This is a genomic window from Peribacillus sp. B2I2 (assembly GCF_041261685.1).
Lineage (GTDB): Bacteria > Bacillota > Bacilli > Bacillales > DSM-1321 > Peribacillus.
Window position 1 is genome coordinate 5,190,364 of sequence record NZ_JBGCCB010000001.1, and the last position, 115,343, is coordinate 5,305,706.

The following is a 115,343-nucleotide window of genomic DNA, read 5'->3' on the forward strand; positions in this document are numbered from 1 at the left end:
TGGGATGAAGGAACGGAAATCAATAACTCATCTTGTGTAGGCTGCGGACAGTGTGTAACCATTTGTCCTTGTAATGCTTTAATGGAAAAATCGATGCTTGGTGAGGCTGGTTTCATGTCAGGTTTGAAAAACGATATGCTTGAACCAATGATTGACCTTGTTAAAGAAGTGGAACCTGGATACAGCGGGATTTTTGCCATTTCGGAAATTGAAGCGGCTATGCGTGAAACACGGACGAAGAAGACAAAAACGGTCTGTACGTTCTGTGGGGTAGGATGTACATTCGAAGTCTGGACCAAAGGCCGTAAAATCCTTAAAGTCGAACCTACTCATGAAGGCCCCGTTAATGCGATTTCCACTTGTGTTAAAGGGAAATTCGGTTGGGACTTCGTAAACTCGGAAAAACGTTTGACCAAGCCCCTGATTCGTAAAAATGGAAGATTCGTTGAATCAAGCTGGGATGAAGCACTTGATTTGGTTGCTTCCAGACTCGGTTCGATCAAACAGCAATACGGCGGAAATTCAGTAGGCTTCATTTCCTCATCCAAGATCACGAATGAAGAAAACTATGTAATTCAAAAACTCGCACGGCAAATGTTCGAAACGAATAACGTCGACAATTGCTCTCGTTATTGCCAATCCCCGGCAACAGACGGATTATTCCGTACAGTCGGCATGGGTGGAGATGCTGGTACGATTAAAGATATCGCCGCTGCAGGTCTCGTCATCATCGTTGGGGCTAACCCGGCAGAAGGACATCCGGTTCTGGCGACTCGCGTTAAACGGGCCCAAAAGCTTCACGGACAGAAACTGATCGTTGCGGACATTCGTAAAAATGAAATGGCCGAGCGTTCTGACATCCATATCAGTCCAAAACAAGGAACAGACCAAGTTTGGCTGATGGCCGTTACAAAATATATGATCGATCAAGGCTGGCATGATCAAGAATTCATCAATGAAAATGTTAACTTCTTCGAGGATTATAAAGAAGTACTTGAGAAATATACCCTGGAATATGCAGAACTGAACACAGGTATTTCAAAAAAAACATTGACCCAAATTGCTGAAAGCATTCGCGATGCAGATGGTACATGCATTCTCTGGGGAATGGGCGTAACACAAAACACTGGTGCTTCCGATACGTCGGCTGCAATTTCCAACCTGCTTTTAGCTACAGGTAACTACCGTCGCCTAGGAGCGGGAGCTTATCCGCTTCGCGGCCACAACAATGTACAGGGCGCTTGCGATATGGGCACCCTTCCAACATGGCTTCCAGGATATCAGCATGTTACCGATGATGCGGCACGCGCTAAATTCGAAAAAGCTTATGGGGTGAAAATCGACAGCAAACCAGGCATGAACAATATCGAAATGCTCGAAGCGATTGATAAAGGCGACATGAAAGCCATGTATCTTGTAGGCGAAGATATGGCACTCGTTGATGCGGATGCAAACCATGTCGATAAAGTGTTATCCGGATTGGACTTCTTTGTTGTCCAGGATATTTTCCTTTCAAGGACAGCCCAATATGCTGACGTGGTATTACCCGGAGCTCCATCTCTTGAAAAAGACGGAACGTTCACCAATACGGAGCGCCGTGTACAGCGTTTATATAAAGCCCTTCCAACTTTGGGAGATTCTAAAGCGGACTGGGAGATCACTCAAGAGATCGCCAACCGCTTAGGTGCGAATTGGGACTACACCCATCCCAGTGAAATCTATGATGAAATGGCAAGCCTGTCACCAATATTCAGCCAAGCTAATTACGAGGTGCTGGAAGGATGGAACAGCTTCCTATGGGGAAGCCATGATGGATCAAACACGCCGCTTCTTTATGTGGATGGCTTCAATTTCCCTGATAAGAAAGCACGCTTTGCACTGGCTGACTGGGTGGAACCGCATAAATTTCCAGAAGAATATGACCTTCATATCAATAATGGACGCATGCTCGAGCATTTCCATGAAGGAAATATGACGAACAAATCCAATGGCATCCAATCGAAAGTACCTGATATTTTCGTTGAGGTTTCACCAGAACTTGCTAAAGAACGTAAAGTCAGTGATGGCGGACTCGTTCGCTTAGTGTCGCCATTCGGGGCCGTTAAATTAAAAGTCCTGATCACAGACCGTGTAAAAAATAATGAGCTATTTTTACCGATGAACTCAGTTGATAAAGACTCAGCCATTAACTTCCTGACTGGTCCCATCTATGATCAACGCACAAGCACGCCCGCTTACAAACAGACGATGGTCCGCATGGAAGTATTAAGTGCAAGCGGAGATATCCCATTACCGGGTACCAACCCACGGAATAAAAAGCGTCATCCTCAAAACGGTGTCGAGGTTGAACGTAAGTGGGCTCGTCCAGGGTATGTTCACTTAACGGATAAATAAACGAGGAGGGTGAAGATCATGGCAGCTCCCATTACGGAAATCCATAATCCCATTACTGAGGAAGAAATAAAACTTCAAAAACTTGAAGAACTGAAAACGCTGATCACCAACAATGAAGATGCATTAAACAATATGTTTAAAATTGTCAATGAACTGAATGACTCCGGAGTATTCGAAGCTGCGACCTCCATGCTTCAAGGAAAAGAACAAATTGCCAAAATCGCACTTCAACAAGTCACTAGACAACCTGTAACAAACCTGATCAATACCCTTATGGGGGCAACAGGAGCCTTGATGAATGCCGATGCCGCACAATCCACGAAACTGCTTAACAGTGCACTGGCAGGAATCGATGAAGGAAACAAATTCCTTCAGGCCGATAAAAAGATCGGCGTTTTGGATTTAATGAAAACGTTAAATGATCCAGACATAAACCGGGCAATCGGCTTTGGCGTCCACTTCCTAAAGGGAATGGGCAAGGAATTAAAAGAATAGAATCAGAAAAAAGACTTAAGAGAAGTTCATGCTTCTTTTGAGTCTTTTTTCTATCATGTAGGACGATATTGTCTAAAACAAAAGGATGGACTCTGGCAGCAATTAAGATCGATGGAATAATGTCCATGGATCTATTACTCCTATTAAATCCAACCAGCACATAGGTAGTAAAAGAAGCTCTTAATAATAGTTAATACTGCCAGAGTATGGAATGGTAATGATGCTGGTATTCAAATTGATGAAGCTACATCAATGCTAAATAATGTTAAAATATGAAGCATTAGCTTGTTGCGTAATGGCTTAGTTGCTGCAGAAGTAAAGCGAACGATTGCTGAAAGTGTAGCGTATTGGATAAGATTAGCATTGGAGTGGATGATTTAATGAATCAAGAAGAAAAAATTAAGGAATTAGAACACTAATTGTTTTTATTGAAGCATGCATTTTTAAAATTACATGATAGTATGGCCCCGAATTTAAAATCTAGGTATTAAGAGTTATTATCACATGGCTTTACAGAGCAAGAGGTTAATGAGTTAGATAGATTTTCCATGTGGGTTTACGTCACAAAAAATTACCCCACAAAGGAAGAAATGAGAAAAAAAATGGCAGATATAAAATATATGGAGATTGAGAATTACATCTTGCCTCAGTAAAAAAAATTATTAGCTTATCAAGCTGATGGGGTTTTTCCAGTAATAGATATTATTTTGGGGGATTTCCAAAATGTTGATGTGAATATAGAGAAATGATTTTTACTATTAAGGAATGGTATAAAAACTATTCCTTTTTTAATAATTAAGGCAAGATCACTCAGAAATCACTCATCAAAATTCAGGCTGTACACCCTCCCTTTATTCGCACCTTTGCTTGTCAATTTCAATGATTGCAAGATTCTCATTGTACTGGATGCAGAGGAAATGTTTAAAAAATCCCTCAACTGCCGATTCGTTATAGTCGATCCTAATAGATGAAAATAATCTCGAAAAGCCTGAATATGTGCATCCTTATTGGATAGCTGGCATTGATTGCAAAACCAGGTGCCATGCCTTCTAATTAACGGAAACCCCTTACAATTTTCACATATCACTCCTTTTATTAGGTCCTCTTCTGTAAGATTGTATCGTTCCGGAATGGAAGAGGCCGCTTCGATACGATACTTATTTAAAATACGAACTACTTTCTTCAAATCCTTTTCACCTAAAATGGAATCTGTGATGGAATGCTCCATCAGATTGATTCTTGAGGGAAGCACATCGGGATGGATGACTTTGTAGTGGAGCTTACGGTTTTCAGGAGACGTACGGATGATTGTTTGGGGATTACTGATGACAATCAATGAAAGGATGGGAAGTGAGGGAAAGCCATTTTTCAAGAACCAATTCTTCAACTGTGATTCCTGGCGGTTGACTTGAACGATGGGATCTGGAAATGCCGTCTCTTTTCCATCTTTCGTTCGAATGAGCTGATTGAAATGCGGATCAAAATAGATCGAACCAGCTATATTCTTCACTTCAATGATAAGGGCGAATTTCTTCGACACTAATAAGGTATCCATTTGAAAAAAACGGGACTGATCCTGCAACCTTAAATCGTGGAAGATGAAATAGCTTTTCGATTGAAGAAAGCTTAATGGAAAATCAATGGAACATTCCCCTTTATAGCCCGCTTCCCTTTTTTTGAGATCGTTGATGATTAAGGGGATTTTAGGATGATTCGGAGAAAGCCTGCGCGTTAAAGCACGTAATTTACGTATAGTAAGAGGAACTTTTCGCCTTTTTACAATCAATTTAATCGCTCCAATCTTGGTTTCTCCCAAAGGATTCTACAGCAGTAGGAAATATTCCTTTAAATGATAGCGATTATACAATTTATCAGCGAAATCGGGAATATATCTCCGAAAATGGAGATATATCAGCGAAAACTCATGATATATCTACGAATTATACGATTTATCGATTTTTCGACAAATCGATAAAAAAAACGCAAATAAAAAACCACCAATATATGTATTGGTGGAGACGGTGGGAGTCGAACCCACGTCCAGACATAACGGCACTTAAGCTTCTACGAGTGTAGTCGATATATTCGCATTTCGCGAACTCATTAGCCTATCGACAGGCGGCAGAGCAGCTAGTCTGATTGGTCTCTTCCTTCATCCTCAGACGGTGGATTCCGGCGTATCCCACTTAGAGTGAGTCCCTTACCCTACCACGTGGGCCATGGAGGGAGGAACAGCTAACGACTGTTGTTACGCAGCGAAAGCTAGGTTGTTGTTTTGTTTGCCAGTTATAGGCGTTGACGTTTTAACGAGGCCGATCCCCTCGACTCGCAACTTAAGCTCGAACTATCCCTGTCGAATCCGTAACGTCCCCATGATTGAAATGGAGCGTACGAGAGAAGAATAGTCAGCAAGTTGGCTGATATTCAATTGTCATCGGTACAGGTTTAATTATAACAGATTGGTTCAAAAAATCAATTGTAAGGTCTTGGCAGTTCTACATCTTTTGACGATCACGGAAAGCACGTTCAATATCACGCTTCGCTTCCTTCTTCTTCAGGTCATCACGCTTGTCATATTGTTTCTTCCCTTTTCCAAGTCCGATTAAAACTTTGGCAAAGCCATTCTTTAAATACATTTTCAACGGGACGATGGTGTAACCTGTTTCCTTTGTTTCACCGATCAGTTTACTGATTTCTTTCTTATGCAAAAGAAGCTTCCGTGTCCGCAACGGGTCATGGTTAAACTGGTTTCCCTGCTCATAAGGACTTACATGCATATTATGAAGATAGATTTCACCATTTTCTATTTTAGCGAAGGCATCCTTCAAATTCACTCGGGCTGCACGGATTGCCTTGATTTCCGTCCCTTTCAAAACGATACCTGCTTCAAATGTTTGTTCAATAAAGAAATCATGATAAGCTTTTTTATTTTGTGCTAGTTGTTTACCTGAGCCTTTTGGCATCTAACTCTCCCCTTTTTTACATCCAATCGCGGAGAGAGGATGAAATGATCATCCCCTCGCCTCAATCTTTATCTCTTTTTTGGTTTTCTCTTGCGCTTGGCAGCCGGCGCATTTTCAAAGAATTTTTTCTTCTTTTTCGATTTTTTCTCGGAAGAAGGCGCATTTCCATTACGGCCGCCGCCTTTTCCTTCGTTACGTCCCCCATTGCCACCGCGGCTACGTTTACGTTCACCTGAATTGGCTTTGAATATTTTCTTCTCGCCAGATGGACGCGGACGGCTTACCTTCATGCCGATAATTTCAAAATCGATGGCGCGTTCCTCTTTATTGACGTTGGAAACACGTACGTCGATCTCATCGCCAATCCGGAACACATTACCGGTACGTTCCCCGATCATTGCAAGCTGACGCTCATCAAAGCGGTAATAATCATCCGTCATGAAGCTGACATGGACAAGACCTTCAATGGTATTCGGCAACTCGACGAACATCCCGAAATTCGTAACGGAACCAATGATCCCGGTATATTCTTCGCCGATTTTATCAAGCATATATTCCGCTTTCTTCAAATCATCCGTTTCCCGTTCGGCATCGACTGAGCGACGTTCACGTTTCGATGTATGATCGGCAATCTCAGGTAAAATGGCATTCCATTTCTCCTTCGTGGCTTCATCGAGTTTACCTTCCACCAAGTAGGTCCTGATCAACCTGTGTACGATCAAATCCGGGTACCGGCGAATCGGTGATGTGAAATGTGTATAAAACTCAGCTGATAAACCAAAGTGGCCTAGGCTCTCCGGGTCATATTTCGCTTGTTGCATGGAACGAAGCATGACGGTGGATATGACCGTTTCTTCCGGTTTACCGGCAACTGCCTCAATGATTTCCTGTAGCGCCTTAGGATGAACGTCATTTGCCGATCCCCGAACAATATATCCGAAGTTCGTAATGAATTCAAAGAAACGCTGCAGTTTTTCTGGCTTGGGATCTTCATGGATACGGTAAATGAACGGTACATCAAGTCGGTGGAAATGCTCTGCAACGGTTTCGTTAGCCGCAAGCATGAACTCTTCAATCAGCTTTTCCGCAACCGACCTTTCACGTAAAACCACATCAGTCGGATGTCCCTCTTCATCAACGATAACTTTCGCTTCATTAAAATCAAAGTCGATTGCACCGCGGTTCATCCGGTTTTTACGAAGGATGGCCGCTAACTTCTCCATGTCCTGGAACATCGGAACCAAAGCTTCATAGCGTTCGAGTTGTTCTTCATCTTTATCCACAAGGATTTTGTTCACATTGCCATATGTCATACGTTCCGTCGTCTTAATGACACTTTCAAAAATTTCATGGTTGACGACTTCACCATTTGGCGTGATTTCCATTTCACAAGAGAGTGTAAAACGATCCACTTGCGGGTTCAAGGAACAAATGCCATTCGATAAACGATGCGGGATCATCGGAATTACCCTGTCCACCAAATAAACGCTCGTCCCTCTTTCTAAGGCTTCCTTATCGATTGGAGAGCCTTCCGTTACATAATGGCTGACATCAGCAATATGCACACCCAGCTTATAGTTGCCATTTTCAAGTTTGGTAACAGTGACGGCATCATCCAGGTCCTTTGCATCCGCCCCATCAATCGTGACCAAAACATCATTCCGCAAATCCCTGCGGCTGCCAATTTCACTTTCTTGAATGGTATCCGAAACGGCATTGGCTTGCTCCATGACGTCATCCGGGAATTCCATCGGCAAACCATACTTATGGATCACTGAAAGAATATCTACACCAGGATCATTCTTATGCCCAAGAATCTCAATGACTTCGCCTTCAGCACTTACGCGTCCTTCAGGATAAGAAGTCAGCTTGACGACAACCTTATGGCCCTCTACCGCTCCATGGGAAGCATGTTGTGGAATGAAGATATCGTTTGCGATCTTTTTATCATCTGGGATGACGAAACCAAAACTTTTACTTTCAGAGTATGTACCGACCACTTGTGTAATGCCGCGTTCAAGTATTCTGATGACCGTGCCTTCTTGTCTTGAGCCGGATGTTTCCGAAGATACGCGTACCATGACGACATCTCCATGCATCGCTGTACCCGTTTCATTCGGCGGAATGAAAATATCATCCATGCCTGGGTTATCTTCTGGTGTCACAAAAGCGAATCCCTTTGCATGCCCCGTTAATTTACCGCGGAACAAATTCATTTTTTGCGGCAGGCCGTAACGATTGCTTCTCGTTCTGACCACCAGTCCCTTTTCTTCCATTTTAACTAGAGCCTTAACGAAATTCTTGAAATCTGCCGAGTCTTCAATTTTCAAAGCCTCTTCAAGTTCCTGTACGGTTAATGGCTTATATGCTTCATCCGTCATGTACGTAAGAAGCTTATTAATATGTTCTTGAATGTTATCTTCCATGAAAACCCTCCTATTCAGGGTATGATAAATATTGTTATTCGGACCAATCCAGACTTTCTAAAAATTCAAATACATCTTCATGCAACTGGTTTCGTTCTTTATCAAGAGTTATGACATGACCGGATTCTTCATACCACTTGATTTTTTTTACTGGTGATTCAATGGCATCAATAATAATATCGGCACTTTTTGGATTGATAACATCATCATGACGACCCTGCACGACAAATGTCGGCGCGTAAATAAGATCGACGTGCTCGCGTACATCAGTTATCATTTCCTGAAGGGCTTTCAATGTATTCATTGGTTTATCGGCAAGGAGGTCCATTTCAAGCTCAATTTGCTCTTGAGTTTTCCCTTCGTACTTCTTAAATTCTCTGGCGTACTCCAAAACTCCTTTATACATCATTTCTTCACTTTTGATATACATAGGCGCACACATTGATACGATACCCTTTATAGGTACAGTGTAACCTAATTTAAGAGAAAATACGCCTCCTAATGAGAGTCCAGCAACAGCAATTTCTTCATGGCCTTCACTTTTAAGAAAATCATAGCCCATCATGACATCTTTCCACCAATCTGAAGGACCCGTTTTCACTAACTCCTCCGGCGGAACGCCATGTCCTTTATAGTGCGGGGCATGGCAGGTGTATCCCTGTTTCTCCAAGTAACGGCCAAGCATCCGCACATCTGCGGAATTCCCCGTAAATCCATGTAAAAGTAAGACAGCTCTTTTTCCGCCTTTAAAAGTAAAGGGCTGCTGCAGTTTGATTTTCATGATTTTAACTCCTTTATCGGTAAATAGAATCCAAAAAAATTCCCTATCCTATAATTAAGTACTAAAATCACTATATCTATTCATGCAACTATTGTGCAAAGAAAAAAGCCTAGCTATTTAGCTAGACTCATTTTTGATCCATTACACATCAAAGAATGCAACAAGTAAAGTTAAAGCAAAGAATAAAATGGCTAATACTACCGTTGCGCGATGTAAAACAAGGTCCAAACCGCGTGCCTTTTGCTTTCCGAATAGCTGCTCGGCACCGCCGGCAATCGCACCTGATAAACCTGCACTTTTACCTGATTGAAGCAATACCGTCACAATGAGGGCGATACTGACAATCACTAAAAGCGTTATGAGAAATGCATGCATGCAATGACACCTCCTGAAGAACCAATAAACAATTACTTTAACTTTACCACACCCACTAAATATCCACAATCTTTGTTATACTATAATGGAAAGAATTCCTAAACACCCATAGTCATTTATTTCTTTTTGATACAAAGTTTGAGATAATTTGCATAAAGAGAGAAAGAGGTGTCACCATGTTTAAGTCCATACTTCGGATTCTTGATCTCCTGACCATCCTATTCTCGGCAGTTGCCGGCTATTCTTTATGGGCAGGCGGAAGCAATCTTTTGAGTATCCTATTAATCATCCTATCACCGCTTTTATTGCTGCTGGCAAAGTATCACGGAAATCGATACTTATTATTTGCTGCATATATCACGACAACCGTTTATTTTACTGCTATTATTTATAATGGACTTTCCAATAGCGGTATCGACTTTTTCCAATCAAGCTTCAATGTCCTCCTGATAGGGGCAGCAGCCGTCTTGCTGAGCATCATAGCAGCTGTCATTGGGTTTGGAACCAATACCCTTACGATCCTATGGTTATCGCTGCATGCCCTTGTCACATTCGAGACAATCAGGATGTCATCCGGTTTCCTTTCACACTTTTGGTCTGATCCCGTCGTGGAAACCGCAGTCCGTAATGATTATCCTTTTTTGTTGATGGTCGTCTGGATTGGCTTATTTCTTGATAAATATCAAAGTGAGTTAACAAGGGATTACTTATCACGATAATCTTTCAAAACTATTTTTATTGGAAATCTTATATTAAAAGCAAGGGGCCTTTCACATGTTAAAACCTATATTTGCAGCAACTGCTCTATCATCTTTCATTCTGATGGCCGGCTGTTCATTCGAACTGACCAGCAATGATGAAAAAGAGCAAAAAGAAGTACAACCGAGCTCCCCGGAGACGGAGACGGAGACGGAGACAGAAACTGACAAGAATAATGCTGAAAAAGAATCGGCCCAACGCCAGGTGGAAGTTGATGAAGCGGCTAAACCTGCACAGGATGGCCTTCAGACATTAGCCCATCCGGAAGGCATTCCTGTACTTGTCAATAAACAATACAGCCTGCCTGATGATTACAAACCTGCTGACCTTATCTACCCAAAAGTGGATTTCATCTTTCAAGATAAAATTGAAAAAAGAATGATGCGCGAGGAAGCGGGAAAGGCACTTGAAGTAATGTTCCAGGCTGCCGAAAAAGAAAACATGCACTTTGCCGGCGTTTCCGCTTATCGCTCACACCAAAGGCAGATCGCGGTCTTTAATAACTATGTGGCTAAAGATGGAGAAGAAAAAGCGAAAACCTACAGTGCAATGCCTGGGACAAGCGAGCATGAAACGGGACTCGCGATTGATGTCACGACCCACGATGGTGCATGTGCCGCCCAAGACTGCTTCGGTGATACGAAAGAAGCCGCCTGGCTTGCTGAACATGCACATGAATACGGATTTATCATCCGCTACCCTGAAGGCAAGGAAAACATCACAGGTTATAAATACGAACCATGGCACATCCGCTATGTCGGTGTCGATGCCGCAACTGAAATCTATGAAACGAAGAGTACATTAGAAGAATACTATAATGCCGTACCAGTGGAAGCTGTATCGGATAAATGAAAAAAGGGTGCCCGGATGCGGCCCTTTTTTTTTGAATTGGTATTAATCAAACGTTTGATTAAATACGTTAATCAGCCCTCCCAGTCCCTTTCGCCAACTTCATGAATATAAAAAACCTCCTATTCGAATGTGGATTGCCACATTGAATAGGAGGTGAAAAGAAATTACGATACTGAATCCGCAAGCTTCTCGTCAGAAGCCGAATTCAAAATAATTACTTTTTCAAGTTATAGAAAGATTTCAAGCCGCCATATACAGCCAAGTCACCAAGCTGGTCTTCGATGCGAAGAAGTTGGTTGTATTTAGCGATACGGTCTGTACGGGACATGGAACCGGTTTTGATTTGTCCAGCGTTTGTTGCAACGGCGATATCAGCGATCGTTGCATCTTCCGTTTCACCTGAACGGTGGGAAACGACTGCAGTGTAGCCTGCGCGTTTAGCCATTTCGATTGCATCAAATGTTTCAGTCAGTGTACCAATTTGGTTCACTTTGATCAGGATGGAGTTACCGATCCCTTTTTCGATTCCTTCAGCCAATTTTTTCGTGTTCGTTACGAATAAATCGTCACCCACTAATTGAACTTTAGAACCAATGCGTTCCGTTAGAAGTTTGTGGCCATCCCAGTCATTTTCGTCCAAGCCGTCTTCGATGGAAAGAATAGGGAATTCATTCACTAGCTCTTCATAGAAAGCAACCATTTCTTCGGATGTAACGCCATTGCGACCTTCGCCTGCAAGGTCATATTTGCCTGTTTCTTTGTTATAGAATTCAGATGATGCTACGTCCATACCAAGGTAGATATCTTCGCCTGCTTTATAGCCTGCTTTTTCAATTGCCTCGATGATGACTTGCAGCGCTTCACGGTTTGAACCAAGGTTTGGCGCAAAGCCACCTTCATCGCCAACTGCCGTATTCAAGCCTTTAGCAGAAAGGACTGATTTCAATGCATGGAATACTTCAGCACCCATACGGACCGCTTCTTTAAAGCTTGGAGCACCTACAGGAAGGATCATGAATTCCTGGAAGTCAACATTGTTATCGGCATGTGATCCGCCGTTAATAATGTTCATCATTGGAGTTGGAAGTTGTTTCGCATTGAAGCCTCCAAGGTAACGATACAATGGTAAACCTGAAAATTCCGCAGCGGCATGGGCAGCAGCCATTGACACACCAAGGATTGCATTAGCTCCCAAGTTCCCTTTGTTTTCAGTACCATCCAATTCAATCATAGTTAGGTCTAGGCCAGCTTGGTTCGTTACATCCAAACCAATGACAGCATCAGCAATGATATCATTTACATTATCAACTGCTTTTTGTACCCCTTTACCCAGGTAACGAGATTTATCTCCGTCACGAAGCTCAACCGCTTCGTGTTCACCTGTGGAAGCACCTGATGGTACGATTGCACGTCCGAAGTAACCGGACTCTGTTTGGATTTCTACTTCTATTGTTGGATTACCACGGGAATCTAGCACTTCACGTGCATATACATGTTCGATGTACGGCATTATAAATCTCTCCTTTTCCAATTCACAATTTTATTTAGATAATAGGGATTTCCCTGTCATTTCAACAGGTTTTTCGACTCCAAGCAAATCAAGCATCGTTGGAGCTAAATCGCCTAGGATTCCACCTGTTCTTAATGTTACCTGATTTTTAGTGATAATGACAGGCACAGGATTCGTTGTATGGGCTGTCATTGGGTTGCCTTCGAGCGTTACGACTTCATCAGCATTCCCATGGTCAGCTGTAATGATGGCCGTACCGCCTTTTGAGACGATTAAATCGACTATCCTGCCTAGGCATTCGTCAACGGTTTCAATCGCTTTAATGGTAGGCTCAAGCATCCCTGAATGACCAACCATGTCCGGATTGGCAAAATTCAAGAGGATCGCATCGAAGCGGTCAGCCTCAATTTGTTCCATCAATGCATCAGTCAATTCATAAGCACTCATTTCCGGCTGTAAATCATATGTAGCTACTTTCGGAGAATTAATCAAAATCCTCTCTTCACCAGGAAACTTCTCTTCACGTCCGCCGCTCATGAAAAACGTCACATGCGGATATTTTTCAGTTTCAGCGATACGAAGCTGGGTAAGCTGGTTTTGGGAAAGTACTTCCCCTAATGTATTATCAAGATTTGTCGGCTTAAAAGCAACATATCCGTCAACTGTTTCCGAAAAATGTGTCAAGCAGACAAAATGAAGATGCTTCGGATGTCCAGGACCGCGGTCAAATGAGCGAAAGTCCTCGTTCGTGAACGTATTCGAAATCTGGATCGCCCGGTCTGGACGGAAGTTATAAAAGATGACGGCATCATCATCTTTAATCGTCGCCACCGGTTTACCATCTTCCGCCGTTATGACTGAAGGTATCACGAATTCGTCAAAAATACCATGTTCATAGGAGTCAACGACACATTCCATGGCAGAAGGGTAAGAAGGTCCATCACCATACACCATAGAACGGTAGGATTTCTCCACACGCTCCCAGCGTTTATCACGGTCCATCGAATAATACCTTCCTGAAATGGTCGCGAACTGACCAACACCGATTTCCTTCATTTTCGCTTCCGCTTCCTTAATATAACCTTGCGCCGTTTTAGGTCCGACATCACGTCCATCTAAAAATGCATGTACATATACATTTTTAACTCCCTCTTTAGCGGCCAATTTCAGCAGGGCATACATATGTTCAATATGACTGTGAACGCCTCCATCTGAAAGAAGACCGAAAAGGTGAAGGTCCGTCCCTTTTTTCTTGGTATGGCTCATGGCATCGACCAAAGTTGGGTTTTCTGCAAACTCCCCTTCACGGATTGCCAGGTTAACACGGGTCAGACTTTGATAAACGATCCGTCCTGCCCCGATATTCAAATGGCCCACTTCCGAGTTACCCATTTGACCGGCAGGCAAGCCGACCGCTTCCCCGCTTGCAGTTAAATGGGAATGCGGATACTGTTCCCAATAACGGTCAAAGTTCGGTTTTTTCGCATGAAAAACAGCATTTCCTTCTTCTTCGTTACGGCAGCCAAAACCGTCCAAGATGATAAGTGCCACAGGCGACTTACTCATAGTGACCAGCCTCCAGCAATTGTAAAAAGGAATCGGTTTTCAAGCTTGCCCCGCCTACCAACGCACCGTCAATGTCAGGTTGTGCCATGTACTCTTTAATATTCTCAGGTTTTACACTGCCACCGTACTGGATGCGGATGGCAGCGGCTGCTTCATTTGAAAATTTGTCAGCAACCACAGAACGGATATGTGCACAAACTTCATTTGCATCTTGAGCAGATGACGATTTTCCTGTTCCAATCGCCCAAATCGGCTCATATGCAATGACGGCTTGTTTCAATTGTTCGTCTGATAATCCAGCTAAGCCTTTTTCAATCTGGCTTCCAACGAAATCATTCGTTTCGCCAGCTTCCCTTTGCTCAAGTGTTTCACCGCAACAAACGATAGGGGTCATCCGGTGGGCAAAAGCGGCATGCGCTTTTTTATTAACGGCTTCATCCGTTTCGTTGAACATTTCCCGGCGTTCGGAATGACCAAGTATGACGTAGGATACACCAAGATCAGCTAAAGCGATCGGGCTGATTTCTCCCGTGAAAGCACCACTTTCTTCAAAGTGCATGTTCTGCGCCCCGATTTTCACATCGGTTCCTTTTGCTGCTTGAACCAGTTGATCCAAAAACAAGGCTGGAGCACATACAACCGTATCGATTAAATCTTGCTTTGGAATCAAATTGCTCACTTCTTCTAAAAAGGCAGTCGCCTCAGATAGTGTTTTATTCATTTTCCAGTTTCCTGCAATAATCGGTTTACGCATTTGGTTTCTCATCCCTTCTAAAGTTGAAATATGTAACGGTTTACGCTTATTTATCGTTCAAGGCCACAACGCCAGGCAATTCCTTGCCTTCCATGAACTCAAGAGATGCACCGCCGCCTGTTGAAATATGGGACATCTTTTCTGCTAAGCCAAACTTTTCAGCAGCTGCGGCCGAATCCCCTCCGCCTACAATGCTGTAAGTATCTTTTGCTTCCGCCAATGCTTCAGCAACCGTTCTCGTTCCATTAGCAAATTTATCGAACTCGAATACTCCCATTGGTCCATTCCATATGACAAGCTTGGATCCTTTGATTACATCCGCAAATAATCCACTTGTTTTTGGACCGATATCCAGAGCCATTTTATCACTTGGAATAGCATCGATATCGACATTCTCTGTCTCTGCATCAGGTGAAAATTCAGCTGTTACGACCGCATCGATAGGCAAATGCAATTTTACGCCTTTTTCTTTTGCGCTTTCGATGAAAGACTTGGCCAATTCTATTTTGTCTTCTTCCAATAAAGAATTACCGATTTCATGACCTTGCGCTTTAATAAACGTATAACCCAGTCCACCACCAATGATCAAGTGATCGACATTTTCCAAAAGGTTTTCGATAACGCCTATCTTATCCTTTACTTTGGCTCCGCCAATTATAGCTGTAAAAGGACGTTCCGGGTTGGATAACGCTTTTCCTAGCACAGAAAGTTCTTTTTCCATCAGCAATCCGGCAACAGCTGGGAGATGGTGTGCTATTCCTTCAGTTGAAGCATGTGCACGATGCGCAGCTCCGAATGCATCATTTACATATACATCCGCCAGTGCAGCGAATGACTTCGCCAATTCTTGATCATTCTTCTCTTCTCCTGGATAGAAACGAACGTTTTCCAACAACAGGATCTCGCCATTTTGCATATTATCAATGATTGATTGAACGGAATCACCGTAAGCTTCCTCAGCCTTTTGCACATCTTTTCCACTAAGTTCGCTTAGTCTTTCCGCAACAGGCGCTAAACGCAATTCTTCAACGACTTGTCCTTTAGGGCGGCCAAGGTGACTAGCTAAAATGACTTTAGCGCCTTGTTCCGTCAGATAGGAAATCGTCGGAAGTGCAGCTTTGATTCTCGTATCATCCGAGATCTTCCCGTCCTGCATCGGCACGTTGAAATCAACACGGCAAAATACGCGTTTCCCCTTTAATTCAATGTCTCTAATCGACTTTTTATTCATAATCCAAGAACCCCCTTAGATATTGTTATCATATTTTTGATTCTTTTAGTCAAAAAGGGAGAGGGTAAATATCCCAACTCCCCTTTTCTCTTTTTCATTATAGTCGGTTTCCAGGAAATTATCCAAAAACAAGAAATGTAAACGCTTGACCGATTAATGACTTACTAATAATATCATCTTCTGCCAAGTTTTTTTAGAGGTGTGATTAAAAAAACCTCACCTTGGTGAGGTTTTTTTAATTATTCTAATTACAATCCTTTTTTAGCCAAATAGTCGATCAAATCAACAACACGGCTAGAATATCCAGTTTCATTATCATACCAAGATAATACTTTAACCATGTTTCCTTCCATTACCATTGTTGAAAGGGCATCGATTGTAGAAGAAGATGGGTTACCGTTATAGTCAGTTGATACTAGCGGAAGTTCGCTGTACTCAAGAATTCCTTTTAGTTCGCCTTCAGAAGCCTTTTTAAATGCTGCATTCACTTCTTCAACTGTTGTGTCTTTTTCAAGTTCTGCAACAAGGTCGACAACAGAGACGTTTGGAGTAGGTACGCGCATTGCCATACCATTCAATTTCCCTTTAAGTTCAGGAAGGACAAGTGCAACAGCTTTTGCTGCCCCAGTTGTTGTAGGAATGATATTCTCAGCAGCTGCACGTGCACGACGGTAATCTTTATGAGGCAAATCAAGGATTTGCTGATCATTTGTATATGAGTGAACAGTAGTCATCATACCGCGTTTGATTCCGAATTGTTCATGAAGTACTTTAGCAAATGGAGCTAAGCAGTTCGTTGTACAAGAAGCATTAGAGATAACATGGTGGTTTGCTGCATCATATTTGTCTTCGTTTACACCCATGACGATTGTGATATCTTCATCAGATGCAGGAGCAGAGATGATTACTTTTTTCGCACCAGCTTCTAAATGCTTAGCTGCATCTGCACGTTTTGTGAAACGTCCTGTAGATTCTACAACTACTTCTACTCCTAGTTCACCCCATGCTAATTGTGCAGGATCACGTTCAGCCAATACTTTGACTTTAAGACCATCAACAACAAGATAATCCCCATCAACTGTTACTTTTTCATTAAGAGATCCATGAATTGTATCGTATTGAAGAAGATGCGCTAGCATATTAGCATCCGTTAAGTCGTTAATAGCAACGATCTCAACCTCAGGATTACTCAATGCTGCACGAAATACATTACGTCCTATACGTCCAAAACCATTAATTCCAACTTTTACTGCCATGAAAAATTCCTCCTTTAAAGTTCACAAATATATTAAGGGGTGTAATTCCCCTGAATTAACTCTTGTGCCGCTGCTTCATCCGTGATCAAAACGGTTGATGAAGGCGCGCCTTTCATGTAAGAACGGATAGCCTTAGCTTTAGTTTCCCCACCTGCCACAGTTATCACTCGCTTTTCAGGGCTAAGATCATCTAACTGGATGCCGACCGTCAAAACTTTATGAACGACTTTTCCGTTTTCATCGTAATAATAACCGAATGCTTCTCCTACAGCATTTCCATCTAACAGCTTCTTTAACATTTCTGGCGGAGAATTTCTTCTCTCTGCCATCGCCATGGCGTCACCAATTCCATGAATGATCATATCGGCAGATTTGATTTGGGAAATCACTTCTTTGATTGCAGGTTCCTTCATAAAGGAAGCATAAACCTCACCGCTTAATTGATCGGGTACATATAACACTCTGTATGAGGCCTGCGCCTTCTGTGCCATTTTTTCGACAATCGTATTGGCCTGATTCTGCACTGCTTCACCAATTCCCCCGCGTGCTGGGACAAATGTCAATTTCTTCGATGCTTCATCAGGTGACAGCGAATCAGCCACTTCGGCCATTGTCGATCCACCAGTGACCGCTATGATATTCTTTGAATTCCATTCTCGTTTCATACGGTTTGCACAAGCTTTACCCAATTCTTTTTTCACCCATGGGGTCTCGTCACAATTTCCTGAGACAATAATGACCTCGTCCACTTGCAACAAATCCTGCAATTGCCGTTCCATTATGTCTATACCCATTACTTCACGCATTATTCCTTCTAACTTATCCAGGATTTCAATCCCTTCATCAGTCAGCGTCATGCCAGAACTGAATATGTTAACCAGGTTCTGACTTTTCAGAAAATCAACCTCGCTCCTAAGCGTCCGCTCCGTCAAATTAAGGCTCACGGCCAGACTTCGCCTTCCAACTGGCTGCATCATTTTGATATAACGCAGGATATCATATCTTTTTTGCATAACCATAAGGAAATCAGGTAATAATTTTCTTTGTACCTCGAGTAATGTACGCATATTTTAAAACTCCTAAAAAAGGTTGGGTTGGACACACAATGTCCCATGTAGTCATTTTCTGTCCCACTTAAAACAAAAAAATATTCCTGCTACATATTTTATTCTAGCAGGAACGGAATGTTTCTTCAAATGATTTGAAAAATTATTTTTCCAAAAGCCTATTTAGAGCTGATTTATCAACATTTCCGAATTGAACGATATCATCTTTCCATTCTACAACAGGGATCATCAAGCCGAATTTCTCAAGCAAATCATCATCGGTATGGATATCGATTTCCTTATATCCTATGCCTGACTCAAATTTCACTTCTTCAAGTATCTGCTTGGCCTTATCACATAATGGACATTTATCCCGACTATATAAAACAAACGCATTTGATTCCAAACCACTCATCCTTTTCAATCATATCTTTTTCGTTTAGATGAAGAAGGGATCCCTAATTGTTCCCGGTATTTGGCAACGGTTCGACGTGCGAGGATAATTCCATGCTCCTCTTTCAATCGTTCCGCCAAGTCTTGATCCGAAAGCGGCTTTTGTTTATTTTCACCATTGATGGCTGCCTGGAGGCTCTTTTTTGCTTGCATGCCCGACATATCCTCATCAAGGCCGACTGACTGTAAAGAAGTAGTGAAAAATATCCGCATCTCTATCGTGCCAAATGGCGTCTGCACGTATTTCCCTTTAACGGCCCGGCTTACTGTGGACTCATGTATACCAAGCTCATCGGCGACTTCCTTCATCGTCATCGGCTTCAAATAGTTCAAGCCATGATGAAAGCACGCCGGCTGTTTTTCGACGATGCATTGAATAACCTTCAGTATCGTTTCTTTTCTCTGTTGGATCCCTCTAGAGATCCATTGATACTCCTGCCACTTATCCTGGATAAACTTTTGCACTCCCTGGTCCTTATGGCTCTTCATTTGGTTTAAATACCCTTTATCCACATTAAGATTGGGAGAGTTGCCGTCATAATTCCCGACAAGCAGTATCCCATCACGAACTTCCACGACCACGTCCGGCACTATATAAGAAGGTTTTTCCTGAAAAAATAGTGAAGCTGGACGCGGGTTCAACGTCTGGACATAATCAAATACTTCTTGAATCTCCTTCATTGTAACACCAATTTTCTTACTTAAGTCTTTCCAACGCTTTTCAGCAAAATCGAGGAAATGGTTTTCTATGATCGATTCTGCCAGCTGATTCACCCCTTCTGCTTTTACCTGAAGCAAAAGGCACTCTTGGAGATTTCTTGCTGCAATTCCATGTGGCTCGAGTTGCTGTAAAATCGAAAGGCTCTCTTCCAACACGACTGAAGAAATTCCTGGAACACATATATCCTCCAGCTGAGTCCTTAAGTAACCGTTTTCATCAAGATTATGAATTAATAGCAGCATTGCCTTCTGCTGCTCACCGGAAAGTTGCTGGTGATTCACCTGGGACATGACATGCTGTTCAAGCGATAGAGTATCTTCACTGATCTGTTCAATCCAATAGTTGGCATCATACGTATTTTTAAGAGTACGTTTACCCTTTTTCCGGTCAAAGGTTGGCTGAAATAAAGCCGATGTTGGCTGATCTAGGGACAGTAATGGATTTTCCACCATTTTATTTTCTAAGAAAGCCGATAGCTCCTGTGAGGAGTATTGCAGCAATGTAATAGCCTGCATTAGCTCCTGGGTCATTGCCATCTTTAATGTTTGCTGTTGAAAAAGTCCTGCTTTCATATTCATACTCATCGATTCATCCCTCCCCCACTCCATTTTACATTATCAGGAGAAAATTCTACACAAAAACCCATGAAAACGCTTACGTTTTTTTCTGAATAGTGTATTTGTTTTAAATACTATATGTTAGAAATGCAATTTTCACAACTACTTTTATTGAAAAATCACCATTTTTCAAAGGTGTGGGCGAATATTTTCCAAAGAAAGCTGACATAGCAAGATTCGATGGAATTTTACGGAAATCGAGTAAATCCATCAAAAACCGCAAGAACCCAATTGATGCGACCTTTTAAAAATGGCCAATAAAAAATCCCCCACTTTATTAAGCAGAAGATTGGTAATGCCCTCGGCAGGAATCGAACCTGCATTTCAAGCTTCGGAGGCTTGCGTTCTATCCGTTGCACTACGAGGGCGTAATAGAAAATATTTTTTCGACAGACTTCATTATATGATAGAATCCCATCCTTTGCAAGGGTTATCAGGTTTAAAACTTCGCCTTTTGGGTATTATGGGTAATGTGGAAATTCATCCCTGTGCGGCATAATATATAAAGCAATCTATCAGGAAGGAGCCTTGGCCAGAAAATTGTCGAACAAATTATCCATTATAGGGTTTGTTTTGTTTGACCTAAATTGACCAAAAAGTGTATCATACATACATAAAGAATTTAAATGATTCTCTTAATCGAAGGAGGAAATGAACATGAATTTAATTCCTACAGTTATCGAACAAACAAGTCGTGGGGAGCGTGCCTACGATATTTACTCCCGTTTATTAAAAGACCGGATCATTATGCTAGGAAGTGCAATTGACGATAATGTTTCCAACTCAATTGTAGCTCAATTACTATTTTTAGAAGCAGAAAATCCTGAAAAAGATATCACTCTATATATCAACAGCCCCGGTGGAAGCATCACTTCCGGTATGGCCATTTACGATACTATGCAATATATCAAACCTAATGTATCCACTGTATGCATCGGTATGGCTGCTTCCATGGGTGCATTCCTATTGGCAGCTGGTGAAAAAGGCAAACGTTATGCGTTGCCAAACAGTGAAGTCATGATTCACCAACCACTTGGAGGAGCTCAAGGTCAAGCTACTGAAATTGAAATTGCAGCCCGCCGTATCCTTCACTTGAAAGATAAACTGAACCAAATATTAGCAGAACGTACTGGTCAACCTATTGAAGTCCTTCAAAGAGATACGGAGCGTGATAACTTCATGACTTCCGAAAGGGCTCTTGAATATGGATTGATTGACAAAGTAATCACACGCAGCGCTCTTGATGATAAAAAAGACTCTAAATAATAATTATTATACAAAAAGGCTCCGGAAGTCGTCTTAAGCGACTTTCGGAGCTTTTTTCTTAATCTGAAGAATATAAAAGAAAAGGATGCACTTTTAGGCATCCTCTTCTTTTAACCCTCTTGCTGAACGAACTCTTCCAATGCCTCTAATGCTTCTTTTTCATCGCGTCCTTCGACGATTAACTTCACGGACACGCCAGAACTGATGGCAAGGCTCATTAATCCCATTATACTTTTTGCATTCACTTTCTTTCCTTCTTTTTCAAGAAAAACATCTGAATGAAAGCGGTTAGCTTCTTGTACAAAAAGAGCCGCCGGCCGGGCTTGTAATCCCGTTTTCAATTTTACCTCAACTTGTTTTTCCACCATCTTGATCTCCCCTGTTAGCTTTATTTTTTCGCAGAAATAGCCTCTCCCCCACGGAGCCTGTCAGCTATTTCATCAATCTTTCGCAATCTGTGATTAATTCCGGACTTACTGATGTTTCCTCCGGATACCATTTCTCCAAGTTCCTTTAAGGTTATATCCTGAAATGCTATCCTAAGCTCCGCAATTTCCCGAAGCTTATCCGGTAAAATGCTTAGTCCCACCGTATCCTCAATGTAATGGATATTTTCAACCTGGCGCAATGAGGCACCAATCGTTTTGTTCAAATTGGCTGTTTCACAATTCACAAGTCGATTCACTGAATTACGCATATCACGGACAATCCGTACATCCTCGAACCTTAATAAAGCTGAATGGGCACCAACTATACTTAAAAACTCGGCAATCTTTTCGGCTTCTTTCAAATAAATGATGTACCCTTTTTTGCGTTCAAGTGTCTTGGCCTTCAAGCCAAACTTATTCATTAGCTCACAAAGGGCATCATTGTGCTCTTTATAAAGTGAGAAAATCTCAAGGTGATAGGAAGACGTTTCCGGATTGTTTACCGAACCCCCCGCAAGAAATGCACCTCTTAGGTATGAACGCTTACAGCATTTCTTCCCAACAATAGTATCGGATATGGCATGGAGAATTTCAAAGCCATCGCCTAAAATTTCCAAATCGGTTAAAATCCGCTGCCCTCCTGATGACATCCTGACAATATAAACATTATTCTTTTTAAGCTTCATCTTTTTACGGACCAAAAGCTCGACCTGGACCTCATAACTTTTTTTCAGCAGCGTATATATCCTTCTGGCAATCGCAGCATTTTCAGTTTGAATATCCACAACAAGCTTCCGATTAGAAAATGAAAGGGATCCGTTCATCCGGATAAGCGCACACAATTCCGCTTTTCCGCAGCAATCCTTTCCCTCTAATGTAGTAAGCTCTTTTTTAGTTTCTGAAGCAAAAGACATCCATTTCACCCCCAATCGAACGCAGGTAATCTATTTTTATCATTCAAAAAACCGTCCCCGCTTATATCTACGGAACTATGTTGCTTTTTGTTTCATTTACAAGCATATTATAAAGCAAATCCGCCACTTTTTTCGTGTCATGGCGTATTACATTCCCTTCATAGCTGAAAATGCGTTCTTGTATGATCTCAAGACCCATTCTTTTCAAACTTTCCACATCATACATAACCGGTTTAGCATATTCAGCTTGATAACGTTGCTGAATTTCGGTTGGTATTTCTTCATTATTAACAAGTATCCTGTCAATATATGCATTCCCCATATGGTCATATATAGCTTTTATATGATCGCTCGCACTATAATCCAGCGTCTCGCCGGCTTGTGTCATCAAATTGCAAATGTACACCTTCTTAGCCTTGGAACGGGCAACTTCTTCTCCTAGACCTGGGACAAGTAAGTTAGGCAGAATGCTAGTATATAAGCTTCCTGGACCGATGACAATTAGATCTGCCTGCTTGATTTCCTGGAGAGTTTCACTGAGCGGCTTTATATGTTGAGGAGACAGAAATACTTTTTTTATTTTCTTTCCTGAAAAGGGAATCTTGGATTCTCCAGTAACAACCGTTCCGTCATCCATCTTCGCATGAAGAACCACGCTTTGGTTGGCAGCCGGAAGCACTTTACCGCGGACATTAAGGAATTTACTCATTTCCTGGATTGCATGGACAAAATCCCCAGTCAACGAGGTCATAGCCGCAAGTATCAAATTCCCCAGCGAATGCCCGGACAGCTCATTTTTACTTTGAAAGCGATGTTGAAACATTTGTTCAACAAGAGGCTCTACATCCGATAACGCAGCCAGCACGTTACGGATATCACCTGGCGCGGGGATATCCATATCCTCGCGAAGGCGACCTGAACTTCCACCATCATCAGCTACCGTAACGATTGCCGTTATATCAACTGGATGTTTCTTTAAACCCCTCAACAAAACAGGAAGGCCAGTTCCCCCTCCGATGATTACAACCTTAGGTTGTTTCTTATTATCTAACATCTGCTTTCCCCTTACTTTTTTCGATATCGCGATGTGATACTTGAACCCTGTAATCTTTTTTGAAGTGGTTTGAAATATACTCCGTCAATGCTACAGAACGATGCTGACCGCCTGTACAACCAATCGCAACAACAAGCTGTGCTTTTCCTTCACGTTTATAATATGGAAGCATGAAGGCAAGCAGATCTGTCACCTTTTCCAAGAACTTTTGAGTCTCACTCCATTTTAAAACGTAACTCGACACTTCCTGTTCCAAACCAGTCTTTGGCCTCATATGGTCAATATAATATGGATTTGGCAGGAAACGTACATCAAACACAAGGTCAGCATCTATGGGCAGACCATGCTTGAATCCGAAGGACATGACATTGACTGTAAAACCTACACTTTTATCCGCAGAAAATTCAGAAGCGATTTTCTCCCTCAATTCGCGCGGTTTAAGTTGTGAAGTATTAAAAATCAACTGAGCCCTTCCCTTCAATTCGTCCAAAAGTTCCCGTTCCATTTTAATGCCTTCCAATGGCCGGCCTAATGGAGCAAGAGGATGGGTCCTTCTCGTTTCCTTATATCTGCGTACCAAGGAATCATCATCCGCTTCAAGAAAAAGGATTCTTGGTGATACTGCAGCTGTATCCGTTAAATTATCCAGTGCAAGAAATAAGGAATCAAAAAACTCCCTCCCCCTCAAATCCATGACAAGGGCCACTTTATTCATCTTATTCCCAGAGTCCTTCATTAACTCCAAAAACTTTGGCAATAGTGTGGGCGGCAAATTATCGACGCAAAAAAAGCCGAGGTCTTCAAAACTTTGAACCGCCACTGTCTTACCTGCTCCTGACATTCCGGTAATGATGACCAATTGCGTTTCACTCATCTGCCCTGTACTCATAGTTCTCCGCCCCCATGTATAACAATCTTTTTTATAAGTGAATATTAACCTGGATCCAATCGATAAGAGAGTAACTTAAACTCAGGCGTATAGGTAAACGTTCCATAAATGATTCCTCTTCCATGAACCATATAGTCCAGAATGTGAAAATCACCTTCAGCCATCATCAGGTTTTTAACATCTTCAACCGGATGCCAGCTTAGTTCCCCTTCTTCACAAACATCCACATTGATACCATCGGAATCCGTTGCAAAGAAAGTGAACATCATCCATTCTGACAAAACTTTATCCCCGTCCTTCATAATGAAGGTGAAAATACCTTTGATGGAAGGGTTTTTTAAATAAACGCCTGTTTCTTCGCGATATTCTCTAATACAGGCATCACGTACAGATTCTCCAGGTTCCATCTTGCCGCCTGGAGCTACCCACCATCCGCGTCTAGGTTTTTTCAATAAGAGGATTTGATCATCCTTAATCAATACACAGTTTGTGACACGTTGCACGTTCTTCACCTCAATTGGCCTCTGCTCGACTATAGAAACCTTCACCCTCCGTGTTGAAGAGATTCAGTTCATATCCTTAAACCGCCGCTAGATATCCATTTGGCGATTTACAAATGCTAATAGTTCAAACAAGTTGTATTTTACATCTTCTTACCTTTATGAAAGATATATATGTTTAGTATATCTTATCATTATACTATCTTTGAAATGAGCTAACAATAAAGTAAACTTCCTGCATTGGCGGAATATTCATTCGCAAGGAAGTACGGAGTAAGTCTTCATCTCCTGCTTAACTCATATTCTTCTCCACTTTCCCTCCCTAAATGCAAAAGGCTGGCTTACTTCACATTAAAAGTTATCACCTAAAAATTGGTACGAAATATACAGTCTTAAAGCAGGACAAAAAAAAAGGACACAGATACTTAATCTGTGTCCTCAAACGTTTATAATTAAAGGGGGTCAACTTCTACCCATACTATACCCAATCATTATTTCACGCGTGTTACAACCTCGTTAAAAGCGAATTACGATTCTTATGAAATTAAGCTTTTGGCTGCAACTTCTCTTGAAGTTCCTCAACATAATGCTGAGCGGCTTGAGCGGCTATGCTTCCATCACCTGTAGCTGTAACGATTTGGCGCAAAGTTTTTTCCCGAACGTCACCCGCAGCAAAAATACCCGGGATCCGTGTCTCCATCCGATCATTCGTTTCAATATAGCCTGCAGCATTCAAGATGCCCAAGTTCTCAAATGGTTTAGTCAGCGGAAGCATTCCGATATAAATGAATACGCCGTCAGCGTCCACCACTGTCTCTTCTCCATTTTCGGTGGAAACTAGAGTGACACCGCCCACTTTGCCGCCTTTTTCATTAATTTCCTTCAAAGTATGATTCCAGATGAAGCTAATTTTCTCATTGGCAAATGCACGATCTTGAAGAATCTTTTGAGCACGAAGTTCATCACGTCTGTGAACGATCGTCACTTTTGAAGCAAAGCGTGTTAAGTAAACGCCCTCTTCAACAGCAGAGTCTCCGCCGCCGATGACGAACAGTTCCTTTTGCTTGAAAAATGCACCATCACAAACTGCACAATACGATACACCGCGGCCGCCCAATTCTTTTTCGCCAGGAACGCCGATTTTCTTGTATTCGGCACCCGATGAAACAATGATTGAACGTGCTTTGAATTCCTTGGAACCCGCTTTGATCGTTTTATACTCTTCACCGTCAATAATTTCCTTAACATCACCATAAGCATATTCCGCACCGAATTTCTTTGCATGGTCAAACATTTTCGTCGAAAGTTCAGGTCCGAGGATTGTGTCGAATCCAGGGTAATTTTCTACTTCCTCTGTATTGGCCATTTGCCCGCCTGGCACTCCGCGTTCTAACATCAATGTTGAAAGGTTCGCACGTGATGTATAGACAGCCGCCGTCATCCCTGCAGGACCAGCTCCAATAATAACAACGTCATAAATTTTTTCAGACATGTTCTCACTCCTCCATATTCCATTACAAATGGAACCTTCACTACCGTTAGTGTTCCCTACCTATTATCCTATATAACAAATAATTTTTCGTCCAAATATCTGCTCATCCCAGAAGTGTTTGAACCAACTTTACGTACTTCGATAAGGTGGACACCGATATGAAATGTTTGTCTGCAATTGCCTGTTTGCTCGCCTTTTCATTTTTAAGCTGATTCCACACATACTCCACCGCAGATGCCCAGCCTGCTGGATTATTTAACTTCTGCTCGGATTTCACCGCTTCGATAAAGACGGAAAACCACATTAAATAGAGTCCAGCTTCATCTAATTGTATCGGTTGGAAATGCTGATATAATAGCTCAGCTGTGCGATCGGCAAAATCAATCGGTGTTAATTGGCGATCTTTGGCGGGAGTCTGCACAAGGTCTGCATAATCACGTTCCAAATCAGTGAAATTCTGATTTAGGTTAAGGACCTGGTTTTTCAATAGCTTCTGTTTATGGACCGAATGTTTCAGAAGGAAAATGGCAAACAGCCTTTCTTCGATGAATTCGCTTTCCAGCCTTTTTATAATAGAAGGAAAATGATGTTCAAAACCATCTGAAGTCGCATTCATATCTCCCCAAGGCTCCATGCCTTCCTTTTCCGGGTTCATTTCCACGACCTTTTTCCATGCCTTTCTGGCAGCCTGTTCATGACCTAAGTGGAAAGCGGAAATGGTAAGCCAATAGTAGAAGGTCCCATCTCCCTCGAACCCTTGCTTTTGCAATACTTTCAGCCATTTATATGCAGATGCATAGTTTCCGATCAAAGCGAATGTCGCTCCAAGCTTGAAACGATGTTCGGATAGCATCGGACGAATTTTCTCCAGCATCTGTATGAGCTCTTCAACCTTTTCTTCATCCTGTTGATAATGATGAAAAACAACAAGGTTACAAAGTGCATGCAGATTTCCAGGACTTTTTTCCAGTACCTCTTCCAGTGTTTCAAAAGCTTCATTTACTTGACCGAGATAGAAATAGGCAAGTGCCAGGTTATTATAAGCGGACCAGTAATCCTCGTATTCGGCAATCGTTTCTTTCAGGACTTCGATTGCCTTCGGGAAATTCCCCGATTCCAGATACTCACGGGCTTTTTCCTGTTTGGTAATGAGTCCATCATGCTTAAAGGGATTTTCTTCTGACTCATCGGACTCAAAAGTTATCAGTTCAAGCAGATCCTCTGCGTCATCGCTGAACTCCCCGTCTTCTTCTTTATCAAGATAAGCACTGGCGTGACGGTAAGCCTCCTTGAACATGCCTAAGTGGGCATAATTATTCGCCAGGAAGTAATGGCATTCCGACATATAGGGATCCATCACATCCAAGATGTTTTCCAAGAGGTTGTTTGAATAATTATATTCACCGATTTCCGAGCATGTGATTGCCAATTGACAGGCTATCATCGGTTCTGCAGGTTCAAGTTCCAGCGCACGTTCCAGGTATTTTTTTGATTTAGGTAGTTCTCTTCTATGATAAGCTTTTAAACCCTTGGTGAAATAATACTCACCTGTTGGGTGAAAAGTTAGAATTTTTGCCTGTTGGCCAAATTTAGAGTCTTTACTCATGTAATCCTCCATCTACAAGTTGATTAACCATAGTATTATAACATATTGGAGTAAATTTGCCGAACAATTCAAGAAAATGGAAAATGATAATCATCATTCAATCTTCAAGAAAAAATTTGGCAAAGCCTACATGAATTTTAACCATCGGTTGGTTAAAACTTGGGCAGGATACTATTGGACCGGTTTGGATGAAATGCTTTTCAAAAGGATATTGACAAGCTATGTTCTGTTTGAAAATCCATTTAATTACAGTGAATCCCTCCACTACCCAAGGGTTACCGAAGCGTCCCATTCCTCTCATTTTCTTTCCTCCAAACGCGACATCCGGACCATCATTTACAGTTTGGTCATTGATTTGTGTATCCCCCTTATTGTAAATCCATAGAGAAAAGCAAAACAATTCAACTTTTGAATTGAAGTATATTCCTGGTTAAATGGGGAGTCAAGATTGTTGCTCATAGTCTTAATTACATGAATAAAATCCTTTTTAAGTAAAAAAAGCCCTCCTATTGACGGAGGGCAGTCACCATTCATTCGGTTTCTTTGGGTTCGTCCTTATCGGAATGTCTAGCCTTCAAAACATCAAGCACCGCTTGGAAAGGCAATTCCTGTTCCTGAAGTAGAACGAATAAGTGATAGAGGAGGTCGGCACTTTCCATGGAAAGTTCCTCTGCATCACGGTTCTTAGCAGCAATGATCACTTCAGCCGCTTCTTCTCCGACTTTTTTCAGGATTTTATCAACGCCCTTTTCGAATAAATAGGTTGTATATGAACCTTCAGGCATTTCCGATTTTCTTTTTTCAATCAATTTTTCTAATTCCGTCAAGAAAGTCACATTCACCTTCACGGCTTGTCGGGCTTCACTGTTTAGGTAAATCGATTCGCTAAAACAGCTTGTTGCCCCAGTATGGCACGCAGGACCTGCAGGAATGACTCGAACGACCAATGCATCTTGATCGCAGTCATACTTCATTTCGACGATTTTTTGTGTATTACCGCTGGTTGCTCCTTTATGCCATAATTCATTGCGCGAACGGCTGAAGAAAACCGTTTCGCCCGTTTCAATGGACAATTTTAGAGATTCTTCATTCATGTAAGCAAGTGTCAGCACTTCTCCGGTTCCGGCATCTTGGATAATTGCCGGTATCAGACCTTTTTCGTCGTATTTAATAGTTTCAAGATTCATCGTACAACCACTCCTTGTTGTTTGAGAAACGCTTTGACTTCTTTGACGGATGTTTCTTTATAATGAAAAATCGATGCGGCTAGTGCTGCGTCCGCTTTACCTTCTTCAAAGGCTTCCTGGAAATGCCCAGCGTTACCTGCACCCCCTGAGGCGATGACCGGCACCGAAACAGCTTCAGATACCGCTTTTGTTAAAGCGATATTAAATCCTTGTTTCTCCCCGTCACAATCCATGCTAGTCAATAAAATTTCACCTGCACCACGGCTGACGGCTTCCTTCGCCCAATCGATCACTTCCCATTCAGTCGGTTTTCGACCGCCGTGGGTGTATACGCGCCATGATCCAATCTCTTCCTCATATCTGGCGTCTATAGCGACCACGATACATTGGGCACCAAAATAATCTGAACCCTCATTAATTAAATCCGGCCGCTGAATGGCTGCTGTATTTAAGGATACCTTATCTGCACCAGCGCGTAAGATCTTCTTCATATCCGCTAATGAATTGATACCGCCACCCACTGTGAATGGGATGGCCAAGCTGCCTGCAACGGCTTGAACGACGTCGACAATCGTTTCCCTGCCTTCATGTGAAGCGGAAATATCAAGGAAGACAAGCTCATCGGCACCCTCTTGGTCATAAAAGGCAGCAAGTTCGACCGGATCTCCAGCATCCCTAAGGGAAACAAATTGTATGCCTTTAACTACGCGCCCATCTTTAACATCGAGACAAGGAATAATTCGTTTAGTGAGCATTTAACCACGCACCTTTTCTAGTGCTTCTTCCACAGTAAAGCGATTCGTATAAAGCGCCTTGCCAATGATTGCCCCTGCAATTCCTTGAGCTTCATACTCTTTGAGAGTGATAAGGTCTTCCAGGGAACTAATGCCTCCCGAAGCAATCACGGTTTTCCCAGTTGCCTCCGCCATAGCCAATATACCTTTCACGTTTGGACCCGAAAGCATCCCATCTGTCGCGATATCAGTCACGATAAAGGTCTCTGCACCAGCATCCGCCAGTATTTTACCAAGATCTATCGCAAGCGTTCCAGACGTTTGAAGCCAACCATGTGTGGCAACCATGCCATCCTTCGCATCTATTCCGATTGCGATATGCCTTCCATATTTCCTTATCATATCTTTAGTGAAATCAGGGTCTGAAACGGCCGTGCTGCCCAGAATGACCCGTTCCACTCCATTATCCAGATAATGGGCTATATCCCGTTCCGTACGGATACCGCCGCCGATTTGAATTCGTGCCCCTAACTCCTTTGCAGCTTTAATCACATATGAATCATTGATGCGAACTCCCTCTTTAGCTCCGTCAAGATCGACCATATGTATCCAATCGGCTCCTTGTTCCGCAAAGTTTTTAGCCATATCGAAGGGGGAATCGCCATAAACGGTTTCCTGATTGTAATCTCCCTGGATTAAGCGGACGCATTTGCCACCGCGCATATCAATCGCCGGGTAAATAGTAAAGTTGCTCATGTTCTTTCCTTCCCTTCTACTAATGACAAATAATTTCTCAAAAGTGACATGCCCATCTTCCCGCTTTTTTCCGGGTGGAACTGCATGCCGAATACATTCCCTTTACCGACAATCGCCGGCACATCCACATCATACGTCGCTGAAGCAGTAATAAATGATTCAGCCGTATCTGCGTAATAAGAATGGACGAAATAAACATGTTCCTCTTCCAGACCCTGATTCACTGGTGACTCGTGTTTAAATTCAAGGCGATTCCAGCCCATGTGCGGCACTTTATAAACCTGGTCATTCGCATCCACTCCCTTAAAACGAACCACTTTACCCGGGATGAGAGATAATCCTTTTGCCGGTCCATTTTCCTCACTTTCATCAAATAGAAGCTGCATACCAAGGCAAATGCCCAATAGATACCCACCGCCGGCTACATATTCCTTCAGGAATTCATCCAGCTTTTGTTTTTCCAAAAGACTCATGGCATCCCTGAAAGAGCCCACGCCAGGAAGAATGATCCCTTTCGACTTTGAAAGTTCTTCAGGGTCATCGGAAATGAATGAATCGGCACCAAGCCGCTCAAGCCCTTTACTTACAGAAAATAAATTCCCCATGCCGTAATCGACGATCCCGATCATTTACAACATTCCTTTCGTTGAAGGGATGCCTTTGACCCGGGGATCGATCGTCGTAGCTTCATCCAATGCCCGTCCTAGCGCTTTGAATATTGCCTCGATCATATGATGTGTGTTGTGCCCGTAATGAACGACTACATGAAGGTTCATCCTGGCTTCAAGAGCGAATTTCCAAAGAAACTCGTGCACCAGTTCAGTATCGAAAGTACCAACCTTTTGTGAAGGAAACTCAGCCCTGAACTCAAGATGCGGACGGTTGCTTAAATCGATGACAACCTGGGCTAGTGCTTCATCCATCGGTACGAAAGCATTTCCATAACGTTTTATCCCGCGCTTGTCTCCAAGGGCCTCCAATAACGTTTGACCCAAGCAAATGCCAATATCTTCAGTTGTATGGTGATCATCCACCTCTGTATCGCCGTTTGCATCTACAGATAAATCAAACTTCCCATGCTTCGTGAACAAATCAAGCATATGCGTCATAAACGGAACGCCCGTCTTAATGGTGGAATTACCTTCCCCGTCCACACCAAACTTCAAACTGATTTCCGTTTCATTCGTCTTTCTCTCCACAGTGGCAAAACGTTCCATTACAACTCCTCCTAATCGGGGCAAGACCCCTTTTCCCAAGATGTATAAAGCTTTTCAAAAGTCTTATATAAGTATTTCCCTTATTTCGTAAGGATTCAGGAACTATTTCCTGGATTCATTCACACCACGTGATTCTATGGCACGGGCGTGAGCCTCAAGTCCTTCCATGCGGGCAAATGCCGCGATTTTTTCTGCATTTTTACGGAAGGCCGTTTCACTATACATGATGATGCTCGATTTCTTTTGGAAATCATCAACATTAAGCGGGCTGGAAAAACGGGCGGTTCCATTTGTAGGCAACACATGATTGGGACCTGCAAAGTAATCCCCAACAGGCTCCGAACTAAAGCGGCCAATGAAGATTGCCCCGGCATGCCTGATTTTAGCCATGACTTCAAGTGCATCATTGGTCACAATCTCCAAATGTTCCGGTGCAAGTTCATTAATGGCTTCAACAGCTTCTGCCATATTTCCACATACAATGATTCTTCCATAATCCTTTATGGATGCTGCAGCAATATCATGGCGTGGAAGCACCGCCACCTGCTTGGCCACTTCCTCAGCCACATCTTCTGCAAGAGATGCTGACGTCGTCACCAAAACACTGCAAGCACGGGCATCATGCTCTGCCTGTGATAGCAAGTCTGCCGCGACTTCTTTGGCGATGGCGGACTCGTCCGCCAATACCGCTATTTCACTTGGTCCTGCAATCATATCAATGGCGACATCCCCGAATACTTCCCGCTTGGCTAACGCCACATAAATATTTCCCGGCCCCACTATTTTATCCACTTTCTTTATTGTTTCCGTCCCATAAGCGAGTGCCGCTATGGCCTGTGCCCCGCCAACTTTATATATTTCCGTAATACCGGCAATTTTGGCAGCAGCCAAAACCGCTGGCGATAATTTCCCATCTTTCCCTGGAGGAGATACCATAACGATCCGTTCCACTCCCGCAGCCTTTGCAGGCATCGTATTCATCAGTACAGATGAAGGGTATGCCGCTGTGCCTCCAGGTACATAAACACCCACAGCATCAAGAGGTGTTAATTTTTGTCCTAGCATCGTTCCCGTATCGTCAGTAGTAAACCATGAATTTCTAATTTGTTTCTCGTGAAACAATCGAATATTATTCGCAGCTTCTTTAAGAATATTAAGCTGCTCCGTGGCTAAGGACGCTATCGCTTCTTCCATTTCCTGTTCCGATACAAGTAATTCCCCCGGACTGACACCATCGAATCTTTCGGTATAACTAAGTAAAGCGGCGTTTCCACTTTTCCTGACATCATAAATGATATCCTGAACCGCTTTTCTTTGATCGGCAGTACCTGCATCGACCGAACGTTTCAGTGAAATCCCTTCTGCAAACCGTTCTATTTTCATACGCTCACCTCATTAGCGATTCTTTACTGTTCAATTATTTCTGCTAGCCGATCCACAATTTCAGTAATCCTTGCTTCTTTAATTCGATAGCTGACAGGGTTTGCCACAAGCCTCGAAGTCACATCGGCAATTTTTGCATATTCCACGAGACCATTTTCCTTTAATGTCCGCCCCGTTGAAACGATATCCACAATTCGTTCAGCTAAACCAATTAACGGCGCTAACTCAATAGACCCATTCAACTTAATAATCTCGACTTGCTCTCCCTGCTCTCGAAAATAACTGGAGGCAACATTCGGATATTTGCTGGCTATTTTGGGGGCGATGTCACTTATTTTCGTACCAGGCAGACCAGCTACAGCTAAGTAGCAGGTACTGATTTTCAAATCAAGTAACTCATAAACATCACGTTCTTCCTCTAACATGACATCCTTCCCTGCAATTCCAATGTCAGCGACACCGTGTTCCACATAGGTTACGACATCCATCGGTTTAGCTAAAATGAAACGCAGATTCTCCTCTTCCACTTCAAGGATCAATTTCCTGGAATCATCAAACTCAGGAGGGAGACGAAAATCGGCCCTTCTTAAAAGCTCTGCCGCTTCTTCAAATATTCTCCCTTTCGGCATCGCAATCGTTAAAAAGCTATTATTCATCTTTTCCATTCCCTCCATTCCCTACAAATAAATGCACTTCTGAAAATGTTCTTGTAAAAGCATCGACATTTTGAACGACTGTAATATCTTGAATCGTTACCAAATTTCCTTCGGATCGTTTTATTCTTGCAAATTCAATGGCTTCCAATCTCCGTTCGGGACTGAATAAAATACATTCTGGTGCGACAGGCTGCATCGGCTCCCCAAGAGCTTCTGCAAGACGATCCACCCGGATTGCAAAACCAGTGGCAGAAGCATTCCAACCGAACTTTTCAAGCAGATTATCATACCGGCCGCCATTGCCGATTGGCGAACCCACATGTCCCGCATACACTTCAAATAAAGTTCCCGTGTAATAACTCATATGACTGACCAATGTTAAGTCGAAGCTCACATATTGATCAACGCCAAATTCTTTCAACTGCGCAGACAATTCCTTCAGTTCAGCCAAAGAATCTTGCCCTTCATTATTTTCAATCAGCCCTAGAGCCTTTTTCAGGGTGCCTTCACTGCCTCTTAAGGAGGTAAATTCGATAAGCCGCTGTTTATCAATGGATGAAAGCGGCAGCGATTTTACATGCTCCCGAAAACCAACATAATTCTTTTCATATAAAAACTTCCTTAATTTAGAGGCTCTTTCCTCCGTACCTAAAATGCTTAAGAAAAATTCTTGTAAAAATCCTATATGTCCAATCGAAATCTTAAAATCCTGAAGACCCGCAGCCTTTAGAACATCAGCAAGCAGGGCAATCATTTCAGCATCGGCACTTATTGACTTATTCCCGATACACTCAATACCAATCTGTTCAAATTCTGCCGGCCGGCCTCCTTCACGCTGCTGTGCTCGATATACATTCGCAGAATAGGCCAGGCGAAGCGGAATTTGCTGTTTTAACAGTTTGGATGCTGCGACTCGTGCAATGGGGGCTGTCATCTCGGGACGCAGTACGAGCGTATGTCCCTGGGAATCAAGAAGTTTAAACAACTGTTGATCTAAAATTGCCGAAGCCTCGCCAATCGTTTCATAATATTCCAATGCAGGAGTTTCAATAAATTGGTAACCCCACTTCTTGATTTCATCACTCATTTTATTTCTGGCCGACACTTTCGTTTCATATAGCACCGGCAATGTATCTCTCATGCCTAACGGTTTCTCAAACATAAATGGCTTTGTCACGACTGCACATCCTTTTGAAATATTGAAAACTATATATATCCAATCGGTCTGCCTTATAGGCAAAAACCGATGTCATTGCCACTATTCCTTTTTTGTTTATACCTTTATCTTTCCAAGGTTGCACGCTTAAATCCAAATTTCAGATAACATATAAAAATAGTATCAAATAAAATGTCATAATCATATAAATAATCTCAATAATCTATTAAATCGCTTTAGTTCGCTAATATGGTAGCGAGATGAAGTTATTAATAGTTTACTCCTGCCCCTTCCTCACGTCAAGAAAAAAGTGCCTCCAATCCCACGACGCTCTTTGATATTTCTTCATGATCGTTTTAAGGTCAAACGGAAGGGGTCATACCTTTTTCCCCGGATATTTATTCCTATCTTTAGCCATTCATTGTTATTAATGTATACCTTTTGGTTTAGCTGTTTTATAATAATTCAGGAGTTTGGATATATTAGAAAATTTTAGGGGGAAATGGAATTGAAGAGATATCTTTCATTTTTTTTGGCGCTTATTGTTCTTTTTTCGCTGAGTTTAAGCGGAACAAAGGGTTTTGCGGCCACTAAGATCAACCAGGATGAGCTTAATGCATACCTTTCTGAAGTTAGGATGACACAAGAAGAATTGGAAGAATATTTAGGCTATTACGACCTAACATTGAATGAACTGGAATCGGTAGAAGAGTTGCGTGATACATTAGGGCCGGCCGTCACTCCCGAGACTTTATTGACTCTACTTAAAGAATATGAAATGACAGAAGCAGAACTTACGGAATTATTGGTAGAATACGGCGAACTGGAAGAGGGAGATTCCATCGTCGATACCTTCCACTTCATTTACGACATAGAAGATATCATCGATTTAGAAATGGGTTATGAAGATGAAGAGACGGAATATGATGATGAAGAGATCATCGATTTAATGAACGGGCTCTTTACTGAGATCGGTCTTACGGACGAAGAGCTCGACAGATTCATGAACCATCTTTTACCTATCGTCGAGGACCCTTCCTTTGAAGATCGCTTAATGGCCATTTCCGATAGGATGGATCAACTCGAATATTTCGAAACAATTGATGAATTGTCTGCAGAGCAAGTGGCTGAATTGCTTTCGATATATAATGATCTGCAAAGTTTGCTGCAAATTCAATTCAAATTCGCCTTGATACATGATGGTGTAACTACTAACCTATCCCTTGAGGCTTTATTCCAGCTTAAGGATTTGACGAATGCTAGTTTACTAGTTTCCATTTATGATCTAAACGGCAATCTTTTGCTCGATTTTAAATTGACAGGTGAAATGATCGGTTCCGATTTAGTGAAAGAAACAGGTAATGACATTAAACAGTCAACTAAGGTCATTTCTAAAGTGGTTGATGTAAAAAAGGAAAAGAAGAAACCCGTAAAAACCGTACATAAAACGGAAAAAGGCGGAGTGCTTCCTAAAACGGCTGGTAATTACCTATTCGGTGCTTTAATCGGTTTAGTGATGATGGGCATCGCTTTCGGATTAATTAGAAAAGCGAGACTTGCTAATTAAGATGAGAGAAAATAGGCAATCCAGGCATAAGAGAAAATGGTTACTCATCACTGCTGTTTGCTTTTTAATCATAGGTTTTTATTTTACAACGACCAACGCCTATACACTGTTAAAAGGCTATGCCATATATAAATGGAATAAGTCTGATACAAATGAGGTAACTGCTAAGCTCTCAGAACCGGAGGCGACGGCTAAGCTCCCAGAACCGGAGGCAACGGCTAAACTACCCGAACCGAAGACGAATGCAGATATTCCCGATGGGCGCGAACTTTATGATGAACGACCGGAGACAGGTGATTTGATGGGTGAGCTTTATATTCCAAAAATCGAGGCAACTCTCCCAATTTACCACGGAACGGACGAAGATGAACTCGAAAAGGGCGTCGGCCATTATGCAGGGTCTGTCCTCCCTGGTGAAAAGGATAATTCCGTTTTATCCGGTCATCGAGATACTATTTTCAGAGATCTGGGTGAAGTCGGTCAAGGTGACTTGCTGATTACCAAGACAGAAGCAGGTACGTTTACATATAAAGTGAGGAAGGTACGTATCGTCGATGCAGATGACCGTACCGTGATCGTTCCCAAACCTAAAGCCACACTTACAGTAACAACCTGCTATCCTTTTTCATATATCGGCAGTGCACCAGAACGGTACGTATTGGTTGCCGATTTATTGAAAACGGAAATGAATAAATGAGATATGGGGGCTGAAGTTATTCAGCCCCCTATTCATAAATCTTAAATGGATAGTAGATCACCTAAAAATGAACTGAGTCCGTTATATCCAAAATGCCATTAAAAAGGACCTGCCGCATAAATGGGCAAGTCCTTTTTCATAAGGAAGTTTGCTGATCCCGCTCAAGCATTTCCTCTTTGGTATATATGATTTTCATTGGATTTCCGCCGACGAAAGCTCCCTCTGGAACATCCTTATGGACAAGCGTCCCCGCAGAGACAATCGCCCCATTTCCAATTGAAAGTCCTGGAAGGATGGTCGAATTGGCTCCGATCAATACCTCATCCCCGATAACTACATCTCCTAAACGATATTCATGAATCAAATATTCATGAGCAAGAATCGTCGTATTATAGCCAATGACTGTATTTATTCCCACTGATATTTTTTCCGGAAACATCACATCCGGCATGACCATCAAGGCAAACGAAGTATGCTTTCCGACTTTCATATGTAAAAAAGTCCTGTAAAGCCAATTCTTCATACCGAGAAAAGGCGTATAACGCGCTAGCTGTATCACCACAAAGTTCTTTACGACTTTCCAGAAAGGAACGGTCTTATACACATGCCATAGTGAATTAGCCCCTTCAACTGGATAGCGGAACGTACGTCTCATCTTCTAGCCTCCGTGAGCTTTTCAACCTCAACGATATTCAATAAATCTGCCATTTGCTCCAGCATATAGTCTGGGTGATAACTTTCCAAAAATTCACGGCCTTTAATGGACCATGAGACCCCTGCCGTTTTTGTACCTGTGTTTTTCCCGCCAAGAATATCATGATAACTGTCGCCAATCATGATCGCTTCTTCAGGAACCGAACCGAGTTGATTTAAAGCTTTTACCAAAGGCTCTGGATCCGGCTTTGCATTTTGCACCTCATCAAGTGTGACCACCACTTCAAAGAATTGATCCAGTTTGCTTAAACGCAGGCCCTTTTCGACGACATCACGTTTCTTTGTCGTAACGACTGCCAATTTATAGCCGCTCTGCTTCAATGCTTGAACGGTTTCGTATACCCCGTCAAATTGTGTGACAAGCAAATCATGGTTCTTCCAATTATGCTCCCGATAGAAAGCGATCATTTCATCCACTCGCGTCGGATCGATGGAAGAAAAAGTATCAACCAAAGTCGGGCCGATAAATGGAATGATATCTTCCCGATTGAACTTTCCAGGACAAAAATGGTTTAAAGTTTCTGTAAAAGAGGCGATGATCAATTCATTTGTATTGATCAACGTACCATCAAGATCAAATAATAATGTAGTTATGTTACTGTTCATATACAGCTTCCTTTCTCTGTACACTGTCAGTCCGATTCCAAATATACGCAACGACCATCGTTAGAACAATAGCAGTGAGTAACCGAATAAGTAACAACGGCAAGACCGGAATCCCCAGTGGAATAAAAATCAGTGTGTCTTCTACAACAGCATGGCAGGCAACTAAAAAGATGAATGCAATCGTCATATCCTTCTTCGAGACATTATCTTCCTTTGCTGCTTGAATCATTACGCCAGCCCCATATGCCAATCCAAGAGTCAGACCTGTAACGAAAGGCATGGAAGCATTCGGTTTCATCCCAAGGACCTTCATAAAGGGAGCAAGGGCTTTTGAGAAGGCTTCCAGCCATTTTAAATCTTTCATGATTTGAACCACTACCATAAGCGGTATAACGATGACCGCCAGCTGGGCGATTCCGGAAAGGGCCTGGATTACACCATGTATAAGGATTGCACCCGCTCCGTTAATCTCTGCCGTCTCCCCGATAGCCACTCCTTGTGCCATTTCAGATCCGCCCTGCCAAACAAGATTGATGACGACCGCTGACAAAAGTGCAAGCCCGATCCGTACTGTTAAAATGATCCACAGCTTCACTCCGGTTTTCATCGCCACACCAGACTCAATCAATAGATTATGTGAAAAAGATAGCATCGTAGCGATAATAAAAACCTCTTTCACAGTCAAATCAAGCGTTAATATGCCTGCTATCGCTGCGTATAAATTCAGGAAATTCCCTAACACGAGCGGAATTGCCGCATCCCCTGGAAGACCGATGAGATTCATCAAAGGCGCTATCAAGTTAATGATAAATGGCAGTACAGGCGTATATTGAAGCACAGTGACGATCAGAGTAACTGGAAATATCACTTTACCCAAAGACCAAGTTGTATTCAAGCCGGAAAGAAGTCCCCTTTTAACCGAATCCACTATCACTATGCCCTCTCCCTTTACACATATTCCCTATGCATCTAAGTATCTTTTGTCTGCATGCCCACGGACCCTTCTATAGACCACTAAAGCAATGGCCACAGCTACCAGGACAATCGAGATCACTTGTGCGATACGCAGCGACTCCGTCAGCATCAAACTATCCGTCCGCAAACCTTCAATGTAAAAACGGCCGATGGAATACCATAATACATAAGTTAAAAATAGTTCACCCCTGCGCAAGTTCACTTTCCGTAAACTTAAGAGGATGATTACACCGACTATATTCCAAATCGATTCATACAAAAAGGTTGGGTGATAATACGTACCGTTTATGTACATTTGATTAATGATGAATTCAGGCAAATGCATATTTTCCAGGAATGACCTTGTTATTTCTCCCCCATGTGCTTCCTGATTCATGAAATTACCCCAACGGCCAATTGCCTGCCCCAACAATAAACTCGGTGCAGCAATATCCGCCAGCTTCCAAAATGAGACTTTCTTGACCTTGGCAAAAACTATGGCAGTCAATACCGCTCCAATCAGCGCACCGTGTATGGCAATTCCGCCATTCCATATTTTTATGATATCCCCCGGGTTTTGTGAATAGTACTCCCATTGGAAGATGACATAATAAATACGGGCACTAATGATCGCAATTGGGACAGCAAACAAAATCATATCGGTAAAAACTTCCTTATCGAGACCTCTTCGCTCAGATTCCCTTAAAGCGATAATAAGACCCAGTAACACACCGAAACCGATGATCAGTCCATACCAATGAACCTGAATAGGGCCAAGATCAATCGCTATTGGATTCAGCGGTTGTATTCCTTGTTCCATATTGTCCCCTCTTTTCCTATATACCTTTTAAAATTCATCATGTTCAGGATCTGCAATTGCATGATTCAAGCGATCTGAAAACTGTTCTGCAGCATTTACTCCCATTCGTTTCAGGCGGTAATTCATGGCTGCCACCTCAATGATAACAGCTAAGTTTCGACCTGGGCGCACAGGTACGGTAATTTTCGTCACTTCCGTATCAATGATTTTCATTTTTTCTTCATCAAGACCCACCCGGTCATACTGCTTGTTTTTTTCCCATAGTTCCAGATTGATGACGATTGAGATCTTTTTATTGCTCCGGACTGCACCAGCTCCAAAAAGCGTCATTACATTAATGATTCCCAACCCTCTTATTTCAAGAAGATGTTCGATTAAATCCGGGGCATTCCCGACTAGCGTATCTTGGTCTTCCTGCCTGATTTCGACGCAATCATCGGCTACGAGGCGATGACCCCGTTTCACTAATTCCAAGGCTGTCTCACTTTTACCGACACCGCTTTTCCCGGTGATCAACACACCCAGCCCATAGATATCCACCAATACACCATGAACAGCAGTAGTTGGTGCCAACCTACTTTCAAGGAAATTGGTCAAACGGCTGTATAAGCGCGTTGTCTTCATATTAGATCTCATCACAGGAACGGATTCCCGCTCAGAAGCTTCTATCAACTCTATCGGCACTTCCTGACCACGCGTAATGATGATGCCTGGAGTAAAGTCCCTGCATAACTCTTCCATCCTCTGTATTCGATCCGGTTCATTCAACCGATTAAAAAAGGACATTTCCGTCATGCCTAAAAGCTGTACTCGATCCGCGGGATAATAATCAAAAAAACCGGCTATTTCAAGTCCTGGACGAGATAAATCACTCGTGACAATTGGACGGTTAATTCCTTCTTCCCCACTGATAAGTTCTAGACCGAACGCTTCAACTATATCTTTTGTACGGACTTTTGCCATATATCTTTCCTCCTTTTGGAGCGATGCTATTTTTAGAGATACTTTTTCTATTTTAGCATTTTTCTGTTAATAACCAAACAAAGCATTATCGATTTATTGTTTTTTTATTCACTCCGCCCGGATGATGGCACGGGATGGCCCCATAACCAGTAAAGAGATGAGAGGAACATACATGAATACTTACACCAAAATAAAAGCAAGCCCGCCAATTTATATTGGCGGGCTTTCAGACTGTGGACAACTCGATGACAATCGATTTTGTCTACAGTTTTTTAAGGTCTTGCACAATTTAACGTTGATTTTCACTCCAGGAACTCGCTTTCCGCGGGCGGTTCGCCTTTGCTCCTGCGGGGTCTCCTTAGACACGCTTTTCCCGCAGGAGTCTCGTACCTTACGTTCCAATAAACTTTGTTTTGAAATTTAGATAGAGCCCCTTTTGTCTACGAACAGAAAGCCCGTCTGGCAGGCTTTCTGCTTCTTCAGGAAACTGTTATCGCGGCAGTCTTTGTTTCTGCAAAAACATGAAGCACAGGAACCTCTTCTTTAACCGTCTTAAACTTAAGGACTTTCTGAACCACATCACTTTTCTCTTCGATGATGGTCATCCCTTCCAAAGTTACATTAAAGCTTCCTAAATTAGATTTCAACTCTCCCTCAATCGCCTTACCTGGTGGCAGGATCAGCTGGACTTTCCCAGTAATAGACTTAGCATGGATTGAATCGCAATCCATCCCTGAATTCGTACAGACGATTTCCCCATTGAAAGTCTGGACATCCAGTTTCTTGAAGTATCCATTGGCATTAATCGCCCCATTCAAGGTCTCAGCTTCCAAGTCATTAAAGTTGGTATCTGAAATGGTGATCATCCCGTTACCCGTTTCAAGCTCACACGAATCACCCGTACCCTGCATGATATGAATGGCACCATTCGCTGTCTTCGCTTTAAGGTTCTCCGATTTCAAAGATTCAGTCGTGATTGCACCATTGAACATCCTTACATGAATGACTTCATATTCCTTCCTTGGAATGTACATGATCGTATCGACCTTTATGGATTTCTCACTAACCTTGAACATCATCTTTCCATCTTCAATCGAAAAATCGACTTCTTCCAAAAAGTTTTTCCTAGCTTCTTCTATATCTTCCACCCGGTATACCTTTGCCTGGCATTCAACCCTGACATCATTATGGTCCCATGCAGCGATTTTTATTTTCCCATTTGCTATATCTACATCAACTTCATTGAGGAAATCAAAATCATGCTGAAAAATATGACTGACCTCCACAGATTTCCCGAAATTGAAATCAAGGTCCGTTTCTTTGATTTTCTTAAAAGCACTTTCAACGAAATCAATAATCTTTTCTTTCGATGACTGGATATTCTTCTTAAACGTATCCTGAGTGCTTCCTTCGCTTTTCTTATCCACGACTACCGTCGATAATTCATTCTGCAATTTCTGCTCTTTAGCTTCACTTTCCTGACTGGCTTTATCCAATTCTTCCAAAAGACCCATCGCTTCTTCCGCTGATAACTTTCCATCCTGAATCATTTCTAAAATTTTCTTTCTTTCCTCCTGCATGAACATTCCTCGCTTTCTTCTATCATTTTATTCATACATACGCCTAGATATCTAAAAAGTTTCATAAATACCCTTTTTCCCATCATTCGACAAAGGAAAATGACAATTTCCGAAAAGGAAAGATGTATCATTTCCCCGGAAATATCCTGTTTTCCTATTGTTTAATCAAATGATTGATTAAATGCACACCGTCATTTTTCTACAAAAAAACAAGCCGGATGGCTTGTTCTTTTAAGCATGTTCATGCTCTTGTTCTTTTTCTTCAATCCAATTTTCCATGCGAATTTGATCACGGGTCAGTACAGGTTTTAAGTATTTTCCCGTATATGATTCGGAAACTTCACATATTTTTTCAGGTGTTCCATAAGTGACGATCGTTCCGCCCTTATCTCCGCCTTCCGGTCCTAGGTCAATAATATGGTCCGCCGTCTTGATGACATCCAGATTATGCTCAATCACCAAAACTGTATCCCCATTGTCAACCAGCCGCTGCAGGACCTCGAGCAACCTTGCTATATCGTGGACATGAAGTCCGGTAGTTGGTTCATCCAAGATATAAAAGGATCTCCCAGTGGAACGGCGATGCAATTCAGAAGCAAGTTTCACCCTTTGCGCTTCACCGCCTGATAAAGTAGTAGCAGGCTGTCCAAGCTTGATATAACCCAAACCAACGTCAAAAATCGTTTGTAGCTTCCGTTTGATTTTCGGGATATTTTCAAAGAAACTAACGCCTTCCTCAACTGTCATATCGAGAATGTCGGAAATGTTTTTCCCTTTATATTTCACTTCAAGCGTTTCCCTGTTATAACGTTTTCCATGACAGATTTCACATGGGACATAGACATCCGGGAGAAAATGCATTTCTATCTTGATAATCCCATCACCACGGCATGCTTCACAGCGGCCGCCCTTCACATTGAAGCTGAACCGTCCTTTTTTATAACCGCGAATCTTCGCTTCATTAGTCGAGGCAAAAACGTCACGAACATCATCAAATACACCTGTATAGGTAGCTGGATTTGATCGTGGGGTTCTACCGATCGGTGACTGGTCAATATCAATGACTTTATCTAAATGCTCAATTCCCTTGATCTCACGAAAATCGCCTGGTCTAGCTTTTGCCCGGTTCAGCTTTTGAGCCAATGACTTATGGAGGATCTCATTCACTAATGTACTTTTCCCTGATCCCGAGACTCCTGTAACGGCTGTAAAGACTCCAAGAGGGAATTTAACATTAACGTTTTTTAAATTATTTTCCTTGGCACCTTTTATTTCAATGACGCGGCCATCATTTTTCCGGCGTTCCAATGGCAATGGAATGAATTTCTTCCCTGCTAAATATTGGCCCGTTAAGGATTTAGGATTATTCATGACCTCTTCCGGAGTTCCAGCGGCCACTATTTCTCCTCCATGTGCTCCTGCGCCCGGACCAACATCGATCAAATAATCCGCAGCAAGCATCGTATCTTCATCGTGCTCGACAACAATCAGGGTGTTCCCGATTTCGCGCATATTCTTCAATGTTTCAATTAATCGATCGTTATCCCTCTGATGCAGCCCTATTGAAGGTTCATCTAAAATGTACAGGACTCCCGTCAAACGGGAACCGATCTGCGTCGCCAATCGTATACGCTGCGCTTCGCCACCTGATAATGTCCCTGCTGCCCTGCTCAAAGTCAAATATTCCAAACCTACATTAGCCAGGAATCCGAGCCGCTCACGAATCTCACGTAAAATCAATCTCGCAATGGCAGCTTCCTTTTCCGTCAAATCCAGCTCATCAAAAAATACTAACGCATCTTCCACTGATAAAGCTGTTGTTTCACTTATATGGACCCCTTGAATGAGCACGGAAAGACTCTCTTTTTTCAATCGATGACCCTTACAGGTTGGACAGTGATGTTCTGACATATATTTCTGCATTTGCTCACGAATATAGTCTGAACTCGTCTCCTTGAAGCGCCTTTCGATATTTCTTAAAACTCCTTCAAAAGGAATATATCCTTCTTGCACTCTTCCAAAATCATTTTTATACCGGAAATATATCTTATCTTTACCTGAACCAAGCAAGACCTTCTCCAATTTATCTTCCGGTAAATCTTTAACGGGGATATCCATATCTATCCCATAATGGTTGGCCACCGCTTCAAGAAGCTGAGGATAATATTGAGAACTCGTCGGCTCCCATGGCGCGATAGCATGTTGACGGAGGCTTAATTCCTTATTGGGTATGACCAGATCACGGTCCACCTCAAGCCTCGCCCCCAAACCATCACAATCCGGGCAGGCTCCAAACGGGCTATTGAAGGAGAACATCCTCGGCTCTAACTCTTCAATCGAAAACCCGCAGTATGGACAAGCATGATGTTCACTGAACAGCAGCTCTTCTTCACCCATGACGTCAATGATGACTTTGCCTTCACCGAGCTTCAAAGCACTTTCCAATGAATCTGCAAGCCGCGCCATGACACCCTCTTTAATGACGATCCGGTCTATAATGACTTCAATCGAATGTTTTTTATTTTTTTCGAGAGTGATCTCATCACTAAGATCATGCATTTCCCCGTTCACACGAATGCGGACATATCCTTGTTTCTTAACTTCCTCCAAAACTTTTGCATGTGTCCCTTTTCTGCCTGAGACAAGCGGTGCCAATACCTGAAGCTTGGTACGCTCAGGGTAATCAAGAATGCGGTCCACCATTTGCTCAATCGTTTGTGAGGTAATTTCAATATTATGGATCGGACAGGTCGGCCTGCCGACCCGTGCAAATAACAGCCTTAAATAATCATAGATTTCCGTCACAGTCCCTACGGTTGAACGCGGATTTCGACTGGTCGTTTTCTGGTCTATGGAAATGGCTGGCGACAAACCTTCGATCGCATCGACATCCGGTTTATCCACTTGGCCTAAGAATTGACGGGCATAAGCGGACAGTGATTCTACATAACGCCTTTGCCCTTCTGCATAAATCGTGTCAAAAGCCAAGGAAGACTTTCCAGATCCGGATAAGCCGGTCAGCACGACAAGTTTGTCTCTCGGTATCGTGATATCAATATTCTTTAAATTATTGGCCCTGGCGCCTTTTATCACAATTTTATCCATTGCCATGTTTCGTCACCCTTCCGCTTTTAACTCTAGTAATAAATCACGCAGCTCGGCAGCTCGCTCGAAGTCCAGTGCCTTTGCCGCTTCCTTCATTTCTTTTTCCATGCTTGCCATCACTTTTACGCGCTCCTTTTTAGGAAGCTTCGCGAGACTTGGTGCAAGATCTTCTTTATACGCTTCTCCTTCTTCCGCTACGTGAGTGGCCCTGATGGAGTCCCGGATATCCTTTTGAATGGTCTGCGGCATTATTCCATGCTCTTTATTATAATTTTCCTGAATTTCACGGCGCCGCTTCGTTTCATTGATGGCTAGTTCCATCGAATTCGTGATGCGGTCCGCATACATGATGACGTGGCCGTTGGCATTACGGGCTGCACGGCCCATCGTTTGAATAAGCGAGCGCTCCGAGCGAAGGAACCCTTCTTTATCGGCATCCAGAATTGTCACTAATGACACTTCCGGAATATCCAGGCCTTCCCTTAAAAGATTGATTCCCACGAGTACATCATATTTGCCCATTCGCAGTTCCCGGATGATTTCTATCCTATCCAAGGTCTTCACTTCCGAATGAAGGTATTGGACCTTGATGCCAATTTCCTTTAAATAATCGGTTAAATCCTCAGACATCTTTTTCGTTAAGGTCGTAATGAGGACTCGCTCGTTCTTTTTGACGCGCTCTTGTATTTCACCGATCAAGTCATCTATCTGTCCTTCAATCGGCCGCACTTCTATCGTTGGATCCAGCAAGCCGGTAGGACGGATGATCTGCTGAACCATTTCTGGCGTATGTTCGAGTTCATATGGTCCCGGAGTTGCCGAAACGAATATGGATTGATGGACCTTTTTTTCAAATTCTTCAAATCTTAGCGGGCGGTTATCCTTTGCAGACGGCAGACGGAAGCCATGATCGACGAGTACTTGCTTACGTGCCTGATCCCCATTGAACATTCCCCGGATTTGCGAAAGGGTCACGTGTGATTCATCCACGACCAAAAGGAAATCCTCTGGAAAGTAATCCATTAAAGTGTAAGGTGTCGCACCTGAGGGGCGAAGCGTTAAATGGCGGGAATAGTTCTCGATCCCTGAACAAAAGCCCATTTCCCGCATCATTTCCAAATCATAACGGGTCCTCTGCTCCAAGCGCTGGGCTTCAAGGAGCTTTTCATCTTCCCTTAATTCCTTCAATCGCTCTTCCAGTTCCGTTTCGATATTTTGAACGGCTATCCTCATTTTCTCTTCGCGAGTAACGAAATGGGAAGCCGGGAAAATGGCGATATGTTCACGTTCACCGGTGATTTCACCAGTCAGGGCATCCACTTCACGGATACGGTCAATCTCATCTCCGAAAAACTCGACCCTTACGCAATGTTCATCACGTGAGGCAGGGAAAATTTCGACCACGTCGCCACGAACGCGGAAAGTCCCCCGTTGGAAAGCAATATCATTCCGCTCATATTGAATATCCACGAGTCTGTGCAGCAAGGTGTTCCGGTCTATTTCCATGCCTGTTCGGAGAGAAACGACCATCTCGCGGTACTCTTCCGGGGAACCGAGTCCATATATGCACGAAACGCTGGCGATGATGATGACATCTTTCCTTTCGAACAATGAAGAGGTAGCCGAGTGACGCAGTTTATCGATTTCATCATTGATGCTTGCATCTTTTTCAATGAATGTATCCGTGGATGGAACATAAGCTTCTGGCTGGTAGTAATCATAATAGCTGACGAAGTATTCAACGGCATTATTTGGGAAAAACTCTTTGAATTCACTGTAAAGCTGTCCTGCCAACGTTTTATTATGGGCAATGACAAGAGTCGGTTTATTTATTTGTTGAATCACATTGGAAACGGTGAACGTCTTCCCTGTCCCCGTTGCCCCCAATAATGTCTGCATTTCCTTGCCTTCTTTAATGCCTTCGACAAGCATTTCAATTGCTGCAGGTTGATCTCCTTCAGGAGAGTATTTTGAGACTAACTCAAACTTATCCTTCACCAAGCATAGCCTCCTATTGAAATATTTTTATATGAAAACGGGACATGGCTATATCCCTTCTATTTATTCCGGTTTAAGAATGTATATATACACATTCTACCACAATCGCCTCAAAACAAACCAGCGATAAGCGAACATCCATTCTGCTTTTTGTTTATAGACTCGATGGGTATTGAGGGGAATGACAAGTTGAGTACAAAAAAAGCACCTTTGATGTCAGGCGCTCTTGGATGTTTGTTTCATCATTCTTTTTGATAACCAAAATCCCACAGTCAGGGATAAGGCATCCACGATGATCAATAAGTTTGTATGCGTATAACCTTTATATGCGGAAGCTGTAATCAAGGCAACCGTTAAAACAAGGCCAACGACATTGTTATAGGTGACTCTTGAAAATAGCATGACAAGTAGACAAGGAAGGAAAAGGGCAGAAAGAATTTTAATCATTTTTTCATCTCCTTTATAAGAGAAAAATAGAGTAGTTTCAGTTTAAATGATTATGAAGTTTTTTGCCAATCTATTTCCTGCTTGATTTTAGACGGCATCCCCTGAAGACCATTCCACCCATCCATAAATTATGCCCATTAAAAAAAGAAGCAAACCCTTTAAAGGGAAGTTTGCTTCCTTTCAGACCAATCAATATGGATCTGCTTCATGTCCTTTTCTGACTGCATCCTCTGGGTTATCCGTTCCACCCATAGGTTTTGAAGATTCCGTATGTTCAGAAGCCGAGGCTAATCCCTCTTTTAATCTGCGGCCATACTCTTCATCAGCCTCTTCGGCAAGGGCTATCATTTTTTCCTGAATGCGCTTGTCGGCAGGAGCCAATGCCGACACTAAATTGGAGATTAAATCGTCTTTTTCCCAATCTTCGAATTCACGGAATGTTTCACCAGCCTGCTTCGTATTGTTTTGGCGATCGATTGTCTCACGAACAAGTTTTCCTTCTACCAAAGGTGTATGCTCCTTGCCCGTCTGCTTGGCTTCTTTCAAACCTCCTACAGTTGATGGTTCGTAGTTGATGTGGGGGCTTTGGTTACCTCTGCCAACTTCATATTGCATCTGTCCGCCCGTCTGATTCGTGGCTGTTGGCTTCTTTGGAGCATTGATCGGCAATTGCAGATAATTCGCGCCAACACGGTGACGCTGTGTATCGGAATAAGAGAATGTACGTCCCTGTAACATCTTGTCATCAGAGAAGTCCAGTCCATCCACTAGGACACCCGTGCCGAATGCAGCCTGTTCCACTTCAGTGAAGTAGTCTTCCGGGTTTTTATCCAATACCATCGTACCGACATGCAGCCATGGGAACTCATCTTTCGGCCAGATCTTTGTGTCATCAAGAGGATCAAAATCCAACTCGGGATGATCATCATCACTCATGATCTGTACGTTGAGATCCCATTCCGGGTAGTCCCCGCGTTCGATCGCTTCATATAAATCCTGTGTGGCATGATTGAAATTCGTAGCTTGAATTTCATTAGCCTCTTGCTGCGTCAGGTTCTTGATCCCTTGTTTCGGTTCCCAGTGATATTTAACAAGTACGGCTTTGCCTTCCTCATTCACCCATTTATAAGTATTGACCCCTGACCCTTGCATCATGCGGTAGTTAGCTGGAATGCCCCAAGGGGAAAACACAAAGGTAATCATATGGAATGTTTCCGGGGAACTCGAGCAAAAATCGAAAATCCTTCTGCCGTCCTGAATATTCGTGACCGGATCCGGTTTGAAGGCATGAATTAAATCCGGGAATTTCATGGCATCACGGATAAAGAAAATTTTCAGGTTATTGCCTACAAGATCCCAATTTCCATCTTCCGTATAAAATTTAACGGCAAATCCCCTGGGGTCACGTAACGTTTCCGGGGAAGTCCCTCCATGAATAACAGAAGAAAACCTCACGAATACCGGTGTTTTTTTACCTTCTTCCTGAAAAACCTTCGCTCTCGTATATTTTGAAATCGGCTCGTCCCCCGCTTTACCAGTTGGAACAAAATAACCATGTGCACCTGCACCACGGGCATGCACCACCCGTTCAGGAATACGCTCCCTATCGAAGTGGCTGATCTTTTCCAGGAAATCGTAGTTCTCAAGTGTACTAGGACCTCTGTTTCCTACAGTTCTAAGACTCTGGTTATTCGTTACGGGGTGCCCTTGCCTGTTCGTTAATGTTTCTTTCGATTCATCATTTGTTTTTTTTGATTTATCAGACAAAAAAATCCCTCCTATGTTAATTAATTCCACAATACAACTATACTTTCCCCTATTCCCTATATTTCACTCTTCAATCTTCAAACTTTATTGAAATTGGATAAATGAGTGCTTTTCTCATATATGAATGAGTTCATTTTCACAACACCAACAACATATCTTCATAACATCGAATTAAAAACGGGCTGACTACTCATTAATGTTTCAAGAAACTTCACTATATTTTTTCTAGTAATAATGAAAAGGAGCGAGCTTTATGAAAGAAAGAATAATTACCTTTTAGTAGCAATCCTGATATTTGTGTCCTTCCCGCGATCATCGAATGGCCCGCACCGATTCAACAACGGTTAACGTTACAGCAAGCTCCTATGGATTTAAAAGAAATCTTCGTCTGTTCTAAACTCATAAAATGATAAGAAAGCCTTGAATGGCAATCATCCATTCAAGGCTTTTTAGAGGCAGCATACCCATTTTTGAATAAGTCAACAGCACTCCATTATAATGAAATAAGGATAAAAAATTCAAAAAGCGAGGTGCCTTCATTGGGCGAATCAATAATAGGAAGACTTGGCAGGATGATGACAGGAAAAACCAGTCGTTGGGTTGTCATTGCTTTATGGATAATTGCAGCAATTCTCTTAACCTTCACATTGCCTGCCGTAAATGATCGAACAACAAATAATGCCGCTGACTTGCCCGAAGACTCAGCTTCCGTCGTGGCTGATGAACTTATTAAAAAAGAATTCCCGAAATCTTCTGGATTACCTGCCCTGCTTACATGGCATCGGGAAGGTGGACTGACAGAAGCCGACTTGGCTGAAATCCAGTACCTTTCCAAAGAACTTACAGATAACCCACTGTCCCAGCAATCTTTTCTACCACCGCTACATGAAATTCCGTTGCCTGCTCTGCAAGGGTCGGTTTCGGAAGATGGAACGACTTTCGTACATCCGCTTTTCTTTAAAGAAAAGACCGAAACTGCCATTCTGGAAAAAAATCTTGAAAGCATTAATGAAACAGTATCTGAATGCATTGGATCGGACCCATTCAAGGTACCAACAGATTCAGGTGAATTATCCCTTCGAGTGACAGGACCTGTAGGGATATCCGTCGATGCAACGGGATTATTTTCAGGTGCGGATTTCAAATTGCTATTAGCAACCGTAATTCTTGTACTTGTTGTCTTATTACTCATTTACCGCTCCCCGCTTTTAGCCATTATTCCTTTAATCGGAGTAGGCTTCGCCTATATTGTCACAAGCCCGATCCTTGGATTCATGGCAGACCATGGTTGGATTACAGTCGATTCACAGGCCATTTCAATCATGACCGTATTATTATTCGGTGCCGGAACGGATTATTGTCTATTTTTAATTTCTCACTACAGAAGTGAATTAAGGAATCATGAAAGTAAACGGAAAGCCATGATTGCCGCATTTAAAGATTCATCAGGTGCCATTGCAATGAGCGGCCTTACGATCGTCATTTCCCTGCTAACATTGCTTGTAGCCAAATACGGAGCCTATCACCGTTTCGCTGTACCATTCAGCTTGTCCATTTTAATCATGATGCTGGCAGCTTTAACCCTTGTACCGGCATTGCTTTCTGTATTCGGGAGGGCTTCCTTCTTCCCAATCGTTCCGCGTACTCCAGAAATGGAAGAAGCACGGGCCAAGAAAAAGGGAAAAGAAGTCAAAAAGCATAAAGAATCAGGTCGTATCGGTAATTGGATTGGTACTATCGTCACAACCAAGCCATGGACCGTCATTCTTACATGCCTGATCATCTTCAGTGTTTTAGCTGGATATTCTTCGCAAATAAAATATTCATATGATATTCTCTCTTCTTTCCCTGAAGATATGAACTCAAGTGAAGGCTATTCCGTCATTTCCGACTCGTATTCACCAGGCGAACTGGCACCAGCCACAGTGGTTGTCGATACGGATGGTGAAGATATCGATTTAGCGTCGGCATTAAAAGGGATGAATATCGTTGAAAATGTTGCTGATCCCGTCACAAGTAAATCTAATAAAGATCTGCAGTCCTATGAAGTCACATTCAACATAAACCCCTACAATATTGAAGCCATTGATTCAATTCCAGAAATCCGCACCATGGCAGAGAAAGAATTGAAGGCCGCCAATATCTCTTCTGTTGATGAAAAGGTTTGGATTGGCGGGCAAACTGCGACACAATTTGATAAAAGGGATACCGTAAAAGCTGATGAATTCATGATCATCCCGATCATCATCGTCCTGATTTCATTGCTCCTTTTAGCCTACTTGCGATCTGTGACAGCCATGGTGTATTTAATGGGAACTGTCATTCTCTCTTTCTTTGCAGCTATGGGCTTAGGTTGGATAATCTTGCATTATTTCATGGGTGTGGATGCCATAGAGGGGACAATTCCGCTTTATTCATTCGTATTCCTGGTTGCACTTGGAGAAGATTATAATATTTTCATGGTTTCAAGCATTTGGCGTAAGAAAAAAACGATGCCAATCAAGCAGGCCATTAGAAAAGGCGTTGCCGAAACTAGCGGTGTCATCACTTCAGCCGGCATAATCTTGGCAGCCACTTTTTCCGTTCTTGCCACACTTCCGATTCAAGTATTGGTTCAATTCGGGCTCATTACTGCTCTAGGTGTGTTAATGGACACATTCATCGTGCGCCCGTTCCTGGTCCCAGCAATCACCTCCCTTCTTGGCCGCCATGCCTTTTGGCCGAGTAAGGTGACTAATCAAAAAGAGAATGAACATGCCAATTAATAAAGAAAGTTAGCTTTTACCCTTCTTAAAAAGAAAAACTCTGTGCTCCTTAAATGCACAGGGTTTTTACACGTTTTCTAAAATAAGGAAAAATTTCAGTTGACACTTCTACTTTCACCTCTTATAATTACATTAAGTTAAGATATCTCAAATTAAAGATATATATATTCGAGATTAATAATCAGGAGGAATAACCATGACAAATACAAAGTGGACAGTCGACCCGACTCACAGTGCTATTGAATTTTCTGTAAAACATATGATGATCGCCAAAGTAAAAGGAAGTTTTAATAAGTTCGATGCAAACATTTCAGCAGATCCACTGGACCTAACAACTGCAGATATTGATTTTACCGTAGATGTGGCCAGTATAGACACACGGAATGCAGACCGGGATAACCACTTGCGTTCCGCTGACTTTTTTGATGTAGAAAAAAACCCTACATTAACATTCCAATCAACTAAAATCGTGAAAACGAATGAAGATGAATACGATGTAACAGGTAATGTAACTCTTAACGGAATCACACAAGAAGAAACTTTCGCCATCACCTTCGAAGGCCAAGGAAAAGATCCATGGGGAAATGAAAAAGCGGGTTTTAGTGGGAAAGGGAAAGTTAAACGCAGTGATTATGGTTTGACCTATAACGCAGCATTAGAAACAGGCGGCGTACTAATCGGCGATCAAATCACTCTTACCATCGAAATCGAAGTTGCTAAAGTAGCTTAATGAATAAGAAAGAAGCAGCCATCCCCAGGATGGCTGCTTCTTTCTTATTCAAAGTATTCATTTTATCGGAATTACGAATTCCTCGTTTTATAAAGTAAGTAAATGAAGTATGGTGCCCCGATGCTCGCTGTAAAGACACCAGCAGGTATTTCCAAAGGTGAGAATAAGGTCCGTCCAATCAAATCCGCTACCATAACAAGGATGCCGCCAAGCAAAGCTGAAGTAGGCAACAACACCCCAAAACTCGAACCAACCAGCCTTCTAGCCATATGAGGCGCCATTAGTCCCACAAAGCCAATTCCTCCAGCAAAAGCGGTAGAACCACCAATCAATGCCGTACTGATCATCAATAATGTAAACCGCTGTTTTTGGACATGTCCTCCAAGCCCTGTTGCAAGGTCATCGCCTAACTCCTGTAAATTAATATTCCTGGCATATAGAAAGGCAAGTAAAAGGAATAGAATCGTCCATGGAGCCAGCACCGCGATATTACTCCAGGTGGAGTTAGATACTGAACCCGTGATCCAAAGGTTTGCCTGGCTCGCTTGAAAGACGGGCCCAAGAATCATCATCATTGTAGTGAGTGCCTTCATTAAAGCCATCACCCCGATCCCAATCAACACAAGCCTTATCGGGGGAACTCCATTTTTCCAGGCTAAAGAATAAACAAGCAATGCCACGACTGTCGCCCCAATGAATGCAGCTAACGGAAGCCAATTGATGCTTACCGTTAACGAATGGTTCTTATCGCTAAAAAAGGCCATGAATCCAACGACCGCTACAGTCGCCCCTCCTGTTATCCCCAAGATATCCGGGGAGGCAAGTGGATTTCGAATCATCCCTTGAAGGATACCTCCAGCTACCGCAAGACCCATCCCTACCAAGAGAGCAACAATTATTCTGGGCAGGCGGAAAGATTGGATAATAAGCCGATCGCTTTCCGTCCCCCCTCCAATAAAGACCTGAAGTACGCTCAACGGATGGATATTCATTTCACCCACAGCAGTACTGATCACAAACACTAATGAAGTGACTAAAAATAATGCGAAAATCACGATCATTGCTTTTTTATCCATTAAGAATGATATTTTTTCATTAAACAAACGAAAGCTCTTATATGACTTCATCGACCGCTGAACCCCTTTCTAGCTATATAAATAAAGAATGGGGTCCCGATTATGGCTGTCATGACTCCAACAGGAACTTCTCGGGGCATCAGGATATACCTGGATATGATATCGGCTACGATTAAAAGCACCGCCCCGAAAAGTCCAGAGAAAGGAATCAACCAGCGATGATCGATGCCTATTATAGAACGGGTAAGATGCGGAACGACGATTCCAATAAAACCAATCGGACCCGCAACCGCTACTGATCCTCCAGCTAGCAGGATGACTGCCAGTCCCAGAACCAGTTTAAGGAAAACTATGTTCAGTCCTAGACCTTTTGCAACATCTTCACCCATGGATAACACATTCATTTTACCGGACACAATCAAGGCAATGCCCCAACCAACAACAAGATACGGCAGGACGGCAATTAAATTGTCCAGACTTCTCCCGGAAACTGATCCAGCAAGCCAGAACAGCACTTGCTCTAAAAGGGCCTCATTAGAAACGAGAAGACCCTGTGTGAGTGAAGATACCATGGCAGTCATGGCTGCACCGGCCAATGTCAGCTTCATCGGTGTCAAGCCGCCCCGTCCCATGCTTCCAATCATATATATGCTTATCGCGGCTATGGCGGCCCCTATAAAAGACAACCATGTGAATACTTGAAGATTGCTTATCCCAAAAACGGTGACCCCAGTGACAACCGCCAATCCCGCGCCTGCGTTGACACCGAATATATCTGGAGAAGCGAGTGGATTTTTAGTTAGCGTTTGCATTAACACCCCTGAGATGGCCAAACTTGCACCAATTGCCGATGCAATCAGGGCTCGTGGCAGTCTTACTGATTGAATGACAATGTGTTCATTCGTCCCATTGAAATGGGTAAAAGCATCAATGGCCATTTGCCATGTTGTATTTGTATATCCGTATACTATGCTTGAGCACATTAAAAACAGCAGCAAAATAATGGTAATGAACAGCCCCATCCATTTCTGCCATGACTTTTTTAATAACATATCCAGTTACCTTTCCAATCACGTTTGTATATCTTATTTAATTCAATTGTACTGGCGATAACAGGATTATGTCAACGAATTTGAGAATCATTTTCAATTATATATTGACAGAAAAGTATATTCATTTTATGATGATGCTGTTAAGTGCGAATGATTATCATTTGCCGGAAAATTGGGAGGGATACATAGATGTTTAGATTTAAGTCATTATTAACGATTTTTACAATATTTGCAGTCTTCCTTCTAGCAGCTTGCGGGAATTCGAATGATCAAGCCGAAGGAAATAAAGCTGAAGACAAGAAAGAAGAGAAAAGCTACACAATTGAGCATGCCATGGGCACTGCTGAATTGAAAGAAACGCCTAAAAGAGTGGTCGTTCTGACAAATGAAGGTACTGAAGCATTACTTGCTTTAGGAATCAAACCTGTTGGTGCCGTTCAATCATGGCTTGGCGACCCTTGGTACGACCATATTAAAGATGATATGGATGGAGTCGAAGTTGTTGGTGTAGAACATGAAGTTAACTTAGAGAAAATCGCATCACTGAAGCCTGACTTGATTATTGGAAGCAAGATTCGCCAAGAGGCTGTTTATGATAAATTAAATGCAATCGCCCCTACCGTATTATCTGAAACGCTAAGAGGAGATTGGAAAGAAAACTTCAAACTATATTCAAAAGCCTTGAACCTTGAAGAAAAAGGAAACGACGTAATTGCAGAATTCGATAAACACACAGAAGATCTTAAAGCTAAATTGGGTGATAAGGTAAATCAAGAAGTTTCCGTTGTTCGTTTCATGGCTGGAACTACTCGTATTTATTACACAGACTCATTCTCTGGAGTGATTTTCGATCAATTAGGATTTAAACGTGCAGAACAACAAAAGGAACTGTTCACTGCAGATAATAAATTAGGTAACCTTGCCATCGAGGTAGGAAAAGAAGTCATCCCTAAAATGGATGGAGATCTTCTCTTTTACTTCACCTACGCTCCTGAAGGCGACAAACAAGCTCTAAGCACAGCAAAAGAATGGACAAATGATCCACTTTGGAAAAACCTTGATGCAGTCAAAAATGGAAATGCTCATGAAGTTAGCGACGCAACATGGAATACAGCTGGTGGAGTACTTGCAGCTAATAAAATGCTGGATGATATAGAAAAGATCATGCTTGAAAAGTAATAACACGTTTCTATTGAAAACGGCCTTTCTCGATATATTTCGAGAAAGGCCGTTTTATTTTATATGCATGTGCACCGCTTTTGCGGCATTAACCCACTTGTCCGCTTTCCTTCAATTGATCGTCAACGAACAAGATGCCCAATTCGTAATGCTCCCCGTCAAAAAGAGCTCTTTGCACAAAACGAATCTGTTCATTATTATCGATGACCTCAAGCTTGCAATGCGCCCGGTTTATTTGGAGAGCCCTGTATAACTCTTCTTCTTCCCTGACGACGACACCATTTATTTTCGAAATGACCTCGCCTTTTAGCAACCCCATTTTATCCGCCGGAGATTGAGGGATAACGCCTAAGATCTGGACACCAAGCTTACTTTTCGAAAAATAAAAAGGCAGCTTTTCATCCAATGCCTTTTGGGAATAATGAAGGAATTCACGACCCAAGATTGCTAAAACGGCCGTTATGATTGCCAATGGGGGGTACCAGTAACCACCCACTGCCAATGCCGTAATCACAAATCCCAATGCCCCTACCTTTTTGCCTTGCGCCCTTATGGCCTGTTCCGGGAGCGTCCCATGAACTTTTTGCTTGAAGCCGATTAAAATGGGAAGCAAGATTGGCGACAGGTATGTGTCCCCGATTGAAAAAACCGGATACCATTCGAAGGGAACTGGAAGTTGTCCTCCCGGAATCATGACGAACATGGGAATTAGCCAGATTCGTTGTGAAACATACACACCAATCGGCTGCCCCCTCTTGGATACCTCCAACTGAGGGGAGACCTTTTTGCTTCCATTGCCAACAATCAAAAACCCTTCAGCAATCAGTAATAACCCTATTAAAATAACAAGTGTCGGATACACGGACCGATCAAGCTGATTAAAAACATCCTGAAATACCGTCAGCTTGATATCTCTATCATATAGAAAAAAAAGGATGAAGAAGGTGAGTCCCACTGTATAAACGGGGGAAACAAACCGCTTTTTCATGGATAGCATGGACAAGATCGTAACCCCAGCCATGATGAACAGTGCCGCCAAAGGAATGGTGAATCCCGAAGCCAACGTGAGGACAGAAAAGATCAATCCCCATATCAATCCTTGTGGTAGCATGGAACGTAGCTCCATGGAAACTCTGTAGATCTTCGTATTAAAATCATGTCGTTCCCGTTTAACTCGAAGATAGCCGATGAATAAACAATAGGCAATCGAAACATAAAGCAAAGGATGAAGGAAGAGTTTTCCTAATCCCATTAAGCATGCTATCAGCCAATCCGTTGTCAATTTCTTTCCACCATCCTCAAAGTATCAATATTTTGTCAAATTTCGTTCTGGTCAGTTACCTCCTATTCTATCAAAAATGTAACCTCCATGCCTATTAAGATGCAGAAAAAATAGCTTTATCTCATGTTTTCCCTATACTGCCTTCATGTTTGCAGACAGGCGTTGATCCAACGCAAAAAAGGCACCGCTCCAAGGGAACGGCGCACTACAGTTATTTAACTAAATAATTCAAAGCCGTGCGTAACTGAATATCATTATCTTCATCCTGGATCTTGTCCAGAATGGCGGATTCCAGATGTGCTGCGGTTTTTGCGTCCAGCTTACCTGTCACTTTCAGGCCAAATTGTTTTTGGAATGCTTTTACGGCGATTTCTGTATTCCAATCATAATATCCATCCTCACGACCAGGTTCAAATCCAAGTCCTTTCAGAATGCTTTGGGCATACTGAATTTGTTCATCATTCATATCCCGCTGCAAGACATTCTCAACAGCCAGCTGATGGGCATCAAAGTAATCGGGCTGTTTTACTTTGATGGTCGGTTCGATCCCTTTTTTATGGATCCAGTTCCCTGAAGGCGTCAGCCACTTATATAACGTAAGTTTAATCTTACTGCCATCACCCATTGGTACTGCTTGCTGTACTGTGCCTTTCCCGAAGGTCTTCTCGCCGACCAATGGATAGCCTCCCGCCTCTTGCATCGCGCCAGCCAGGATTTCAGAGGCCGAAGCGCTGCCTTTATCCGTCAAGACGGCAATTGGATAACTTTTCGCTTTCTTAAGGCTTGTAAAAAACGATTGTGTTTCTCCCGTTCTTTCTGCAATTTGCAAATAGGGCTTTTCTTTTGTGATAAACTCGCCAAGAATCGATTCCACACTAGAAAGAAGGCCACCTGGGTTGCCGCGTACATCTATTACCAAGCCTCCGATCCCCCTCTTTTCCAGCTCCTTCATCTGCTTTTTGAAATCATTCGCAGTATTTTCCGAGAATGTGGTCAGCTCGATGTAACCGATTTGTTCCCCGGCGACTTCCTTAATTGATGAAAATACGGTATCCAATGGAATTTCGGCACGCACCATATTGAATTCAAGTGGGTTGGAAACCCCCGCCCGCTTGATTTCCATTTTGACGGGTGACCCTTTTTCACCACGGATTTTCAGGCGTGTTTCATACAGATCCAAACCTTCTACACTTTCACCATTCACCTTAAGGATTTGATCTTTCGGCTTTAATCCAGCTTTCTCAGCAGGCGAATCTTTGTAAGGAGATACGATTATGACCTTACCATCTTCCATACCAATTTCAGTACCTATCCCTTCAAAAGAGGAGTCCAAGGTTTCATTGAATTGCTTAGCGGTCTCCTTGTCCATATATACGGAATAAGGATCTTTCAATGCTGACAGCATGCCTTGGATGGCACCTTCCACCAGATTAGAACCGTCCACCTGTTCTACATACTGACTTACGATCAAACCGTAAGCTTGTTCCACTTTTGCCCATTCCTTATCCTTCAATATTGTTTGGCTTTCATCCTTTGCTTCATTCTTATCCGGAAGGCTTGTCCAATATATGCCCCCCACTGCTCCAATGGCTAGTGACATGATGATTGCTAGAGGAAGTACCCATTTTTTGACCATATTTATCCCCATTTCTGACCTGATATGTAATTCACTATATGAGGGGGTTGGTAAGAATATGCTTGAAGAAAATGGCGGCACCACAAAAAAAACAGATTAGGGAATTTATCCTAGTCTGTTTTTTCCGATGATATATTGGGTATTAAATATTTATATAGTTTAATGGATTAACAGCATTTGACTTGCTATAATTCCATGCGCCTTTATGTAGCTCAAAGTGTAAATGCTGACCGTATGAATGTCCTGTGTTACCCATGATGCCAATTTGTTGACCTTTGGCAACAACAGAACCTTCGCCTGCTTGTCTAGAACTTAAATGTGCATACACAGTAGTCCATTGCTGACCGCCGATTGAATGGGTAACAAAGATGACGTTACCGTATGTACTTGAGAAGTAAGAACGGCTTACGACTCCGTCGGCTGCTGCTACAACAGGAACTGTTCCACTTGCAGCAATATCGATGCCGGCATGCTGTTTATTCCAACGTTCACCCATTGTTGAAGATACATATCCTGCACTTGGTCTAGTGAAAGTACCTGATGATACAGCTGGCGCTTGACTTACATTAGACGAAACTTGTGAAGATGATGGAGCAGATGATGAACTGTTGCTTTTTGCACTAGATCCTGAAGAAGTGGATTGTTTTTTTGTTTCGGAAGCTTGTGAAGCTGCTTGTGCTGCAGCTTGTGCCGCTTCTTGCTCTGCACGTTTTTTCGCTTCGGCTGCCGCTTTTTTACGAGCTGCTTCCAATTCGGCAAGACGCTGATGTTCTAAGTTGATGGCTGATTTGATAGCTTTTTCTTGAGCAGCAAGATTCTCTTTTTCTTCCTCTAGGCCCATCTTCTCATGTTCATGCTTTTCAGTTTGTTGCTTTAATTTCTTAACCAATGCATCCTTTTCTTGCTTCTGCTGTTTTTGTTGCTTTTGAATTTCCAAAAGTTCAGCTTTTGCCACTTCTAAACTGGCAAGCTTCGCTTCAACGGCATTTTGTTTTTCTTCCAGTTCCTTTTTATCCAGCTCATGCTGCTTTAAAATATCACGGTCGGCTTCTGCAATTGTCGCTACAGCTCCAACACGGTCAACTAAATCTCCAAAACTGGATGATCCGAATAATACTTCAAGGTAGTTCACGTCCCCACCAGTCTCCTGGAAAGAAAGTACCCTTTCCTTCAATACTTCATTACGTTTGGCTATCCGCTCTTTTAATACTTTAATCTCTTCTTTCAATGCCTCGATTTCTTTTTTCGTTTGTGTAATTTCAGCATTTTTAGCATCGATTTTTTTTGTTGACTCTGCAATTTTCGCTTCAATGGCCGCTATTTGTTCTTCTGCTGTCATTTGCTTATCCTGCAGGTTATCGATTTTCTTCTCCGTGTCTGAAATATTCGATTCAACACCAGAGCGTTTTTCCTGAATGGATTCTTTCTGTTTTTCTAAATCCGAAATCGACTCTGCATAAACCGATGGTGCCGCTAAAATGCTTCCCAACCCAATCATGATGGAGGCATTCATAGCAATGATATTTTTTTTCAACGTTTCATTTCCCCTTTCAATCCCGTTACATCCAGTGCCTTGTAACGTCTCTCTATTTGTATCCGGCTTCTTTTGGCATCAAGTGTAAAGTTACATTTTTATACTTTCAAGAACTTCCTGACGGACATCAAGCTACCCCATATCCCGATAACGGCGCCAATTACAATGAGGATGGCCGAAACTTGATAAATAAACGGATTCGCAGGCAGAAAATCTATGAATTTGAACGTAATCTGTGGTGCTGCATATTTATAAAGATTGTAGTAGAGTACAGCTATCAGACCTATGGGAACGATGGAACCGAGGATTCCCAACCAGAGTCCCTCCAAGAAGAATGGCCAACGGATGAATGTATTCGTTGCTCCTACCAATCTCATGATCTCAATTTCTTTTCTTCTGGCTACAATGGTAATTTTAATCGTATTAGAAATCAGGAACATTGCAGTAAATAGTAAACCAACAATAAGAACGATTCCTATATTTCTCGCAATATTCACGAAGCTGAACAGTTTCTCGACGTAGCCTTGTCCATATTTAACACTTTGGATATACTCAAAGCCTTCAATTTCCTTTGCCACCTTGATGACATCTTGCGGTGATTTCGTTTTGATGATATAAACGTCCCTTAATGGGTTGTCCTGTTCAAATGGTTTAAAAGCATCACCATTATCGCCTAAATCATCTATTAAATTCGTAAGCTCTTCATCTTTTGGAGAGAAGACCACTGATTCAATGCCGTTCATCTCCGTAATTTTCTTTCCGATAGCTTTTATATCGTCATCATTCGCTGCATTATCAATATGTGCACGAACTTCGACATCTTTCTCCACATTTCCCGCGATATGATTTAAATTCATCATGAGCACTAAAAAGACGCCAACCAATGTTAGAGTGACCGTTACTGCACTGACAGAAGCAAACGTCATCCATCCATTACGGCCAATATTTTTAAAACTTTCACGGAAGTGACGGAGCAATGTTCTAAATTTCATATCCGTAATCACCTCGATGTTCATCGCGAACTATTTTTCCACTTTCAATGGCAATGACACGTCGTTTGATATTGTTGACGATGTCCCTATTATGAGTGGCCATGACAAGTGTTGTTCCGCGTTTATTAATTTCTTCAAATATGTTCATGATTTCCCATGATGTTTCAGGATCAAGATTCCCTGTAGGCTCGTCGGCAATGACCACCTTGGGATCATTTACGATCGAACGGGCTATCGCAACCCTTTGCTGTTCCCCACCAGATAATTCGGAAGGCAGCATTCTAGCTTTATGTTTAATGCCAACCAGATCAAGAACTTCCATGACTCTCTTTTTGATTTCTTCTGGTTCCTTTTCGATAACTTCCATGGCAAATGCTACATTTTCATAAGCAGTGAATGTTTGAAGGAGTTTAAAATCTTGGAATACCATACCGATATTTCGGCGGAATAGAGGAACTTTCGAATTGCGGATACTTGGAAGGCTAAGGCCATTGACCAAAATATTACCGCTTGTAGGCTTTTCTTCCCTATACATCATTTTGATGAAAGTCGATTTTCCGGCACCACTGGGACCCACTACATAAACGAACTCGCCTGGCTTTATTTTCACATTGATTCCATTAATGGCAATTACGCCATTTGGATATGTCTTTTTCACATCTATCATTTCTATCATTCTAAAACCACCTAATTTGCTTGTATTATCATTATGTACTACAGCTTTTTCGACAATTTTCAATTAAATCTGACAGGAATTTCTCTTACTTGAGCACAGAAACATTATAACATCATATTTTGTCAAATTAAGCTTAAAAAATATTACAGTTTCATTTCAGTTAGACATATATCAACATCATATGTAATATTTCAAGGGTTTAATTGCTTGATAAGGGATTGAATGTGAGTTGTTTCGAGGTTTTAAAGGAGGCAAAAAAACGTCCTGCTGACAACAGAACGTTTCGTTAATATTACTTATGTCCAGCAAGCCATTCTGCGACCATGCTCGCTTCCTTGCCCTGAAGTATACCTTTTGGCATACCACCTTGGCCATGCTCGATGACTTTTTCGATGTCTGCTTTTGATAGCTTCGAACCGACCTTCGTTAAATTCGGTCCTACGCCGCCTTCAAGATTCACTGCATGACAACTTGAACATTTGTTTTCGTAAATTTTCGCGGCATCACCAGCACCCGCCGTTGTCGTTTCATTATTTTCACTTGCAGGCTCTTTATCTGCAGCATCATCGTTCCCACCGCATGCAGCCAACGCCAAAGAAGTACCCAAAACCAAGGCTAACCATTTCATTTTCATTGAATTTACCCCCTCTGATTTATACCAGCACAAGAACATTATACCAATTTCATTCCCGTTTAAAACCCTCTCCAAGTACCTCAGATGCGTCCATTACAATTACAAACGCTTTAGGGTCAACGAGTTTCACCAATTGTTTCAATTTGGTGAATTCCGACTGATCTATTACGCACATTAAAATAGGACGAGTATCATCCGTATAGCCGCCATACCCGGATATCCCTGTTACACCCCGGTCCAGCTCATGTATGATAGCATCCCTTACTTTCATTTCTTTATTCGTGATTATCAGTGACATCTTTGAACGGTTCAACCCAACCTGGACGAGGTCTATCGTCTTACTTGTCACATATAATCCTATTAATGCATAAAGCCCTTTTTCAATATCAAAAACAATGGCAGCACTTAAAACGATGATTCCATCAATGACAGCCACACAGGTCCCTAATGACAGGTGGGTATACTTATGGAAAATCTGTGCCGCTAAATCGGTCCCCCCTGTAGAACCCTTCCCGCGAAAGACAATCCCCAGCCCAAGTCCGACCATAATCCCTCCGCAAATCGAACCAAGCAATGCATCATTCGTCCATGCATCCCAATCCTTTGTCAGAAATACCACTAAAGGCAAGAACAAGGTTCCAATCAGGCTTTTGGCTCCGAAATGTCTTCCCAGGATGATAAGCCCCGCAATGAACAAAGGGATATTAAACCCCCACAGTACATAGGCCGGCTCCCAACCGAGAGTTGAATCCAGAATCGTGCTAATCCCACTGACACCGCCAGATGCAATCTGGTTAGGCAACAGGAATACATTAAAACCAATGGCAATTATGGCCGAACCGACAATCACCAATCCATACTCCATTAACTTTTGCAGAAAAGGGTGCTTCGGCTCCCGGTATCTTTTCCTCATTCCATATTGTCTCCTCAAACCATCGTTATTATCTAGTATTGGCCGAACGAAGCATAGCATCCCTTTTCATATCCTGTAAATGTCAGCCAGAAGACATCATTCAGGGAGCCCCATGCATAAGAAATCACAAAAAAAGCCGGACCGGGAATCCGGTCCGACTTGCACATCTTATAATTTTGAACGTAAATACGCATCAATGAACATATCGATATCTCCATCCATGACAGCTCCCAAGTTTCCGGTCTCCGCACTAGTACGGTGATCTTTAACCATGGAATACGGGTGGAAAACGTAAGAACGAATTTGACTTCCCCAGCCAATTTCCTTTTGCTCACCACGGATTTCATCCAAATCCGCTTGTTGCTGTTCGATTTCACGTTGATACAATTTGGCTTTCAGCATATTCATCGCTTGGGCCTTGTTTTTGATTTGAGATCTCTCATTTTGGCACGTTACCACGGTATTAGTAGGTAAATGTGTGATCCGGACTGCCGAGTCAGTTGTATTGATATGCTGTCCACCTGCACCACTTGCACGGTACGTATCGATTTTCAAATCTTCCGTGCGTATTTCAATATTGATCGTCTCATCGAATTCCGGCATGACTTCACATGAAACGAATGAAGTATGGCGTCGTCCTGAGGAATCGAAAGGAGAAATACGGACAAGACGGTGCACTCCTTTTTCCGCTTTCAAATAACCATAGGCGTTATGGCCTTTGAAAAGTAAAGTGACACTCTTGATACCAGCTTCATCACCTGGAAGGTAATCAAGGGTTTCCACTTTAAAGCCTCTTTTTTCACCCCATCTTGTATACATACGAAGCAGCATGGAACCCCAATCCTGGGACTCCGTTCCGCCTGCACCTGGATGCAGTTCAAGAATGGCATTTTTCGAGTCATATTCTTCACTTAGTAAAAGTTGAAGTTCAAAGTCATTCATCTTTTGTGAAAGGATCGTGATTTCTTCTTCCAGCTCTGCCAAAAGTTCTTCATCATTCTCCTCTTTCACTAGTTCATATGTCAAATCCAGATTTTCATATGATTCATTCAGATCGGACAATTGATTGACTTGTTCTTTCAGAGCATTCGTTTCATTTATGACAGTCTGTGCTTTTTGCTGATCATTCCAAAAATCGGGATGTGTCATCTCATTTTCAAGCTCTGCGATTCGTGCCTCTTTTTCATCTAAGTCAAAGAGACCCCCTAAAGTCCGTTAATCGTTGCGCTGTCCGTTCAAGTTCATTTCTTATTTCTGCTAATTCCATTTCTCTTCACCTCATTAGTATGTTAAAAAAATCCCTGTAGAGGGATTCACTTCATTACAAATAAACCTCTTCAAACTATATGCAAATATGTTGCTTTATGCAAACTAAACATGAAAAGAGGCGGCAAGCCTTACACTTAACCGTCTCATAATCATTATACACCTAATTTCAGCCTAAATTGCCATGGCAATTCTTATATTTTTTACCGCTGCCGCAAGGACATAACGCGTTTCGGCCAACGTCTTCCTTTTTACGGGCAGGGGCTTTTTTCACTTTTCCCCCGTCTTCTTCCTTCGGATTGACCGCTTGTCCCTTTATGACTTCCTTCCGCTCTAGATTGTTGCGGATTTCAGCCTTCATGATGTATTTTGCGACTTCATCTTCCATAGAAGCAATCATGGCTTCAAACATCGCAAAACCTTCTGATTGATATTCACGAAGTGGATCGATCTGGCCATAAGCACGAAGGTGGATCCCTTGGCGCAATTGCTCCATTGCATCAATATGGTCCATCCACTTACTATCGACTGCACGAAGAACGATTACTTTTTCGAATTCACGCATTTGTTCTTCAGATAGCTCTTCTTCTTTTTGGTCATAGTTTTCTTTCACTTTCGCTAAAATGAATTCAACCAATTCCGCTTCATTTTTTCCTTCTAGATCATCTACAGTGATGGAACCTTCATTGAATAGGTTACCATTCAGGTAATCGACAAGGCCTTGTAAATTCCAGCCTTCCTCATCGCCCATTGGTGCAAACGCGACAACATTGCGCTGAATGGATGCCGTAATCATCGTTTCGACGATTTCACGTAAGTTCTCACTTTCCATTACATCGAAACGCTGCTTATAGATGATTTCACGTTGTTGACGGAGAACATCATCATATTGCAGTAATTGCTTACGTGAATCGAAGTTATTGCCTTCGACTCGTTTCTGTGCGGATTCAACGGCCCTCGTCACCATTTTACTTTGAATTGGCTGGGAATCATCCATTCCAAGGCGTGCCATCATGCTTTTCATGTTATCGGAACCGAAGCGGCGCATCAATTCATCTTCCATTGATAAATAGAATTGAGTGACCCCTGGGTCCCCTTGACGGCCGGACCGACCACGCAACTGGTTATCTATACGCCTGCTTTCATGACGTTCCGTACCGATTACAGCAAGGCCACCAAGCTCCTTGACACCTTCACCAAGCTTGATATCCGTACCGCGTCCTGCCATGTTCGTAGCGATCGTGACTGAGCCTTGATTACCTGCATTCGCAATGATTTCCGCTTCACGTTCATGGTTCTTTGCATTCAAAACATCGTGAGGGATTCCTTTTTTGGATAAATAGGCAGAAATGACTTCCGATGTTTCGATGGCAACCGTACCGACAAGCACTGGCTGACCCTTTGTATAACGTTCGGCGATGTCTTCCACAACAGCCTTGAATTTCCCATCTGTTGACGCGTATATAAGATCTGCCCGGTCATCCCTGACGATATTCCTGTTTGTCGGGATCGCAATGACATTCATATTATAGATATTGCGGAATTCCTCTTCTTCCGTTTTGGCTGTACCAGTCATACCGGAAAGCTTTTCGTACATCCTGAAATAGTTCTGGAATGTAATCGTCGCAAGAGTCATGCTTTCATTTTGAATCTCAAGGCCTTCTTTCGCTTCGATCGCCTGGTGGAGACCTTCACTATAACGGCGGCCCTTCATCAAACGGCCAGTGAATTGGTCAACGATGACAATCTCGCCATCCTGGACTACATAATCCACATCCAAATGCATGGAAACATGCGCCTTCAACGCCTGATTGATATGATGATTCAATGTAACGTGACTAATATCGAACAAATTATCGATATTAAACGCTTTTTCAGCTCGGTTCATCCCATCTTCGGTCAGCTGAACGCCTTTTGTCTTTTCATCATACGTGTAGTCCGTATCTTTTTGTAACGTTCTCACAAACGCATTGGCTTGGATATAAAGCTGGGCCGATTTTTGTGCGGAACCGGAAATGATCAAAGGCGTTCTCGCTTCATCGATCAAAATCGAATCGACTTCATCAATGACAGCAAAGTGCAGTGGACGCTGTACCATTTGCTCTTTATATAACACCATATTGTCACGCAGGTAATCAAAACCTAACTCATTATTCGTGCTATACGTAATGTCGGCATTGTACGCCTCTTGTTTTTCTTCTTTAGAATGACTGTTCAAATTCAATCCGACGGTCAAACCAAGGAAATCATACAATATCCCCATTTCGGTGGCATCACGGTGTGCCAAGTATTCATTGACAGTAACGACATGTACACCTTTACCAGTAAGCGCGTTTAAATAAACCGGCATGGTGGATGTTAATGTTTTACCTTCCCCCGTTTTCATCTCGGAGATATTTCCGTCATGAAGGGATGCCCCACCCATGATTTGAACACGGTAAGGATATAACCCTAAAGCACGTTTTGCCCCTTCACGCGCAACCGCAAAAGCCTCAACGAGCAAATCATCCACGGTTTCCCCATTTTGATAACGCTCTTTAAACTCACCAGTTTTGGCACGCAACTGTTCATCCGATAACGCAGCCGTCTCATCGGCCAGCGCTTCGACCTGATCAGCGATTTTTTCCAAACGTTTGATTTCTCGCTTATTCGGATCAAAAACTTTATTTAATATATTAAGCATTCAATAACGCTCCTCTATTATGGTAATGATCGTTCAATGACAAAATTCATATAAATTAAGAAGAAACACACCTTCTATTATGACTAATCCACGCTTAATTTTACCACTTCTATCCTAGAGGTACAACTTCATGTCACTACCGTTCCTATCGACCCGAATTCAATTCTTGTGAAAAACAATGGATAAATGAGGAGTAAAACTGTTAAAATAGAAGGAAGTATATAAAATATATAGCAGACTCCCCTCTATTTCCAAATGCAAAAGAGAATTTCCCATAACCTTCCATCACTAGATGCTGTGTCATCCCTAGCGATAGCATGTCAAGGTAATCCAACCTTACAGGCTTCATGTTTTGAATGATAAGGTGGGCTACTGAAACTTATTAGCAGAAGATAAATAGAACATGTTTCGAGGTGGTATTGATGATTGGTGAACGTGTAAAAAAACTGCGAGAAGAAAAGAAAATGTCGATGACCGAACTCGCCGATAAAGCAGGCGTGGCAAAGTCTTACTTAAGTTCCCTCGAGCGGAACTTACAAACGAATCCTTCCATTCAATTTCTTGAAAAAATCTCCACCGTACTCAACATTCCTGTCGATGCCCTACTTTACGATGCACCGAATAAGGAAATCTTGGACACTGATTGGATGAAAATTGTTGAAGAGGCTATGAACTCCGGTGTTTCAAAACAACAATTCAGGGAATTCATCGAGTTTAATAAATGGAGAAAAGATAAAGAAGAATAGAAGTGCACTAGTCTACCTACATAATCCTGAAGAATACAGCTTGAATAAGCAAGACTCGCTAGAATGGAAGAATAAACCCTATAAACAGCTAATGGGTTGAATCACTGTTTATAGGGATGTTCTCATCTTTTCGGTACTTATCTTCCATCGTTTTCCTCTGATGTAACCTCAAGGCTTTTCCGTTCAAAAAAAGCTATAATTTCCTCTTTTTTTAAACCCAAGCTCCTTGCTTCTGAAATCAACTTCACCCATTCTGGATCCATTTCCACATTAGCCACCTCTTCTACCTCCTAAAATACTCTTTGTATTTCAGGCAGACCAGCCATCATAGTCTTAAGGACCTTAGACCTGTGCCTTTGCGCCCTCATCTTTCAATAAGTTTGCCTTTGCCGTGGTACTTATTACCAAATACATTACTTATAATCATATTATAACGGATACCCACTCCATATATTGCTATTTTATGTCGGTAATCTACCAAAATGCAAAAACTTTCATCCGACAAAATATTACAATATTATGAAAATTAAAAACCTAATTCATTTTTTATCATATGCAATAGTCAATTTCGCTTTTTTATATAATAGTAAATATTTCTCTTCTTAATCAATCGATGGGGCGTATCAATTCTCTCTATTGTAAGTGCGTCCGTGCTTTTTGCACAGTTAAGTCCTTGCCGTAGGTCGGACAAAGCCACTATCCATATTCCGCACTGCTAAAAGAAGCCCTATGGCATGTATGGCAATTCTTCCGATACAAAAAACCTCTCTGCACCTTTACCCAATTGTTTTTCATAATAAACTAACCGTTCTTTTTAAAGAACTAACAAATTTAGTATAGCCCAAAAGATAGTGGTGATTTTATAGGTACAAATAATTATTTTATCTCATTAAAGAACGAATTTCGTTCTTTAAAATGAAACTCAAATTACTTTCTATTTTTTAAAGAACAAAACTTTTATACTTTCCAATTCATATAAATATATAAAATGTTATCAACTGCCAACGAATATGTTGGTAATCTACCAAAATGCATTAAAAAAGCACAACCCAGAGGCTGTGCTTTTGATCTTAGATTCATAATTAACTAGGTTCAATTAATCCGTAGCGTCCATCTTTACGACGGTACACCACGTTCGTTGTGTTGGTATCCGCATTCGTATAAACGAAGAAACTGTGACCAAGCATATTCATTTGTAAAATCGCTTCTTCACTGTCCATCGGCTTTAAATCAAAGCGCTTATTGCGGACCACTTCAATATCGTTATCGTCTTCGAATTCATCCACCACTTCGTCAACTTCCGTATTGAAGGCGAATGCCTCGGGCGTCGTTGATATGTTGTTCCGGTATTTACGATTGACCTTCGTTTTATGTTTACGAATTTGGCGTTCAAGCTTATCATTGATCAAGTCAATGGCAGCATACATATCCGCATTTTCCTCTTCAGCGCGAAGAACCAAATTCTGCATAGGAATCGTCACTTCGACCTTTGATGTATTATTGTTCACTTTCAAATTCACTAACACATTTGCATCTGGTGTATTGTTAAAATATCGTTCTAACTTGCCAATTTTCTTTTCGACGTATTCTCGAATTGCTGGAGTTACCTCAATGTTTTCACCGCGTACGTTGTAATTCATAAAGTGAGTCCTCCTTAAATTAAGACTATACAGTTAGATTCTACAATACCCCTCCGGTTCCTTTTGGAAACACATCATGAAATATGTCGAAATTACGAAACAATTGTCGGAAGGTTTGGAAAGGGTTGATGTCTGCCCTAACTCCATTATAACAAATGTAATGCCATAAAGAAAAAATTAAGACCATATTATTTACAGAAAATTTAAAAATATTTAACATAAAAACCGTTTGGGATCCAAACGGTTGGGTAATCAATTTCTTTTATCGTAGAACATGCCATCTACTGATAGACTCTCATACGGGTTCGTGTATTTATTAGATGATTTTTTCTTCTTATTTATTTCCTGGATATCCCGCTGTATTTCCTGCTTTTGGAGCTTCAGCAAGTGATCGACCTTTTGGTTAAGCAATATGGTTGCACGGCCTAGCTGTTTCTCTTCACCAGTAAAAGGCGGTTTGACTTCTGAAAGAAGTTCATCTCGCTGATCAATCAGCTGTGTGACCCTTTCTATTTTATCATCACGTTCTGCAATCGTCCGGTCTTCCAGAACACCAAGTAATTCAGCAGTCAAATCATGAAAGGTTTGAATCAGCATTACACTTGACCGCTTTGCGTAAATTGTTTTTTCCGGTTCATCTGAATAACTTCCTTCCAAGCATTCCGGAATTCAGTAACAAGTCCCTCCACCTCTTCCAAGGCAGCAACATCATTTTTCAAATTCGCATCTATCAGACGGCGATTAATGAAATCATACAGACTCATCATTTCTTTGGATACTTCCACATCCATATTCAACGTCACCATCAATTCGTGGATAATGTTTTGCGCCTTGATGATGTTCGTATTCCTCGCTTCAATATTACCAGCTTCAATGGCTTTTTTCCCAAGCACGATGAACTTCAAACAGCCATTATACAGCATTAATGTAAGCTCGCCAGGAGATGCTGTATTGACTGAATTTTGTTGGTACGATTGATATGGATTATTTATCGCCATATTTAACTTCCTTTCCGACTTACCTTAACTAAAATAAGAAGCTAACGATGCACTTTGGCTGTTTGCCTTTTGAATCGCTTTTTCCATAGCCGTGAACTGGCTGTAGTAACGTGATTCCAATTTCGTTAACTTTGCTTCAAATGTTGAAATTCGGGTATCCAATCCGTTAACCAATTTCCCAATGGTAAACGAGTTATTAACATAGCCGGCCTTCCCTGCTTTTTCAGTTATCACCTTCATGGATGATTGTATATCATCCCTTAATCGGCGGGCGAGGCCTTTGTCGATCTTTTCCGATCCATTGGCCATGAACATATCATAAATCGCATTGGGATCCTCACTAATGGCTGCCCGGAGCTTGTCCTCATCAATCGTTAATTTACCGCCCTCGAGGTAATTCTTTGTTGTGGTAATTCCCAAACTGCTAAGACTGTTTTTTCCTGTGATCCCATCGACCGAGGTGTACAGAGATGATCTCATCGTAGTTAAAAGACTTTTTAATGTCGAATCGCTTTTTAACGTTCCGCTCTTCGCTTTTTCCTCCCACAGCTTCACTTCATCTTCCGTCATTGCCTTCTTTTGCTCGGTTGTTAGTGGGGTAAAGGAGCGATATTTCGCTTCACCCGTTTTATCCTGAACCTTTTTAATGATTTCATTATATTTATTCACAAACTGAGTGATCGTGTCCAAGATGGCATCAACATCAGCTGTTGATGAGAATGTAACGGTATCCGTCGTTTTCTGCTTTACCGTTATTTCCGCTCCATTAACCTGAAACGTATTCGAAGGTCGGGAAATTTCCAGGCCATTATAAACAATGGATGCATTTTCCCCTATTGAGCCGCCAGCCCCCTCATTGTTACTGCTCATTTTTAACATATTGAAAAAATCTCCGGTGCCCCCCAATTCAATTTCAGGGCGGTCTTTAACATCGCCGGTATTTTTAGCAGTGATGGAAAACTGCTGGGAATTTTCATCAAAAAATAAAGTCACTCCCGAGTTAGCATTGATTTTATTGATGACACTCTCTAACGTGTCGTCCGCATTAAGGGTAAGCGTATACGGTTTTTCCACTGTTACTCCATCTTTTACTTCCGTATCAAAACCGCCATCTTTATTGATGGCCAGTATCGTAATTTCTTGAGGTGTCTTGAAGCCCAATTCCGATAGTTTCTTTTTGGAGTCAGTAACAGCTGATTTCTCCGTACTGGTCATGCTTGCTGCTTTGGCAAGCCCGATCACCTTTATATTGCCAGTAAAATCACTGGCCGAGTTCACATTTTTCACGGATATTGCATCTGGATTCGATACCGACACCTTCTTTTTAATGAAGGATGACTGCTTCCCGATTCCATCACGAATGAGAGTATCCAATTCTGATAAAGATGTATTCATCGAGCGGTAATCATCCCGCTGCCACTCGGAAGACTGCTTTTTCTGTGTTAATTTATCCAATGGCACCCGTTCTGCCTGCATCATGCTCTTAACTAGTTCATCAATGTCCATTCCACTTGCTAAACCACTGATTCGTACCAAAATTGTTCACCACCTATATTTTTTCATCCACCATGATCCCGACAAACTCCGTCATTGCCGCGTAGAAATCCAGCAACTTCTTAGGAGGGATCTCCCGAATCGTCTCATCCGTTACGTCATCCACAACCTTGACATAATACTCATTCAGCTTCTCATGATACTCAAAACGAACGGCCGTATGTGTTGGATCCAGGAAAGTGTTCAAACTATCCACCACTTCCTGAACCTTTTCTTTTGTAGGCTCATCAGTAGATTCCGCACTTTGCTCTGAATAGGCAAGCGTATTCATTTCCCGCTGATAATATGAACTGATTCCCTCTGAGATGGCTATTCTAAGTTGTGAGGAAAGAATATTCGTGGACAAATTATCCAACATCTAAATAGCCTCCAATATGATATCTTTACTTTTTATATCGGTAATTACAGTCTTATATTTAGTCACTCTAGGATTTGTTTGCGACTAAAGATGTTCATGAACATCTTTACATTCCCTATGAAAAGGGATTCTACCATATTCATATCTGTTTCTATTACTCTTATAATACAAAAAAGACCCCAGAAACAATCTGGAGTCTTATTGAATAACGAATAAAAATTAACGCAGTAATTGAAGAACACCCTGCGGTTGCTGATTTGCTTGAGCTAACATTGCTTGAGAAGCTTGCGCCAAGATAGAGTTTTTAGTTTGCTCCATCATAGTCTTAGCCATATCTGTATCACGAACACGTGATTCAGCAGCAGTTAGGTTTTCAGAAGAAGTACCTAAGTTGTTGATGGTATGTTCTAAACGGTTTTGGTTAGCACCTAATTTAGAACGTTCCGCTGATACAGTTTCAATTGCTTTTTGAATTTTCGTGATTGCAGCTGACGCGCCTTTAGCAGTAGAAACATCAAGTCCTCTTTCTGCCCCAGTAGAGTCAGTGCCATTGCTTACTTCACTATCAGCTGCAAAGCCATCACCAGCAGCAGCAGTAGCAGAAGAAGAAATCCCTAGGGACTCTGAACGCATATCTCCTATTTCAAGTGTAAGACTTTGGTTTTCGTTTGCACCGATTTGGAATTGAAGACCAACCCCTGGTTTGCCTGTTCCATTTCCATCTGCCTCAGTGGAATCTTTTGATCCATTCAATAATTTTTGAGTATTGAACTCAGTTGTATTACCGATACGATTAATTTCAGATGTTAAAGAGTTAATCTCTTTTTGGATTTCTCCACGATCTTCTGTTGTATTCGTGTCTGTTGCTGCTTGTGTAGCAAGCTCACGCATACGTTGCAGAATGTCAGTCGTTTCGTTTAATGCACCTTCTGCAGTTTGAATCAATGAGATCGCATCTTGTGAGTTACGGGAGGCTTGGTCCAATCCGCGAATTTGCCCACGCATTTTTTCAGAGATTGCAAGACCTGCTGCATCGTCGCCTGCACGGTTGATACGCATACCTGATGCTAGTTTCTCCATTGATTTGGATTGTGCATTGGTTGCACTTGATAATTGACGGTGCGTGTTTAGAGCTGAGATATTGTGATTGATGATCATTTATGTTTCCTCCTTGAGTTTTAAGTTCCCACATCCATGTGGTTGTTTACGATGGGAAGTGAATAAGTCGGCCTCCTATTTCACTGCCCTTCGTTGTATTTTATATCGACCTGCTTGGAAACATATTTAGCGGATATTAATACTTTTTGTTGAAAAATTCATTTATATTTTTCAGTAGATTGGTTTCAGTTTTGGAGGCTTCGCTATTTTCCTGCTGGATCGATAGGTAGATTTCTTTCCTATGGATATCGACGTTTTTAGGGGCATTGATACCCAGTTTGATCTGTTCTCCCTCAACGGACAGAATCGTAATTTCGATATCATCGCCAATCATGATCGATTCATTTAGTTTTCTGGTCAATACGAGCATCATTCTCCCCCCTGTTCTTCTAGAGGTCCAATCAGTCTGTGCTTTGTACGGTACTCACTGCCGCTCATGATAAATTGCTTTCCCATTTTTTTAGAGCTATTTATGATGATGGGTGCCTGGAGATTCGCCGTCGTATCATTGAAAGGGTCCTGGATCGTTAATATAACGAAAGTCAGGACTTCCAGTTCCGTTTCTATTTGTAAAGAAGATAATACCTCATCCGTAAGCTTCACTTCGTAATCGCGGTACACTTCAAAAGGATTCGTCACAATGAAGGAAACCTCTTTTGTTTCTAAGGATTGCAGGACGAAAAAGGGCGTGTCATCCAAAGTTAGCAAGCAAAACTGCTTTTCTTCTAAAAACCCTGGTATCCCGCTTTCAAATCTATAAATCTTTTCTTCTGCAATTTCCATTTCGCCATGAAATTTTGTCTGTATGATCATCTATGTTTTCACTTCCCTATCTCATCCGGAAATAAATTAATGAAATCTATATCCAGCGAATTTTTTGTAGAATTTCCACATTCACACGGCCTGGTGTGTACGCATGGTTCACCTTATGGATTTGAGCATCAATGATCGGTTTTTGAGCGGTTGCTTCAAGCTTCACTTGGGCCGGCTGGTAGTCAAGCTTCACGCTGAAATGAGAGGGAATCCATCCGAGATTGAATTGCTTCTCGGGCCCTTTGCTGTTTTGCCTGGCCTGATCAGCGAGTCCATTACCGCCTTTTTCAATATGCCTCAGCTCCGTCCCCTGCTGGGCACGTCTTTCCATACCCGCCATCCAATCTTGATATCCCTGCTGCGCAAATTCTTCCACTCGCTTGGAGAGGCTTTTCAAATCCATATCTTCCCTGGCTTGTGACTGATCGATCGTCAGCTTGCCTGGGGTCGTTTGAATTTCCAGGATTGCTTGCGGTTGTTCGATTGATTGGACCGCTGCCTTCTGTTCGATTTTCTGTACAGGCTGCTCTATATTCAATCCAATCTTCATTGAGGTGATTGCAATCTAATTTGTGGAATCTGCATCATCAACACTCCTTATAGAAAAAAGCTATCCATTTAAGAATAGCTTAGCGAAGAAAATCCAATAAACTCGGTTGCATGATTTTTGCTCCGATACTTAATGCAGCACTATGGACACTTTCCTGGGTCGTCAAATCCATGATCGCTTTTTCGATATCGACATCCTCATTTTTCGAAAGGATTTCAGTGGCAAAAACCTCCTGCTGTTTGAGACGGTCCGTCATCAGCTCAATCCGATTCTGCCTTGCACCAACCTGTGCCTGCATGCCTAAGAACGTATTTATCGTTGCATCAAGCCCTTCGAGCGCGCCACTCACGTCGCCGCCGTTTTCCAGTGCATCGATTGTCTGGTCGATGCTTCCGCCAGTGGCAAGTGCATCACCAAATATCTTGGAACCGTCCGTATTGATTTTAAGGGAAATACCGGAAAACACTTCAAGGTTTATGCCCCCTGCGACATATACCGTATTCCCATCCGCGTCTTTAACGGATGACGGTCTCACATTCGTATCCTGGCCGTTGAAAATATACTTCCCGGCTATCTGTGTGTCGCCAAGAGTTATGAGATGTTCTTTTAATTGCTTAATTTCCTCTGAAACATTTTTCAGCTGTTCCCCTTCATACGTACCATTGCTGCCTTGAACCGTTAACTCACGAATTCGCTGCATGGCGGAAACCGCTTCAGTAATGGCATCATCCGTGCTGTCGATCCAATTGGCCGCCTCGGCAATGTTACTTTGATATTGCCCAATTTGATTGAGATTTGTCCGGTACCCCATTCCCATCATGGCCGCAACAGGGTTATCCGATGGTTTGGAGAATTTCTTTTGAGAGGAAACCTGTTCTTGCAGCTTGGCCATCTTTTCATAACTGCTGCTTAAATTGCTTAACATATTATTGGTTAGCATCGATTGCGTTACCCGCATTTCCGTTCACTCCTATCGGCCTACTGTACCCATTCCGTTTATGATTTTATCGAGCATTTCATCCATCATCGTCATCATTCGTGCTGAAGCGTTGTATGCCTGCTGGAATTTGATCATGTCCGTCATTTCTTCATCAAGGGATACGGAACTGACGGACTCCCTATTTTGATTAACGGATTCAGCAAGCACGACAGAGTTGGAAAGGTTCTTTTGGGCGCTTTGGGAATCCACGCCAAGCTTCCCGATGATACCGGAATAATAGGTGTCGAAGCTTCCTGTCAATTCCTTTGAATTTTGGTCTCTAGTCGAGTACTCACTAAACGCCTTCTTCTTGAGGTCAGCCAGGAGTTTTGCATTTTCATTATCCCCGGATGCCCCTCCACTTTTACCGCCTGCGGCAATTTTTGTCGGGTCCTTTACGATCTCACGATTCACCTTGATGCTTTGGGCGGCACTCTTACCTGGTTCGAGTTCAAAGAAGTTCAATGTCGAAGTGCTGCCATCACCTAACGCATATCCTTGTTTATGGATGGCATTAAACTCATTCACAAAAGCTGTCGTCATATTATCGAGCTTTTTCAGCATATCAGGATAAGCTCCCCCGATCGTGCCATCAGCCTTTTTATAACCGAAGCTGTTGATCAAACCGGATAGATCTCCAGTGAATTTGTAATCCGTCAATGTTTTCGAACCAAATTTCACTCCGTCCACCATACCTGTCGTCTTATCATGGCTAACTTCAACTTTCGAAATCCCCACCATCCCGGTTTGGTTAACACTTACCAGATTGATGGGCGGCTTATAGGAGGAACCGTCTTCTTGCATCAATTCGATGTTATACAGCCCAGTTGCCACATCGCTGGCTCTGCCATAATCCGTCGGAATGACGTTATTCACTTTAATGCTGACAAGTTGAGAGAGATTGTCTACGAGTACATCACGTTTATCATAAAGGTCATTGGGGATATAACCATGCGGCTCCACTTTACTGATCTGTTGATTAAGCTGATCAATACTGCTAATGAGCCTATTGATATCGTTCGCTTTGACGTATATCTGATTACCGATATCCGTTTGAACGCTCGTTAGCGAGTTGTAGTAGTAGTTTAGGGTATCCGCGACCATGACGCCTGTTGAGGCAACTACTTCACGCGCCCCGGAGTTTTCCGTATTGGCCGTCAACCCTTGCAGCGAATTCCAGAACTTCTCCATCATGGCAGCCAATCCGCTGTCGGTTGGTTCATTCATGACCCCTTCCATTTTGGTCAAGGACTCGCTTATGGCCCCGTAATAACCGATTTTATTACTCTGTGTCCTGTATTGTGCGTCCAGGAAACTGTCCCGTATCCGCTGAACCGTTTCTGCCGCTACCCCTGTCCCGATCTGCCCAGCTACGCGCGGGCTGTTCAACCCGACAGTAGGAAAGCCAGACGTCTGGACCAGGTTGACCCGCTGCCTTGAATAACCTAATGTATTGGCATTGGCCACGTTATTTCCTGTTGTGTACAAGGCCCCTTGAGAGGTGGATAATCCGCGCTTAGCCGTCTCAAGACCCATAAAGGTTGAAATCATTTACTCGAACCTCCATCTTTTTTCTGTTTCTTATGCTTTGGTATCAAACATTCCCATGGCGCTTTTTACCGGTATTTTAACCGAATCCCCGTAATTCAGGTTCTGATTTTGCGGCCTCAGCATATCCAAAGAGACATTGATGAATTGAAGGGACTGATAGATCAATTGCTGATTTAAATAGTTCCGCTCCTTCAGCTTAGCCACTTCATCACTCAATTCCGCTTTAAGCCGTTCAAGGATTTCCGTTTCTGCCGGTCCTGTCATTTCCGTTATTGCATGGATGGAGGCCGCCTGTCCCACCGATCCATTTGCTGTAAGAAATTCCTCGACTGCCCCTTCCCTTTCCTTATCCGTTTGACTGATTGCTTTAATATGCTTTTGTTCCTGAATCAGCAGGGCATTAATTGCCTCGGTATCACTTGCTTTCAAAATGACCGTTTTTCTTATCGCTAATTGATTGAAGCTTTTATGGAGCTTGATCAATTTTTCAAGCGATTCGATGATGTTCCGTGCAGACATTTTGCCGCCTCCTCTACTCATAAATGAAGGACGGAAAATGCTTCCGTCCACTTCATTCAAGCATTTTCAATGAAAATTCATTTCCGGTAAAAATCGATGAGACCCTTAGCCGTTGCCTGTGCATTCAATTTATAATTTCCGTTTTCAACTTGGATTTTCAATTCGTCCACTTTTGCTTGTCTTGCAGCAGGAATCGGAGATGATTGCTGCATTTCTTTTGCCGCTGAAGAAATTTCGACTTTATCCGAGGATTTGACCTTGGATTCTTTGATATTCCCCGTTTTATTGGCTTGAAGATTATAAGGGTTAACACCTGTCATACCGACGTTATTGATTTTCATATTCCAGATCCTCTCCTTCGGTCCATTTTTTAGATTCCATAATAGTACGTTTCCTTAACAGACCATGAAAATGGCTCTGGACTGTGTTAATCTCCCTATCGTTATTATCGACAAGGAATGGATTTCTTTAATTGTTTCTTTAATCTTTCCTTCGACAACCATTGTCGATTCTTGTTCTCAATATCGAATATTTTAACAAATCAAGCATCATGTTGCCATGATTTATCCTTATTGATCTTCCTTCATGTAGTACGTATTTTTTTTATCATTTCCTTGAATTCCAGTTAGGCGCTTTTCCTCATTTTCAAATGTCTCTAAATCCGTACGCAGTGAATCGCTGCATTCTCCGCATAACCTTCCGCTCTTGATGTGAGTACCGCACTTTTCACAAGGAATTCCCAGATTGGGAAACTGCGAAAATCCTTAGCTTTCCTGTTTTCACGAATTTAATGATTAAAGAAGTCTCTTCAACGCCAGTGTCCTTAACCACTTGCATCATGGACGCCGTTCTATTTATTTTCTTGCGAATATATGCATACACTTTATCATATTGGGCTTCTTCTTCTTTATAGCAGGCATCGCATACATCACGGAATTTCGTCATAACGAATAACGAATTACAGTTTGGACAGTTGAATATTTCCATTAGGGGCCCCTCCTTCACCATCACAACGATTATTCTTCAGTACTTTATATATCGAATAATACCGGCGATACTTTAGGATGTTGTTTAAAATGAGCTGTTTCACCTAGCAAGGGTGATGGATGATACTTCTTTGGCCCCAGCTGTTTTCAATGACTTGGCTGCTTGCCTGAGAGTTGTGCCTGTCGTGTAAATGTCATCGATGATCAAAATTGATTTATGCTCCAGCAAATCGGGGTGTATGACCCGAAATACCTGCGGTAATGACAGTCTATCTTGACGTGATTTTTTTGATTGTTTTTCCGAATGGATTCTCGTTAAGGTCTCAACGGTTTGAAGTCCAAGAAGGTCTGCTAATGCCTGTCCCTGATTGAATCCCCGTTCCCTAAGCCGTTCATCACTAAGAGGGATGGTAGTTACAAGGTCAAACACCATGTCCTTTAGCCTGTCTTTCATAAAAGGGACGAAAACCTCAGCTAATGCATAATCCCCTCGGTACTTATATTTGGCAATAATATCTTTTAGGTATTCATTATAATGAAATAGCGATATGTTCTTCGACAAATAGCCTCCCCATTCCCTATCCCTTTCCCATCTTGAACAATCCAGACAGAGGTCACCTGTGCTGTAATTACCGTCCAGCTCCCTTGTACACATTTTACATGTTTCTCCGGTTATCCTATTAAGTTTCCCCTCACACCTTTCACAGATTGCCTTTGCCTCGGCCCTTTCCAATAGGCTCCTCCAAGTCAATGCCTCCTTCATTCCTTCATCACAAACAAGACATCTACTCATCCAGCAGCCCCCTTTTCTTGGCATCTTCATTCATCATTTGTATATGGTGAACCGTCTTGACCATCGCCTTACTTTTCCCGTAATGGAAAAAGGTGATCGTCCCGGCTGGGTTAGCAAAGCTCCTCCCTACCCGGCCTGCAATCTGAACGAGGGCGCTTTCTGAAAACACTTCATGTTCAGCACCAATCACGGCTACTTCCAACCGTTCAATTGTCACACCCCGTTCCAATATGGTCGTGGTCAATAACCCTGGAACCATTCCATTTCTTAATGCCAGTACTCTTTCCCTTCGATCAGGGTGATGTGAGTGGACAATCGTTAATTCAGGGGACAGCCTTTGAAACAGAGGAATGACTTGCTCCATCACTTGAATACTTGGAAAAAATAATAGGAAGGGGATATTCTGCCTAAGGCGTTCAGTTACCCATCCGTTGATTACGGGAGGAATCTTTTTTTGAAGAAATAGTTTTTGCCAGTTGCCGCTCCATTTCATTTCAGGGACAGGGATGGGCTGACGATGGTAACGGGCTGGGATTATAACGGCTTTCAATTTTCCGCTTCGATATAGCCGCTGCATCCGTTTCGTAGGTGTGGCGGTCAAGTAGATGGTTGCGGCAGAAAACTTTTTCGATTTATTAACCGCATAGTGGAGCGAATCATCAATTGAGTAGGGAAACGCATCGACTTCATCGACGATGATGACATCAAAGGCTTCAATAAAACGGAAAAGCTGATGTGTAGTGGAAACAGTTAGTGGCGAAAACCCATGTCGATCTGCACTGCCTCCATGGAGGGTCGTGACCTCAATGGCAGGAAAGGCTTTTTTTAACCTCGGTGAGAGTTCGAGAACGACATCGGTCCGCGGTGTTGCCAAACAGATCCGTTTCCCGGAATGCAAGGCTGCCCCAATTGCTGCAAATAGGACCTCCGTCTTACCGGCGCCACATACTGCCCATACCAGGAATTCACTTTTTCCGTGTATGGCCTCAACGACACAGTCAGAGGCATTTTGCTGACCTGCAGATAAAGTGCCTTCCCAACTCATCACATTGTCCGGAACCTCAAACTGAACACCCGGACCGGTCCATTTATATAACTTTGCACATTCACTGACCCGACCCATCATGATGCAGGAGCGGCAGTAAGTGCAATCCCGATTGCACATCTTACATGGGAAGGTATAAAACAAAGCTTGATCTTTGTTACCGCAGCGAACACAATTAAACAGGCCACTCTCAGATTGCACGCCGCAAGTTTCCGATACATACCCATTCTTGAGATGTCCTGTGATTAGTTCTTGGGAGAAGGGGATTTCGAAGGCCAAAAGGTGCCTTCCCATGAGATGGTTCTGTAGTTCCGGGGAAAAAGGAGGGGGAATGATCATATTTTCCAAACTGCAACCTTCTTTCTTAATAAATTACACTCCTCCATATCATTCGCTTTTTACTTTCAGATCCCTTTTTGCTCATATAAAAACGCCTTCCCCTTTTTCAAGGGAAAGGCGTACCAGCTTATATTTTATACCAGCCCATCCCCATCGAGCCTTCGCCCAGATGCGTACCGATTACTGGACCGAAATAGCTGATGTCGAACTCGACATTAGGGAACCGAACTTCAAGTTCGGTTTTCCAACTTTCAGCTTCACTTTCTCGCTTTGCATGAATAATGACGGCTTTATACTTCTCGCCGCCTGCCGCGTCATCTCCAAGTAAATCAGCAATCCGTTTCATCGCTTTTTTTCTTGTACGGATTTTTTCAAAAGGAACAATGACTTTATCAACAAAATGGAGGACCGGCTTCACTTGAAGCAGACTGCCAATCAATGCTTGGGCACTGCTTAAGCGTCCACCGCGCTGTAGATGGGATAGATCGTCTGCCATGAAGTATGCCTTGACGGATGGTTTCATTTCTTCGAGCCTGGCGATGATCTCTCCTGCGCCTTTACCATCGAGTGCCATCTTAGCCGCCTCAATCACGTAAAACCCCTGGACCATGCAGCTGATTTCCGAATCAAAGGCATGTACCCTAATCCCCTCGACCATTTCACCTGCCGATACCGCTCCTTGATACGTACCACTGATTCCGCTCGATAAATGAATCGAAATAACATCATCATATTCTTTTTGCAGCTCCTCGAATTTCTCGACAAACTGTCCGATTGGAGGCTGTGAAGTGGTCGGTAATTTCTCCTGCCTCTTTACTTCCTCATAAAACTCATCCGCAGTAATGTCCACTTCTTCCCGGTAAGCTTCATTGGAAAAAATGACATTAAGCGGCATCATATGTATATGTAGACGTTCACGAATTTCCTTGGGTATATATGCAGTGCTATCTGTTACGACTGAGGTTTTCATAAATAGTACCATCCTTATAAAAATTTACTCTGTATCTTATTCACCATACTATCTGAAAATGCCTTTATTTGCATTAAATAGCTTTATTCATTACCATAAATATGTAAAATCCCAATTTTAAATCGAGACCGACAAAAAAGTCCGACCCTTCAGTACGCATTGCGGAAACTGAAGAGCCGGACTTATCGAAAGCTTTAATTACTTCACTTCTACCCAGCCATTTTTAATAGCTAGGACGACCGCTTGTGTACGGTCATTCACATTCATCTTCTGAAGAATGTTACTCACATGGTTCTTGACTGTTTTTTCACTGATATATAGAGTTTCGCCGATGGCACGGTTGCTTTTTCCGTCCGCTAAAAGTTGAAGTACTTCACATTCACGTCGAGTCAATAGGTGAAGCGGCCTCCTGATTTCTATTGTGTGAATGGAATCACGATCAGCACCCTCTTCAGCTGCTAAGCGGCGATATTCTTTAACTAAATTATGGGTAACCTTCGGATGAAGGTATGAGCCGCCTTCAGCGACTACACGAACGGCATCAATCAACGCATCTGCGTCCATTTCTTTCAACAGGTAACCTTGTGCTCCTGTTTTCAATGCATGCTGCACGTAATTTTCATCATCATGAATGGAAAGGATGATGACTTTTGTTTCAGGGTAACGGTTCACGAGCATTTTTGTCGCTTCGACCCCATTCATAGTCGGCATGTTGATATCCATGATGACAACATCAGGTTTATGTGTTTCAACGAGATCCATAGCTTCGCTTCCGTCATCGCCCTCGGCAACAACATCAAAGGATGATTCAAAATCTAATATGCGCTTTACGCCTTCACGGAAAAGCTGATGGTCATCGATAATGATGATACTAGTCTTCAACGGCTTCTTCCTCCTAGTTTCTATTTCTATTCTCTATATTTATAAATGATAGGGAATCTGTATAAACACCAAAGTGCCTGCCCCTGGTTGTGAATCGATCGTCATTTCACCTTCAAGCAACTCGACTCTTTCCCTCATGCCTACCAATCCAAATGAACCTTCTTTTTGGATTGAAGAGTCAAACCCTTTTCCATCATCTTTGACGACGACGGTCACCATCTCTTTGGAAATGGACAGTTTAACTTGAACCTGTTTTGGCTCCGCATGCTTCAAAGAATTTTGTACAGCCTCTTGAACTAGCCTGAATAAAGCGACCTCCATATCGGAAGGAAGCCTTTTGACCTGTCCAAGGTTGACGAAATTCAAATGCACGCCCTTATTATAGTCTTCGGTCGTTTGCAAATACTTTCTGAGGGTAGGAACTAGGCCTAAATCATCAAGTGCCATAGGGCGAAGATCATAGATGATTCTGCGCACTTCATATAAAGCATTCCTTACCATGACCTTTAAACTACGGATCTCCACTAGCGCTTCATCAGGACCTCTCTCACGTTGTACTCGTTCTATCAAATCTGAACGCATCATGACGTTTGCCAGCATTTGCGCCGGACCATCATGAATTTCCCGCGAAAGCTTTTTACGTTCCTGCTCCTGGGCTTCGATAATTTTCAAACCGAAGTCCTGTTTGCGTTTCGCTTCTTGAAGGGCTTCCCCCACAAATTTAAGATCCTGCGTCAAATAATTCTGTACCACCGATATTTGCGAGACGAGATGCACCGCTTTATCGATCGTCTGCTGTAAACCCCTTAACCTTAACTCAAGTTCATCCCGGCGATTACGGAGCTCTTTCTCCAATTGCCGGTTTATTTGTAAATCGACTTGCAGCTTATGTGCCCTTTCATAAGCATCGCGCACCTGTTCTTCAGAAAAATGGTTGAAGTGCATACTGACTTCGGAAAGCCTTTTTCGAGCAAACCTGGCTTTTGAATCCAGTGCATCGCTATCGGTTATCACAATGGCAACCCTAATTTTCACATCATCAAGCTCTTTTGTCAGTGACTCAAAATCCTTTCGGCATTGTTCGCCGATATCAAAGACCTCACCCTTACTTTCACTGACAGTGCTCACCATTGTTTCTAAGATCTTGTCCAATGCTTTAGCATCAACCTTTTTTATGGACATTAAGATCCCTCCACTTAAATCAAAAGACTTAAACAATTTATTGTCTTAAAGACTATGTATATGGAAAAAAGTTCTTTTCCTTTTTCATGAATGGTTAAATTTCAGGAAACTTTTGTGAAGTAACCTTCATGAACATATTGTACCAAAAAAAGAATAAAAATACGTTAATTTCCTTTTCGGATTTCCACAAAATGTACATATTTACTATACATCTCATTTTCCCGGCTATGGATAGCGTAATAGTCTACCTAATTAAAGGCAGAAAGCCATTTCTATTATCCTAATACAAATTATCCTTTTCAAACAAATGGGATATTCCGCTCCATTGATTATCATATGAAACAGATGCATTTATTAAATGGCAAAATCCTTGAAATGAGAGGACACGTTAAGGACAAGCCAGGATTATGGTACAGGACGCATGTTTTTCCTAGAATGTTATTCTTTTAAGCATATGTGACCAGCTAATAACAATAACAGGCAATAGAATTAATTATAACACGTACAAATTTTTCTTATATTAAAGTTTCTTTACACATGCCAGTATGAAAATGGATCGTCATTGCCACTTTTTCCGCAAAGCCTTATAATAAATCAACTAATAGGAAGTACGAAGGTGGAATAGTAATGCTCACTCAATATTTAACGGTGGCAGGTCGCGGCGAACACGAAATCATCATTGAAAAATCCCGTTTTATTTCCCACATCGCCCGAGTCGAAACCGAAGAAGCCGCACAGGCCTTTATCCAGGAGATCAAGAAAAAGCATAAAGATGCTACACATAATTGTTCTGCCTATATGATCGGGGAACAAAATCAAATCCAAAAAGCCCTCGACGATGGAGAACCGAGCGGTACAGCAGGCGTCCCTATCCTTGAAGTTCTTAAGAAAAAAGAACTGAAAGACACGGCGGTTGTGGTCACACGGTATTTTGGCGGCATCAAACTTGGTGCTGGCGGTCTCATTCGCGCTTACAGCAAAGCGACTTCAGAAGGAATAAATACCACCGGTGTAGTCATTAGAAAATTAATGCGGGTCATTTCGACAACCGTCGACTATACCTGGCTTGGAAAATTGGAAAACGAATTGCGATCTTCCATTTATCAAATAAAGGAAATTCAGTACCTCGATCAGGTCAATATCCTTGTATATGTCGGGGAAACACAAAAAGAGGCATATACCGCCTGGATTACAGAGCTGACAAATGGTCAAGGCCAAATCACTGAGGACGAAATGCTATATTTGGAACAGGAATTCACCTGATTTCTTCCTGCATATTTTTCCTTTTTTATGCTGTAATATAATTGAAAAGAAATATTTATTTTACGAAATTATTAAATCATTGTAAAATTAGGATTAATTGACGAAATATAACCTGCAGGATTCGAAAAATAGCGATTTATGTCTGATGTTCGTTATTTAAAAGGAGAAGAAAAGATGTCTAATACTAGGCGTGTCTATAAAATTAAAAAAACAAAGAAAAAAAGGCGAAAGAGACTTTGGTTATTGCTTGTTCCGCTGCTGGTACTTGGTCTGGGGGCTTCTACGTATGCTGCAACCCTGTATATGAAAGCCCAGAATGTATTCAATGATTCTTATGACCCTGTGGAAGCATCTGCAAAGCGGAGTGCAGCGATCGACCCGCTCGAAGATAATTTCTCCATTCTTTTCATAGGGATCGATGATAGTAAGGAACGTGACTTTAAAGGAAACTCACGCTCGGATGCTTTAATCTTGGCTACCTTCAATAAAGATCAAAAATCTATAAAACTATTAAGCATTCCTCGTGATTCGTATGTGTACGTGCCAGCCAAAGGCGTAACCACGAAAATCAACGCGGCGCATGCTGCCGGTGGAGCAAAAGCAACGATGGACACCGTTGAGGAGTTATTCGATATCCCTGTCGATTATTATGTCCGCATGAACTTTAATGCTTTCATCGATGTCGTGGATTCATTGGACGGAATCGAAGTCGACGTACCATATGAATTGAATGAAATGGATTCAAAGGACAAGAGGAATGCCATCCATCTTGAAAAAGGATTACAGACAGTTAATGGTGAAGAAGCATTAGCGTTTGCACGGACACGTAAAAAGGACAGTGATATCCAACGTGGTGAGCGTCAGCAAGAAGTCCTAAAAGCCATCATTGCCAAAGCAACCTCTGCTGGATCACACTAACTAAATATACAGGCGTAATGGAAGCTGTCGGTGACAATATGACAACGAACCTTCAATTCTCACAAATGAGAGGTTTCATAAAATATGTAACTACCGATAAAGGTCTCAATCTTGAAACCATCAAACTTGAAGGTCAGGATTCTACCATTGGCGGAACCTATTATTATCAGCTCAACGAAACATCAGTAGCCAACACTAAGCTGATGCTTCAATCCCACTTGAACCTGGGACCGAAAGAAGGCAATCAAACTGAATCCGTTCAATCACAAATACAAGAATAAAGTGAAACCCCCACTCGTCATGAAGTGGGGGTTTCACTTTTTCTTGCTTCCTCTTCGATTCTCTCATGTCAAAAAAAGCCTCCATCCGTTTTAAAGTAACGGATGGAGGCTTTTCTAATCTAGTAATCTATTTGCAAAGCCGTCATGGCTTGTTTTTAAAGTTGAGCATCTTCAGCAACGGCTGATAGTTTGAATTGACCAAACCAATTTTCTCCACAAAAATCTCTATGATCAACAGGAGTCCAGTTACAAGGAACAAAGCTCCCCACATCGTTGCAAATGAAAAGATTATTGCCGCTAAGCCGAAGCAGGCAGCTAAAGCGTAAATGAGCAAGACAGTCTGCTTATGAGTGAATCCCAAGTTTATCAAGCAGTGATGTAAATGGGATTTATCAGCAGCCGAGATTGGCTGTTTATTGACGACCCTGCGGATAATCGCGAAAAATGTATCCGAAATGGGCACACCCAAGATGATGATCGGTACGATCAAGGAAATCATCGTAACGTTTTTAAATCCTAGCAGGGACAGGACGGCAATGATATAACCTAAAAATAAGGCACCTGTATCTCCCATGAAAATCTTTGCCGGATGAAAGTTAAATTTCAAAAAGCCCAGAGTGCTTCCAATCACGATCAATGCGACCATAGCAACAAACAGATCATGTTTAATAAGGGCCATTGTTGCAATTGTCACTAATGCGATCGTTGAGACACCACCTGCGAGACCATCCAGTCCATCTATTAGGTTAATTGCATTAATGATGCCGACAATCCACAAAATGGTGATCGGTATACTTAAAACACCAAATTCAAGTGTATCGGTAAAGAACGGCAAATTGATGAATTCCACTTCAAGACCGCCCCATAATACGATAATGAGGGCAGCCAAAACCTGGCCCAGGAATTTGGGTGCAGCTCTTAATTCATATATATCATCAGCCATCCCGATTAGAATGATGACAAGTGCTCCTACCAGGAGTGGCAATTGTCCCCAAAAATCATTTGTAAAAAGTAAGAAGGTAATGAAAAAACTCAAAAATATAGCTAAACCGCCCATGCGCGGCATAATTTTACTATGCACTTTTCGCTCATTCGGTTTATCGGTAGCTCCTAATTTAAAGGCCAGCTTTCCGACAAAAGGAGTCAAAAAAATGGATAATAAAAAGGCTACCAACAAGGCCCCTATTAACATCAAGAACCACCTCATTTCAACTAAAAATCTAATACCCGTAACGATCTATAAGAAAACCTATATATAAATGCTTATTTTAATTTTTCATCCTCAAATAAACATTATATACGTTATTGGCTAAAATCTCTATAGAAAAGTTGTTTTTTGCAAATTTTTGTAAATCCAACCCTATCTTTGTCAGGTTTCCGGATTTTTTTGATTCTAAAGCGTTGCAGATGGCCAATTTCAGCTGATCGACATTGCCGATATCCGTAATCCAGCCCTTGCTCCCATCAGGAATCAATTGCTTTACACCGCCAACATCACTAGTGATTGCCGGCAGACCGGATCTTGCTCCTTCAAGTAGTACCAATGGAAAGCTTTCGCTTAAGGAAGTCAATAATGTGACGTCCCCCAATGGGTAGATTCTTTCCAAATCTTCACGATACCCTAAAAAGTGCACGTGATCGGATAATCCCTTTTCCGAGACCATATTTTCCAGAACAGTTCTCCTGCTCCCATCCCCAGCAAGCAACAGCTTTACATGGGGGAATTCTGATACCACTTCACTTAATGCCGCTAAGGCAAATTCATGACCTTTCACCGGTTCAAGCCTTGCAGGCATGATGATGATGAAATCATCTGCCCCAAACCCGAAAGCATCCCTTTGAAAGGGGAAAGGCAATTCCTTTTCAAAGTCAATTCCATTTAGGATCTTTGTAATTTTGGACGAATGGATTCCCTGGTCAATCAAGTCCTGCTTAAAGCGATCGGAAACTGCCAGTATATGATCGGCATATTGAAATGACCTTACATGTAGGCCCGTAAACAATTTTCCTTTTACACCCTGGCCTAAAAAATCATGTTGAGGTGAACTGTGAACAGTAAGAAGCCAAGGACGTTTAATGAGGCGCTTTAATAAAGCACCATATATATTCGCCCGCGGACCATGGGTATGGATGATGTCTATATTATTTAGACGGATAAAGTCCCGTAAAGGTTTCAAAATTGAAAGGTCATATTTCGAATGTTGCTTGAAAAGTTCAGTTTGTATCCCAGAGGACCTGGCCCTCCGGTAAAATTCACCATCTTCAAATAAACCAAGCAAGCACTCCTCTTTATTCAATTGGTTCAGTAAGGACATAATATGAAACATACCGCCGCCAATTTCATTACCAGCGTTTAAATGCAAGATTCTCATCCAGTCCACTCCTTAAGTTCAGGAACGCTGCACCGTTTTCCTTAACCGTCTAACCTTGAATACGAATCTTGGCAGTGCAAGCATCCGTTTCCACCGTGAAGGTTGCTGGATCAATCGGTACAACCATTCAAGACGCATCTTCTGCCAGAAAACCGGAGCGCGGTTCACCTTTCCCGCAAGAACATCAAAGCTCCCCCCAACTCCCATGAACAACCCTTTATTAAATAGTGAATAGTGTCTGGAAACCCATTTTTCCTGCCTCGGAAACCCTAATGCAGTCAAAATGATGTCAGGTTCAAGTTCCGCTATCGACTTAGCAAGGCCATCGTCCTTAATATCAATGTAACCATGGTTGTATCCCACCAACTCGAGACCCGGGTATAGCTCTTTTGCTTTACGGGCAGCTGCTTCAATTACATGTTCTTCCGCTCCAAGCAGGTATACCTTAAGCGCTTTTTCATCAGCGACCCTAAATAATTCATTCATCAAGTCGAATCCTGTAATCCGTTCTTGCAAAGGTTGATTTAGCCATTTAGAGGCCATAATAATACCAATGCCATCCGGAGTGATGTAATCAGCCGATTTTATGATGTCCTTATAATCCTGATGTTCATTTGCATACTCCACTATTTCTGGGTTTGCCGTAACGACAAACGTTTTTTCCTGATTCATTAATCTTGGATAGATCATTCCATTCACGAATTCATCCATATTGCTATCAATGAATGGTATGGATAGTATCTCAACAAACTTTTCTGTCATTTAACTTCAGCCTTTCATATGTACTATACATCTAAAGGGTGGGGTATTATTCAAGAAATTTTTTCATACACATAATAGAACGTGATTTTTCGTTTCAAAGGTGGTTAATCAATTGAATTTTTTAGACAAACAATCATTACCCATTCTAGTCATGTGCCTGCTTGTCCCATTAGCAGTGCCTCACCCTATCGCCGGTTACATGGCAACGGCGTTGATGCTCTTTTTTATCGGTATAAATAAAAAAAACCTGTTATTAATTCTATTCATTTACTTCCCTGCCCGTCCCTTATTGATGGAACTGAATAGCGGCTTAACCTATACAGGTGACCTGATCATCCTCACCTTATTCGTTTCTTTGCTTATTGAAAGATTCAAGAAGAACGAATGGCATTTTTCGAACTATCATTTCACCTTGCCATTTTGGTTGTTTTGTTTAGTTGGTGCCGTAGCTGCACTCATTAACGGAGTGGGAATCCTCCCTATCGTATTTGAACTCCGGGCTTTGCTTGTTACATTCTTGCTTCTTTACATTATCGGTGAATTAAATCTAGAAAGAAAGGATATCTTTCGCTTTTTGAAGGGTAATCCTAATATTTACAATCCTTCTTTGCCTGCATGGTATATTGGAGAAAATCTTTTCGCGTACGATCCTGCTTCCCCACGCATGGGAAATGTGGAATCTTTCTCCAACAAACCGGATGAGGATTTATGGTGCACCTGCCAACCCTAATGTATTTGCCTTATTCTTAAGCATCCAGTTATTCCTTAGTTTCTTTCTTTACCAGTCGCTGAAAAAATATAAATCCATCGTCTTTCTAGCGTCCATCTTACTTTCTGGCACGTTACTGCTTACCTATTCACGGGGCACGATGATTGCATTCGGATTCGCGGCACTTGTCTTCATCATTTGGACTAGAAATAAACCATTTCTCAAATATGCTGCAGGAGCATTAGTTCTAGGCCTGCTTCTGATTTATTACCCAGTTTTATTCGCTTCAAGTAAAGTGGAGGTATCCGCATCTGTTCCCATGGAAAATATGGTAATTGGCAGCACACCCACTTCCGAACATGAACATGCCCTCTCCAATCGATTTTCTGAAATGTTCTCTGATAAGACTTTACACCAGAGTACGGAATGGGGCCGGTTATATGTCCTAATCAAGGGAATTGAAATTTTCAAAGATCATCCCATAATCGGTACAGGGATGGCAACCTTCGGAGATTCTGCCACACTTACCTTTTCCTCACCAATCTATCAGGAATACCAAATTGGTGAAAGGATGTATTCCGATAATCAATATATCCAGATTCTCGTACAAACTGGGGTGCTTGGTTTTCTCGCGGTTCTAGCATTCATCCTTTTTACCTACCGTAAAATCATTAAATCGGGAAATGGCACTTTGACAGTGTTCACCATCTGCCTGATGTTGGCAGCTTTATTAGCAGGACTTTTTTACAATATTCTCGAAGATAAAACCTTTACACTATTTTTTTATAGTTGTTTGGGCTTCTGTATACAAAAGGACATCATTTTAAAGGATTGAAAATATGCCTACTCTTTCACATGTAATTAAATCGGTCGGGCTCGTCACCATTATTGCAGCCGTTGGAAAAGTCCTCGGATTCGGGCGGGAATCGATCATAGCCGCCTATTTCGGGGCATCCTCAATGGCGGATGTCTTTTTCGTGGCAAGCCTCATACCAACCATTCTATTTACGGCTCTCGGCAGCGGTCTTCAGGCCGGCGTCATCCCCATATACTTGGAAAAGAAGGCAGATAACCCTTTGAAAGCTGATGAATTCATCAGTGTTTTAGGTTCCTTTTTCATGCTGGTAGCCGGCATCATGACCATTGCCTGCATGATTTTCATAAAACCGCTCGTCATATTGGTAGCCCCCGGTTTCTCTGATTCAGAGCTTGCACTAACGGAGTCCCTGACCCGGATCATGCTGCCAAGTTTACTATTTTTCACGCTTTCATACATGGCGACGGGTGTCCTGAATGCGAATAAGCGTTTTATTCTGCCAGCACTAACTTCAACTGCACAAAACACGGTCATTATAGCAGCCACCGTATTGCTCGCTGCTCCCTTTGGGGTTGAAGGGTTAGCTTGGGGGTTTGTGTTCGGTGCAGCCAGCCAGTTCCTTATTCAATACCCATCATTAAAGAGATACGGAATCCGGCCAATCGTCACGTTCCTGCCTCATAAACGGCAGATCGCCCAAACACTGTACACCTTTTACCCAATCATCATCGCCGCTTTGGCGATTCAATTGAATAGTGTCGTCGATCGGATTATTGCCACCTCGCTTGAAACCGGAAGCGTATCAGCACTGAACTATGCGAATCGGCTGCTGTGGCTGCCATTGAGCATTGTCCTCACGCCGCTGATCACCGTATTGTATCCTTCAATCGTCGAGCGGGCACTTATAGGCTATCAATCTTTCCTTAATTTGACCTTAAAGGGGCTGAAGTCGCTTTTATTTCTAGCCATTCCTTTCATGATCGTCATGTTAATCAGCGGAAACAGCTTAATCACTCTGGCTTTCCAACGCGGGGCTTTCGATGCTTCAGCTACCGAAACGACCTATGCGGCATTTATCTTTTATTCAGCTTGCCTCCCGTTCTTTGCACTAAGGGATTATTTGATGAACGCCTTCTACGCCTTAAAAAAAACAAAAGTGGCCATGTATTCCTGCCTGATTGCCGTATTGCTTAATGTCCTGCTCAGTTGGATCCTATCACGTCATCTTGGCGTCGGTGGAATTGCCTTAGCCTCGGGCATTTCCATGCTCCTGCAATCGCTTTACCTATTCGGCTTCCTATGGCTAAAGTCAAAAAGGGCGGACAAAGCCGCTTTCACGGATGTTTTTCAGGAAGGCAGCAAGCTGATCATCATCGGAAGCATCATTTACGGACTTGCTCTCTCGATCCATCCGCTTACCCTAACGTTACCCATCATTATGGAATTAGTGATCATCTCGCTTCTCGTATTCGGATTATATATCGCACTATCCTTACTTTTTAAAGTAAGCAGCCTACAGACAATGAAAAGGATTAGATCACCAAAGTAATACATTAGAAGAAGGAGTGCCTTTATGAACATTTTAATCACAACGATTTTCAACTACCCTCATGAAGGAGGGCTATCGAGTCATATCACTACGTTAAAAAAGGGTTTAATGTCGCGGGGCCATGATGTGGACATATTATCTTTCTCTCAATTGCCACCTTTCAAGAGGAAGATGCTCGCCCAGGCTCCGGGCTTTTTATTAAATAAAGTAAAACAGGGGAGCGGCCAGCTTTTCAATGACAGACAACGCCAAAAATTATTGGCTTCATCTATTAAAGCCTTGAAAAAGAACTATGATGTCATTAATGCTCAAGATATTTTCGCAACGCTTGCCTCCATTGAATCCGGGATACCAACGGTGCAAACTGTCCATGGATATTATTCATTCGAGGCAGTCAGCAGGGGCGCTCTCCTTCCGGATAGTGAAGAAGATTTAATCATTCGGGAGCTTGAAAGAAAAGCCTATCGGTCTGCTGCAAAAGTTGTGACGGTCGATCAAAGGATCAAAGACTATATAAATCATTTGGCACATATAGAGGCGGACACGATTAAGAACTTCATTGATGTGTCTGCTTTCAAACCGGAAATGGCAAAGCGGGAGCAAACTCGCCAGGATTTTCAAATCCCCCTAAATAAAAAGATGCTTTTCGTTCCTAGAAGAATGACTGAAAAGAACGGTGTCATCTATCCACTCCTTGCTTTGCCGGAGGTACTGGAAAATCATCATGAAACGATATTGGTCTATGCAGGTACAGGAGAACAGCGAACCCGGCTTGAGGAAACGGCAGCAAGGCTCAAAATATCCGATTCCGTACTTTTCTTGGGTTCAGTGCCTTTCGAGAAAATGCATAACCTCTATGAAGCATCGGATATCGTACTCATCCCAAGCGTTCATTCCCACGGTGTGGAAGAAGCTACATCCATATCTGCATTAGAAGCGATGAGTTGCCGCTCACCCGTCATTGCAAGTGCAATCGGAGGTTTAAAGGAGATTCTCATTGATGGTGAAGACGGTCTGTTAGTTGAGGAAAAAAATACAGAATCACTTGCACAAGCCATCTCCATTCTGCTTAATGACCCTACATATGCAGCAATGTTAGCTTCGAAAGCAAGATATAAAATGGAAAGCGAATACTCCCATATTACAGCTGCCGAGCGGTTTGAGAAAACGTACGGTGAAGTGCTTAACTAAAAAAAGCAGACCCGAAGCTTCGGGTCTGCTTTTACTTTCATACCAGTGCAGAACTACGCCTTTTCATTTGTTCTTCACGATACTTTTTCTGTTCTTGTTTAGACATAGCGTTATATTCTTTTAAGAATGCTTCATATTGCGGCATTACTTCGTTCATGGCACCGTATGCTTTTAACTCTCCATATTCAAGCCATAAAGCCTTTTGGCAAAATTTCTTCATCTGACCGATTGAATGGCTGACAAAGAACATCGTTTTGCCTTTTTCCTTAAATTCGTTCATTTTCTCCAAACACTTTTCAGCAAAGTTTTTATCCCCGACTGATAAGGCCTCATCAATAATCAGGATATCTGGATCAATATGCACAGAAATGGAAAAACCAAGCCTTGACTTCATACCGCTTGAGTAGGATTTCACCGGTTGGTCAATGAACTTGCCCAACTCTGAAAACTCGATGATCTCAGGCTCAAGTTCCTTGATTTTATTTTTATCGAATCCAAGCATCAACATTTTCAGCTCGATGTTTTCTCTGCCCGTCAACTGATTATTCAGGCCAGATGACACGGCAATCAAAGCCGTTTTCCCGTTAGTTTGGACATTTCCGTCCGTAGGCGGGATAATGCCTGCAATAATATTGGACAATGTGGATTTTCCGGATCCGTTGACCCCGACAAATCCTATTACATCGCCCTTTTCCGCTTCAAAACTTACATTCCGCAGAGCAAAATACTCTTCCCCATAGCTTTTAGGCAAAAGGAGATCCAATAATTTTTCCGAGTTTTTATTATATAATTTATATTTTTTCGTTATATCTTTGACTATTACCGATTTTTCCAACTTTTCTCACTTCCAGTTTACTTAAAGTCAACAAAGCGATCTCTAAACCTGACATGCAGCGAGGAACCTATCAAAAACAAGATGATAACGACTGCCCAGAAATAAAGCGTATATTCCCAATGCTCTATCAGATACCATGATTCCCCCAACAATGAAGCTCGATACCCATCGACAATATAATATAGTGGATTCAGCTTCATGATATTGACTATGATAGGGTGCTCCTTAGCATCCAATACCCAAAGGATTGGTGTTAAATAAAACAAGACTTTCATTAAGGACACGATTATATTGTGAACGTCACGAATAATGGTTGATAATGTTGAAGAGATTAAGCCAAATGAAAATAACAGCACCACCGTCGCAACAACATAATACGGCAGCTGTATGATATAAACTGTTGGGAGGTATCCAGTAAAACCCAATAGTATGATAATGACTCCCAGCAGCATGAGATGCTGATACAACTTAGCAAAGATGACATACGAAGGAATGACACTCATCGGAAAACTCATCTTGGATACCATATTCAGTCGGGAATAGACGGATTTAGACGTTTGGGTTATGGCAGGATTCACAAAAAACCAGACAACGATCCCTGCCATAAGCCATGGAAGGAAATTATCACCGCGATTTAAGATTATAAATCCGAATACAAACCAATAAATCGCAATCTGTATCATCGGATTGATGATTTCCCATAGGATTCCCAGATAGTTATTGCTGTTGGCACTTTTCACCTCATAAACAGATAAACGCCTTACCAAATAAAAACTATTGATTTGTTCTTTTAAAACGGTCAAAGCTGAGCTCATAAATTACACAGACCTTCCTAAAAACACTTTTTCTACGACACGGCGTGAAGCCTGGCCATCCTCGAGTGCACAAAAATGATTGATCTCATTGGTATTTTCATATTTCATTGTCTTGATACTATCAATGACCGCATCAGATGTTTTTACTAACAAACCAGGTGCATTCTTTTCAAAATCAAAGTAAAACCCGCGAAGCTTGTCCCTGTATTTTTCAATATCATATACATAGAAAAGCATCGGACGCTGTAAATTTGCGTAATCAAAGAATACGGATGAATAGTCCGTTATTAATAAATCCGAAATAAGATACAAATGACTAATATCTTCGTAACTGGATAAATTGTAGGCGAATCCTTGATATGCCGATAAATCCAAGTTCTCAGAAATCAAATAATGAAGACGGAGTAAAATGACATACTCCTCCCCCAATTCCTGTTTCATTCGATCCAGATCCAGTTTTATTTCAAACTTATATTTTCCCTTGCTATAAAACTCATCATCCCTCCAAGTTGGTGCATAAAGGATGATCCTTTTCTCTATTGGTATACCCAACTTCTGTTTCAATGAGTCGATTGTATCACGATTATTCCCATTGTAAAGTATATCATTACGCGGATAACCGGTTTCCAGAATTTTAGAAGCATCGACATTGAAGGCCCTGGCAAAAATTTCACTTGAATAAGCGTTCGGGGAAATTAAATAATCCCATTTACTTGATTCGGCATGGAAATTTTCTTTATATTTATCCGTCGTTGTTCCAGGCATGTGAACTTCATTCATGTCCGCCGCAAGTTTCTTTAATGGCGTCCCATGCCACGTTTGCAAATAGATCGTGTGCTTCGGCTTCGGAATCCAAAGCGGGAGCCTGCTGTTCGTTACCCAATAACGGGCTTTAGTCATTTTAAGCAGCCAACTAAATGAAAAACGATCGAGATAAGGAATGCCAGCCTCTTCGAAATGAGCTCTGTACCTTTTATCTACGCTCCAGTACATTTTATATTCAGGATGGTGACTCTGCAAGTATTCATAAATAGCTCGTGGATTACAGCTATACTGCTTTCCTAAAAAACTCTCAAATATAACAAGCTTTTGGTCCACTGGCAATAATTTTCCTGCCATTGCAAAAGCCATTTTATAGGCGCTTGTAAGCATAGCTTTTACTTTTGTCACTATTGAAGCCATAAGCCTCCCCTTTCAATAAAAGAACCGACTGTTAAACAGCCGGCATTTTCAGGATTTGAATGCCCATTCTAAACAGTAGTATTGCCCTTAGCAAACACTTCATCAACAACTCGTTTAGAAGATTGCCCGCATTCTAAATAGCAAAACTTTTGATAAAACTCTTCGAATCGTTCACTTAATTTGAAATTGCTTCTTTCGATATTTTTAACCTCTTCAATAAGTTCTTCCGTGGTTTTGGTTAAAAGACCAGGTGCCTTTTCTTCAAAATCAAAATAAAATCCCCTTAAGTTATCACGATAATCTTCTATATCATACGTAAAGAAAATCATAGGTCTTCTTAAGTTCGCATAATCGAAGAATACGGAAGAATAATCCGTCACTAGTAAATCAGATATCAAATATAGCTCACGAATGTCCTCTAAATGTGAGAAATCATAGGCGAAGCCCTCAAATTGGGAAAGATCCATATTTTGGGCCACTAAATAATGCATACGCATGATGACAATATAGGAATCGCCAAGCTCTTCCTGCATCTTCACTAAATCGAGTTCCAAATTAAACTTATACTTCCCTTTCCTGAAAAATTGATTATCCCTCCAGGTTGGGGCATACAAAATAAGTTTCTTATCGAGAGGTAGATTGAATTTTCTTTTGAGATTATTTATCGTTTCTTCATTATTCGAGTTATGCAGGAAATCATTACGGGGATAACCTGACTCAATCATCTTTCTGTCGAACTGGAACGCCCTTTGAAAAATCTTTGTGGAATATGCATTTGGCGAAACTAAATAATCCCAATTACTCGATTCCCTTAAGAAGTTCGCTTTATATTTTTCCGTATTGGTCCCAGGCATATGCACTGCATCCATATCCATCGCAAGTCGCTTAAGGGGCGTTCCATGCCATGTTTGTATATATATCGTGTGTTTAGGCTTTGGAATCCACAGCGGGAACCGTACATTGTTAACCCAATATTTCGCCCTTGTCATGATCCACAACCATCGTATGGAAAAACGTCTGACATACTCGACGTCTTTTTGTGCAAAATACTTAACTGAAGCGCGGTCGACGCTCCATACCAATTTATATTCTGGATTATTTTCTTTCATGTACTCATATATTGCCCTAGGACTGTCGCTATACTGCTTGCCATGATAGCTTTCGAATACTGCCAATTTTTTATTGGCTGGAATAAGCAAGCTCACTACCGCAAAAGCTGATTTATACCATTTTTTAAGCCGCTTACTTCTTCGAATTTTCACCCAGTTATTTTTTGCCTTTTTGAGGACCTGTGTTTTAAAGTTATATTTAGATGTAGATAAAGAAAGGTACTTCGAGAATTTTGTTGCTTTTATTTTAATTTGTATTTTTTTAGCCTGCAATTTAACAATTCGGTTTGCAGGCATATTCTTTAGATTACTGCATTTCATGCGAACGCTTCTTAACTCTTCCATTTCGCCATTCTTTTGATAGTGAAGAACTGTATAGAACATGAAATATTTAGGTTGTTCACCATTGATTTCAGATCTGAGGTCGACCTCACCTTGAAAACCGATATTTTCATGAAGCTTAACTCCAGGGAATTTTTCCGCGAGGTCTATACGGTCAATACCAGTTAACGGTATGATGACTTCTTCTTCATTTAAATTATTCCTGACGAGCAATTCAACTTTTTCAAATTTCAAATCATCAAATTGGAATAATGGTGGGTAATTAAAATGACCATTGAAATGAAGAGTGCCATCCTTTCGAAGCTCAATATCCTCAAAAAAGGAAAACATCTTATAATCGTTTGCATAAAAGGAAAGGTTTCCTTTTTTGGTCGCGAAAGGATAAAACATTTTCTTGCGATCTTCATTCAGCATCGAAAAGAAGTTCAACTGGCGATTATTACTTTTGATCCGTGTTGTTACAGGTGCACCTTCCATCTGCCGAAGGATATGCAAATCCCACATTTCACCATCAACAAGGCGATCTTGCATCGCTTGATAAGGCATCTTAACTTCGAATAAAAAATAATCATCCGTTTGATCTTTTACGTGAAAATCTAAACGGATTATATCATCAATGTTGTATCTATTCGTTAATATAAAAGAGTGATCTTCTATTCCCTCAAGAAAACTCTTTTTTATAGCTATTTCTATATAATAAACTTCATCAATGAGACGAACATTCATCGTTTTTCTATTCTTAAAAATATAGTTATCCATTTTGAAGAAACTCCCCTCTCGGCAGCATGCATATCATATGCTTCAAATAAGAATATTATAGGATTACAAACATCTAATTTCAAACTTACTTTTACCAAATATCATTTATTTTATAATAATGAAGCCATTTTTTTCTCGAATTCCCCAATAATCAAGTTAAGAATTTTTTTAATATAAGAAACCTAAACAAGTCTAGCAAAAAAATTGAATCTGGTCTATTTGCCTATCACTTTTTAACATAAATGAAATATACTTATCCTTTTAAGAATTTAGCTATGTGTTATACTTAAAATCTGATTATAACCATTTTAATATATTTATATATTCTTGATTAAGGATCAATTAAATTATAGAATAGGATCCAAAATTGTGAATTACATTACAATTTAAACAAGATTGTAAAATTTTTGTGGTTCAATTGTAAATCTTATTTGTTATAATTAAAAAGACTTCTACTTTATCATGAAGTAGTTATATGACTATGTATTCTCTTTGCGACCATCAAGATTAAATATATAAATACTTTTCTATAGGAGGAATAAAAATGAAGAAAGTAATCACTTATGGAACCTTTGATTTGCTTCATTGGGGGCATATTAATCTATTAAAACGCGCTAAAGATTTAGGGGATTACCTTATCGTTGCCATTTCCACGGATGAATTTAATGCTTTAAAAGATAAAAAGGCTTACCATAGCTTTGAAAATAGAAAAATGATTCTTGAATCGATCCGCTATGTGGATGAAGTTATACCTGAAGACAAATGGGAACAAAAAAGGGAAGACATCATTCGTGAAGGTGTAGATATCTTTGTAATGGGAGATGACTGGAAAGGCCAATTCGATGAATTATCTGAAGTTTGTGAAGTGGTCTACCTTCCAAGAACAATCGGAATTTCGACTTCCCAAATTAAAGATGACCTTTTACAAGTTACTAATGGCTAAAGAATTCGCGATAGGGATTTATCTTTTTTGTTTCAAAATTTTATTCTCTATCTTTAAACTTTTCCCTTTACATGGCAAAACGACCTTTGTCACATCATTCGGGGACAATTGCCAATATATCGCAGATGAAATGGACAAGCAGGACATTTCTGTTCAAAAAGTGTTTTTAATGAAACCAAGCAGTCATATAGAAGTGAAGGACGATGGGAAAACCATCGTCCTTCCGTTTGAATCTAAAAATATCATTGCCATGTTCCGATCCATTTATCATCTCGCTACATCAAAATGGATTATCATTGATAATTATTTTGGCTTTCTTTCAGCCATTTCATTCAAAAAGCAAGTGACATGTGTACAAGTCTGGCATGCGGCAGGTGCCGTTAAGCAATTCGGGGCAAAAGACCCTTCCATTCAAAACCGTTCTGCCGGTGCAAGGAAAAGATTTTTAGAGGTATATAAAAAATTCGATTATGTTACGGCAGGTTCAGAGAGAATGGCGGAAATTTTTCAAGAAAGCTTTCAACTACCGACATCCCATATCCTAAGGACCGGGATACCTCGGACCGATTTCTTTTTCAATGATGAAGCCAAAAAAACTGCACGCAGTGCATTGCTAGCCAAGTATCCAGAACTTGAGCATAAGAAAATCATGTTATATGCCCCTACATTCCGTAATGACGGCTTGGACAATGGAGAGATAGCACTCAATTTGGAATTGCTCTACAAGGAACTTCAGGGTGAAAATTATGCGTTACTACTTAAACTGCATCCTGCCGTAAAAGCAGAGCATGATTTACGACATAAATTCCCAGGGTTCGTTTATCCTGTCAATAGTGAATTTCACGTAAATCAACTGCTGATCAGTACGGATCTTTTGATAACGGATTACTCTTCGATTCCATTTGAATTCTCTTTTCTGGAAAGACCAATGATATTCTTTGCATATGACTTAGAAAATTATGTGCAGGAACGGGGATTCTGGGAGGATTACTCCTCTTCCATGCCCGGATCGGTAGTATCTACCACAGAAGAGCTCTTAAGGAAAATCCGCGCCGCCGATCACCCATTAATGAAAATCGCTCCCTTTAACCAAAAATGGAATCAATACTCTACAGGAAATTCGAGTAGGAATTTAGTTGATTTCCTTTTTAAATAAAACCGGGGCTATTCCAAAAGTCAGGAAAATAAATAGGGGCGACCCCCTTTTTGTGGTGTTCGTCGCTTTTCTTTTCTGGGCTTAACGAAGTCTCTAAACGGAGTTTAACATCGTAGCAACCGCGCCATAATCTACTGAAGATAGCTGGCTTCCTCCAGCTACTCTCAATGAAGAATTATAAAAATAGAAAAACAGGTGAAGAAAAACGAAATGTTTTTCTTCACCTGTTTTATTTTAGGAACTTATAAGACAGGTCTATTTAGTCATTTATTTGCATAAACTCCAAGCTTAGCTTTTTTATTTTTTACCGCTGTTTCGATAGTGTCCACCCATTTATCTATATATTGCTGCTTATTGAATCGTTCTTTCATATCCTTAACCGCATTCTTACCCATATTCAAAGCAGCTTTTTTGTTTTCAAACATCCAAATCATCTTCTCGGAGAGTTGATCGATATTGCCATTCTCTATTATAAATCCAGTTTCCTCATTAATAATGAGATCCCGTGGGCCGTAGTTTATATCATAACTAATCATGGGCGAACCATTTGACATGCTTTCCAGAATGCCCAATGAGAAGCCTTCACTTTTACTTGTTACTACAGAGAACAAGGCCTTTTGATAAAGCTTACCCGGATCATTCGTATATCCTTTAAGGAAGACATGATTTTGTAAGTCTAGTTCCTTAATCAGTTTTCTTAAATTCGGTTCTTCATCACCTAAGCCCCATATCTCCAATTTGGCTTTTGGTATACGATTGACTACTTTTTTGAAGGCTTTTATTGAATGGTCGATTCTTTTCAAAGTGGAGAATCGACTAATGATGACAGCTAAGTTATCAGCTTTCTTAAAAGAACTGAACCAGCCGGATTCGGCGAAATCTTTCATATAATGAGGAATCACTCGAATATTATCTTTTTTGCCAAAGCGTTCCTCCAAATCAACCTTTTGTGATTCCGTTAATAGCAAAGCTACATCCAGTTCATCGATGGCTTCCAAAGTAGGAGCGATTTTTACACCAATTTCACCGTCTACATTATATGGCGGTTTAACATGATTACTATGGAGTCTCCATATCTTAATTGCTTTTTCCAGTTTGATATTCATCATGACTGGATCGGATGTTCTGGCATCACAAACTAAAACAGGGTAATCATAGTCTTTTATGATGCTCTCCACCCATTTGGTTTTTAGATCCAACTCATTCGTATGAACGGATAGTAACGCACCATTTGAATTGAAGTGGTTTACGCGGTTCGCTTTTCCATTCTTAGGGTTGGACCATACGGACAAGTAAGCTTGTCCTTTGTCATCAAAATAGATCATTTGCCTTGGCTTATTCAATTCGAAATCCATGTAGGCGACTTTCCTAAGATAACCGTATTCATCATACTCCTCACGTTTTGTACGATAACGTTGTTCATTAAAGTAATCGAGGAAACTTACTTTGTTTTCTTTATCATAATTTATATAAGTTGTATATAATCCATTCTCATATGCTCTATATGCATTAAAACCGGCACGTTTGTCCAATACTGCATTAAACTCTTCAATCCGTTTAATGGTTTCAATTTCCTTCTGCTGTAACGTACTTCTGTTTGTAAGGCTTAACGATTCAAACATATTCAAAAGTTTGATACGCTTGTCGATCTTACCCTGTTTAATTAGTTGTTGAATGATCGTGTTATATCGGGGATTGAAGTTAAAGGTAAGGATGTAGGTTTCATAACCTAATTCTGCAAATAAGTTAGCTTGCAGAAGTGCGGCCTTTGTCATTCCACCCCGATTAACGTCCAATGAGTTTAATAAGCAAAACATCGTCGCGCGACTTTCCATTTTAAAACCTCCTGAATTAATAACTATAGAATCATTGTCTGAATTTGCTAAGAGCTTTATACTTTAATGTTACTAAGTTTGATGATTAAAGTAATTTCTTAAGTAAAGTTTAGGAATAGGTCACCAACTGTTCGAATTCACTTAAATTTAATGCCCGTTGCCATACCTAACTTTATTATGCCCCTCTGATACTAAAAAAGCAGAACATTAGACCTAGCAATCCAAATAATAACAGAGAGGGAACATAAAAACATCTAAAGAGTTTGATTTCTTTCATCCTTAACCGACTTTTCTGCCTCATTTAGTTGGATAACTTTTATAACGTAGGCGCTACCGAAAGAGTAAAAAAGGGGAACATGAATGATGGGGATCCCCCAAAAGTCAGGAAAATGACTTTAAGGAACAATTCCCTTTTTTCATGAAATTAATGCACAAAAAAAATCGCCCTTTTTAGTAAATGAAGTTACCAACAAATACGAAGAGTCGATTTTTTATGCAAAGATTACTACAGAAAATTATAACATGGGAACAAACTTCACTACCAATCTCCAATCAAGAGGAAAGAAAAAACCACGATTAAAACTGGTATGGCTTTAGCCCATGAATTCACATGAGCGACCCCAAAAACGAACCTTCACACCAACTTTTATTCCCTACAACAATCAACAAGCCACTGTGATCTTTGATATTCAAAAACTCAGTCCAGTTAAAAAAACTGAGTAAAATTAGTGCGGGAAGATTTTAGTCCACGATTAGTGAAATACTAACAAAATAACGCACTATTTCTGATAGAAATTGTTATTCGAAAACCAATAACCCATCATTAAAAGAAGGAATTACCTAGATGAAGATGGAAATGTACATTATAAAAACAGGACCATTTTTACAGGGAATGACAAATTAATCACACGAATCCAAATGGTGAAAAAAGACTCACAATATAGAAAATATTGTAGATTACATTACTCAAATCCAACCAATATAAACCAGTAAAATACTACTATTTTCCCCTTGTAACAAAAATGTAATATGTTTTAACCCTTTTGATTTGTTAGAATAGGGAAAAAGACATATTCGAGGTGGAAAACCGTGAAAAAAAGTGTAGTCGCATTTTCGACATTAGCCATTTTATCTTCGACTTTTGTTTCTCCTGCCCTTGCCAGTACATATACAGTCAAAAGCGGTGATAACTTAAGTAAAATCGCCCAGAAGCATAATACGACGGTAAAAGACTTAAAACAGCTTAATAACTTAAAAACAGACTTTTTGAGTATTAACCAAAAATTAATTATTTCCAATTCCAAAACGACATCAAATGCTTCTTCAGTCTCCTTGAAAAAAACAAAGAATACTACATATACCATTGTTTCAGGTGATACCTTAACCAGGATAGCAAACAAGCATAACCTTACACTTGCTGAATTGATGAAATTGAATAATTTAAAATCCGATAGAATTTATGCGGGTGCTAAACTTATCGTATCTAAATCAACCACTACCACCACCATTGATCTACCCAGCAGCTCCAACCCATCCAATGTTACTCAGACCCCAGCCAATTCGTCTACATACATTGTGGTAAAAGGGGACACACTTTCCAAGATCTCCAGAAAAACCAACTTGACTGTAGCCCAGCTTAAATCAATCAACTCGTTAGAGTCTGATCTAATCAGAGTGGGCCAAAAACTAAAATTAGGTAAATCGGCAAGTACAGCCTCTCCAGGTAAACATGATGATGGAAAAGTGGAAGCTCCAAGTTCCGGGAGCAAAGTAACCAAGCTCGTTTCTGAAGCAAAGAAATTAATTGGAACACCATATTCGTGGGCGGGCGCCTCTCCATCAGGTTTCGATTGCAGTGGATTTATTTACTATACGTTCAAAAAGGCTGGATATGAAGTTTCCAGGCTTTCATCTTCCACATATTATGATATGGGTAAAAGGGTTACTTCACCGAAAAGTGGCGACCTTATCTTCTTTGCAACGGGTTCCAACAAATCAGTGGTAAGCCATATGGGAATTTACTTGGGTGGCGGACAGTTCATTCATGCCTCATCAAGTAAGGGAGTAACAATCAGTTCTACTTCAAACTCTTATTTCAAAAGTAGAATCATAGGATATAGAAGTTTATAGGATTTACATGCCAGACTTTATCTTAAAGTCTGGCAATCTTATGTAGAGAGTCACACCTTCTTTTTATTCATGGTTATATAATTAAAAAATTCGATTGATAGGATAGCGAAGGAATTCAGTATCTGAGAATCCTTCGTTTTTTTACTGTTAATACAGGTAAATATGCACTCTAAGTACAAAAAGAAACTATTCTATTTTTGACAAAAAAAAGGTATAGTTAAAAACATACCAACTAGGTATTTTTTCGCACCTTCCATTTTACGGGATGGTTCAAGGGGGAATATTAGATGAGATCCGAACATAAAAAAAAGAAAAAGAAACGTAAAACGTTTAAAATAATCGGCTTCACCCTTCTTATCCTTATCATTGGCGCAGGTACTTATGGAGCTTCAGTTTATCAATCGTTAGCCGGAGCGATTCAAACTATGCAGGGTACAGAGCACAAAACGGATAAGCGTGTAGATGACATCAAGTTCAAAAGCAAAGATCCATTTTCATTACTCATTCTTGGCGTGGATGAAAGGAAAAATGACTCAGGTCGATCAGATACGATGATTGTCATGACGGTTAATCCTAAAAAAGAATCCATTGAATTATTGAGTTTACCCAGAGATACGCGTACAGAAATCATCGGTAAAGGCATAAATGATAAAATGAACCATGCCTATGCATATGGCGGAGTTTCCATGTCGATAAACACAGTGGAAAACTATATGGATATTCCGATTGATTATTACGTCAAAATGAATATGGAAGGCTTTCAGGATATTGTGAATGCTGTCGGTGGCATCACAGTTGATAATGATATGGACCTTGCCTATAAAGGGTTTAATTTTAATAAAGGCACAATCGACTTAAATGGTAAAGAGGCATTGATTTATTCCCGAATCCGCAAGGAAGATCCCCGCGGAGATTATGGACGGCAAATGCGGCAACGTCAGGTTATCCAAGCTGTCATGAAAAAAGGGTCAAGTCTCTCAACACTTACCAATTATGACGATATATTCGAAGCACTAGGTAAAAACGTTGAGACCAATTTAAGTTTCAATGAAATGTTGAGTATCCAAAATAACTATAAATCATCCCTAAAAAATATTGAACAATATACTCTTGAAGGTGACAATCAAAAGATAGATGGCGTTTGGTACAACATCGTTCCGGAAGATACAAAACTTGAAGCCCAAAACCGTGTGAAAACACATCTGGGATTATAATGGGGGGAGGATGGCTCTAATAGCCATCCTCTTTTTTTACCTTTTGGTCAATCCTTCGTTTTTTTAAAATAATCGGAACGTATCACTTGGTCACTCAGATCAATCTCCTTTTGGTCTTCTGGTGAAAATCCTTCGACCTTGACCTCTTCATTAATTTTCATTTGAGAACCATAATCCCCTTTTAATATCAAAGCATCACCTTTTTCGTCATTAAGCATGCTCTCTCCAAAGTATGAAGAACTCTTAATATTGAACAGATCATATAGAGTTGGTAAAATATCGATTTGGCCCGCTACCTTATCAATCGTTCTTCCTTTCATATCCTCCTGATAAATGATCACTGGAATGGGCATATATTTTTCAATCCACTGCTCATCGCTAATTTTACTACCGTAATACGCTTCAACCTCGTGTTTATCTTTTAAAAATAGCCCATCATGATCTCCGTAAATGACAATCACGCTGTCTTTCAATTTCCCGTCATCCTTCAATTTCTTTACGAAATCCCCGATGGCTGAATCCGTATAATGAATTGCTTCAAAATATTTAGATAGATAACTGCCCTCTTTTCCAACTTCAGGCTTCAATGTTATCTGTTCCTTCGGTAGCGAAAAAGGTACATGGCTGGTCAATGTAACGAAAAAAGCATAATAGGGATTTTGTTTATCTTTTAATAAATCATAGCTTTGATTGAAGAAACTGCGGTCTCCCAAGCCCATCGAAATCATCTCATCTTGCTTCATGTCCTCTATGGAAAAATAGTCATCAAACCCTAGTGAGGGATATGCATGCTGCCTATTCCAAAAGTCTTCTTCATCCCCGTGGAAAGCATAACTTTGATAATCCGACTTCTTTAATTCTTTAGCAAGACCCGGAAAATCATTATAAGGGAACCGAAAAAAGGTCGCGCCTTGCTTTAAAGGAAATAAACCGGTATTCACGATCAGCTCTCCATCAGATGAATTTCCAAATACGGTCTGTGGATATACATGCCGGAAGTACAAACCCTCCTTCGCCAATTCATTCATGAATGGTGTGACCTCCTGTCCGGCACTACTTTGAAATAGCGGAAACGCCTGTAAAGATTCCACTTGGATGATAATGAGATTCTTCCCCTCCAATGAACCTGAAAAGGCATGATCCTTTATTTTCTTTTTATTGAAGTAATCAGAAACGGCCTTCTTTTCTTTCGAAGACATTCCATGCCCTCCCGAGTCAGTAAAGTAGGCATACGTGTCCAATAAGTGATGACCGATCGGGCCCCAGTTTCGCAAGAAGGTATTCGCCTCATATCGCCGGGTTATATCCACCTTGTCGATAAAAATATTCTTTACCGGCTTAAGTCCTGCTATCATCAGGAAAATCACGGCCGGTACAAGTGCCATATGCTTGAGGGGGTATTTTTTCTTCACGAATGATTCTGCAATTGGAATGCCTACCAGAAGAAAGATTGAATCTTTCATTTCCATCATACTGAATATACTTTCACCAAGCCCATTCAGATTGTTTTTTTGCATCCACATATAGGAAGTTATAGGTGTCGAGTAATAGCGATAAAACCAGATGTCCCCAAGGAAAAAGACCATGATCGAAAGAAGGAAGACAGAAAAAATGATGCCCTTTAGGATCCAATTCGGTATCCATTCCTTCAGATAAACAATAAAACCGGCAACACCGATGATTATCGTAATAATCCCGACAGAAAGATCATTACCCATCCTATCATTCGTATAAATGAAAAGTATGGCCACGATTGAAATGGACAAAATCTCAAATAGCCTCTCCTTCAATCGCTGATTTAGGTTATTCTTCATGCTCCAGCCACTTTCCTCTTCATTATTTCCAGGCCATCGTTAAGCCTGATTACGGAAGATTACTTATAAATATTACTTAGCGTTACCATTTATGAGAAATTGCAGACAGAAAACAGCATTAATATTTGGCAGTTGTCAAACCAGTCTTAATGCCTTCCCTCATAAACAAGAGCCTTCATCTATAGATGAGGGCTCGGACTGTAGACAAACTTGAGAAAAGCAAGTTTGTTATTTAATAAACTTCAGTTGTTTTCAGAAATTGCTTCGTGAGGAGTGTCACAAATTTCTTCAATCTAGTGAGGGTTTCACCCATATAAACCAGTAAAAAATCAAGGAGCATAACCCCTTCTCGTTTTTATAATTCGGGTAATACTTCCCTCGATAAAATCGTGAAAGGGCTTCGGGTGAGACCATTCCGCACCCTATTTTGTCGACAAACTGGTATAGATGAGGGCTTTTCAACATACTTAATCATTTCTTTTCATTCCGGTTGCCGCCAATTCATGTGAGTGTTTTTCCTACTATCTCTTCCATTCAAAAGCAATCTTCCAATCTTCATCGGGAATCGATTCTGCCAACATATCCCCTTCTTCGAATAAGAAACGCCATGGCATGCTTGAAAGTGCCGGTATCTCCCCCAGGTTTGATAGATCGAATGCCTTTTTTGCCAATAATTTTCCGTTCCTATCCACTATCAATAAATCCACGATATCAAACTGGACTGCTTTCTCCAATGAATTTCGGAGAAAAGCAACTATGATTACATCATCCTCCACCCTATTCAGCTTAACGCCGGATATTGAAATTTGATTCGGTTTTAATGCAGCCAGCCTTTGATGGTGGAATCTATATACATATTCCTCTTGCTTGGAAATTTTCCATTCCTTGTGAAACATCAGGGCAGTATGAACAGCGTCCTGATTGAGTACCTCACGTTCATCTATAGTTAAATGGTTTTTCTTTTCATTAACCCTTATATCCCTTTTTCCAAATAAACTCATCATTCTTCACTCTCCAAAGCAGCTTCATCTTCCTGATTGCTATTCATATATTCCATAAAACGGATGCTTATCTCCGACTCGATTATACTTAAGAGAAGGTTGAATTGGCTAAGTGCCACTTTTTCAAACAACATATATGGGTCCTGTTGACCATATCCGCTTAAACCAACGCCTTCCTTCATACTATTCATTTCGCCCAAATGATTCATCCAATTTGTATCAATATGCTGCAGCATGAAAGCACGTAACTGGTTTCCCCATTCTGCATCGTCTTGAAAAATTACTAGCATCGATTCCAATTCACCTAAAGCATCCAATGCTTTTGCTTCAACTAAATGACCTTCCAAATCCTTCAAATCACTTGCCTGCCAATCCAAAGACAGGAAAACAGGGGAAAGCTCATCAATAAAGGCGGAGGAATCAGGTTCTGCTAGATGTTCAGGGTAATGTTTCTCTATGAGTCGACGAACGTATTTTTCGATATATTCTAGTAATATGACCGACATCCGTCCAGAATCCCAATCAAGAATCCTATCTCTCATCGCATAGATGATTTTTCTTTGCTCATTTAATGCATGTTCTAACTTCAATAAATGGTAACGACTTAATTGATGCATCTGCTCTATCGTTTCCTGCACCCTTTTCATGAATTTATCGGGTGCAGGGCCCACCACCAATCCATTTTCGTCCGTTTTGATTTTATTTATATACCGTTCGATCTCTTCTTCATCATAGTAATCAAACAAATCATCTTCCAAGGAAATGATGAATTGTGTTGAACCTGGATCACCCTGCCGGCCGGAACGTCCCCTTAGCTGCATGTCAATCCGACTGCTCTCATGTCGCTCCGTACCGATGATATGAAGGCCGCCCAATTCCTTGACAGCATCATCCAGCACTATATCCGTTCCTCTCCCAGCCATGTTCGTAGCCAGCATGACTTGATTTTTTTGCCCGGCATTGGCGATGATTTCCGCTTCATCCTCTTCCGTCTTCGCATTAAGGATTTGATGCTTAATTTTCCCCTTATCTAAATGAACCGAAATTTTTTCAGATTGCTCAATGGAGGTCGTCCCGATCAGAATAGGTCTGCCTTCTTCATGAATCCGTTTTACTTCCGTGACGATTTTGTTGATTTTGCTGATTTCATCCTTATAGATCAAATCAATCTCATCCACTCGAATAATAGGCTTATTAGTTGGAATTTCAATGACGGGGAGCTGATATGTTTCCCGGAATTCTGACTTTGATTGCACGGCACTGCCTGTCATCCCAGACATTGAATGATATAAACGAAAGTAATTTTGGATGGTTATCAACGCCTGTGTTTCATTCTCTTCGGAAATCTCCAAGCCCTCTTTTGCCTCAATTGCTTGATGAAGCCCATCACTGAAGCTTCGCCCTTCCATCACCCTGCCTGTGAATTTATCGATTAATGCAATCCTTCCATCCATGACAATGTAGTCCACATCCAATTTCATGATCGCGTGGGCTTTAAGCGCCTGTGTGACATTATGTAATAACTCTTGATGATCCAGACCATACAGATTGTCGATACCAAAAGTCTCCTCAATCTTGGAAGCCCCTTGATCCGTGAAAAAGGCAGCCTTTGACTCAGTGAAAATCTCGTAATCATCATTTTCTATATATGACTTCATGATTTGTGCAGTGATCTGGTGAAGCTCGGTTCCGTCGCTTGCCTTGCCCGCAATGATTAATGGTGTCCTCGCTTCATCAATCAAGATGCTGTCAATCTCATCGACAATGGCAAATCGGTGTCCTCTTTGAACCTTCTCTTCCCTTCGGAAAACCATATTGTCACGCAAATAATCAAAACCGAACTCTGTTGCCGTTCCATACGTGATATCTGCTTTATAAGCTTCACGTTTTGCAGTAGGCCCCATTTGGGAAATGTTCAAACCGACCGTCAACCCTAGAAATTCATGAATTTTTCCCATTAACTCTTTATCACGTCTGGCCAAATATTCATTGGCCGTAATAATATGGACACCATTCCCGCACAGTGCATGTAAATAGCTAGGCAAGGTAGCGACAAGTGTCTTCCCCTCTCCCGTATTCATTTGTGCAATGCCCCCTTCACTCAGGACAAAGCCGCCTGCAAGCTGGACATCATGGTGCCTAAGGTTCAACACTCGTTTAGAAGCCTCCCTTACTACCGCAAAAGCTTCGGTTTGTATATCCGATATATTTTTACCAGCATCCAATAAGTTTTTAAATCTATCCTTCATTCCGCATAATTCTTGATCTGAATATCTTTCATACTTACCCTCTAGTCGATTCACATCTTCTACCAACTTATAAATTCTCTTTAAGTCTTTAGAGCTTTCTTTGAAGAACTTTTTCATACTGGATAGCATAGGGTTTTCTCTCCTATTATTTCAATTGAACTCTAGTGAAATTATATCAGTTATATATTTACTGTTTATAAATTATTACCTATATATTGAAATTATATAGAAGGTTTTATCACCCTTCCTTCTTTTATTCCGATATTGTAAAAGTTATAAAAGCTACAGTCATCCTAGTCCAGTCTGGATGATATTCACATAGAAAATTAATGCTCCTTCCTAAATATCAGGAAGGGGTTTTTTTATCGATTTAAACAAATAATAGGAAGACTTTCACCCAATGGAGGATTCCAGATGAATAAGACATCCACAAGATTCATTCTTAAACTTACACAGCCTCATCACTTTGGATTACTCGTTCTTATCTGCATTATTTGCATGACCTCTCCTATTCAAGCAGAGATCAAAAACACCCCCAAGAATGTCATATTGCTGATTGGCGACGGCATGGGGTTAGGTGCATTAGAAATTGCCCGACAATTGGAATACGGAAAGACAGGCGTTTTGCATTTGGAAAAACTGGAGCACATTGCCCTGATGCGCACGTATTCCGCCAATAATTACGTCACTGACTCGGCAGCAGGAGGGTCCGCGATTGCCACTGGAATAAAAACCAACAATGAATCGATCGGTGTCGATGTCAATGGTTCCGAGGTAGATAGTGTATTGGATGCATTTCAGGCGAATGGAAAAAAAGTCGGGATCATTTCAACCAATATGGTAGTCGATGCCACTCCTGCTGCCTTTGGTGCAAGTGTGTCTAACCGGTGGACAGGCGGCGCAAATATTGCGAGGCAGCTCTTTGAGAACCGGATAGACGTCATTCTCGGCGGAGGTGCCAGCTATTTCGGGGCAGATAAGCAAAATGGCGAGGATTTAATCACTAAATTTAAAAAAGCAGGCTATGGGATTACGACCACTAAAGAAGAGCTTAGTTCCATTAATAAAACGGAAAAACTATTAGGGTTATTTCACCCTACCTATATGAATTTTAAGCTGGATAAAGAAGTATTACATTCACAAGAGCCATCTCTACCCGAAATGACATCCAAAGCGATTGATATTTTATCTCAGGGTGATAAAGGATTCTTCCTGATGACTGAAGGTGCTCGTATTGACCACATGGAGCATGCGGCCGATATCACTGGAATATGGAAGGAAACGATCGAGTTTGACCAGACCGTCAAAGAAGTTGTGAATTGGGCAAAAAATAGAAATGATACTTTGATTGTTGTGCTTGCAGACCACGAAACAATGGGGACCTCCGCATCTGAGACCATGGATATCCCTGCATTGAAAAAAATCAGGGTTTCTTCTGAATATATGTCCAAACAGCTTATATTCAATAAAAATAACGAAATCAATCCAGAAAGTGTCGTTTCCACATTCAAGAAGTATGCACATATATCCCTTACGGATCAGGAAGTTCATCAATTCATCGCTAACGTTAGAAAGAATAGAACGCTTGTCTATCCACAGCATCAAATTGATTGGGAAATCGGAAGCACCATCGCCAAGTATCATAAGGCAGGTGTAGCTGATCGAAGCATAAGGGCTGCCAGTTCCACAGGAGGGCACACCGCCAATATGATACCCGTTTTTGCTTCGGGCCCAGGCAGTGAAGCCTTTGATGGGGTCATTGAAAATACGGATGTTTCGAAAATCATCACAAAAGCCGCCGGTGTTCCGTTCACACCCGGTCAGCATAAAACACAAGAAGAATGAATTGATTCATTCTTCTTTTAAGATGATTCTCCTGTCTCATTAAACTGGATTTTTTCTGTATTCATTTCTATTGAGGTGCGTTAACTCAAGTTTTGGGGATTTCTCCGAAGTTTGGG

102 protein-coding genes, 1 tRNA gene, 1 other RNA gene, 2 pseudogenes and 1 riboswitch (1 of these 107 running past the window's edge) are annotated in these 115,343 nt (G+C 41.5%); of the genes and pseudogenes, 23 read left to right on the forward strand and 83 right to left on the reverse strand.

The features are described 5' to 3' along the window. Together fdhF and ABIE66_RS25970 are read left to right on the forward strand one after the other, a co-directional pair. Positions 1-2,394: the 3' portion of a formate dehydrogenase subunit alpha gene (gene fdhF / locus ABIE66_RS25965; protein WP_370016776.1), read on the forward strand. The gene continues 546 nt to the left of window position 1, outside the view; 2,394 of the gene's 2,940 nt are visible here — the last part of the coding sequence; the start codon falls outside the window, past its left edge; its stop codon occupies positions 2,392-2,394. Positions 2,395-2,412: 18 nt separating this feature from the next. Further along, positions 2,413-2,889, forward strand: a complete 477-nt coding sequence (locus ABIE66_RS25970; protein WP_063233974.1) for a helical membrane plugin domain-containing protein — start codon at positions 2,413-2,415, stop codon at positions 2,887-2,889. 817 nt (positions 2,890-3,706) lie between these two features. Here the strand turns inward: ABIE66_RS25970 and ABIE66_RS25975 are convergent. The 6 genes from ABIE66_RS25975 to secG form a co-directional block, all read right to left on the reverse strand. Next, positions 3,707-4,705 carry a nuclease-related domain-containing protein gene (locus ABIE66_RS25975; protein WP_370016777.1) on the reverse strand — a complete coding sequence of 333 codons (999 nt, stop codon included), beginning with the start codon at positions 4,703-4,705 and terminating at the stop codon, positions 3,707-3,709. 194 nt (positions 4,706-4,899) lie between these two features. Further along, positions 4,900-5,261, reverse strand: a transfer-messenger RNA (tmRNA) gene (gene ssrA / locus ABIE66_RS25980). 123 nt (positions 5,262-5,384) lie between these two features. Continuing rightward, positions 5,385-5,852: an SsrA-binding protein SmpB gene (gene smpB, locus ABIE66_RS25985; protein WP_057912049.1), complete on the reverse strand. Its 468-nt coding sequence runs from the start codon at positions 5,850-5,852 to the stop codon at positions 5,385-5,387. A gap of 68 nt (positions 5,853-5,920) precedes the next feature. After that, positions 5,921-8,278: a ribonuclease R gene (rnr, locus tag ABIE66_RS25990; RefSeq protein ID WP_370016778.1), complete on the reverse strand. Its 2,358-nt coding sequence runs from the start codon at positions 8,276-8,278 to the stop codon at positions 5,921-5,923. 34 nt (positions 8,279-8,312) lie between these two features. Next, positions 8,313-9,059 carry an alpha/beta hydrolase gene (locus ABIE66_RS25995; RefSeq protein ID WP_370016779.1) on the reverse strand — a complete coding sequence of 249 codons (747 nt, stop codon included), beginning with the start codon at positions 9,057-9,059 and terminating at the stop codon, positions 8,313-8,315. A gap of 141 nt (positions 9,060-9,200) precedes the next feature. Next, a complete protein-coding gene (gene secG / locus ABIE66_RS26000; protein WP_061465545.1) occupies positions 9,201-9,434 on the reverse strand; it encodes a preprotein translocase subunit SecG in 234 nt (77 codons plus the stop codon). A 176-nt stretch (positions 9,435-9,610) separates the two neighbouring features. On the opposite strand from secG, the gene ABIE66_RS26005 reads away from it, so the two are divergent. Together ABIE66_RS26005 and ABIE66_RS26010 are read left to right on the forward strand one after the other, a co-directional pair. After that, a complete protein-coding gene (locus tag ABIE66_RS26005; RefSeq protein ID WP_289326939.1) occupies positions 9,611-10,153 on the forward strand; it encodes a hypothetical protein in 543 nt (180 codons plus the stop codon). Between the two features lie 55 nt (positions 10,154-10,208). Continuing rightward, the gene (locus ABIE66_RS26010) at positions 10,209-11,045 is read left to right on the forward strand and encodes a M15 family metallopeptidase (protein WP_370016780.1); all 837 of its coding nucleotides are present in this window, start codon (positions 10,209-10,211) and stop codon (positions 11,043-11,045) included. Positions 11,046-11,259: 214 nt separating this feature from the next. Here ABIE66_RS26010 and eno read toward each other — a convergent pair whose 3' ends face one another. The 9 genes from eno to ABIE66_RS26055 all read right to left on the reverse strand — a co-directional run bounded on the left by eno (position 11,260) and on the right by ABIE66_RS26055 (position 20,567). Beyond that, entirely contained in the window at positions 11,260-12,555 is a 1,296-nt protein-coding gene (eno, locus tag ABIE66_RS26015; protein ID WP_144478107.1) for a phosphopyruvate hydratase, read from the reverse strand. 30 nt (positions 12,556-12,585) lie between these two features. Beyond that, positions 12,586-14,121, reverse strand: a complete 1,536-nt coding sequence (gene gpmI / locus ABIE66_RS26020) for a 2,3-bisphosphoglycerate-independent phosphoglycerate mutase (protein ID WP_370016781.1) — start codon at positions 14,119-14,121, stop codon at positions 12,586-12,588. After that, a complete protein-coding gene (gene tpiA, locus ABIE66_RS26025; RefSeq protein ID WP_289314431.1) occupies positions 14,114-14,875 on the reverse strand; it encodes a triose-phosphate isomerase in 762 nt (253 codons plus the stop codon). Before tpiA ends, gpmI begins: the two co-directional genes overlap by 8 nt. Positions 14,876-14,921: 46 nt before the next feature. Continuing rightward, positions 14,922-16,106 carry a phosphoglycerate kinase gene (locus ABIE66_RS26030; RefSeq protein WP_370016782.1) on the reverse strand — a complete coding sequence of 395 codons (1,185 nt, stop codon included), beginning with the start codon at positions 16,104-16,106 and terminating at the stop codon, positions 14,922-14,924. A 248-nt stretch (positions 16,107-16,354) separates the two neighbouring features. Further along, positions 16,355-17,362 (reverse strand): type I glyceraldehyde-3-phosphate dehydrogenase, encoded by a 1,008-nt coding sequence (gene gap, locus ABIE66_RS26035; RefSeq protein ID WP_289314429.1) that lies wholly within the window; start codon positions 17,360-17,362, stop codon positions 16,355-16,357. Positions 17,363-17,394: 32 nt separating this feature from the next. After that, positions 17,395-18,429: a sugar-binding transcriptional regulator gene (locus ABIE66_RS26040; RefSeq protein ID WP_370016783.1), complete on the reverse strand. Its 1,035-nt coding sequence runs from the start codon at positions 18,427-18,429 to the stop codon at positions 17,395-17,397. A gap of 142 nt (positions 18,430-18,571) precedes the next feature. Next, positions 18,572-18,823, reverse strand: a complete 252-nt coding sequence (locus ABIE66_RS26045) for a glutaredoxin family protein (RefSeq protein WP_289318269.1) — start codon at positions 18,821-18,823, stop codon at positions 18,572-18,574. Positions 18,824-18,828: 5 nt separating this feature from the next. Then, positions 18,829-20,166 (reverse strand): RNA polymerase factor sigma-54, encoded by a 1,338-nt coding sequence (gene rpoN, locus ABIE66_RS26050; protein ID WP_289326944.1) that lies wholly within the window; start codon positions 20,164-20,166, stop codon positions 18,829-18,831. A gap of 329 nt (positions 20,167-20,495) precedes the next feature. Then, positions 20,496-20,567, reverse strand: a tRNA-Arg gene (locus ABIE66_RS26055). A gap of 289 nt (positions 20,568-20,856) precedes the next feature. On the opposite strand from ABIE66_RS26055, the gene clpP reads away from it, so the two are divergent. Further along, complete coding sequence (gene clpP / locus ABIE66_RS26060) at positions 20,857-21,465, forward strand: ATP-dependent Clp endopeptidase proteolytic subunit ClpP (RefSeq protein ID WP_289314426.1); 609 nt, start codon at positions 20,857-20,859, stop codon at positions 21,463-21,465. Positions 21,466-21,575: 110 nt separating this feature from the next. Here the strand turns inward: clpP and ABIE66_RS26065 are convergent, their stop codons facing one another. The 16 genes and pseudogenes from ABIE66_RS26065 to ABIE66_RS26140 all read right to left on the reverse strand — a co-directional run bounded on the left by ABIE66_RS26065 (position 21,576) and on the right by ABIE66_RS26140 (position 35,458). Next, a complete protein-coding gene (locus ABIE66_RS26065) occupies positions 21,576-21,833 on the reverse strand; it encodes an HPr family phosphocarrier protein (RefSeq protein ID WP_048688029.1) in 258 nt (85 codons plus the stop codon). A gap of 20 nt (positions 21,834-21,853) precedes the next feature. Further along, a complete protein-coding gene (gene whiA, locus ABIE66_RS26070) occupies positions 21,854-22,807 on the reverse strand; it encodes a DNA-binding protein WhiA (protein ID WP_289314425.1) in 954 nt (317 codons plus the stop codon). A 67-nt stretch (positions 22,808-22,874) separates the two neighbouring features. Continuing rightward, complete coding sequence (locus ABIE66_RS26075; protein ID WP_370016784.1) at positions 22,875-23,861, reverse strand: gluconeogenesis factor YvcK family protein; 987 nt, start codon at positions 23,859-23,861, stop codon at positions 22,875-22,877. Beyond that, positions 23,851-24,750 (reverse strand): RNase adapter RapZ, encoded by a 900-nt coding sequence (gene rapZ, locus ABIE66_RS26080; RefSeq protein ID WP_289314423.1) that lies wholly within the window; start codon positions 24,748-24,750, stop codon positions 23,851-23,853. Before rapZ ends, ABIE66_RS26075 begins: the two co-directional genes overlap by 11 nt. 44 nt (positions 24,751-24,794) lie before the next feature. Continuing rightward, positions 24,795-25,253: an NUDIX hydrolase gene (locus tag ABIE66_RS26085; protein WP_370017119.1), complete on the reverse strand. Its 459-nt coding sequence runs from the start codon at positions 25,251-25,253 to the stop codon at positions 24,795-24,797. 541 nt (positions 25,254-25,794) lie between these two features. Continuing rightward, a complete protein-coding gene (trxB, locus tag ABIE66_RS26090) occupies positions 25,795-26,742 on the reverse strand; it encodes a thioredoxin-disulfide reductase (protein WP_370016785.1) in 948 nt (315 codons plus the stop codon). Positions 26,743-26,845: 103 nt separating this feature from the next. Further along, complete coding sequence (locus ABIE66_RS26095; RefSeq protein WP_289326947.1) at positions 26,846-28,348, reverse strand: tetratricopeptide repeat protein; 1,503 nt, start codon at positions 28,346-28,348, stop codon at positions 26,846-26,848. Between the two features lie 202 nt (positions 28,349-28,550). Next, a pseudogene (locus ABIE66_RS26100) lies at positions 28,551-28,739 on the reverse strand (aldehyde dehydrogenase); the annotation flags it as partial. A gap of 139 nt (positions 28,740-28,878) precedes the next feature. After that, on the reverse strand, positions 28,879-29,535 hold the full coding sequence (gene hisIE / locus ABIE66_RS26105; protein ID WP_289326948.1) for a bifunctional phosphoribosyl-AMP cyclohydrolase/phosphoribosyl-ATP diphosphatase HisIE: 657 nt from the start codon (positions 29,533-29,535) through the stop codon (positions 28,879-28,881). Continuing rightward, complete coding sequence (gene hisF, locus ABIE66_RS26110) at positions 29,532-30,290, reverse strand: imidazole glycerol phosphate synthase subunit HisF (protein WP_370016786.1); 759 nt, start codon at positions 30,288-30,290, stop codon at positions 29,532-29,534. The genes hisIE and hisF overlap by 4 nt, the downstream gene beginning before the upstream one ends. Further along, positions 30,291-31,025: a 1-(5-phosphoribosyl)-5-[(5-phosphoribosylamino)methylideneamino]imidazole-4-carboxamide isomerase gene (hisA, locus tag ABIE66_RS26115; protein ID WP_370016787.1), complete on the reverse strand. Its 735-nt coding sequence runs from the start codon at positions 31,023-31,025 to the stop codon at positions 30,291-30,293. After that, positions 31,022-31,654 (reverse strand): imidazole glycerol phosphate synthase subunit HisH, encoded by a 633-nt coding sequence (gene hisH, locus ABIE66_RS26120; RefSeq protein WP_370016788.1) that lies wholly within the window; start codon positions 31,652-31,654, stop codon positions 31,022-31,024. Before hisH ends, hisA begins: the two co-directional genes overlap by 4 nt. After that, the gene (gene hisB, locus ABIE66_RS26125) at positions 31,655-32,242 is read right to left on the reverse strand and encodes an imidazoleglycerol-phosphate dehydratase HisB (RefSeq protein ID WP_370016789.1); all 588 of its coding nucleotides are present in this window, start codon (positions 32,240-32,242) and stop codon (positions 31,655-31,657) included. 102 nt (positions 32,243-32,344) lie between these two features. Beyond that, complete coding sequence (gene hisD, locus ABIE66_RS26130; protein WP_370016790.1) at positions 32,345-33,625, reverse strand: histidinol dehydrogenase; 1,281 nt, start codon at positions 33,623-33,625, stop codon at positions 32,345-32,347. Positions 33,626-33,648: 23 nt separating this feature from the next. Further along, positions 33,649-34,281: an ATP phosphoribosyltransferase gene (gene hisG, locus ABIE66_RS26135; RefSeq protein WP_370017120.1), complete on the reverse strand. Its 633-nt coding sequence runs from the start codon at positions 34,279-34,281 to the stop codon at positions 33,649-33,651. After that, the gene (locus ABIE66_RS26140; protein ID WP_289314414.1) at positions 34,274-35,458 is read right to left on the reverse strand and encodes an ATP phosphoribosyltransferase regulatory subunit; all 1,185 of its coding nucleotides are present in this window, start codon (positions 35,456-35,458) and stop codon (positions 34,274-34,276) included. The genes hisG and ABIE66_RS26140 overlap by 8 nt, the downstream gene beginning before the upstream one ends. Before the next feature lie 487 nt (positions 35,459-35,945). Between ABIE66_RS26140 and ABIE66_RS26145 the strand changes: the two genes are divergently transcribed. Then, positions 35,946-37,004 carry a processed acidic surface protein gene (locus tag ABIE66_RS26145; protein ID WP_370016791.1) on the forward strand — a complete coding sequence of 353 codons (1,059 nt, stop codon included), beginning with the start codon at positions 35,946-35,948 and terminating at the stop codon, positions 37,002-37,004. Between the two features lies 1 nt (position 37,005). Beyond that, a complete protein-coding gene (locus ABIE66_RS26150; protein WP_370016792.1) occupies positions 37,006-37,701 on the forward strand; it encodes a class D sortase in 696 nt (231 codons plus the stop codon). Between the two features lie 136 nt (positions 37,702-37,837). On the opposite strand, the gene ABIE66_RS26155 is transcribed toward ABIE66_RS26150, so the two are convergent. The 10 genes from ABIE66_RS26155 to ABIE66_RS26200 form a co-directional block, all read right to left on the reverse strand. Next, positions 37,838-38,356 carry an acyltransferase gene (locus ABIE66_RS26155; protein WP_061465570.1) on the reverse strand — a complete coding sequence of 173 codons (519 nt, stop codon included), beginning with the start codon at positions 38,354-38,356 and terminating at the stop codon, positions 37,838-37,840. After that, a complete protein-coding gene (gene ppaX / locus ABIE66_RS26160; RefSeq protein ID WP_370016793.1) occupies positions 38,353-39,021 on the reverse strand; it encodes a pyrophosphatase PpaX in 669 nt (222 codons plus the stop codon). Before ppaX ends, ABIE66_RS26155 begins: the two co-directional genes overlap by 4 nt. Further along, on the reverse strand, positions 39,011-39,955 hold the full coding sequence (locus ABIE66_RS26165; RefSeq protein ID WP_289326956.1) for a nucleoside recognition domain-containing protein: 945 nt from the start codon (positions 39,953-39,955) through the stop codon (positions 39,011-39,013). The genes ppaX and ABIE66_RS26165 overlap by 11 nt, the downstream gene beginning before the upstream one ends. A 27-nt stretch (positions 39,956-39,982) precedes the next feature. Further along, entirely contained in the window at positions 39,983-40,795 is an 813-nt protein-coding gene (gene lgt / locus ABIE66_RS26170) for a prolipoprotein diacylglyceryl transferase (RefSeq protein WP_289326957.1), read from the reverse strand. A 27-nt stretch (positions 40,796-40,822) separates the two neighbouring features. After that, positions 40,823-41,758, reverse strand: a complete 936-nt coding sequence (hprK, locus tag ABIE66_RS26175; RefSeq protein ID WP_034309933.1) for an HPr(Ser) kinase/phosphatase — start codon at positions 41,756-41,758, stop codon at positions 40,823-40,825. A gap of 479 nt (positions 41,759-42,237) precedes the next feature. After that, on the reverse strand, positions 42,238-43,338 hold the full coding sequence (locus tag ABIE66_RS26180) for a DUF4097 family beta strand repeat-containing protein (protein WP_370016794.1): 1,101 nt from the start codon (positions 43,336-43,338) through the stop codon (positions 42,238-42,240). 231 nt (positions 43,339-43,569) lie between these two features. Then, positions 43,570-46,449 carry an excinuclease ABC subunit UvrA gene (gene uvrA, locus ABIE66_RS26185; protein WP_370016795.1) on the reverse strand — a complete coding sequence of 960 codons (2,880 nt, stop codon included), beginning with the start codon at positions 46,447-46,449 and terminating at the stop codon, positions 43,570-43,572. A gap of 6 nt (positions 46,450-46,455) precedes the next feature. After that, positions 46,456-48,441, reverse strand: a complete 1,986-nt coding sequence (gene uvrB, locus ABIE66_RS26190) for an excinuclease ABC subunit UvrB (protein ID WP_370016796.1) — start codon at positions 48,439-48,441, stop codon at positions 46,456-46,458. A 216-nt stretch (positions 48,442-48,657) separates the two neighbouring features. Continuing rightward, the gene (locus ABIE66_RS26195; protein WP_289326962.1) at positions 48,658-48,888 is read right to left on the reverse strand and encodes a CsbA family protein; all 231 of its coding nucleotides are present in this window, start codon (positions 48,886-48,888) and stop codon (positions 48,658-48,660) included. A gap of 189 nt (positions 48,889-49,077) precedes the next feature. After that, a complete protein-coding gene (locus ABIE66_RS26200) occupies positions 49,078-50,655 on the reverse strand; it encodes a catalase (protein WP_370016797.1) in 1,578 nt (525 codons plus the stop codon). Between the two features lie 539 nt (positions 50,656-51,194). Here ABIE66_RS26200 and ABIE66_RS26205 point away from each other — a divergent pair. Both ABIE66_RS26205 and ABIE66_RS26210 read left to right on the forward strand, forming a co-directional pair. Further along, positions 51,195-53,420, forward strand: coding sequence for an MMPL family transporter (locus tag ABIE66_RS26205; RefSeq protein ID WP_483313981.1), 2,226 nt, complete (start codon positions 51,195-51,197; stop codon positions 53,418-53,420). 196 nt (positions 53,421-53,616) lie between these two features. Next, complete coding sequence (locus tag ABIE66_RS26210) at positions 53,617-54,150, forward strand: YceI family protein (protein WP_370016798.1); 534 nt, start codon at positions 53,617-53,619, stop codon at positions 54,148-54,150. A gap of 71 nt (positions 54,151-54,221) precedes the next feature. Here ABIE66_RS26210 and ABIE66_RS26215 read toward each other — a convergent pair whose 3' ends face one another. Both ABIE66_RS26215 and ABIE66_RS26220 read right to left on the reverse strand, forming a co-directional pair. Continuing rightward, complete coding sequence (locus ABIE66_RS26215; protein ID WP_289326964.1) at positions 54,222-55,277, reverse strand: FecCD family ABC transporter permease; 1,056 nt, start codon at positions 55,275-55,277, stop codon at positions 54,222-54,224. Next, entirely contained in the window at positions 55,274-56,278 is a 1,005-nt protein-coding gene (locus ABIE66_RS26220; protein ID WP_370016799.1) for a FecCD family ABC transporter permease, read from the reverse strand. Before ABIE66_RS26220 ends, ABIE66_RS26215 begins: the two co-directional genes overlap by 4 nt. Positions 56,279-56,467: 189 nt before the next feature. Here ABIE66_RS26220 and ABIE66_RS26225 point away from each other — a divergent pair, with 189 nt between their 5' ends. After that, positions 56,468-57,457 carry an ABC transporter substrate-binding protein gene (locus ABIE66_RS26225; protein WP_289326966.1) on the forward strand — a complete coding sequence of 330 codons (990 nt, stop codon included), beginning with the start codon at positions 56,468-56,470 and terminating at the stop codon, positions 57,455-57,457. 88 nt (positions 57,458-57,545) lie between these two features. Here ABIE66_RS26225 and ABIE66_RS26230 read toward each other — a convergent pair whose 3' ends face one another. The 9 genes from ABIE66_RS26230 to secA (ABIE66_RS26270) form a co-directional block, all read right to left on the reverse strand. Next, the gene (locus ABIE66_RS26230) at positions 57,546-58,739 is read right to left on the reverse strand and encodes a PDZ domain-containing protein (protein WP_370016800.1); all 1,194 of its coding nucleotides are present in this window, start codon (positions 58,737-58,739) and stop codon (positions 57,546-57,548) included. 211 nt (positions 58,740-58,950) lie between these two features. Then, complete coding sequence (locus ABIE66_RS26235) at positions 58,951-60,375, reverse strand: S41 family peptidase (RefSeq protein ID WP_370016801.1); 1,425 nt, start codon at positions 60,373-60,375, stop codon at positions 58,951-58,953. A 142-nt stretch (positions 60,376-60,517) separates the two neighbouring features. Then, on the reverse strand, positions 60,518-61,909 hold the full coding sequence (locus ABIE66_RS26240; protein WP_370016802.1) for a murein hydrolase activator EnvC family protein: 1,392 nt from the start codon (positions 61,907-61,909) through the stop codon (positions 60,518-60,520). A 98-nt stretch (positions 61,910-62,007) separates the two neighbouring features. Continuing rightward, positions 62,008-62,901 carry a permease-like cell division protein FtsX gene (ftsX, locus tag ABIE66_RS26245; RefSeq protein ID WP_289326970.1) on the reverse strand — a complete coding sequence of 298 codons (894 nt, stop codon included), beginning with the start codon at positions 62,899-62,901 and terminating at the stop codon, positions 62,008-62,010. After that, positions 62,891-63,577, reverse strand: coding sequence for a cell division ATP-binding protein FtsE (gene ftsE, locus ABIE66_RS26250; protein WP_061141190.1), 687 nt, complete (start codon positions 63,575-63,577; stop codon positions 62,891-62,893). Before ftsE ends, ftsX begins: the two co-directional genes overlap by 11 nt. Positions 63,578-63,869: 292 nt before the next feature. Continuing rightward, positions 63,870-64,211 (reverse strand): cytochrome c551, encoded by a 342-nt coding sequence (gene cccB, locus ABIE66_RS26255; RefSeq protein WP_370016803.1) that lies wholly within the window; start codon positions 64,209-64,211, stop codon positions 63,870-63,872. Positions 64,212-64,260: 49 nt separating this feature from the next. Further along, a complete protein-coding gene (locus ABIE66_RS26260; protein ID WP_370017122.1) occupies positions 64,261-65,076 on the reverse strand; it encodes a YitT family protein in 816 nt (271 codons plus the stop codon). A gap of 216 nt (positions 65,077-65,292) precedes the next feature. Continuing rightward, positions 65,293-66,391 (reverse strand): peptide chain release factor 2 gene (gene prfB, locus ABIE66_RS26265; RefSeq protein WP_289326973.1). Its coding sequence is split into 2 segments (ribosomal slippage): positions 65,293-66,327 and positions 66,329-66,391, totalling 1,098 coding nucleotides; the frame shifts between segments, so codons are not numbered across the junction. A gap of 168 nt (positions 66,392-66,559) precedes the next feature. Continuing rightward, a complete protein-coding gene (secA, locus tag ABIE66_RS26270) occupies positions 66,560-69,073 on the reverse strand; it encodes a preprotein translocase subunit SecA (protein ID WP_370016804.1) in 2,514 nt (837 codons plus the stop codon). A gap of 422 nt (positions 69,074-69,495) precedes the next feature. Here secA (ABIE66_RS26270) and ABIE66_RS26275 point away from each other — a divergent pair, with 422 nt between their 5' ends. Then, the gene (locus ABIE66_RS26275) at positions 69,496-69,819 is read left to right on the forward strand and encodes a helix-turn-helix domain-containing protein (protein ID WP_289326975.1); all 324 of its coding nucleotides are present in this window, start codon (positions 69,496-69,498) and stop codon (positions 69,817-69,819) included. A gap of 137 nt (positions 69,820-69,956) precedes the next feature. On the opposite strand, the gene ABIE66_RS26280 is transcribed toward ABIE66_RS26275, so the two are convergent. From ABIE66_RS26280 to ABIE66_RS26375, 20 genes are all read right to left on the reverse strand, one after another. After that, positions 69,957-70,097, reverse strand: coding sequence for an anti-repressor SinI family protein (locus ABIE66_RS26280; protein ID WP_370016805.1), 141 nt, complete (start codon positions 70,095-70,097; stop codon positions 69,957-69,959). A gap of 31 nt (positions 70,098-70,128) precedes the next feature. Further along, positions 70,129-70,214, reverse strand: a riboswitch (cyclic di-GMP riboswitch). 687 nt (positions 70,215-70,901) lie between these two features. Beyond that, the gene (gene hpf, locus ABIE66_RS26285) at positions 70,902-71,459 is read right to left on the reverse strand and encodes a ribosome hibernation-promoting factor, HPF/YfiA family (RefSeq protein WP_289326977.1); all 558 of its coding nucleotides are present in this window, start codon (positions 71,457-71,459) and stop codon (positions 70,902-70,904) included. Positions 71,460-71,711: 252 nt separating this feature from the next. Then, a complete protein-coding gene (gene fliT, locus ABIE66_RS26290) occupies positions 71,712-72,116 on the reverse strand; it encodes a flagellar protein FliT (RefSeq protein ID WP_370016806.1) in 405 nt (134 codons plus the stop codon). Next, on the reverse strand, positions 72,056-72,457 hold the full coding sequence (fliS, locus tag ABIE66_RS26295; protein ID WP_370016807.1) for a flagellar export chaperone FliS: 402 nt from the start codon (positions 72,455-72,457) through the stop codon (positions 72,056-72,058). Before fliS ends, fliT begins: the two co-directional genes overlap by 61 nt. Before the next feature lie 24 nt (positions 72,458-72,481). Further along, positions 72,482-73,993, reverse strand: coding sequence for a flagellar hook-associated protein 2 (locus ABIE66_RS26300; RefSeq protein WP_370016808.1), 1,512 nt, complete (start codon positions 73,991-73,993; stop codon positions 72,482-72,484). Between the two features lie 13 nt (positions 73,994-74,006). Beyond that, positions 74,007-74,369, reverse strand: a complete 363-nt coding sequence (gene flaG, locus ABIE66_RS26305) for a flagellar protein FlaG (RefSeq protein ID WP_370016809.1) — start codon at positions 74,367-74,369, stop codon at positions 74,007-74,009. 219 nt (positions 74,370-74,588) lie between these two features. Then, on the reverse strand, positions 74,589-75,527 hold the full coding sequence (gene hag, locus ABIE66_RS26310) for a flagellin Hag (RefSeq protein WP_370016810.1): 939 nt from the start codon (positions 75,525-75,527) through the stop codon (positions 74,589-74,591). Positions 75,528-75,663: 136 nt separating this feature from the next. Next, positions 75,664-75,897 (reverse strand): carbon storage regulator CsrA, encoded by a 234-nt coding sequence (gene csrA, locus ABIE66_RS26315; protein ID WP_289326982.1) that lies wholly within the window; start codon positions 75,895-75,897, stop codon positions 75,664-75,666. Further along, positions 75,897-76,340, reverse strand: coding sequence for a flagellar assembly protein FliW (gene fliW, locus ABIE66_RS26320; RefSeq protein ID WP_289326983.1), 444 nt, complete (start codon positions 76,338-76,340; stop codon positions 75,897-75,899). Before fliW ends, csrA begins: the two co-directional genes overlap by 1 nt. A gap of 46 nt (positions 76,341-76,386) precedes the next feature. After that, positions 76,387-76,890, reverse strand: coding sequence for a DUF6470 family protein (locus ABIE66_RS26325; RefSeq protein WP_370016811.1), 504 nt, complete (start codon positions 76,888-76,890; stop codon positions 76,387-76,389). 79 nt (positions 76,891-76,969) lie between these two features. Beyond that, a complete protein-coding gene (flgL, locus tag ABIE66_RS26330) occupies positions 76,970-77,848 on the reverse strand; it encodes a flagellar hook-associated protein FlgL (protein ID WP_370016812.1) in 879 nt (292 codons plus the stop codon). A gap of 12 nt (positions 77,849-77,860) precedes the next feature. Then, on the reverse strand, positions 77,861-79,420 hold the full coding sequence (gene flgK / locus ABIE66_RS26335) for a flagellar hook-associated protein FlgK (RefSeq protein ID WP_370016813.1): 1,560 nt from the start codon (positions 79,418-79,420) through the stop codon (positions 77,861-77,863). A 30-nt stretch (positions 79,421-79,450) separates the two neighbouring features. Next, positions 79,451-79,939: a flagellar protein FlgN gene (locus ABIE66_RS26340; RefSeq protein WP_289326987.1), complete on the reverse strand. Its 489-nt coding sequence runs from the start codon at positions 79,937-79,939 to the stop codon at positions 79,451-79,453. A gap of 77 nt (positions 79,940-80,016) precedes the next feature. Then, positions 80,017-80,280 (reverse strand): flagellar biosynthesis anti-sigma factor FlgM, encoded by a 264-nt coding sequence (gene flgM, locus ABIE66_RS26345; RefSeq protein ID WP_289326988.1) that lies wholly within the window; start codon positions 80,278-80,280, stop codon positions 80,017-80,019. Positions 80,281-80,665: 385 nt separating this feature from the next. Further along, the gene (locus tag ABIE66_RS26350) at positions 80,666-80,926 is read right to left on the reverse strand and encodes a hypothetical protein (protein WP_370016814.1); all 261 of its coding nucleotides are present in this window, start codon (positions 80,924-80,926) and stop codon (positions 80,666-80,668) included. A gap of 99 nt (positions 80,927-81,025) precedes the next feature. Beyond that, entirely contained in the window at positions 81,026-81,718 is a 693-nt protein-coding gene (locus ABIE66_RS26355; RefSeq protein WP_370016815.1) for a ComFC family protein, read from the reverse strand. Beyond that, positions 81,711-82,841 carry an ATP-dependent helicase ComFA gene (locus ABIE66_RS26360; protein WP_370016816.1) on the reverse strand — a complete coding sequence of 377 codons (1,131 nt, stop codon included), beginning with the start codon at positions 82,839-82,841 and terminating at the stop codon, positions 81,711-81,713. The genes ABIE66_RS26355 and ABIE66_RS26360 overlap by 8 nt, the downstream gene beginning before the upstream one ends. A gap of 388 nt (positions 82,842-83,229) precedes the next feature. Further along, complete coding sequence (locus ABIE66_RS26365) at positions 83,230-84,072, reverse strand: DegV family protein (protein ID WP_289326992.1); 843 nt, start codon at positions 84,070-84,072, stop codon at positions 83,230-83,232. A gap of 198 nt (positions 84,073-84,270) precedes the next feature. Continuing rightward, positions 84,271-84,954: a response regulator gene (locus tag ABIE66_RS26370; protein WP_283916290.1), complete on the reverse strand. Its 684-nt coding sequence runs from the start codon at positions 84,952-84,954 to the stop codon at positions 84,271-84,273. A gap of 39 nt (positions 84,955-84,993) precedes the next feature. Further along, entirely contained in the window at positions 84,994-86,136 is a 1,143-nt protein-coding gene (locus tag ABIE66_RS26375) for a sensor histidine kinase (protein WP_289314374.1), read from the reverse strand. A gap of 627 nt (positions 86,137-86,763) precedes the next feature. On the opposite strand from ABIE66_RS26375, the gene ABIE66_RS26380 reads away from it, so the two are divergent. The 3 genes from ABIE66_RS26380 (at position 86,764) to ABIE66_RS26390 (ending at position 88,598) form a co-directional block, all read left to right on the forward strand. Beyond that, positions 86,764-87,399 carry a YigZ family protein gene (locus ABIE66_RS26380; RefSeq protein ID WP_289326993.1) on the forward strand — a complete coding sequence of 212 codons (636 nt, stop codon included), beginning with the start codon at positions 86,764-86,766 and terminating at the stop codon, positions 87,397-87,399. A gap of 174 nt (positions 87,400-87,573) precedes the next feature. Further along, positions 87,574-88,317, forward strand: a complete 744-nt coding sequence (locus ABIE66_RS26385; protein ID WP_370016817.1) for an LCP family protein — start codon at positions 87,574-87,576, stop codon at positions 88,315-88,317. A gap of 65 nt (positions 88,318-88,382) precedes the next feature. After that, the gene (locus ABIE66_RS26390; protein WP_370016818.1) at positions 88,383-88,598 is read left to right on the forward strand and encodes a hypothetical protein; all 216 of its coding nucleotides are present in this window, start codon (positions 88,383-88,385) and stop codon (positions 88,596-88,598) included. A gap of 142 nt (positions 88,599-88,740) precedes the next feature. Here ABIE66_RS26390 and ABIE66_RS26395 read toward each other — a convergent pair whose 3' ends face one another. The 3 genes from ABIE66_RS26395 to ABIE66_RS26405 form a co-directional block, all read right to left on the reverse strand. Further along, on the reverse strand, positions 88,741-89,790 hold the full coding sequence (locus tag ABIE66_RS26395; protein WP_289326995.1) for a glycosyltransferase family 4 protein: 1,050 nt from the start codon (positions 89,788-89,790) through the stop codon (positions 88,741-88,743). Between the two features lie 76 nt (positions 89,791-89,866). Continuing rightward, positions 89,867-90,970, reverse strand: a complete 1,104-nt coding sequence (locus tag ABIE66_RS26400) for a glycosyltransferase family 4 protein (RefSeq protein ID WP_370016819.1) — start codon at positions 90,968-90,970, stop codon at positions 89,867-89,869. Positions 90,971-90,988: 18 nt separating this feature from the next. Continuing rightward, positions 90,989-91,732 carry a WecB/TagA/CpsF family glycosyltransferase gene (locus ABIE66_RS26405; protein ID WP_370016820.1) on the reverse strand — a complete coding sequence of 248 codons (744 nt, stop codon included), beginning with the start codon at positions 91,730-91,732 and terminating at the stop codon, positions 90,989-90,991. A 112-nt stretch (positions 91,733-91,844) separates the two neighbouring features. On the opposite strand from ABIE66_RS26405, the gene ABIE66_RS26410 reads away from it, so the two are divergent. From ABIE66_RS26410 to ABIE66_RS26425, 4 genes are read left to right on the forward strand one after another with little or no spacing between them, the layout of a single operon-like run. After that, positions 91,845-92,462, forward strand: a complete 618-nt coding sequence (locus tag ABIE66_RS26410; RefSeq protein ID WP_370016821.1) for a hypothetical protein — start codon at positions 91,845-91,847, stop codon at positions 92,460-92,462. After that, entirely contained in the window at positions 92,431-93,276 is an 846-nt protein-coding gene (locus tag ABIE66_RS26415; protein ID WP_370016822.1) for an O-antigen ligase family protein, read from the forward strand. Before ABIE66_RS26410 ends, ABIE66_RS26415 begins: the two co-directional genes overlap by 32 nt. A gap of 4 nt (positions 93,277-93,280) precedes the next feature. After that, positions 93,281-94,807, forward strand: a complete 1,527-nt coding sequence (gene murJ / locus ABIE66_RS26420) for a murein biosynthesis integral membrane protein MurJ (RefSeq protein WP_370016823.1) — start codon at positions 93,281-93,283, stop codon at positions 94,805-94,807. A 24-nt stretch (positions 94,808-94,831) separates the two neighbouring features. Beyond that, entirely contained in the window at positions 94,832-95,998 is a 1,167-nt protein-coding gene (locus tag ABIE66_RS26425; RefSeq protein WP_370016824.1) for a glycosyltransferase family 4 protein, read from the forward strand. Between the two features lie 37 nt (positions 95,999-96,035). Here ABIE66_RS26425 and tagH read toward each other — a convergent pair whose 3' ends face one another. From tagH to ABIE66_RS26445, 4 genes and pseudogenes are all read right to left on the reverse strand, one after another. Continuing rightward, positions 96,036-96,833 carry a teichoic acids export ABC transporter ATP-binding subunit TagH gene (gene tagH / locus ABIE66_RS26430; RefSeq protein ID WP_289327001.1) on the reverse strand — a complete coding sequence of 266 codons (798 nt, stop codon included), beginning with the start codon at positions 96,831-96,833 and terminating at the stop codon, positions 96,036-96,038. Positions 96,834-96,850: 17 nt separating this feature from the next. Beyond that, entirely contained in the window at positions 96,851-97,648 is a 798-nt protein-coding gene (locus ABIE66_RS26435) for an ABC transporter permease (protein ID WP_370016825.1), read from the reverse strand. A 3-nt stretch (positions 97,649-97,651) separates the two neighbouring features. After that, a pseudogene (locus tag ABIE66_RS26440) lies at positions 97,652-98,812 on the reverse strand (CDP-glycerol glycerophosphotransferase family protein); the annotation flags it as partial. Positions 98,813-98,898: 86 nt separating this feature from the next. Beyond that, positions 98,899-101,040 carry a CDP-glycerol glycerophosphotransferase family protein gene (locus ABIE66_RS26445; RefSeq protein WP_370016826.1) on the reverse strand — a complete coding sequence of 714 codons (2,142 nt, stop codon included), beginning with the start codon at positions 101,038-101,040 and terminating at the stop codon, positions 98,899-98,901. A 544-nt stretch (positions 101,041-101,584) separates the two neighbouring features. Between ABIE66_RS26445 and tagD the strand changes: the two genes are divergently transcribed. Next, positions 101,585-101,983: a glycerol-3-phosphate cytidylyltransferase gene (gene tagD, locus ABIE66_RS26450; RefSeq protein WP_289327004.1), complete on the forward strand. Its 399-nt coding sequence runs from the start codon at positions 101,585-101,587 to the stop codon at positions 101,981-101,983. Then, complete coding sequence (locus ABIE66_RS26455) at positions 101,976-103,139, forward strand: CDP-glycerol glycerophosphotransferase family protein (protein WP_370016827.1); 1,164 nt, start codon at positions 101,976-101,978, stop codon at positions 103,137-103,139. The genes tagD and ABIE66_RS26455 overlap by 8 nt, the downstream gene beginning before the upstream one ends. A 263-nt stretch (positions 103,140-103,402) precedes the next feature. Here ABIE66_RS26455 and ABIE66_RS26460 read toward each other — a convergent pair whose 3' ends face one another. Further along, positions 103,403-104,974 carry a glycosyltransferase gene (locus tag ABIE66_RS26460; protein WP_289327006.1) on the reverse strand — a complete coding sequence of 524 codons (1,572 nt, stop codon included), beginning with the start codon at positions 104,972-104,974 and terminating at the stop codon, positions 103,403-103,405. Between the two features lie 1,089 nt (positions 104,975-106,063). Here ABIE66_RS26460 and ABIE66_RS26465 point away from each other — a divergent pair. Together ABIE66_RS26465 and ABIE66_RS26470 are read left to right on the forward strand one after the other, a co-directional pair. Further along, on the forward strand, positions 106,064-107,104 hold the full coding sequence (locus ABIE66_RS26465; RefSeq protein WP_370016828.1) for a C40 family peptidase: 1,041 nt from the start codon (positions 106,064-106,066) through the stop codon (positions 107,102-107,104). A gap of 287 nt (positions 107,105-107,391) precedes the next feature. After that, positions 107,392-108,318 (forward strand): LCP family glycopolymer transferase, encoded by a 927-nt coding sequence (locus ABIE66_RS26470; protein ID WP_370016829.1) that lies wholly within the window; start codon positions 107,392-107,394, stop codon positions 108,316-108,318. A gap of 47 nt (positions 108,319-108,365) precedes the next feature. Here ABIE66_RS26470 and ABIE66_RS26475 read toward each other — a convergent pair whose 3' ends face one another. The 3 genes from ABIE66_RS26475 to secA (ABIE66_RS26485) all read right to left on the reverse strand — a co-directional run bounded on the left by ABIE66_RS26475 (position 108,366) and on the right by secA (ABIE66_RS26485) (position 113,511). Then, the gene (locus ABIE66_RS26475) at positions 108,366-110,132 is read right to left on the reverse strand and encodes an LTA synthase family protein (protein WP_370016830.1); all 1,767 of its coding nucleotides are present in this window, start codon (positions 110,130-110,132) and stop codon (positions 108,366-108,368) included. A 521-nt stretch (positions 110,133-110,653) separates the two neighbouring features. Further along, positions 110,654-111,136, reverse strand: a complete 483-nt coding sequence (locus ABIE66_RS26480; protein ID WP_370016831.1) for an SLAP domain-containing protein — start codon at positions 111,134-111,136, stop codon at positions 110,654-110,656. Further along, positions 111,133-113,511 (reverse strand): preprotein translocase subunit SecA, encoded by a 2,379-nt coding sequence (gene secA / locus ABIE66_RS26485; protein WP_370016832.1) that lies wholly within the window; start codon positions 113,509-113,511, stop codon positions 111,133-111,135. Before secA (ABIE66_RS26485) ends, ABIE66_RS26480 begins: the two co-directional genes overlap by 4 nt. Positions 113,512-113,796: 285 nt before the next feature. Between secA (ABIE66_RS26485) and ABIE66_RS26490 the strand changes: the two genes are divergently transcribed. Continuing rightward, positions 113,797-115,227, forward strand: a complete 1,431-nt coding sequence (locus ABIE66_RS26490; RefSeq protein ID WP_370016833.1) for an alkaline phosphatase — start codon at positions 113,797-113,799, stop codon at positions 115,225-115,227. Positions 115,228-115,343: the final 116 nt, after the last annotated feature.

Excerpts from the sequence above, each read along its gene's own strand:
- ABIE66_RS25970 (WP_063233974.1), top strand. The coding sequence starts at position 2,413 with ATGGCAGCTCCCATTACGGAAATCCATAATCCCATTACTGAGGAAGAA.
- smpB (WP_057912049.1), bottom strand. The coding sequence starts at position 5,852 with ATGCCAAAAGGCTCAGGTAAACAACTAGCACAAAATAAAAAAGCTTAT.
- rnr (WP_370016778.1), bottom strand. The coding sequence starts at position 8,278 with ATGGAAGATAACATTCAAGAACATATTAATAAGCTTCTTACGTACATG.
- ABIE66_RS25995 (WP_370016779.1), bottom strand. The coding sequence starts at position 9,059 with ATGAAAATCAAACTGCAGCAGCCCTTTACTTTTAAAGGCGGAAAAAGA.
- secG (WP_061465545.1), bottom strand. The coding sequence starts at position 9,434 with ATGCATGCATTTCTCATAACGCTTTTAGTGATTGTCAGTATCGCCCTC.
- ABIE66_RS26005 (WP_289326939.1), top strand. The coding sequence starts at position 9,611 with ATGTTTAAGTCCATACTTCGGATTCTTGATCTCCTGACCATCCTATTC.
- ABIE66_RS26010 (WP_370016780.1), top strand. The coding sequence starts at position 10,209 with ATGTTAAAACCTATATTTGCAGCAACTGCTCTATCATCTTTCATTCTG.
- eno (WP_144478107.1), bottom strand. The coding sequence starts at position 12,555 with ATGCCGTACATCGAACATGTATATGCACGTGAAGTGCTAGATTCCCGT.
- gpmI (WP_370016781.1), bottom strand. The coding sequence starts at position 14,121 with ATGAGTAAGTCGCCTGTGGCACTTATCATCTTGGACGGTTTTGGCTGC.
- tpiA (WP_289314431.1), bottom strand. The coding sequence starts at position 14,875 with ATGCGTAAACCGATTATTGCAGGAAACTGGAAAATGAATAAAACACTA.
- ABIE66_RS26030 (WP_370016782.1), bottom strand. The coding sequence starts at position 16,106 with ATGAATAAAAAGTCGATTAGAGACATTGAATTAAAGGGGAAACGCGTA.
- gap (WP_289314429.1), bottom strand. The coding sequence starts at position 17,362 with ATGGCAGTAAAAGTTGGAATTAATGGTTTTGGACGTATAGGACGTAAT.
- ABIE66_RS26040 (WP_370016783.1), bottom strand. The coding sequence starts at position 18,429 with ATGCGTACATTACTCGAGGTACAAAGAAAATTATTACCTGATTTCCTT.
- ABIE66_RS26045 (WP_289318269.1), bottom strand. The coding sequence starts at position 18,823 with ATGAGTGGTTTGGAATCAAATGCGTTTGTTTTATATAGTCGGGATAAA.
- rpoN (WP_289326944.1), bottom strand. The coding sequence starts at position 20,166 with ATGAGTATGAATATGAAAGCAGGACTTTTTCAACAGCAAACATTAAAG.
- clpP (WP_289314426.1), top strand. The coding sequence starts at position 20,857 with ATGAATTTAATTCCTACAGTTATCGAACAAACAAGTCGTGGGGAGCGT.
- ABIE66_RS26065 (WP_048688029.1), bottom strand. The coding sequence starts at position 21,833 with ATGGTGGAAAAACAAGTTGAGGTAAAATTGAAAACGGGATTACAAGCC.
- whiA (WP_289314425.1), bottom strand. The coding sequence starts at position 22,807 with ATGTCTTTTGCTTCAGAAACTAAAAAAGAGCTTACTACATTAGAGGGA.
- ABIE66_RS26075 (WP_370016784.1), bottom strand. The coding sequence starts at position 23,861 with ATGTTAGATAATAAGAAACAACCTAAGGTTGTAATCATCGGAGGGGGA.
- rapZ (WP_289314423.1), bottom strand. The coding sequence starts at position 24,750 with ATGAGTACAGGGCAGATGAGTGAAACGCAATTGGTCATCATTACCGGA.
- trxB (WP_370016785.1), bottom strand. The coding sequence starts at position 26,742 with ATGTCTGAAAAAATTTATGACGTTGTTATTATTGGAGCTGGTCCTGCA.
- ABIE66_RS26095 (WP_289326947.1), bottom strand. The coding sequence starts at position 28,348 with ATGAGTAAAGACTCTAAATTTGGCCAACAGGCAAAAATTCTAACTTTT.
- hisIE (WP_289326948.1), bottom strand. The coding sequence starts at position 29,535 with ATGAATCTTGAAACTATTAAATACGACGAAAAAGGTCTGATACCGGCA.
- hisF (WP_370016786.1), bottom strand. The coding sequence starts at position 30,290 with ATGCTCACTAAACGAATTATTCCTTGTCTCGATGTTAAAGATGGGCGC.
- hisA (WP_370016787.1), bottom strand. The coding sequence starts at position 31,025 with ATGAGCAACTTTACTATTTACCCGGCGATTGATATGCGCGGTGGCAAA.
- hisH (WP_370016788.1), bottom strand. The coding sequence starts at position 31,654 with ATGATCGGGATCGTCGATTACGGCATGGGGAATTTATTTTCTGTAAGT.
- hisB (WP_370016789.1), bottom strand. The coding sequence starts at position 32,242 with ATGGAACGTTTTGCCACTGTGGAGAGAAAGACGAATGAAACGGAAATC.
- hisD (WP_370016790.1), bottom strand. The coding sequence starts at position 33,625 with ATGAAAATAGAACGGTTTGCAGAAGGGATTTCACTGAAACGTTCGGTC.
- hisG (WP_370017120.1), bottom strand. The coding sequence starts at position 34,281 with ATGAATAATAGCTTTTTAACGATTGCGATGCCGAAAGGGAGAATATTT.
- ABIE66_RS26150 (WP_370016792.1), top strand. The coding sequence starts at position 37,006 with ATGAGAGAAAATAGGCAATCCAGGCATAAGAGAAAATGGTTACTCATC.
- ABIE66_RS26155 (WP_061465570.1), bottom strand. The coding sequence starts at position 38,356 with ATGAGACGTACGTTCCGCTATCCAGTTGAAGGGGCTAATTCACTATGG.
- ppaX (WP_370016793.1), bottom strand. The coding sequence starts at position 39,021 with ATGAACAGTAACATAACTACATTATTATTTGATCTTGATGGTACGTTG.
- lgt (WP_289326957.1), bottom strand. The coding sequence starts at position 40,795 with ATGGAACAAGGAATACAACCGCTGAATCCAATAGCGATTGATCTTGGC.
- hprK (WP_034309933.1), bottom strand. The coding sequence starts at position 41,758 with ATGGCAAAAGTCCGTACAAAAGATATAGTTGAAGCGTTCGGTCTAGAA.
- ABIE66_RS26180 (WP_370016794.1), bottom strand. The coding sequence starts at position 43,338 with ATGCAGGAGGAAAGAAAGAAAATTTTAGAAATGATTCAGGATGGAAAG.
- uvrA (WP_370016795.1), bottom strand. The coding sequence starts at position 46,449 with ATGGCAATGGATAAAATTGTGATAAAAGGCGCCAGGGCCAATAATTTA.
- ABIE66_RS26195 (WP_289326962.1), bottom strand. The coding sequence starts at position 48,888 with ATGATTAAAATTCTTTCTGCCCTTTTCCTTCCTTGTCTACTTGTCATG.
- ABIE66_RS26210 (WP_370016798.1), top strand. The coding sequence starts at position 53,617 with ATGACAAATACAAAGTGGACAGTCGACCCGACTCACAGTGCTATTGAA.
- ABIE66_RS26215 (WP_289326964.1), bottom strand. The coding sequence starts at position 55,277 with ATGAAGTCATATAAGAGCTTTCGTTTGTTTAATGAAAAAATATCATTC.
- ABIE66_RS26220 (WP_370016799.1), bottom strand. The coding sequence starts at position 56,278 with ATGTTATTAAAAAAGTCATGGCAGAAATGGATGGGGCTGTTCATTACC.
- ABIE66_RS26225 (WP_289326966.1), top strand. The coding sequence starts at position 56,468 with ATGTTTAGATTTAAGTCATTATTAACGATTTTTACAATATTTGCAGTC.
- ABIE66_RS26235 (WP_370016801.1), bottom strand. The coding sequence starts at position 60,375 with ATGGTCAAAAAATGGGTACTTCCTCTAGCAATCATCATGTCACTAGCC.
- ftsX (WP_289326970.1), bottom strand. The coding sequence starts at position 62,901 with ATGAAATTTAGAACATTGCTCCGTCACTTCCGTGAAAGTTTTAAAAAT.
- ftsE (WP_061141190.1), bottom strand. The coding sequence starts at position 63,577 with ATGATAGAAATGATAGATGTGAAAAAGACATATCCAAATGGCGTAATT.
- cccB (WP_370016803.1), bottom strand. The coding sequence starts at position 64,211 with ATGAAAATGAAATGGTTAGCCTTGGTTTTGGGTACTTCTTTGGCGTTG.
- ABIE66_RS26260 (WP_370017122.1), bottom strand. The coding sequence starts at position 65,076 with ATGGAGTATGGATTGGTGATTGTCGGTTCGGCCATAATTGCCATTGGT.
- secA (WP_370016804.1), bottom strand. The coding sequence starts at position 69,073 with ATGCTTAATATATTAAATAAAGTTTTTGATCCGAATAAGCGAGAAATC.
- ABIE66_RS26275 (WP_289326975.1), top strand. The coding sequence starts at position 69,496 with ATGATTGGTGAACGTGTAAAAAAACTGCGAGAAGAAAAGAAAATGTCG.
- hpf (WP_289326977.1), bottom strand. The coding sequence starts at position 71,459 with ATGAATTACAACGTACGCGGTGAAAACATTGAGGTAACTCCAGCAATT.
- fliS (WP_370016807.1), bottom strand. The coding sequence starts at position 72,457 with ATGGCGATAAATAATCCATATCAATCGTACCAACAAAATTCAGTCAAT.
- flaG (WP_370016809.1), bottom strand. The coding sequence starts at position 74,369 with ATGTTGGATAATTTGTCCACGAATATTCTTTCCTCACAACTTAGAATA.
- hag (WP_370016810.1), bottom strand. The coding sequence starts at position 75,527 with ATGATCATCAATCACAATATCTCAGCTCTAAACACGCACCGTCAATTA.
- csrA (WP_289326982.1), bottom strand. The coding sequence starts at position 75,897 with ATGCTCGTATTGACCAGAAAACTAAATGAATCGATCATGATTGGCGAT.
- fliW (WP_289326983.1), bottom strand. The coding sequence starts at position 76,340 with ATGATCATACAGACAAAATTTCATGGCGAAATGGAAATTGCAGAAGAA.
- ABIE66_RS26325 (WP_370016811.1), bottom strand. The coding sequence starts at position 76,890 with ATGAAGATTGGATTGAATATAGAGCAGCCTGTACAGAAAATCGAACAG.
- flgL (WP_370016812.1), bottom strand. The coding sequence starts at position 77,848 with ATGCGGGTAACGCAATCGATGCTAACCAATAATATGTTAAGCAATTTA.
- flgK (WP_370016813.1), bottom strand. The coding sequence starts at position 79,420 with ATGATTTCAACCTTTATGGGTCTTGAGACGGCTAAGCGCGGATTATCC.
- ABIE66_RS26340 (WP_289326987.1), bottom strand. The coding sequence starts at position 79,939 with ATGTCTGCACGGAACATCATCGAATCGCTTGAAAAATTGATCAAGCTC.
- flgM (WP_289326988.1), bottom strand. The coding sequence starts at position 80,280 with ATGAAAATCAATAACGTCGGTATGACAGGTGTTAACCCTTATAATCTT.
- ABIE66_RS26350 (WP_370016814.1), bottom strand. The coding sequence starts at position 80,926 with ATGGAAATATTCAACTGTCCAAACTGTAATTCGTTATTCGTTATGACG.
- ABIE66_RS26355 (WP_370016815.1), bottom strand. The coding sequence starts at position 81,718 with ATGAGTAGATGTCTTGTTTGTGATGAAGGAATGAAGGAGGCATTGACT.
- ABIE66_RS26360 (WP_370016816.1), bottom strand. The coding sequence starts at position 82,841 with ATGGGTCGGGTCAGTGAATGTGCAAAGTTATATAAATGGACCGGTCCG.
- ABIE66_RS26365 (WP_289326992.1), bottom strand. The coding sequence starts at position 84,072 with ATGAAAACCTCAGTCGTAACAGATAGCACTGCATATATACCCAAGGAA.
- ABIE66_RS26375 (WP_289314374.1), bottom strand. The coding sequence starts at position 86,136 with ATGTCCATAAAAAAGGTTGATGCTAAAGCATTGGACAAGATCTTAGAA.
- ABIE66_RS26380 (WP_289326993.1), top strand. The coding sequence starts at position 86,764 with ATGCTCACTCAATATTTAACGGTGGCAGGTCGCGGCGAACACGAAATC.
- ABIE66_RS26385 (WP_370016817.1), top strand. The coding sequence starts at position 87,574 with ATGTCTAATACTAGGCGTGTCTATAAAATTAAAAAAACAAAGAAAAAA.
- ABIE66_RS26390 (WP_370016818.1), top strand. The coding sequence starts at position 88,383 with ATGAGAGGTTTCATAAAATATGTAACTACCGATAAAGGTCTCAATCTT.
- ABIE66_RS26395 (WP_289326995.1), bottom strand. The coding sequence starts at position 89,790 with ATGTTAATAGGGGCCTTGTTGGTAGCCTTTTTATTATCCATTTTTTTG.
- ABIE66_RS26400 (WP_370016819.1), bottom strand. The coding sequence starts at position 90,970 with ATGAGAATCTTGCATTTAAACGCTGGTAATGAAATTGGCGGCGGTATG.
- ABIE66_RS26405 (WP_370016820.1), bottom strand. The coding sequence starts at position 91,732 with ATGACAGAAAAGTTTGTTGAGATACTATCCATACCATTCATTGATAGC.
- ABIE66_RS26415 (WP_370016822.1), top strand. The coding sequence starts at position 92,431 with ATGAGGATTTATGGTGCACCTGCCAACCCTAATGTATTTGCCTTATTC.
- murJ (WP_370016823.1), top strand. The coding sequence starts at position 93,281 with ATGCCTACTCTTTCACATGTAATTAAATCGGTCGGGCTCGTCACCATT.
- ABIE66_RS26425 (WP_370016824.1), top strand. The coding sequence starts at position 94,832 with ATGAACATTTTAATCACAACGATTTTCAACTACCCTCATGAAGGAGGG.
- ABIE66_RS26435 (WP_370016825.1), bottom strand. The coding sequence starts at position 97,648 with ATGAGCTCAGCTTTGACCGTTTTAAAAGAACAAATCAATAGTTTTTAT.
- ABIE66_RS26445 (WP_370016826.1), bottom strand. The coding sequence starts at position 101,040 with ATGGATAACTATATTTTTAAGAATAGAAAAACGATGAATGTTCGTCTC.
- tagD (WP_289327004.1), top strand. The coding sequence starts at position 101,585 with ATGAAGAAAGTAATCACTTATGGAACCTTTGATTTGCTTCATTGGGGG.
- ABIE66_RS26455 (WP_370016827.1), top strand. The coding sequence starts at position 101,976 with ATGGCTAAAGAATTCGCGATAGGGATTTATCTTTTTTGTTTCAAAATT.
- ABIE66_RS26460 (WP_289327006.1), bottom strand. The coding sequence starts at position 104,974 with ATGGAAAGTCGCGCGACGATGTTTTGCTTATTAAACTCATTGGACGTT.
- ABIE66_RS26470 (WP_370016829.1), top strand. The coding sequence starts at position 107,392 with ATGAGATCCGAACATAAAAAAAAGAAAAAGAAACGTAAAACGTTTAAA.
- ABIE66_RS26475 (WP_370016830.1), bottom strand. The coding sequence starts at position 110,132 with ATGAAGAATAACCTAAATCAGCGATTGAAGGAGAGGCTATTTGAGATT.
- ABIE66_RS26480 (WP_370016831.1), bottom strand. The coding sequence starts at position 111,136 with ATGATGAGTTTATTTGGAAAAAGGGATATAAGGGTTAATGAAAAGAAA.
- secA (WP_370016832.1), bottom strand. The coding sequence starts at position 113,511 with ATGCTATCCAGTATGAAAAAGTTCTTCAAAGAAAGCTCTAAAGACTTA.
- ABIE66_RS26490 (WP_370016833.1), top strand. The coding sequence starts at position 113,797 with ATGAATAAGACATCCACAAGATTCATTCTTAAACTTACACAGCCTCAT.